This is a genomic window from Cellulosimicrobium composti, assembly GCF_010287905.1.
GTDB classification, from domain to species: Bacteria; Actinomycetota; Actinomycetes; order Actinomycetales; family Cellulomonadaceae; genus Cellulosimicrobium; species Cellulosimicrobium composti.
In genome coordinates this window covers 1-114,604 of sequence record NZ_JAAFAN010000002.1, presented here as the reverse complement: position 1 = coordinate 114,604, position 114,604 = coordinate 1, and the positions used below count along the sequence as shown (strand labels likewise).

Annotated in this window: 98 protein-coding genes, 2 tRNA genes and 1 riboswitch (1 of these 101 cut by a window edge); of the genes, 43 read left to right on the top strand and 57 right to left on the bottom strand. The window is 74.9% G+C overall.

The window, feature by feature from the left end; translation table 11 throughout:
- The 4 genes from GYH36_RS01170 to GYH36_RS01155 form a co-directional block, all read right to left on the bottom strand.
- Window positions 1-532: the beginning of a hypothetical protein gene (locus GYH36_RS01170; RefSeq protein ID WP_162288860.1), read on the bottom strand. It extends 743 nt beyond the left edge of the window; the window shows 532 of its 1,275 coding nt (coding positions 1-532); the start codon lies at window positions 530-532; the stop codon falls past the left edge of the window.
- A 61-nt stretch (window positions 533-593) separates the two neighbouring features.
- On the bottom strand, window positions 594-1,244 hold the full coding sequence (locus GYH36_RS01165; protein WP_155097842.1) for a GNAT family N-acetyltransferase: 651 nt from the start codon (window positions 1,242-1,244) through the stop codon (window positions 594-596).
- A gap of 133 nt (window positions 1,245-1,377) precedes the next feature.
- On the bottom strand, window positions 1,378-3,834 hold the full coding sequence (locus tag GYH36_RS01160) for a glycoside hydrolase family 94 protein (protein ID WP_162288859.1): 2,457 nt from the start codon (window positions 3,832-3,834) through the stop codon (window positions 1,378-1,380).
- An 82-nt stretch (window positions 3,835-3,916) separates the two neighbouring features.
- Window positions 3,917-6,160: an NTP transferase domain-containing protein gene (locus tag GYH36_RS01155; RefSeq protein ID WP_162288858.1), complete on the bottom strand. Its 2,244-nt coding sequence runs from the start codon at window positions 6,158-6,160 to the stop codon at window positions 3,917-3,919.
- A gap of 183 nt (window positions 6,161-6,343) precedes the next feature.
- Between GYH36_RS01155 and GYH36_RS01150 the strand changes: the two genes are divergently transcribed.
- Complete coding sequence (locus GYH36_RS01150) at window positions 6,344-6,976, top strand: 5-formyltetrahydrofolate cyclo-ligase (RefSeq protein ID WP_024841250.1); 633 nt, start codon at window positions 6,344-6,346, stop codon at window positions 6,974-6,976.
- 18 nt (window positions 6,977-6,994) lie between these two features.
- On the opposite strand, the gene GYH36_RS01145 is transcribed toward GYH36_RS01150, so the two are convergent.
- The gene (locus GYH36_RS01145) at window positions 6,995-7,651 is read right to left on the bottom strand and encodes a response regulator (RefSeq protein ID WP_162288857.1); all 657 of its coding nucleotides are present in this window, start codon (window positions 7,649-7,651) and stop codon (window positions 6,995-6,997) included.
- Window positions 7,648-8,787, bottom strand: coding sequence for a sensor histidine kinase (locus tag GYH36_RS01140; protein ID WP_162288856.1), 1,140 nt, complete (start codon window positions 8,785-8,787; stop codon window positions 7,648-7,650). Before GYH36_RS01140 ends, GYH36_RS01145 begins: the two co-directional genes overlap by 4 nt.
- 163 nt (window positions 8,788-8,950) lie before the next feature.
- On the opposite strand from GYH36_RS01140, the gene GYH36_RS01135 reads away from it, so the two are divergent.
- Window positions 8,951-9,436, top strand: coding sequence for a DUF6326 family protein (locus tag GYH36_RS01135; protein ID WP_155097845.1), 486 nt, complete (start codon window positions 8,951-8,953; stop codon window positions 9,434-9,436).
- 25 nt (window positions 9,437-9,461) lie between these two features.
- Here the strand turns inward: GYH36_RS01135 and GYH36_RS01130 are convergent, their stop codons facing one another.
- The gene (locus tag GYH36_RS01130) at window positions 9,462-12,008 is read right to left on the bottom strand and encodes a penicillin acylase family protein (RefSeq protein WP_162288868.1); all 2,547 of its coding nucleotides are present in this window, start codon (window positions 12,006-12,008) and stop codon (window positions 9,462-9,464) included.
- A gap of 281 nt (window positions 12,009-12,289) precedes the next feature.
- Between GYH36_RS01130 and GYH36_RS01125 the strand changes: the two genes are divergently transcribed.
- From GYH36_RS01125 to mscL, 3 genes are all read left to right on the top strand, one after another.
- A complete protein-coding gene (locus GYH36_RS01125; protein ID WP_115943142.1) occupies window positions 12,290-12,589 on the top strand; it encodes an FmdB family zinc ribbon protein in 300 nt (99 codons plus the stop codon).
- A 145-nt stretch (window positions 12,590-12,734) separates the two neighbouring features.
- A complete protein-coding gene (locus GYH36_RS01120) occupies window positions 12,735-13,451 on the top strand; it encodes an SAF domain-containing protein (protein ID WP_162288855.1) in 717 nt (238 codons plus the stop codon).
- A gap of 125 nt (window positions 13,452-13,576) precedes the next feature.
- Entirely contained in the window at window positions 13,577-14,020 is a 444-nt protein-coding gene (mscL, locus tag GYH36_RS01115; protein ID WP_162288854.1) for a large conductance mechanosensitive channel protein MscL, read from the top strand.
- 88 nt (window positions 14,021-14,108) lie between these two features.
- On the opposite strand, the gene GYH36_RS01110 is transcribed toward mscL, so the two are convergent.
- Together GYH36_RS01110 and GYH36_RS01105 are read right to left on the bottom strand one after the other, a co-directional pair.
- The gene (locus tag GYH36_RS01110) at window positions 14,109-14,345 is read right to left on the bottom strand and encodes a hypothetical protein (RefSeq protein WP_115943145.1); all 237 of its coding nucleotides are present in this window, start codon (window positions 14,343-14,345) and stop codon (window positions 14,109-14,111) included.
- Between the two features lie 52 nt (window positions 14,346-14,397).
- Window positions 14,398-18,477 (bottom strand): PDDEXK-like endonuclease domain-containing protein, encoded by a 4,080-nt coding sequence (locus tag GYH36_RS01105; RefSeq protein ID WP_312028451.1) that lies wholly within the window; start codon window positions 18,475-18,477, stop codon window positions 14,398-14,400.
- Between the two features lie 755 nt (window positions 18,478-19,232).
- On the opposite strand from GYH36_RS01105, the gene GYH36_RS01100 reads away from it, so the two are divergent.
- Both GYH36_RS01100 and GYH36_RS01095 read left to right on the top strand, forming a co-directional pair.
- Window positions 19,233-20,276 (top strand): hypothetical protein, encoded by a 1,044-nt coding sequence (locus GYH36_RS01100; protein ID WP_162288852.1) that lies wholly within the window; start codon window positions 19,233-19,235, stop codon window positions 20,274-20,276.
- A gap of 46 nt (window positions 20,277-20,322) precedes the next feature.
- Window positions 20,323-20,706: a hypothetical protein gene (locus tag GYH36_RS01095; protein ID WP_162288851.1), complete on the top strand. Its 384-nt coding sequence runs from the start codon at window positions 20,323-20,325 to the stop codon at window positions 20,704-20,706.
- A gap of 51 nt (window positions 20,707-20,757) precedes the next feature.
- On the opposite strand, the gene GYH36_RS01090 is transcribed toward GYH36_RS01095, so the two are convergent.
- Together GYH36_RS01090 and GYH36_RS01085 are read right to left on the bottom strand one after the other, a co-directional pair.
- The gene (locus tag GYH36_RS01090; RefSeq protein WP_024841262.1) at window positions 20,758-20,940 is read right to left on the bottom strand and encodes an Rv0909 family putative TA system antitoxin; all 183 of its coding nucleotides are present in this window, start codon (window positions 20,938-20,940) and stop codon (window positions 20,758-20,760) included.
- Window positions 20,941-21,037: 97 nt separating this feature from the next.
- Window positions 21,038-21,110 (bottom strand) — tRNA-Arg (locus GYH36_RS01085).
- A gap of 99 nt (window positions 21,111-21,209) precedes the next feature.
- Between GYH36_RS01085 and uriH the strand changes: the two genes are divergently transcribed.
- On the top strand, window positions 21,210-22,190 hold the full coding sequence (gene uriH, locus GYH36_RS01080) for a uridine-preferring nucleoside hydrolase UriH (RefSeq protein ID WP_162288850.1): 981 nt from the start codon (window positions 21,210-21,212) through the stop codon (window positions 22,188-22,190).
- A 48-nt stretch (window positions 22,191-22,238) separates the two neighbouring features.
- Here uriH and ehuA read toward each other — a convergent pair whose 3' ends face one another.
- The 4 genes from ehuA to GYH36_RS01060 form a co-directional block, all read right to left on the bottom strand.
- On the bottom strand, window positions 22,239-23,006 hold the full coding sequence (gene ehuA, locus GYH36_RS01075; RefSeq protein ID WP_051471782.1) for an ectoine/hydroxyectoine ABC transporter ATP-binding protein EhuA: 768 nt from the start codon (window positions 23,004-23,006) through the stop codon (window positions 22,239-22,241).
- Between the two features lie 79 nt (window positions 23,007-23,085).
- Window positions 23,086-23,727 (bottom strand): ectoine/hydroxyectoine ABC transporter permease subunit EhuD, encoded by a 642-nt coding sequence (gene ehuD, locus GYH36_RS01070; RefSeq protein WP_024841265.1) that lies wholly within the window; start codon window positions 23,725-23,727, stop codon window positions 23,086-23,088.
- Entirely contained in the window at window positions 23,724-24,452 is a 729-nt protein-coding gene (gene ehuC / locus GYH36_RS01065; protein ID WP_024841266.1) for an ectoine/hydroxyectoine ABC transporter permease subunit EhuC, read from the bottom strand. Before ehuC ends, ehuD begins: the two co-directional genes overlap by 4 nt.
- Before the next feature lie 9 nt (window positions 24,453-24,461).
- Entirely contained in the window at window positions 24,462-25,415 is a 954-nt protein-coding gene (locus tag GYH36_RS01060) for a transporter substrate-binding domain-containing protein (protein WP_024841267.1), read from the bottom strand.
- Window positions 25,416-25,654: 239 nt separating this feature from the next.
- On the opposite strand from GYH36_RS01060, the gene GYH36_RS01055 reads away from it, so the two are divergent.
- Window positions 25,655-26,419 (top strand): GntR family transcriptional regulator, encoded by a 765-nt coding sequence (locus tag GYH36_RS01055; RefSeq protein WP_024841268.1) that lies wholly within the window; start codon window positions 25,655-25,657, stop codon window positions 26,417-26,419.
- A 3-nt stretch (window positions 26,420-26,422) separates the two neighbouring features.
- Here GYH36_RS01055 and GYH36_RS01050 read toward each other — a convergent pair whose 3' ends face one another.
- The 4 genes from GYH36_RS01050 to GYH36_RS01035 all read right to left on the bottom strand — a co-directional run bounded on the left by GYH36_RS01050 (window position 26,423) and on the right by GYH36_RS01035 (window position 29,331).
- Window positions 26,423-26,962: a dihydrofolate reductase gene (locus GYH36_RS01050; RefSeq protein ID WP_162288849.1), complete on the bottom strand. Its 540-nt coding sequence runs from the start codon at window positions 26,960-26,962 to the stop codon at window positions 26,423-26,425.
- The gene (locus GYH36_RS01045) at window positions 26,962-27,801 is read right to left on the bottom strand and encodes a thymidylate synthase (RefSeq protein ID WP_162288867.1); all 840 of its coding nucleotides are present in this window, start codon (window positions 27,799-27,801) and stop codon (window positions 26,962-26,964) included. The genes GYH36_RS01050 and GYH36_RS01045 overlap by 1 nt, the downstream gene beginning before the upstream one ends.
- A gap of 79 nt (window positions 27,802-27,880) precedes the next feature.
- Window positions 27,881-28,909, bottom strand: coding sequence for an aldo/keto reductase (locus GYH36_RS01040; RefSeq protein WP_162288848.1), 1,029 nt, complete (start codon window positions 28,907-28,909; stop codon window positions 27,881-27,883).
- Window positions 28,906-29,331 carry a MerR family transcriptional regulator gene (locus tag GYH36_RS01035; RefSeq protein ID WP_051471775.1) on the bottom strand — a complete coding sequence of 142 codons (426 nt, stop codon included), beginning with the start codon at window positions 29,329-29,331 and terminating at the stop codon, window positions 28,906-28,908. The genes GYH36_RS01040 and GYH36_RS01035 overlap by 4 nt, the downstream gene beginning before the upstream one ends.
- A 145-nt stretch (window positions 29,332-29,476) precedes the next feature.
- Between GYH36_RS01035 and GYH36_RS01030 the strand changes: the two genes are divergently transcribed.
- Window positions 29,477-30,931: an NAD(P)/FAD-dependent oxidoreductase gene (locus GYH36_RS01030; RefSeq protein ID WP_162288847.1), complete on the top strand. Its 1,455-nt coding sequence runs from the start codon at window positions 29,477-29,479 to the stop codon at window positions 30,929-30,931.
- Between the two features lie 49 nt (window positions 30,932-30,980).
- On the opposite strand, the gene GYH36_RS01025 is transcribed toward GYH36_RS01030, so the two are convergent.
- Complete coding sequence (locus GYH36_RS01025; protein WP_162288846.1) at window positions 30,981-31,724, bottom strand: SDR family oxidoreductase; 744 nt, start codon at window positions 31,722-31,724, stop codon at window positions 30,981-30,983.
- A gap of 122 nt (window positions 31,725-31,846) precedes the next feature.
- Between GYH36_RS01025 and GYH36_RS01020 the strand changes: the two genes are divergently transcribed.
- From GYH36_RS01020 to GYH36_RS01010, 3 genes are read left to right on the top strand one after another with little or no spacing between them, the layout of a single operon-like run.
- Entirely contained in the window at window positions 31,847-32,341 is a 495-nt protein-coding gene (locus GYH36_RS01020; RefSeq protein WP_024841275.1) for an OsmC family protein, read from the top strand.
- Window positions 32,342-32,375: 34 nt separating this feature from the next.
- Window positions 32,376-33,308 (top strand): hypothetical protein, encoded by a 933-nt coding sequence (locus GYH36_RS01015; protein ID WP_246209091.1) that lies wholly within the window; start codon window positions 32,376-32,378, stop codon window positions 33,306-33,308.
- Window positions 33,309-33,319: 11 nt separating this feature from the next.
- Complete coding sequence (locus GYH36_RS01010) at window positions 33,320-33,796, top strand: SRPBCC family protein (RefSeq protein WP_155097855.1); 477 nt, start codon at window positions 33,320-33,322, stop codon at window positions 33,794-33,796.
- 108 nt (window positions 33,797-33,904) lie between these two features.
- Here the strand turns inward: GYH36_RS01010 and GYH36_RS01005 are convergent, their stop codons facing one another.
- Window positions 33,905-34,732: a PadR family transcriptional regulator gene (locus GYH36_RS01005; RefSeq protein WP_162288845.1), complete on the bottom strand. Its 828-nt coding sequence runs from the start codon at window positions 34,730-34,732 to the stop codon at window positions 33,905-33,907.
- A gap of 304 nt (window positions 34,733-35,036) precedes the next feature.
- Between GYH36_RS01005 and ddaH the strand changes: the two genes are divergently transcribed.
- The 5 genes from ddaH (at window position 35,037) to GYH36_RS00980 (ending at window position 40,615) form a co-directional block, all read left to right on the top strand.
- On the top strand, window positions 35,037-35,933 hold the full coding sequence (gene ddaH / locus GYH36_RS01000) for a dimethylargininase (RefSeq protein WP_162288844.1): 897 nt from the start codon (window positions 35,037-35,039) through the stop codon (window positions 35,931-35,933).
- The gene (rocD, locus tag GYH36_RS00995) at window positions 35,930-37,189 is read left to right on the top strand and encodes an ornithine--oxo-acid transaminase (protein ID WP_162288843.1); all 1,260 of its coding nucleotides are present in this window, start codon (window positions 35,930-35,932) and stop codon (window positions 37,187-37,189) included. Before ddaH ends, rocD begins: the two co-directional genes overlap by 4 nt.
- 10 nt (window positions 37,190-37,199) lie before the next feature.
- Window positions 37,200-38,483, top strand: a complete 1,284-nt coding sequence (locus GYH36_RS00990; RefSeq protein WP_162288842.1) for an aspartate aminotransferase type Ic — start codon at window positions 37,200-37,202, stop codon at window positions 38,481-38,483.
- Between the two features lie 279 nt (window positions 38,484-38,762).
- Window positions 38,763-39,764: an ATP-binding cassette domain-containing protein gene (locus GYH36_RS00985; protein WP_162288841.1), complete on the top strand. Its 1,002-nt coding sequence runs from the start codon at window positions 38,763-38,765 to the stop codon at window positions 39,762-39,764.
- Window positions 39,764-40,615, top strand: coding sequence for an ABC transporter permease (locus tag GYH36_RS00980; RefSeq protein ID WP_162288840.1), 852 nt, complete (start codon window positions 39,764-39,766; stop codon window positions 40,613-40,615). The genes GYH36_RS00985 and GYH36_RS00980 overlap by 1 nt, the downstream gene beginning before the upstream one ends.
- A 74-nt stretch (window positions 40,616-40,689) precedes the next feature.
- Here the strand turns inward: GYH36_RS00980 and GYH36_RS00975 are convergent, their stop codons facing one another.
- The 3 genes from GYH36_RS00975 to GYH36_RS00965 all read right to left on the bottom strand — a co-directional run bounded on the left by GYH36_RS00975 (window position 40,690) and on the right by GYH36_RS00965 (window position 43,671).
- Window positions 40,690-41,637 (bottom strand): universal stress protein, encoded by a 948-nt coding sequence (locus tag GYH36_RS00975; RefSeq protein ID WP_024841284.1) that lies wholly within the window; start codon window positions 41,635-41,637, stop codon window positions 40,690-40,692.
- A gap of 184 nt (window positions 41,638-41,821) precedes the next feature.
- Window positions 41,822-42,628: a C40 family peptidase gene (locus tag GYH36_RS00970; protein ID WP_024841285.1), complete on the bottom strand. Its 807-nt coding sequence runs from the start codon at window positions 42,626-42,628 to the stop codon at window positions 41,822-41,824.
- A gap of 2 nt (window positions 42,629-42,630) precedes the next feature.
- Window positions 42,631-42,792, bottom strand: a riboswitch (cyclic di-AMP (ydaO/yuaA leader).
- Between the two features lie 138 nt (window positions 42,793-42,930).
- A complete protein-coding gene (locus tag GYH36_RS00965) occupies window positions 42,931-43,671 on the bottom strand; it encodes an iron-dependent transcriptional repressor DtxR (RefSeq protein WP_024841286.1) in 741 nt (246 codons plus the stop codon).
- A gap of 192 nt (window positions 43,672-43,863) precedes the next feature.
- On the opposite strand from GYH36_RS00965, the gene serC reads away from it, so the two are divergent.
- Window positions 43,864-45,006 carry a phosphoserine transaminase gene (gene serC, locus GYH36_RS00960; RefSeq protein ID WP_312028450.1) on the top strand — a complete coding sequence of 381 codons (1,143 nt, stop codon included), beginning with the start codon at window positions 43,864-43,866 and terminating at the stop codon, window positions 45,004-45,006.
- 628 nt (window positions 45,007-45,634) lie between these two features.
- Here serC and GYH36_RS00955 read toward each other — a convergent pair.
- The 6 genes from GYH36_RS00955 to GYH36_RS00930 all read right to left on the bottom strand — a co-directional run bounded on the left by GYH36_RS00955 (window position 45,635) and on the right by GYH36_RS00930 (window position 52,729).
- Window positions 45,635-46,981: an MFS transporter gene (locus GYH36_RS00955; RefSeq protein ID WP_024841994.1), complete on the bottom strand. Its 1,347-nt coding sequence runs from the start codon at window positions 46,979-46,981 to the stop codon at window positions 45,635-45,637.
- Window positions 46,978-47,436 carry a MarR family winged helix-turn-helix transcriptional regulator gene (locus tag GYH36_RS00950; protein WP_024841993.1) on the bottom strand — a complete coding sequence of 153 codons (459 nt, stop codon included), beginning with the start codon at window positions 47,434-47,436 and terminating at the stop codon, window positions 46,978-46,980. The genes GYH36_RS00955 and GYH36_RS00950 overlap by 4 nt, the downstream gene beginning before the upstream one ends.
- A gap of 83 nt (window positions 47,437-47,519) precedes the next feature.
- Window positions 47,520-48,869: a mannose-6-phosphate isomerase, class I gene (manA, locus tag GYH36_RS00945; protein ID WP_162288839.1), complete on the bottom strand. Its 1,350-nt coding sequence runs from the start codon at window positions 48,867-48,869 to the stop codon at window positions 47,520-47,522.
- Window positions 48,870-48,878: 9 nt separating this feature from the next.
- The gene (locus GYH36_RS00940) at window positions 48,879-50,354 is read right to left on the bottom strand and encodes an NCS2 family permease (protein WP_024841991.1); all 1,476 of its coding nucleotides are present in this window, start codon (window positions 50,352-50,354) and stop codon (window positions 48,879-48,881) included.
- An 82-nt stretch (window positions 50,355-50,436) separates the two neighbouring features.
- Entirely contained in the window at window positions 50,437-51,174 is a 738-nt protein-coding gene (locus GYH36_RS00935) for a hypothetical protein (protein WP_162288838.1), read from the bottom strand.
- A 40-nt stretch (window positions 51,175-51,214) separates the two neighbouring features.
- Window positions 51,215-52,729, bottom strand: a complete 1,515-nt coding sequence (locus GYH36_RS00930; RefSeq protein ID WP_024841989.1) for a sugar transferase — start codon at window positions 52,727-52,729, stop codon at window positions 51,215-51,217.
- Between the two features lie 448 nt (window positions 52,730-53,177).
- Here GYH36_RS00930 and GYH36_RS00925 point away from each other — a divergent pair, with 448 nt between their 5' ends.
- On the top strand, window positions 53,178-53,441 hold the full coding sequence (locus tag GYH36_RS00925; protein WP_162288837.1) for a DUF2530 domain-containing protein: 264 nt from the start codon (window positions 53,178-53,180) through the stop codon (window positions 53,439-53,441).
- Here the strand turns inward: GYH36_RS00925 and GYH36_RS00920 are convergent.
- The 4 genes from GYH36_RS00920 to GYH36_RS00905 form a co-directional block, all read right to left on the bottom strand.
- A complete protein-coding gene (locus tag GYH36_RS00920) occupies window positions 53,417-56,566 on the bottom strand; it encodes a sacsin N-terminal ATP-binding-like domain-containing protein (RefSeq protein WP_203231453.1) in 3,150 nt (1,049 codons plus the stop codon). The genes GYH36_RS00925 and GYH36_RS00920 overlap by 25 nt on opposite strands.
- On the bottom strand, window positions 56,563-57,627 hold the full coding sequence (locus tag GYH36_RS00915) for a DUF3027 domain-containing protein (protein ID WP_115943162.1): 1,065 nt from the start codon (window positions 57,625-57,627) through the stop codon (window positions 56,563-56,565). Before GYH36_RS00915 ends, GYH36_RS00920 begins: the two co-directional genes overlap by 4 nt.
- 2 nt (window positions 57,628-57,629) lie before the next feature.
- Window positions 57,630-58,013 (bottom strand): cold-shock protein, encoded by a 384-nt coding sequence (locus GYH36_RS00910; protein ID WP_024841985.1) that lies wholly within the window; start codon window positions 58,011-58,013, stop codon window positions 57,630-57,632.
- 123 nt (window positions 58,014-58,136) lie between these two features.
- Complete coding sequence (locus GYH36_RS00905) at window positions 58,137-58,865, bottom strand: TetR/AcrR family transcriptional regulator (protein WP_162288836.1); 729 nt, start codon at window positions 58,863-58,865, stop codon at window positions 58,137-58,139.
- Window positions 58,866-58,985: 120 nt separating this feature from the next.
- Between GYH36_RS00905 and GYH36_RS00900 the strand changes: the two genes are divergently transcribed.
- From GYH36_RS00900 to GYH36_RS00875, 6 genes are all read left to right on the top strand, one after another.
- Window positions 58,986-59,924, top strand: a complete 939-nt coding sequence (locus tag GYH36_RS00900; protein ID WP_162288835.1) for an NAD-dependent epimerase/dehydratase family protein — start codon at window positions 58,986-58,988, stop codon at window positions 59,922-59,924.
- A 266-nt stretch (window positions 59,925-60,190) separates the two neighbouring features.
- Window positions 60,191-61,144 (top strand): hypothetical protein, encoded by a 954-nt coding sequence (locus tag GYH36_RS00895; protein ID WP_162288834.1) that lies wholly within the window; start codon window positions 60,191-60,193, stop codon window positions 61,142-61,144.
- Between the two features lie 115 nt (window positions 61,145-61,259).
- Window positions 61,260-63,740, top strand: a complete 2,481-nt coding sequence (locus tag GYH36_RS00890; protein WP_162288833.1) for a helicase-associated domain-containing protein — start codon at window positions 61,260-61,262, stop codon at window positions 63,738-63,740.
- A 59-nt stretch (window positions 63,741-63,799) separates the two neighbouring features.
- Complete coding sequence (locus tag GYH36_RS00885; protein WP_162288832.1) at window positions 63,800-65,479, top strand: DNA repair helicase XPB; 1,680 nt, start codon at window positions 63,800-63,802, stop codon at window positions 65,477-65,479.
- A gap of 166 nt (window positions 65,480-65,645) precedes the next feature.
- Window positions 65,646-67,682, top strand: coding sequence for a TPM domain-containing protein (locus GYH36_RS00880; protein WP_312028448.1), 2,037 nt, complete (start codon window positions 65,646-65,648; stop codon window positions 67,680-67,682).
- A 92-nt stretch (window positions 67,683-67,774) separates the two neighbouring features.
- Entirely contained in the window at window positions 67,775-68,578 is an 804-nt protein-coding gene (locus tag GYH36_RS00875; protein WP_162288831.1) for a PspA/IM30 family protein, read from the top strand.
- Between the two features lie 101 nt (window positions 68,579-68,679).
- Here GYH36_RS00875 and GYH36_RS00870 read toward each other — a convergent pair whose 3' ends face one another.
- Window positions 68,680-69,435 carry a type 1 glutamine amidotransferase gene (locus GYH36_RS00870; RefSeq protein WP_312028447.1) on the bottom strand — a complete coding sequence of 252 codons (756 nt, stop codon included), beginning with the start codon at window positions 69,433-69,435 and terminating at the stop codon, window positions 68,680-68,682.
- A gap of 118 nt (window positions 69,436-69,553) precedes the next feature.
- Here GYH36_RS00870 and GYH36_RS00865 point away from each other — a divergent pair, with 118 nt between their 5' ends.
- Window positions 69,554-70,153 carry an NYN domain-containing protein gene (locus GYH36_RS00865; protein ID WP_115943166.1) on the top strand — a complete coding sequence of 200 codons (600 nt, stop codon included), beginning with the start codon at window positions 69,554-69,556 and terminating at the stop codon, window positions 70,151-70,153.
- Between the two features lie 25 nt (window positions 70,154-70,178).
- Here GYH36_RS00865 and GYH36_RS00860 read toward each other — a convergent pair whose 3' ends face one another.
- On the bottom strand, window positions 70,179-71,408 hold the full coding sequence (locus GYH36_RS00860; protein ID WP_162288829.1) for a winged helix DNA-binding domain-containing protein: 1,230 nt from the start codon (window positions 71,406-71,408) through the stop codon (window positions 70,179-70,181).
- Between the two features lie 114 nt (window positions 71,409-71,522).
- Here GYH36_RS00860 and GYH36_RS00855 point away from each other — a divergent pair, with 114 nt between their 5' ends.
- The 4 genes from GYH36_RS00855 (at window position 71,523) to GYH36_RS00840 (ending at window position 75,311) form a co-directional block, all read left to right on the top strand.
- Window positions 71,523-72,260, top strand: a complete 738-nt coding sequence (locus GYH36_RS00855) for a response regulator transcription factor (RefSeq protein WP_024841976.1) — start codon at window positions 71,523-71,525, stop codon at window positions 72,258-72,260.
- Complete coding sequence (locus GYH36_RS00850; RefSeq protein WP_162288828.1) at window positions 72,257-73,921, top strand: sensor histidine kinase; 1,665 nt, start codon at window positions 72,257-72,259, stop codon at window positions 73,919-73,921. Before GYH36_RS00855 ends, GYH36_RS00850 begins: the two co-directional genes overlap by 4 nt.
- A 232-nt stretch (window positions 73,922-74,153) precedes the next feature.
- Window positions 74,154-74,885: an HD domain-containing protein gene (locus GYH36_RS00845; protein ID WP_024841974.1), complete on the top strand. Its 732-nt coding sequence runs from the start codon at window positions 74,154-74,156 to the stop codon at window positions 74,883-74,885.
- Window positions 74,886-75,017: 132 nt separating this feature from the next.
- Window positions 75,018-75,311, top strand: coding sequence for a WXG100 family type VII secretion target (locus GYH36_RS00840; protein ID WP_024841973.1), 294 nt, complete (start codon window positions 75,018-75,020; stop codon window positions 75,309-75,311).
- Between the two features lie 100 nt (window positions 75,312-75,411).
- On the opposite strand, the gene groL is transcribed toward GYH36_RS00840, so the two are convergent.
- Complete coding sequence (gene groL, locus GYH36_RS00835) at window positions 75,412-77,037, bottom strand: chaperonin GroEL (protein WP_024841972.1); 1,626 nt, start codon at window positions 77,035-77,037, stop codon at window positions 75,412-75,414.
- 288 nt (window positions 77,038-77,325) lie between these two features.
- On the opposite strand from groL, the gene GYH36_RS00830 reads away from it, so the two are divergent.
- A complete protein-coding gene (locus GYH36_RS00830) occupies window positions 77,326-78,807 on the top strand; it encodes a glycoside hydrolase family 15 protein (protein ID WP_376739797.1) in 1,482 nt (493 codons plus the stop codon).
- 9 nt (window positions 78,808-78,816) lie between these two features.
- On the opposite strand, the gene GYH36_RS00825 is transcribed toward GYH36_RS00830, so the two are convergent.
- The 4 genes from GYH36_RS00825 to GYH36_RS00810 all read right to left on the bottom strand — a co-directional run bounded on the left by GYH36_RS00825 (window position 78,817) and on the right by GYH36_RS00810 (window position 81,779).
- A complete protein-coding gene (locus GYH36_RS00825) occupies window positions 78,817-80,322 on the bottom strand; it encodes a phytoene desaturase family protein (RefSeq protein WP_162288826.1) in 1,506 nt (501 codons plus the stop codon).
- Window positions 80,323-80,341: 19 nt separating this feature from the next.
- Window positions 80,342-80,545, bottom strand: coding sequence for a cold-shock protein (locus GYH36_RS00820; protein WP_024841969.1), 204 nt, complete (start codon window positions 80,543-80,545; stop codon window positions 80,342-80,344).
- A gap of 181 nt (window positions 80,546-80,726) precedes the next feature.
- Entirely contained in the window at window positions 80,727-81,377 is a 651-nt protein-coding gene (locus tag GYH36_RS20185; protein ID WP_024841968.1) for a LytR C-terminal domain-containing protein, read from the bottom strand.
- Window positions 81,378-81,458: 81 nt separating this feature from the next.
- Window positions 81,459-81,779 carry a DUF3263 domain-containing protein gene (locus GYH36_RS00810; RefSeq protein WP_024841967.1) on the bottom strand — a complete coding sequence of 107 codons (321 nt, stop codon included), beginning with the start codon at window positions 81,777-81,779 and terminating at the stop codon, window positions 81,459-81,461.
- A gap of 233 nt (window positions 81,780-82,012) precedes the next feature.
- Here GYH36_RS00810 and GYH36_RS00805 point away from each other — a divergent pair, with 233 nt between their 5' ends.
- Both GYH36_RS00805 and GYH36_RS00800 read left to right on the top strand, forming a co-directional pair.
- Window positions 82,013-82,669 carry a uracil-DNA glycosylase gene (locus tag GYH36_RS00805; protein ID WP_162288864.1) on the top strand — a complete coding sequence of 219 codons (657 nt, stop codon included), beginning with the start codon at window positions 82,013-82,015 and terminating at the stop codon, window positions 82,667-82,669.
- 168 nt (window positions 82,670-82,837) lie between these two features.
- On the top strand, window positions 82,838-83,677 hold the full coding sequence (locus GYH36_RS00800; RefSeq protein WP_203231458.1) for an SGNH/GDSL hydrolase family protein: 840 nt from the start codon (window positions 82,838-82,840) through the stop codon (window positions 83,675-83,677).
- Between the two features lie 61 nt (window positions 83,678-83,738).
- Here the strand turns inward: GYH36_RS00800 and GYH36_RS00795 are convergent, their stop codons facing one another.
- The 5 genes from GYH36_RS00795 to GYH36_RS00775 form a co-directional block, all read right to left on the bottom strand.
- Complete coding sequence (locus GYH36_RS00795; protein WP_162288825.1) at window positions 83,739-89,936, bottom strand: GH92 family glycosyl hydrolase; 6,198 nt, start codon at window positions 89,934-89,936, stop codon at window positions 83,739-83,741.
- Between the two features lie 140 nt (window positions 89,937-90,076).
- Window positions 90,077-90,152, bottom strand: a tRNA-Thr gene (locus GYH36_RS00790).
- A gap of 91 nt (window positions 90,153-90,243) precedes the next feature.
- Window positions 90,244-91,098 (bottom strand): DsbA family protein, encoded by an 855-nt coding sequence (locus GYH36_RS00785; RefSeq protein WP_162288824.1) that lies wholly within the window; start codon window positions 91,096-91,098, stop codon window positions 90,244-90,246.
- Window positions 91,099-91,188: 90 nt separating this feature from the next.
- Window positions 91,189-91,764, bottom strand: a complete 576-nt coding sequence (locus tag GYH36_RS00780; RefSeq protein WP_162288823.1) for a hypothetical protein — start codon at window positions 91,762-91,764, stop codon at window positions 91,189-91,191.
- Between the two features lie 78 nt (window positions 91,765-91,842).
- Window positions 91,843-93,549 (bottom strand): protein kinase domain-containing protein, encoded by a 1,707-nt coding sequence (locus GYH36_RS00775; protein ID WP_024841961.1) that lies wholly within the window; start codon window positions 93,547-93,549, stop codon window positions 91,843-91,845.
- 191 nt (window positions 93,550-93,740) lie between these two features.
- Between GYH36_RS00775 and GYH36_RS19170 the strand changes: the two genes are divergently transcribed.
- From GYH36_RS19170 to GYH36_RS00755, 5 genes are all read left to right on the top strand, one after another.
- A complete protein-coding gene (locus GYH36_RS19170) occupies window positions 93,741-95,207 on the top strand; it encodes an alpha,alpha-trehalose-phosphate synthase (UDP-forming) (RefSeq protein ID WP_312028445.1) in 1,467 nt (488 codons plus the stop codon).
- Entirely contained in the window at window positions 95,204-96,055 is an 852-nt protein-coding gene (gene otsB / locus GYH36_RS19165; RefSeq protein WP_024841959.1) for a trehalose-phosphatase, read from the top strand. Before GYH36_RS19170 ends, otsB begins: the two co-directional genes overlap by 4 nt.
- 271 nt (window positions 96,056-96,326) lie before the next feature.
- A complete protein-coding gene (locus GYH36_RS00765) occupies window positions 96,327-97,451 on the top strand; it encodes an ABC transporter ATP-binding protein (protein ID WP_024841958.1) in 1,125 nt (374 codons plus the stop codon).
- A 198-nt stretch (window positions 97,452-97,649) separates the two neighbouring features.
- Window positions 97,650-99,320, top strand: a complete 1,671-nt coding sequence (locus GYH36_RS00760; RefSeq protein WP_162288822.1) for a discoidin domain-containing protein — start codon at window positions 97,650-97,652, stop codon at window positions 99,318-99,320.
- A 528-nt stretch (window positions 99,321-99,848) separates the two neighbouring features.
- Window positions 99,849-101,093: a DUF4032 domain-containing protein gene (locus GYH36_RS00755; protein WP_231492906.1), complete on the top strand. Its 1,245-nt coding sequence runs from the start codon at window positions 99,849-99,851 to the stop codon at window positions 101,091-101,093.
- 43 nt (window positions 101,094-101,136) lie between these two features.
- Here GYH36_RS00755 and GYH36_RS00750 read toward each other — a convergent pair whose 3' ends face one another.
- The 4 genes from GYH36_RS00750 to GYH36_RS00735 form a co-directional block, all read right to left on the bottom strand.
- Window positions 101,137-101,352 (bottom strand): hypothetical protein, encoded by a 216-nt coding sequence (locus tag GYH36_RS00750; RefSeq protein ID WP_024841908.1) that lies wholly within the window; start codon window positions 101,350-101,352, stop codon window positions 101,137-101,139.
- A gap of 78 nt (window positions 101,353-101,430) precedes the next feature.
- Window positions 101,431-102,441, bottom strand: a complete 1,011-nt coding sequence (gene rlmB, locus GYH36_RS00745) for a 23S rRNA (guanosine(2251)-2'-O)-methyltransferase RlmB (protein WP_162288821.1) — start codon at window positions 102,439-102,441, stop codon at window positions 101,431-101,433.
- A gap of 126 nt (window positions 102,442-102,567) precedes the next feature.
- Window positions 102,568-103,998, bottom strand: a complete 1,431-nt coding sequence (gene cysS / locus GYH36_RS00740) for a cysteine--tRNA ligase (protein WP_162288820.1) — start codon at window positions 103,996-103,998, stop codon at window positions 102,568-102,570.
- Between the two features lie 80 nt (window positions 103,999-104,078).
- Window positions 104,079-105,347 (bottom strand): alanine racemase, encoded by a 1,269-nt coding sequence (locus GYH36_RS00735; RefSeq protein WP_162288819.1) that lies wholly within the window; start codon window positions 105,345-105,347, stop codon window positions 104,079-104,081.
- Between the two features lie 44 nt (window positions 105,348-105,391).
- Here GYH36_RS00735 and GYH36_RS00730 point away from each other — a divergent pair, with 44 nt between their 5' ends.
- Window positions 105,392-106,807 carry a D-arabinono-1,4-lactone oxidase gene (locus tag GYH36_RS00730; RefSeq protein ID WP_115943182.1) on the top strand — a complete coding sequence of 472 codons (1,416 nt, stop codon included), beginning with the start codon at window positions 105,392-105,394 and terminating at the stop codon, window positions 106,805-106,807.
- A gap of 16 nt (window positions 106,808-106,823) precedes the next feature.
- Here GYH36_RS00730 and GYH36_RS19160 read toward each other — a convergent pair whose 3' ends face one another.
- Window positions 106,824-107,462 (bottom strand): TetR/AcrR family transcriptional regulator, encoded by a 639-nt coding sequence (locus GYH36_RS19160; RefSeq protein ID WP_024841913.1) that lies wholly within the window; start codon window positions 107,460-107,462, stop codon window positions 106,824-106,826.
- Window positions 107,463-107,620: 158 nt separating this feature from the next.
- On the opposite strand from GYH36_RS19160, the gene GYH36_RS00720 reads away from it, so the two are divergent.
- Window positions 107,621-108,187, top strand: coding sequence for an LpqN/LpqT family lipoprotein (locus tag GYH36_RS00720; RefSeq protein ID WP_162288818.1), 567 nt, complete (start codon window positions 107,621-107,623; stop codon window positions 108,185-108,187).
- A gap of 1 nt (window position 108,188) precedes the next feature.
- On the opposite strand, the gene ispF is transcribed toward GYH36_RS00720, so the two are convergent.
- From ispF to GYH36_RS00705, 3 genes are all read right to left on the bottom strand, one after another.
- The gene (ispF, locus tag GYH36_RS00715) at window positions 108,189-108,737 is read right to left on the bottom strand and encodes a 2-C-methyl-D-erythritol 2,4-cyclodiphosphate synthase (protein ID WP_162288817.1); all 549 of its coding nucleotides are present in this window, start codon (window positions 108,735-108,737) and stop codon (window positions 108,189-108,191) included.
- Window positions 108,734-109,486: a 2-C-methyl-D-erythritol 4-phosphate cytidylyltransferase gene (gene ispD / locus GYH36_RS00710; protein ID WP_162288816.1), complete on the bottom strand. Its 753-nt coding sequence runs from the start codon at window positions 109,484-109,486 to the stop codon at window positions 108,734-108,736. Before ispD ends, ispF begins: the two co-directional genes overlap by 4 nt.
- A 94-nt stretch (window positions 109,487-109,580) precedes the next feature.
- Entirely contained in the window at window positions 109,581-110,063 is a 483-nt protein-coding gene (locus GYH36_RS00705; protein WP_024841917.1) for a CarD family transcriptional regulator, read from the bottom strand.
- Between the two features lie 314 nt (window positions 110,064-110,377).
- On the opposite strand from GYH36_RS00705, the gene GYH36_RS00700 reads away from it, so the two are divergent.
- Both GYH36_RS00700 and GYH36_RS00695 read left to right on the top strand, forming a co-directional pair.
- Entirely contained in the window at window positions 110,378-110,884 is a 507-nt protein-coding gene (locus tag GYH36_RS00700) for a hypothetical protein (protein WP_203231452.1), read from the top strand.
- A 111-nt stretch (window positions 110,885-110,995) separates the two neighbouring features.
- Entirely contained in the window at window positions 110,996-111,523 is a 528-nt protein-coding gene (locus tag GYH36_RS00695; RefSeq protein WP_162288815.1) for a septum formation family protein, read from the top strand.
- Between the two features lie 91 nt (window positions 111,524-111,614).
- Here GYH36_RS00695 and pstB read toward each other — a convergent pair whose 3' ends face one another.
- From pstB to pstC, 3 genes are read right to left on the bottom strand one after another with little or no spacing between them, the layout of a single operon-like run.
- Window positions 111,615-112,394, bottom strand: coding sequence for a phosphate ABC transporter ATP-binding protein PstB (gene pstB / locus GYH36_RS00690; protein WP_024841920.1), 780 nt, complete (start codon window positions 112,392-112,394; stop codon window positions 111,615-111,617).
- A gap of 14 nt (window positions 112,395-112,408) precedes the next feature.
- The gene (gene pstA, locus GYH36_RS00685) at window positions 112,409-113,392 is read right to left on the bottom strand and encodes a phosphate ABC transporter permease PstA (protein ID WP_162288814.1); all 984 of its coding nucleotides are present in this window, start codon (window positions 113,390-113,392) and stop codon (window positions 112,409-112,411) included.
- Window positions 113,392-114,417, bottom strand: coding sequence for a phosphate ABC transporter permease subunit PstC (gene pstC, locus GYH36_RS00680; protein WP_024841922.1), 1,026 nt, complete (start codon window positions 114,415-114,417; stop codon window positions 113,392-113,394). The genes pstA and pstC overlap by 1 nt, the downstream gene beginning before the upstream one ends.
- Window positions 114,418-114,604: the final 187 nt, after the last annotated feature.

Sequence of the window (114,604 nt, the reverse complement as noted above, 5' to 3'; positions counted from 1 at the left end):
CCGTCGGGACGGCACCTGCCCACCACGGCACGTACCCGAGCGCGGCGACGACCCACACGGCGACGCTCGCGAGCAGGAGCACGACCGTGAGCGCGAGACGGCGGCGCGCCGCGGCGGCACGCCGCTCGAGGAGGGCGAGGCGGGACTGCTCCGGAGCCGGCTGGCGGCGCGGCGGTGCCCCGCGCGAGGGTGACGCGCTGACGGTGCTCCCCATGGCGTGCGTTCCCTCCTCGTCGTGCGCCCGGCCCGTGGGCCGGTCCTCCGTGCCCGCGCCCTCGAGCAGGGCACGACCCCCGTCGCCCGGCCCGGAGGCGATCGACGCGACGGCGGTCACCCCGTCGAGCCGCGCGTCCCACGGGTCGATCCCCCCGCCGCCCGGGCCGGCGACGGCCAGGACCCGCAGGGAGCCGGAGAAGCGGTCGTCCGTGCGCGCCTCCAGCAGCTGCTGCCGGTGACGCACCCGGTGCGGGACGTAGAAGCCGACCCACAGCAGGACCACCGCGAGCGCGACGATCCCCGAGGCCGATTCCACATCACGACCGTAGGCGAGGCGTGCGGCCGCGGTCCGCACGCTCTCCGGCGTGTCGGGCGGCTCAGATGGTCTCGCGCCGCGACGCCTGCCAGCGCGCGAGGAGCCCGTCGGGCACCTCCTCGCTCGTGATGGCGAAGGTCCGGTGGTCGCGCCAGGCGCCCTGGATGTGCAGGTACCGCTCGCGCACGCCCTCGTCGCGCAGGCCGAGCTTCTCCACGACGCGCAGGCTCGGGCCGTTCTCCGGGCGGATGTTGATCTCGATCCGGTGCAGGCCGAGGACCGCGAAGCAGTAGTCGGTCGCCATGGCGACGGCCGTCGGGATCACCCCGCGGCCCGCGACGTGCTCGCTCACCCAGTAACCGATGCTCGCGCCGCACAGCGAGCCGTAGGTGATGGACGAGACGGTGAGCTGGCCGACGAGCTCGCCGTCCAGCTCGACCGCGAACGGCAGGGACGACCCGGCGCGCGCCTGGGCGGACAGCACGCGGACGTACTCCGCGAACGTCGGCGGCCCGCCCCCGGAGCCCGGGCGGGGCGACGTCCCCTCCCAGCGCTCGAGCCACTCGGCGTTCTGCGCGCGCAGGCGCATCCACGCGGTCGCGTCCCGGCGGCGCAGCGGCCGCAGGACGACGGAGCCGCCCAGCGTGTCGTCCCGCAGCGTCACGGGCCACGGCTTGGCGACGGTCCAGCCGCGCGTGATCTTGTGCGTCATCCGGCGGTGAACCGTCCTCGGGCTGTCGGTCGGCACGGGCGGGCGCCCGTCCCTCGGTGCACAGGGTGACACCACCGGGTGCCCGCGCGCCACCGACCGGTGACGCGGGCACCCGGTGGTGCCGGCCGTGCTGTCAGCCGAGCGTGACGACGACCTTCGCCTCGGTGCCCGCGGGCAGCGCGGGGATCGGCGTCGCCGGGTCGTGCTCGACGCCGTCGACCGTCACGGACCGCACGCCCTTCGACACGTGGTCGGGGTTGCGGACCTCGATGTCGTAGACGGCGCCGCGCCACTCGCGGCGCACCTCGAACCCGTCCCAGTCCCTCGGGATGGAGGGGTCGACGACGAGGCCGTCGAGCGCGAGCCGCACACCGAGCACGTACTTGGTCACGGCCGTGTACATCCAGCCGGCCGTGCCGGTGAGCCACGGGTTCTGCGCCTTGCCGAACCACTCGTGGTCGCGGCCGTAGAGGAACTGGACGTACGCGTACGGCTCGGCGCCGCGGACCTCGATGTTGTCGTTCTGGTGGTACGGGAGGATCGCGTCGTAGAACTGGACGGCCTCGTCGCCGCGCCCGAGCAGCGCCTCGGCGATGATCGGCCACGCGTTGGGGTGGGAGAAGATCGCGGCGTTCTCCTTGATGCCCGGGTACACGCGCGTGACGAACCCGACCGTGTCGTCGACCTTCGTGAACGCCGGCCAGTTGAGGTGGTTGCCGTACTCCGAGCCGAGGAGCTCGCGGACCGCGTCCATCGACGCCTCGCCGCGCTCCTGGGTCGTGATGCCCGCGATGACCGGCCACGCCTGGTGCTCGAGGAAGATCTTGCCCTCGTCGTTCTCGGCGGAGCCGATCTTCACGCCGTCGCGCGTGTACCCGCGGATCCACCAGCGACCGTCCCAGAGCTGCGCGTCCGCGACCTTCGCGATGCGCTCGCGCTCCGCCGTGAACCGCACGACGTCCGCCTCGGCGCGCTCGTCGCCCGCCGCGGCGAGCGGCTCGGCCACCTCGAGGAAGGCGCCGATCGCCCACGCGTGGAGGAACGTCACGAGCGACGTCTCGCCGCCGCCGAGGTTGAGGCAGTCGTTCCAGTCGGCGCGCAGGCCGAGCGCGACGCCGTTCTGGCCCACCTGCTGCGCGGAGAACTCGAGCGCGCGCACGAGGTGGTCGTAGACGGTCGCGGGCGTGCCCTCGGCGAACGGGATCTCCAGGTCGAGGAACGCGCGGTCGCCCGTCTCCTTGACGTACTCCACGACGGACGGGACGAGCCACAGGTGGTCGTCGGAGCACGTGTCCTCGAGGCCGTGGATGAGGTCCTTCGGGTCGACCGTCGGGACGATCGTCGGCGACGGGACGTCGGGCAGCTTCTCCGCGTCGGGGTCGAACGCCTTGGGGTCGAACAGGTGCAGGCCGTAGCCGGCCTCCGTCTGGGCCCGCAGGAGCTCGACGATGCGCTGGCGCGTCTTCGTCGGGTTCGAGTGGATGACGCTCATGACGTCCTGCGCCGTGTCGCGGTAGCCGAGCCCCGCACGACCGCCCACCTCGACGAACGACGCGAAGCGCGACCACACGACGCACGTCTCCGCCTGGAGCAGCGTCCACGCGTTGATCATCGTGTTCATGCCCTCGTGGGGCGTGCGGATGCGCAGCTTGTCCTGCTTGGCGCGCCAGTAGTCGCGAAGGCGCGCGCGCTCGTGGTCGACGGCCGCGACGTCCGAGTACTTCGCCCGGACCGCGCGCCCGGCCGCGTCGCGCGAGCCGTAGCCGAGCATGAAGACGAGGCGCTTGGTCTCGCCCGGCGCGAGCGTCACCTTGTGCAGCAGCGCGCCGCAGTGGTTCTGCGTCGTCGCGCTCGCGTTCGACCCCTCGCCGCGCTCGATCGCGACCGGGTTGCTCTCGGTGCGGTACGGGCCGATGAAGCTGTCACGCAGCGAGTCGTACGACGACGGCGTCTCGCTCGACGCGAAGTAGTGGAACGTCCAGGGCTCGTAGTAGAAGTCGTACTCGATGATCCCGTCCTCGTACGAGGACCCGGACGCGTAGAGCGACATCTGCAGGTTCTGGTTGTCGATCGTGATCGTGTGGAACGAGAACTCCACGTACGACCCGACGGTGAGCTCGCGCACCTCGTCCGTCGTGTTCGTGACGCGCACGTCCCACAGCTCGACGTCGTCGTCGAGCGGGATGAAGACCGTCTGCTCGGCGTCGATGCCCTTGTACTCGGCGCGGAAGGTCGTGTAGCTCAGGCCGTGGCGCGTGGTCCACCGCCCCGCGCCGCCGGCCGGGTCGAGCTCCTCGTCCGGCCCGACGAACGGCTTGCCCACGGGTTGCCAGGACACCGACCAGTAGTCACCGTCCGCGTCGTCGCGCAGGTAGACGTAGTGGCCGGGGCGGTCGAGCGGCACCCCGTTCTGGCGGAAGCGCGAGATGCGCCCGTACTGCGAGCTCTTGTAGTACGAGTACCCGCCGCCGTGGTGCGACAGGACCGTGCACATGTCCCGGGTGCCGAGGTAGTTCGTCCACGAGACGGGGACGTCGGGGCGCTCGACGACGTACTCGTCGTGCGCGGTGTCGAAGTGGCCGTAGCGCATCGTTGCTCTGGTTCCTGTCCTGGGGTGGTCTGGGGGCTGGGTGCAGGAGGGTGCCGGGTGGGTGCCGGGCGGGGCGCCGGCGTCAGACGCCGGCGGTGACGAACCCCTGGAGCCACTCCAGGAGCTCGGCGGCCTTCTCGGGGGTGTCCGCCTCGACGAACATGCGCAGGACGGGCTCGGTGCCGGAGAACCGCAGGAGCGCCCAGTTGTCGTTCTCGAGGAGGATCTTGGTGCCGTCGAGGTGCGAGACGGACACGACGGGGTACGGCCCGACGTGCGTGAGCGGCTGCGCCTCGAGCCGGCGCGGCACCTCGACGCGCATCTCCGGGGTGGCCGGCACGCCCGCCTCGAGCGTGTACAGGCGGCCGGTGATCTCGTAGAGCATCGCGCGCAGCTCGGAGATCCGCTTGCCGGTGCGGGCGAGCATCTCCGCCACGAGGGCGCACGCGAAGATGCCGTCCTTGCCGAGGATCCAGCCGCGGATCGTCAGGCCGCCGGACGACTCGCCGCCGAGCACCGCCCCGATCTCCGCCATGCCCGCCGTGACGTGCTTGAACCCGACCTTGACCTCGCGCGACTCCTCGCCGAAGTGGGCCGCGAGCCGGTCGAGGAGGTGCGTCGTCGCGAGGTTGCGCACGACGCCGCCCTTCTCGCCGCGGACCTCGTGCAGGTACCAGTACAGGAGGAGGAGCAGGTCGTTCGTCGAGATGTACTCGCCCGTCTCGTCGACGATGCCGATGCGGTCGGAGTCGCCGTCGGTCGCCATGCCGAGGTCGTAGCGCCCCCCGCCCTGCCGGATCATCGTCACGAGCGTGCTCAGGCGCTGGAGGTCCGGCGCGGGCGCGACGCCGCCGAAGAGCGGGTTGTGCGTCGCGTGGATGAACTCCGACCGCACGCGCATGTCGGACAGGATCGTGCCGAGCGTGAGCTGGCTCGTGCCGTACATCGGGTCGACGACGACCTGGAGGTCCGAGCCGCGCACCGCCTCGACGTCGATGATCTCCTCGATCGCGTCGACGTACGGGTCGGTGAGGGACCGGTCCACGACCACGCCCGCGCGGCGCGCCACGTCGATGTCGAGCGTGATGACGTCGTCCACGGACAGGGCGTTGGCCTCGTCCTGGTAGCGGTCGGTCTCGTCGTCGAGCGGGAGCGAGCCGTCCTGGCGGAAGACCTTCATGCCGTTCCACTCGGGCGGGTTGTGGCTCGACGTGACGATGATCCCGTAGGCCGCGCCGAGGTAGGGGGCGGCGAACGTGACGAGCGGCGTGGGGACGTCGTCGGGTAGGAGCGTCACCGCGATGTTGTTGCCCGCGAACACCTCGGCCGCGGCCACGGCGGACTCGCGCGAGAGGAAGCGCCGGTCGCCGCCGATCACGACGCCCTTGCCGTCGAGCCCGCGGCGGATCGTCTCGTTCGCGATGGCCTGGCACAGGCGCCGCACGTTGGCGAGCGTGTAGCCCTCGCCGATGACCGCGCGCCAGCCGCCGGTGCCGAACACGATCTTCGTGTCCGTGTTCTTCTTCGGCACGAACAGGCGCTTGAGGACGATGTCCGCCGCCTGGGCGAGCTCGTCCGGGGTGTTGATACCGCGGACCTCGTCCACGTCGACGATGCGGTACGACGAGATGCGCTTGCCCGCCCCGATGACGCGGCGCGCGAGCTCGGTGAGCCGGTGCTCGCCGTCGGCCGCCATGCGCTCCAGCTCGCCGAACAGCAGGCGGGGCGCCGCGACGTACGCACCCACGTTGATCTCGGTGCGCGGCTCGGGCGCGGCGTCCGCGACCTCGGACGACTCGAGGATCGCCGTGATCTCGCCCCCGGCGCGGACCACGCGCCCGTAGCCGTCCGGGTCGTCCACGACGGCGGAGAGCAGCGACAGGTCGGCGCGCGTCAGGGTGTGGCGCGTGAGGAGCCCGAGCAGAGACTCCGCGCGCAGCAGCGGGGTGTCCGCGTAGGCGACGAGCACCGGGTCGTCGGCCCCGGGCCCGAGCACCGAGGCGATGGCCTCGCGCGCGGCGAGCACGGCGTCCCCCGTGCCGAGCGGCTCCGCCTGCTCCACGTACACGACGTCCTCGCCGAGGAGCTCGCGCACCGTCGGGTCGTCCGGCGACACGACGACGACGATCCGGCTCGCGTCGACCACGCGCCGCACGTTCGCGACGGCGAGCTCGACGACGGTCGCGTCGCCGAGGGGGCGCGTGAGGAGCTCGCGCGACGCGGCGTCGTGCCCGGCGGCCAGCACGACGGCGGCACGTCCGGTCCGGGGGCGGACGCCCCCGCGCGGGGTGGTGGCGGTGGGCTGGGCGGGCGTCGTCGCGGTCATGGCGTCCTCACTGGTCGGCACTCCGACGGCCTCGCGACGCATTTGTCAGGAGTCCGTACTACTGGCTCGCCCCCGATCATAGGCACCGCCGACCCGTCCGCGGAACCCGTCCGGCGCGCGACGGGCACAAGGTCACCCCGCGTCGCGTCCACGAGGACCGTCGCTCCGGGTGACAATAGGGACATGAGTGGCCCGGTCCAGCCGTACCCCCTGCACGGAAGCATCGAAGCCGAGGACGCGAAGGAGATCCTCCGCAAGGCCATCCGCACCAACCGCCAGTCGCGGTCCGAGCGGCTCCGCAAGGAAGCGGCCGCCGCCATCGCCGACGTCATCGAGACCATCCCCGAGGTCGCCTCCGCCTCGTGCGTCGCGACCTACGCCGCCCGGCCGACCGAGCCCGGTACGTCGGAGACGCTCGAACGCCTCGCCGCGCGCGGCGTCCGGCTCCTGCTGCCCGTGCTCGGCGCGGGCCTGCAGCGCGACTGGGCGCTCTACGACGGCCCCGCCGACCTCCAGGTCCGCGCGCCGGGCCGACCGCCCGAACCCGGGACCCCGGCGCTCGGCGCGGACGCGATCGCCGAGGCCGACGTCGTCGTCGCCCCCGCGCTCGCCGTCGACTCGCGCGGCGTCCGGCTCGGGCAGGGCGGCGGCTGGTACGACCGCGCGCTCGAGCACGTGCGTCCCGGGACCAAGGTCGTGGCCGTCGTGTTCCCCGAGGAGGTCTACGACGCGTCCGACCGCCCGCTGCCGCTCGAGCCGCACGACAAGCTCGTCGACGCCGTCGCGACCCCGCTCGGGTGGCGCTGGCTCCCGTAGCCGGCTCCGCGGTCCGCGCTAGTCGGCCCGCACGCGCCGGGTGTCGTACGCCCACAGCGCGACCTCGACGCGGTTGCGGGCACCGAGCTTGGTCATCAGCGACGCCACGTGGGACTTGACCGTGCTCAGGCCGACGAACAGCTCGGCCGCGATCTCGGCGTTCGTGCGGCCGCGTGCCACCAGCGCGAGCACCTCCTCCTCCCGCTCGGTGAGCGGGCTGACGGGCTGGACCGGGACCACCGGCGCCCGGTCGGCGAAGGTCGCGAGCAGCCGGCGCGTGACGTTCGGGGCGATCAGCGCGTCCCCGGCGGCCGCCGCGTGGACGGCCTGCACGAGGAGCTGCGGCCCGGCGTCCTTGAGCAGGAAGCCACGCGCGCCCGCGCGGAGCGCGCCGAGGACGTACTCGTCGAGGTCGAAGGTCGTGATCACGACGACCGCCGTCGTGCCCGGGGCGCCCGGCCCGGCCAGGCGCCGCGTCACCTCGATGCCGTCGAGCCCGGGCATCCGGATGTCGACGAGCAGGACGTCGGGACGCAGCCGCGTCGCCAGGTCGAGCGCGGCGAGCCCGTCCGCCGCCTCCCCCACGACCTCCACGTCCGGCTGCGCGCCGAGGATCATCACGAGGCCGGTCCGGACGAGGTCCTGGTCGTCGGCGACGACGACGCGGACGCTCACGCCGGGGCCTCCGTGGGCAGCACGGCCTCGACCACCCAGCCGCCCGCTGCGCCCGGCCCCGCGATGAACAACCCGCCGAGGAGGTGGGCGCGCTCGGCCATGCCCAGCAGGCCGAACCCCGGCTGCGGCGTCGGCCCCGGGTCGGCCCGCCCGTCGTCGCGCACCCGCAGCCGGACGGCGTCCGGCTCCCGGCGGACGTCGATCTCGACGCGGGTCACGCCCCGGGCGTGCCGCACGGCGTTGGTCAGCGACTCCTGCGCGAGCCGGTAGAGGGCGGCGTCCACCGGTCGTGCGAGCCCGGAGAACGACCCGTGGAGGGACACCGCGACGACGGGCGTCGCACCCGTGCGCGCCAGGGCGGGCAGGTCGGCGACGCCCCGCGGCGGTGCGTAGGCGACGGCGTCCTCCGCGCGCAGGACCTCCACCACGGACCTCATCTCCGCCAGGGTCCGCGACGCCTCGGTCTCGATCGCGGCCAGGACCTCCGCGGCCTTCTCGGGCTGGGCACCGGCGACCACGCCGCCCGCCTGCGCCTGCACCGCGATGGCCGAGACGTGGTGGGCCACGGTGTCGTGCAGCTCGCGCGCGAGAGCGACCCGCTCCTCGTTGCGGATCTCGCGCTGCCGGCGGTGCCAGAGGTCGGCGCGGTAGCGGAACACCGCGGCGAGGGCGACGAACAGCAGCACGAAGGCGGTCCCGCCCACGACGTCGGCCCACCCCGCGGAGGACGCGTACATGCCCAGCGCGACCACGACGGCCACGAACGCCGTCCCCAGGACCGTCTCGCGGCCCGACCCCCACCGCACCAGGGAGTAGAGCAGGATCAGGACCGCCGTCGTGGAGTAGAGGCCGAGGTCCGCGGTGTGCGCCGCGAGCTGGAGGACCGAGAGCAGCGCGACGGCGCCCCAACCGACCAGGACTGTTGGCAGGGGGTGGGCCCGCCGCCAGAGCAGCGCGGGCACGAGCACGAGGGCGAGCGCCGCGACCAGGGGCCGCCACGCGAGACCCGGCCGGGCGACCGCCTCGACGACGACGACGGCCGCGAACGCGCCGGCGAGCAGCACGTCGGGGCGACCGACGGGTGGGGCGTCGGCGGGCCGCGGCTCGTGCCAGAGGGAGCGCCGGACGGTGGTCACGGGCCCAGCCTAGGGATCGCGGCGCCCGCGCGTACCCGCCGAAAGGACGAGAGACGGACCGTGCCTTCGGCCGGGAGGCACCGGCCTCCGGGCCGATGTGCGCGGCCGTCGACCCCCGCGACCGTGGACCTGTCCGATCCGCACCCTGACGACGGAGGCCACGATGAGCACCACCCCTGCGCCCACCACCACGCTGGACGACCGACCGGTCCCGGTGCGAGCCAAGCTCGCCGCCGTGTGGACCAGCTTCATGTTCCTGTACGCCTACGTCGACATCCTCGGGTTCTACACGCCCGGCGTCGTCGCGGACATCCTGGACGGGAAGGTCTTCACGTTCGACCTCTCCCAGACCTTCTCGATCTCGGCGCTGACCCTCATGGCCGTCCCGATCCTCATGGTCACGCTGTCGCTGACGCTGCCTGCCCGCGCGAGCCGCACCGCGAACCTCGTCGTGGCCGCGCTCTACGTCCCCGTCACGGTCTTCAACGTCGCGGGCGGGTTCTACCTGTACTACTACGGCCTCGGTGTCGTGCTGGAGCTCGTCCTGCTCGCCCTCGTCGTGCGGTACGCCTGGACCTGGCCGCGCATCGCGCCGTCCGCGACGAGCCCGGACCCGCGCCGCGAGGCCGTCCCCTCGCGCCCGGCGTGACGCCGGACGCCGGACGCCGGCCCGGCTACGGGACGAGCGTGAGCTCGTCCGTGCCGGCGTCGGCGACGGCCTGGGTCGTGAACGGCCACTCGAACGTCTCGCCGCGCGCCCAGGTCTTGAGCTGGTCGGCGTAGTGCTTCGACGCCGGGTGGCCGGACGTGCCGGTCACGGTGACCCACGTGGAGCGGTCGAGGTCGCCGAGGTCGACGACCATCCGCATCGACGGTCCGGCCGTCACGTCGAACGAGCCGGACGCCGCGTCCCAGGCCGTCGCGTTGACGATCGACGAGCCTCCGGGCATGCGGACCGGGTCGGGGTTGACCCAGTTGCGGACCGGTCCGGGGATCGACTCGCCGCCGAGGATCGGGTGCTCCAGCGCGAGCACGTGGAGCGTGCCCCAGGCCCAGTCGGACGGCTGCTTGCTCTGCTCGACGGTCAGGTCGAGGCGCGCGGAGACGAGCGCCTGCGTGAGCACCTCGTCGCGCGTCTCGACGACGCTCACGGTCTGCCGGTCGTCCCAGAACGGGTTCGTCGGGTCGTCGAGGAGCCTCGTCACGACGGCGAGCCAGCGGCTCCCGCCGTTCGGCCGCGCCGACTCGGGCAGGTCGTCCCAGAAGGTGAGCTCCAGCAGGTTGCGCCAGACGGCCGCGAAGTACGCGGCGGCCGCCGAGTCCGTGTCCGTCCGGTAGTCCCAGTCGGCCAGGAGCTCCTGCCCCTCGGCGGCGAAGCCGTCCTCGATCTCCTGGTCGAGCAGCAGCGGCACGAGGACCTCGGCGTAGGGGCTGCGGTCGTCGACCTGGATCTCGTTCATCGTGTCGACGTCGACGGTCCGGCCCGCGGAGATCTCGGCTTCGAGGAGCTGACGGATGCGCTGCGAGCGGTAGCCGTAGTCCCAGTCGGTCGTGAGGAACGGCGCGACGCCGGCGGGCAGCACGGCCTGGTTCGCCGCCACGACGAAGCCCTCCGCCGGGTCGACCACGCGCGGCATCTCCTCGCTCGGCACGTAGCCCTGCCAGTCGTACCGCTCGTCGGAGCCGTCGCGCGGCCACGTGCCGTCGGACGGGACGGGGGCGTCGGGCACCGACGCGCGCACCGGGATCTTGCCCGGCGCCTGGTAGCCGATGTGACCGTCCGTCGTCGCGAAGACGATGTTCTGCGCGGGCACCTCGAAGAGGGCTGCCGCCTCCTGCATGTCGTCGGCGTCCTGCGCGAGGTTGAACGCGAAGACCGCGTCGGCGGTGCGGCCCGGCTCGAGCGCGGTCCACTGGAGGGAGACGGCGTACTCGCCCAGGCGCGTGTCGAGCGCCGGGGTGCCGACCGCGGACTCGGTCGCGGGGATCGCCTCGGACACGATCGGCCCGTGCACGGTCGAGCGGATCTCGAGCTCCACGTCGTCGCCCCCGGCGACGCGCAGCGTCTCCGTCCGGCTCTCGAGCGGCACCCACTCGTCGCCGCGGAGATACGTGTCGTCGCGCACCCGCTCGACGAAGAAGTCGGTGACGTCGGCGCCCATGTTCGTCAGGCCCCACGCGAGCTGTGCGTTGTGCCCGATGATCACGCCGGGGAACCCGGCGAACGAGAAGCCCGCGACGTCGAACGCGCAGTCGGGTCCGACCTCGTTGCAGTGCAGCCCCACCTGCGCCCAGATGCCGGGAGCCCCGAGGCTCAGGTGCGGGTCGTTCGCGAGGATCGGCATGCCGCTCGCGGTGTGCTCGCCCGAGACGACCCACGAGTTCGAGCCGGTGCCCTCGCCACGACCCACGAGCACGGGGACGGCGTCGAGCGCGCGGTCGGCGGCCTCGAGCGCGCTCTGCAGGTGGTCCGAGCCGTACGCGGCACGCGCCTCGGGGCCGAGCTCGAGCGCGACCTGCTGCGGGTTCTCGAGCTCGCCCGGGTCGAGGATCGGCGCGTTGACGTCGGACGGGTACGCCGGGAAGAGCTCGGCGACGCGCCCTGCGTCCTGGAGCGCGCCGAACGCGAGCGCGCGGTCGAGCTCGTCGTCGTAGTTGCCGCGCAGGTCCCACGCCATGGCCTTGAGCCACGCGAGCGAGTCGACGGGGTCCCACGGCTCGGGCTCGGCGACGTCGACCTGGAGCCCGAGCACGGTGTACTCGATCGCGATCTCGGAGGGACTGCGGTTCTCCAGGTAGGCGTTGACGCCCTCGGCGTACGCCTGGAGGTACGACTTCGTCTCGGACGAGACGACGTCCCACTCCTCCTCGGCCACCTGCCTCCAGCCGAAGGTGCGCGTCACCGCGTCCGCGGCGATGGCGTCCGGGTTGTCACCCACGAGCTCGGCGAGCCGGCCCGCCGTCACGTGGCGGCGGTAGTCCATCTCGAAGAACCGGTCCTGCGCCTGGACGAAGCCCTGGGCGCGGAAGAGGTCCTCCGGGGTGTCGGCGTAGATCTGCGGCACGCCCCGGGCGTCGCGCAGCACGGTGACCTGTCCCTCGAGGCCGGGGACCTCGATCTCCCCCGAGGCCTGCGGGAGCGGCCGGCGCACCGTGACGACGACGAACGCCGCGCCCGCCACGAGCGCGACGACGAGCAGCGCCGCGACGACGAGCAGCACGTTCCGCCGCGTCGACCGGCGGCGCCGGGGAGGGACCGCGGTGTCCCCGGGGGTCACGGGGTCGGCACCGGGTGCGGCGTCACCGGCGGGGGCCTCGGCGGGTTCGTGCGCAGACACGGATGCGAGACTACCCCGGCGCCGGGCGCGCGCCGGTCCGCGTATGATTAGCACTCGGAAGTTTCGAGTGCCAGACGGTGTTGACACCGACGACCCGGCCGAGACCGTCCCGATCCCGACCGCCGGCGGCCGCACCGCGGCCGTCTCGTGAACGAGGAGAACCCGTGCCCACCTACGCGTACACGTGCACCGCCTGCGGTCACGCCTTCGACATCCACCAGTCGTTCACCGACGACGCCCTCACGGTGTGCCCGGAGTGCTCCGGACGCCTGCGCAAGGTGTTCTCCTCGGTCGGCGTGACGTTCAAGGGCTCGGGCTTCTACCGCACCGACTCGCGCTCGGGCGGCTCGTCCTCCTCGGCCCCGGCCGCGAAGTCCGGCGCGTCGAGCACGTCGACCCCGGCCGCGACGAGCTCGACGTCGTCGTCGAGCGGCTCGTCCGGCAGCGCGGCCGCGTCCTCCTGACCTGACGCCGGTGGCCGGGCTCCGGCCGCCACGCTCGACCACAGGGCACGGGGCCGCACGGCCTCCTGCGCGCACCGCCCCGGTCGTCCACAGGCCGTCGGGCGTCCCCGGCCCCGGCCTGACCGCCGCGGCTACGGTCGCGCCCATGCCTCTGCGCCCCGGCTCCCGGGAGCCCGTCCCCTCGTCCGCCCGTCGCCGCGCCCTGCGCGGGCTGTGGTGGCGGGCCCGGTTCGTCGTCGCCGCCGTGTGCTGCGGCGCGGCCGCCGCGGTGCTCGTCGGCGCGCTGCGCCCGCCACCGCCGCCGACCGCGCCCGTCGTCGTGACCACGCGCGACGTCCCGGCAGGTGCGGCCCTCGCCGGTGCGGACCTCCGCGTGGACGACGTCCCGGCCGCGCTCGTGCCCGCCGGTGCCGCGGGCGCGCCGGCCGACGTCGTGGGTCGCCGCGCGACGGTCGCCCTCGCCGCGGGCACCCTCGTCCAGGACGCGCTCGTCGCGGGCGGCGAGCTCGTGGCGGCCGCACCGGCGGGCACGGTCGTCGCCCCGGTCCGCCTCGACCCGGGCGTCGCCGCGCTCCTCGGCCCGGGCGACCGCGTGGACCTGCTCGCGGCCGGGGACCTCGCCGCCGCGGCCGTACCCGTCGACGCGGCCGATCCCGACGGGACGCCCCAGGCCGGCGACCCCTACCTCGCGCGCGCGGCGGTCGTCGTGCCCACGCCCGAGCCCGACGGCGGAGGCGGCCTCCTCGGCGCCGGCGTCACGAGCAGCGACGTCGTCACGCTCGTCGCCGTCCTGCCCGCGGAGGCGGAGCGCCTGGCCGCCGTGAGCGGCCACGCCCCGGTGACCGCCGTGCTCGTGCCCTGACGCCGCGGGCGAGAAACCCGACTCTCCGGACGAGACCGTTGCCGCAGCCGACCGCCGTTGGGAGGATCCTCCTGCTCGAGTCGTGGCGCCGCAGCCACGCGGACCACACGAAAGGGACCCATTCCATGAAGGGCGTGCTCAACGGTTTCAAGGAGTTCGTGCTCCGGGGCAACGCGATCGACCTCGCGGTCGGCGTCGTCATCGGCACCGCGTTCTCGGCCATCATCACGTCGGTCGTCGACGGCCTCATCAACCCGCTGATCGCGGCGATCTTCGGCGAGCCCGACCTCACGGGGGTCGGCAACTTCACGATCAACGGGGCGCTCTTCAGCCTCGGCCTCATCCTCGACGCGGTCTTCAAGTTCCTGTGCGTCGCGATCGCGCTCTACTTCTTCATCGTCCTGCCGATGAACCACCTCGCGGCGATGCGCAAGCAGAACGTCGAGCCGGAGCCGGAGGCCCCGGCCGAGGACGTGCTCGTCCTCCAGGAGATCCGCGACCTCCTCGCGGCGCAGGCCGGCGGTCCCAGCGCGGCCCCGGGGCGCCCGACGCCGCCGCCCACCGTCTGAGCAGCACCGCCCGAGCACGCAGGTGGCCGCGGCCCGTCCCCGCGGGGAAGGGCCGCGGCCACCAGTGCGTCGTGGGGATCGTCCGCGCTCAGTGCCGCCCGTAGTGGGGCGGGACGTCGCCGAGCAGCCGGTCGTCGTTCTCCCCCGTGCCGCCGCGCTCCGGCCGGGCCGCGTCGCCCCAGCCCTCGGCGCGCTCGTCGGCGCTCGCCCCGGGCACGACGACGCTCTCGGTCCCCCGCCGCACGGCCCGGCGCGGTCGCCTGCGCCGCCCCTCCCCCTCGGGCGGGGACGGGCGCTCGGACGACGGCACGGACTCGCTGCTCACGCCCCTATCGTCCCACCGCGCCCGGACCCGGCCCCGCGGCCGCGAGGACGGGCTACAGGTCGTCGTCGCCGTGCTGCTCGTCGTCGTCGATGACCGGGACGACGACGATGCGGTCGCCGCCGCCCGTCTGCGCGACGCCGCCGGTCTCCGGGAGGCGCGCGTCGCGCACCTCCTGCACGACCCGCCGGATGCGCTCGGCCTCCTTCGCGGGGTCGAGGAACGCGGCGGCGGACCACACCTGCGCGACGGTCCAGCCGATGCGCTCGAGCCGCTCGGCGACCTGCCGGTCCCGGACGCGGACGCTGCGCTCGGCGACGTACGCGGCGTCGTCCGTGAGGACGGCGACGAGGAGCTCGCCGGGCAGGTCCGGGTGGCCGACGACGAGCGGGATGCGGTCGCCGTCGCCGATGCCGTAGTCGGTCTCGACGACGAGCCCGGCGCGCCACAGGCGCTCGGCGAGGTCGAGCACGAGCCGGTCGGGGCTGCCGCCGAGGTCGACGCCGTTGCCGAGCGTGACCTGGTCGGCGGCGCCGCTGCGCTGCTCGGCGAGGTCGAGCACCTCGGCGAGGAGCCGGGCGCCGGCGCCGCGCAGCCGCTCGGGGTCGAGGTCGCCCGCCGTGAAGCAGGACACGACGTGCAGGCGACGGCGGCTCGCGCCGACGGCGTCGAGCAGCATGGCCTCGGCACCGGGTGTGTTGAGGACGCCGAACCGGTGCAGGACGCGCCCGTGCGGCGTCCGGCCGAACCCGACGGACAGGACGAGGGTGTCGCGCACGAGGCCGGCGACGCCGGACACGTCGGCGACGACGACGGGCTCCTCGCGCGACCCGGAGAAGTACCCGGCGAGCGCGGGGTTCTGCCGGACCTCGACGAGGAGGGCGTCGCGGATGCGGTCGGCGTGCAGGGGCGTGACGGTGACGATCGCGAGGGACTCGTCGGGGCGCGTGAGCGCGTGCTCGATCGCGACCTCGACGACCCGGTCGACCTCGGCCTGCGTGCTCTCGACCGCGCCGGACGTCGGGTCCGGCATGCCCGCGCCGTCGACGACGTCGAGCTGCACGAGGACCTCGGCGCGCGGGAGCGGCGAGGGCCGCAGGACGCCGGCGTAGCCGTGCTCGGCGAGGAAGGTCGTCACGTACGGGTCGCGGCGCGAGCCGTCGGCGAGGAGCCGCACGGACGGGAGCAGCTCGGACAGCTCGCGGACGGTGTCGGTGGACGCGGCGCGCGGGTCGCCCACGGCGACGACCTGGCGGCCGCGCGCGAGCGCGGACAGCACGAGCTCGACGGGCGTGTGCTCGATCGCGTCGAGGACGACGAGGTCGACGGTGCGGGTCGCGGGGACGAGGTGCGGCACGAGCGTCGGGGTGGCGACGAGCACGGGGCGCAGGCGCCGCAGGACGGCGGGGTGCTTCTCCGTGGTCTCGCGCAGGCTCACGAGCCGCCCCTCGAGCAGCTCGGTGAAGAGGTCCTCGGCCTCGTCGCGGTGCTCGCGCATCGCCACGCCGAGGTGCTCGCGCACGGCGGCGCGCACGGGCGCGGCGAGCGACGCGACGTGCGCACGGTCGAGGTCGCGGAACCGCCGCGCGAGCGCGTCGAGCCCCGCGCCGTCCTGACCGGCGAGCGCCTGGTCCTGGGCGAGGATCTGCTCGAACACGGAGCTCCACCACGCGAGCTCGAGCTCGGGGCCGACCTGGTCGGCCTCGACGCGGCGCGCGACGAGGTCGGCGAGCAGCTCGCCGAGGCCGAGGTCGGTGAGCCGGCGCAGGATCGCGGTGCGCGGCGGCAGGGTGTCGAGCGACTCGGCGTCCTCGGCGAGCGCGTCGAGGCGGGCCGCGAGGTCGTCGAGCGGGAGGTCGAGCAGGTCGGCGCCGCCGGGCGTGCCGGCGAGCGCCGGCTGGAGCTCCTCGGTGTCGATCCGGACGGCCTCGTGCGTGTCCTCGATCGCCGACAGCCCCTCGGGGAGGACGGGCCAGCCCCCGCGCGGGCACTGCTCCTGCCAGACGGCGCGCTGCGCCTGCACCTCGACGAGCGCGGCGTGCAGGTCGGGCACGCGCACGCCGGGGCGCACCATGTCGCGGGCCTGGCGGCGCAGGCGACGGCGGGCGAACCAGCCCATGTCGACGCCGTGCTGCTCGCGCCACTGCTTGGTCGCGGTCGCCTCGACCATGTCCTGCGCGGTGCGCTCGAAGATCATGGGCCGGAAGACGTCGAGCGTCCCGCGCATGCCGCCGAGCATCGCGAGCTGGTCTCCCCACTGGCGCAGCGTCGTCGCGGGCGTGAGCCCGGTGCGCTGCGCGACCTGCTCGACCTGGGCGCGCAGCTGGGGCAGCGTGTGGGCGCGCAGGCGCTCGACGCGCACGAGGGCGTCGTGCGCCTCCTGCGGCGTGGTGAGCGCGGCGCCGTACCAGGGGGTGGACGCGGCGCGGGCGGTGAACGCGCCGAGCAGGGCCGCCTCGCGCAGCTCGGCGGCGACGCGCTCGCGCTGGGGCCCGACGCCGAGCACGACCTCGGTGGACAGGCGCACCCGGGTGTCGGGCGCGGGGCGCTCGGCGGTGAGGCGCGCGAGCGCCTGGAGCGCGTCGTAGGCGGAGACGCCCCACGGGTCGCGGACGAGGTGCAGGGCCTCGATGTACCCGGCGAGGCGCGCCCGCGCCCCGAGCAGCGCGTCGCGCGTGCGGGCGACGTCCTCGTCGTCGACCGGCTCGGGCTCGGACGCCATGGCGGACAGCAGCCGGTGCGAGGCGGTCTCGCGCCACGTCGGCTCCGGGACGACGTCCAGCGCGAGGCCGTCGAGACCGAGCTCGGCGAGCCGGGCGAGGAGCGCGTCGGCGGCGCGGCGGTGCCCGGGCACGTACAGGACGTGGCGCCCGGAGGCCGCGGCCTCGGCGACGACGGCGGCGAGGGTCCCGGCGACGTCGGACCCGGCGGGGGCGTCGACGAACAGGTGGGAGCCGCCCGCGAGGACGTCGACGACGTGGCGCTGGGAGGGGTCGAGGTCGCCGACGCCGCGCTCGTGCACCGGGTCGGCGTCGCCGACGCGCGGCGCGGGGAGCGCGACGTGCAGCCCGGCCGCGGCGCGCTCGTCCCCGGCGAGCGCCGCCACGACCTCGTGCCGCTCGAGCGCGGGCGCGATCTCGTCGAGGTCGTCGACGAGCACCTGGCCCGGGTGCACGAACGTGCCGACCAGCACCCGGTGGGTGAGCTCGAAGTCGTCGAGCACGGCCTGGCCGAGCGCGGCGATGCGGCGGGTCGCGTCGGCGGGGTCGAAGCCCGCACCGGTGAACGTCGAGCGCGCGAGCGTCACGGGGTCGAGCAGCGCGCCGTGCGCGCGCAGGGTCCGCGCGAGGAGCGGGTTGATCTCGGCCGTGGGCTCGAGCGTGAGCTCGTAGTCGGTCTCGCCGTCGCCCCGCGGGGTCACCGTGAGGGGGCGTAGGAGGACGGGGGCCCGCACGGTGCGCGACGCGGGCTCGTGCTCGGCGTCGCCCCCGCCGTCACCGGGGTCCGGGACGGCGTCGTTGCCGGTCCGCGCGGGGGCGCCCGCGTCGGCACCGGTCCCCGCGTGCGGGTCGTGCTCGCCGTCGGACGGCGCGGTATCGGACGGCGCGGTGCCGTTCGTGACCGTGACGGGCGGGCGACCCGCGACGCGGGCGAGCGCGGCGACGTCGTCCTCGGCCGCGTGGGTCGCGGCGCCCTGGGTCCAGGTCGCGACGCCGATCGCCAGGTAGGTCGGGGCGACGCCGTAGCGCTGCGCGTGCTCGGCCGCGCGCACCACGACCGCACGGGCACGGCGCCGGGCGGCGGGCAGCGAGCCGCCCTCGCGGAAGAGGTTCGACAGCCGGGTCGGGCGCCCGGCGAAGAGCTGGGCCACGCCGGAGGGGTGCGCGGCGGTGAGGTCCACGACGGCGTCGCCGAGCAGCGCGACGTCCGCGAGCGAGGAGCCGCCGGCGAGCTCGACGAGTCCGGCGCGCCAGCGCACGACGGCCTCGTCGACGAGGTCGGCCGTCGTGGGCTCGGGGACGAGCACGGGGCGCGACGGCGGCGCGTCGCCGTCGGTGGTGTCGGGGCGGTGCTGGTCGGCGGGCTGGTCGGTCCCCCCGGGAGCGGTCGCGGGCAGCCGAGCAGGATCGGCCACGCTCCGGGCGGCTGAGCTGGTGCGGGCTGCGGCATTCACGCTCCGACGCTAACCGCCCGCCTCGCGACGCCCGTCGCGGCGCGCCGGAGGGCGGCCGACCCGGTGCCGCGGGCGGCGTCGGGCGAGGGCACCGTCTCGCGGGCGGGCGCGCCGCGCGCCTGCGCAGGGAACGACGAACGGCCCCGGATCGCGTCAATCGCGTTCCGAGGCCGTCGTTCCGAGCAATTCCGGAGGTGTTCTCCGGAGAAGAATGAAACAGCGCGCACCGCGCAGGGGGCAGGCGATGCGCGCTGTCGAGGACTATCTTGCACGGCGCGATCCCAGGCGTCAACACGGGACGGAGCACCTGGACGGGTGAACCGGGCGGCGAGCCCAGCGGCGCCTGGGAATGACCTGGACGGGCGTCCACCACATGCGCGGGATTCCGCCATTCCTGGCCGGGCGGGGGCGTTGCCCCCCCCGTGGCCGGGACCACAGGTCGAACCGCCGGGCCGCGCCTGCCCGGGCGGCCGGGCACCTCCGGCAGGATACGACGCGCCGCCTCCCGCCCCGCGCCGCCGCCCGGCCCGACCGGCGGCGTCACAGGATCTTCTCCGTTCCTCTGAGGCGCGGCCACGACGCCCCTGAGCGAGGTCCACACCGGCGTCCTACGGTGGTGGGGACGCCCGTGGCCCGACGCCGGACCCGGCGCGGCCGCGACCCGGCCTGTGGCGACGGGCGGACCAGCCCACCACGCTACGGAGACCCCGCACCACGTGACGACGACCCACCACCTCCGCCCCGAGCGCGACGCGTCGGCGCGCCCGGAGCCCGGCCCCGACGCCGCGGACGACACCCGGCGCCCTGCCACCCCCGGGACGAAGCCCGAGGCCCCGGCGACGAAGAACGAGGCCCCCGCGAAGCTGTCGCTCACGCAGGTCCTCGCGAGCGCGCTCGCCGCCGTGAGCACCACGGTGCTCCTGTCGTACTTCGGGACGGCCGGGACGATCATCGGCGCCGGCATCGCGAGCGCGCTGACCGTCGTCGCGAACTACGTGTACACGCGCTCGATCCAGAAGACGCGCGAGCAGCTCGTGCCCGTCGTCGGCAGGGTCGTCCAGGTCACGACCGGGACCGGCGCCGCGCGGGACCGCACCACGACGACGACGGTCACGACCACCGTCGCGAACGTCCCCCGCGGCTCGGCCACCGTCGACGACGACGCGGACGGCGCGGAAGGCACGGGCGACGCGGACGGGACGGACGCGGACGAGGCGCAGCCCGACGCGGCCGCGACGGACACCCCGACGAACCGGTGGCTGCGCCTGGTCGACCGCTACGGCCGCGGCCCGGTGCTCACGGTCACGGCGCTCGCGCTGTTCGTCGTCGTCATGGGCGCCGTGCTCGTCGTCGAGCTGACGATCGGCAAGCCGATCGCCGACGCCGTGCGGGGCGTCGAGGGGTCGGGCACGACGATCAGCCGCGACCGCTCCGTCGGCACGGAGACGCCCGTGACCCCGGCCCCCACGGTCCCGGCCCCGGACCCGTCGGGCGTGCCGACGCAGGACCCGGTGCCCGCGCCGTCGACCACGCCCACCGAGGAGCCGACCACGGCGCCGACCGAGGAGCCCGGCGTGGAGCCGACGCCGGACCCGACCACGGACCCGACGATGCCCGAGCCCGACCCCTCGACCACGCCCGAGCCGGGCACGGGCACGGGCGAGGAGACCGGCGAAGGGGCGCCCGTCCCCGGGACCGGCCCGGGCGAGGGTGCGACGGCCGAGCAGACGCCCGCGCCCGTGCCGCCCGCGACGAGCTGAGTCCCGGTCGGTGCCGACCGGTGCGGACCGGTGGCAGGATCACGCCATGCCGCCGACGCCGCTCGCCCCCGCTCGTCGTCCGGGTCCCGTCGTGCTCGCGCTCGTCACGGCTCTGGTCTTCCTCGCGGCGTGCAGCCCGGGTGACGGCGGTCCGGCGGATGCGCAGCCGAGCGCGCCGCCCGCACGCGCCGCCGACGTCGAGGGGACCGTCGCCGGGACCGGTGACGCCGCGCGCCTCGTCGACGCCTCGGACGCCTACTACGAGGGGATGGGTCTGCTCTCCGCCGGCACCGTCGTCGTCGGGGACGACGGCACCGCGCTCACGCCCGGCGACCTGACCGACGGCGACGCCGTCGAGGTCTGGACGGACGCGTGCGCGGAGTCGTACCCCGTGCAGTGCGAGGTCGTCGCGGTCCGCGTCGCGGGCTGACTCGGCGACGCCGACCGCGCCCCCACCGGGCGGTCCGGCGGGCGTGCCGCGCTACTCGCGGCCGAGCTTCGAGTCGGCCTGCTGCGTGCCCTTGTCGATCGCGTCGTCGTGCTTGCCGCCGGTCGCCTTCGACGCCGCGTCGCCGCCCTTGTCCAGGGCCGCGTCCGACGCCTTCTCGCCCTTGTCGCTGTCCAGCGCGTCGGACGCCTTGCCCTTCAGGTCGTCGATCCCCACGGTGCACCTCCTTCGTCGGCCCGGGCGGGCCGTCACGCTCATCGTGGGCACCGGTGGAGTTCGGTCGCACCCCGGCAGGGGAGGTGGCCGTGATCGGTGCGCCTGACTGGATTCGAACCAGCGACACCCGCTTTAGGAGAGCGGTGCTCTATCCCCTGAGCTACAGGCGCGTGGCCCCGGGTCAGGGCCGGAGCACAGCCTATCCGCCGCGCGTCGTGACGCGAAGCGGCGGCGCTGCGCCGCGCGCGGTCGCGCGCGAGGATGGGGCGGTGCCCGCACCTGCCGCTCCCCCGCCCGCCGACCGTCCGCGCCGGGTCGTGCTCGACTGCGACCCCGGCCACGACGACGCGGTCGCGATGCTCCTCGCGCACGGCAGCCCGGGCGTCGAGCTGGTCGCGGTGACGACGGTCGCGGGGAACCAGACGCTCGAGAAGGTCACGCGCAACGCGCTCGCGGTCGCGGAGGTCGCGGGGATCGACGCACCGGTCGCGGCCGGGTGCGACCGGCCGCTCGTGCGGCCGCGGATCGTCGCGCCGGACATCCACGGCGAGTCCGGGATGGACGGGCCGGTCCTGCCCGCGCCGCGGCGCGCCGTCGACCGGCGTCATGCGGTGGACCTCATCGTCGAGACGGTGCTCGCGGCCGAGCCGGGCGAGATCACGCTCGTGCCGACCGGCCCGCTGACGAACGTCGCGATGGCCGCGCGCAAGGAGCCGCGGATCGTGCCGCGCGTGCGCGAGGTCGTGATGATGGGCGGCGGGTACCACGTGGGCAACCGCACGCCGGTCGCGGAGTTCAACGTGCTCGCGGACCCGGAGGCGGCGCACGTGGTGCTCACGGAGCCGTGGCCCGTGACGATGGTCGGGCTCGACCTCACGCACCAGGCCGTCGCGACGCCGGACGTGCGCGACCGGGTGGCCGCGCTCGGCACGGCGCCGGCCCGGTTCGTCGGCGACCTGCTCGACTTCTACGGCACGACGTACCGGTCCGCGCAGGGGTTCCCCCACCCGCCGGTCCACGACCCGTGCGCGGTCGCGTACGTCGTCGACCCGGAGGTCATGACGACGCGGCGCGCCCCCCTGGACGTCGAGCTGCACGGGTCGCTGACGACCGGCATGACCGTGGCCGACCTGCGCGGGGAGGAGCCCGGCCCGGACGCGTGCCGCACGCAGGTGGCGGTCACGCTCGACCACGCGCGGTTCTGGGACCTCGTCGTGGACGCGCTGGCGCGGCTGGGCGACCCCGCCTGAGGGGCGAGGTCCTGCCGGCCCGGACCGACGGTCGGCAGGACCTCGGTCTCAGTCCCCGAGGACCGCCCGCAGGAACTCCTGCGTGCGCTCGTGGGTGGGCGAGGTGAACATCGTCTCGGGGTCGGCCTCCTCGACGATGCGGCCGTGGTCGAACATGAGCACGCGGTTGGACACGTCGCGGGCGAACTGCATCTCGTGCGTGACGATGAGCATGGTGATGTCGGTGGTCTCGGCGACCTCGCGCAGCACGCCGAGTACGTCGGCGACGATCTCCGGGTCGAGCGCGGACGTCACCTCGTCGAGCAGGAGGATCTCCGGGTCCATCGCGAGGGCGCGCGCGATCGCGACGCGCTGCTGCTGGCCGCCGGAGAGCTGCGTGCACCGCGCGTCGCGCTTGTCCGCGAGCCCGACCTGGTCGAGCAGCTCCTCCGCGCGGACCGTGGCCTGCGCCCGGGTCAGCCCGAGCACGTGCATCGGCGCCTCGATGATGTTCTCCAGCACGGACATGTTGGGGAACAGGTTGAACTGCTGGAACACCATCCCCACGCGCCGTCGCACGGCGCGGCGCCGCTTCTCCGGCACCTCGACCCGCTTCCCGCCGCGGATCTCGTGGGTGTACGGGTCGCCGTCGACGAGGATGATCCCGCCGTCCGCCTCCTCGAGCGTCATGAGGAGGCGCAGGATCGTCGTCTTCCCCGACCCGGACGGGCCGATGAGGGTGACGCGGTCGCCCTTCGCGACGCTGAAGTCGAGCCCGTCGAGCACGGTGTTGTCGCCGAAGCGCTTGACGACGCCCTGGAACTCGATGGCGGGCACGGCGCCCTGGACGGTGGTGGTCGCCCGCGCGGGCGCGGGCGCGGTGCCCGACGGCGCGGCGTCGCGGGGTGCGGTGGTCTCAGGCAAGGCGGTTCTCCAATCGGCGGACGAGGAGCGACGTCGGGTAGCTCGCCAGGAGGAAGAGCAGCCCGACCATCGTCAGCGCCTCGGTGTAGACGAACGTGCGGCCCCCGAACTGCTGCGCGGCCGTGAACATCTCCACGACGCTGATCGCGAAGAGGTAGGGCGTCTCCTTGAACATGGAGATCGCGTAGTTGCCCAGGCCGGGCAGCGTCTTGCGGATCGCCTGCGGCAGGACGACCGCGCGCCACACGCGCGTGCGCGGCAGGTCGAGCGCCTTGGCGGCCTCCCACTGGCCGCGCGGGACGGCGTCGATCCCCGCCCGGTACACCTCGGACATGTACGTCGCGTAGTGCACGCCCAGCACGACGCACCCGACCACGAGGGCCGGGACGCTCGGCAGCATGAGGTAGACGAACACGAGCTGCACGAGCAGCGGCGTCGACCGGACGAACTCGACCGCGAGGCCCACGGGCGCGGTGACCCACCGGCTGCGCGAGCGCCGCACGAGCGCGACGAGCAGGCCGAGGACGGCGGCGATCGCCGTGCCGACGACCGTCGCGAGCAGGGTGATGCGGAACCCCTCGAGGATCGGGGGCAGCGCCTCGGCGGCGCGCTGCCAGCTCCAGACGTCGTTCACGCGGCGCCTCCCCTCGTCGTGGCCGGGACGGGCGCGACGCGCAGCACCTCGCGCAGCGAGGGCCCGCTGCCGAGCCGGTTCTTCGCGCGCACCTCGAGCGCGTTCATGCCGAGCGTCAGCGCGTACGCGAGCGCGAAGTACACGAGCAGGCCCACGGTGTAGGAGAAGAAGGTGTCCTGCGTGCTGCGGCGCAGCTGCTCGATGAAGTAGTTGACGTCGTGCAGCAGGATGTAGGTCGCCAGCGCGGAGCCCTTGAGGAGCTGGATGAGCAGGTTCGTGAGCATGGGGATCATGAGGGCCCACGCCTGCGGCAGGATCACGCGGCGCAGGCGGTGCACGGGGCCGAGGTCGAGCGCGGTCGCGGCCTCCCACTGGCCCTGCGGCACGGCGTTGATCGACCCGCGCACCACCTCGGCGCCGTACGCGCCGTAGTTGAGGCCGAGCGCGAGGATGCCGCACGCGAGCGACTCCATGCGGAAGCCGAAGACGGGCAGGACGTAGAAGAGCCAGAAGAGCTGGACGACGAGCGACGTCCCGCGGAAGAACTCGACGACGAACCGCGACGGTCCGCGCACCCACAGGCTCCCGGCCCGCGAGCCGAGGCCCAGGAGCAGGGCGAGGACGAGGGCGAGCGCCGCACCCCCCAGCGTGAGCTGGAGGGTGACGACGACGCCCTCGCCGAGCCGTGGCAGCGCGTCACGGAGCGTGCTGAGGTTGTCGGACACGCGGGGACCTCAGGAGTCCGAGCCGAGCTCCGGCGCGAGCTCGGTGGCGAGCGCGTCGAGGTCGCCCTCGCACAGCTTCTCCGTGGTCAGGCCCTCGACGGGGCGCTCGGCCGCGGTGAACCCGAACTCCCCGACGATGTCGAGGTAGCGGTCCTCGTCGGCGACGATCTCGGCGAGCTTCTCGTTGTACGCCTCGAGCAGGTCGGTGTCGCTCGTGCGGAAGACGGTGCCGCCCGCGCCGATCTGCGGGACGCCGTCGATCTCGGCCACGAAGGACTCCGTGACCTCGACGGGCGCGTCGGTGCTGTCGGCGAGGTGGTTGAGCGAGATGCCGGTGAGCGCGAACGCGTCGGCGCGGCCGGCGACGACGGCGTCGAGGCCGTCCTGGGGCGTGCCGACCTCGAGGTTGTCGATGCCGAGCTGGCGCGCGTAGTCGCCCTCGATCGCGCCGGTCATGGTGGCGAGCGTGATGCCCGCGTCGGCGGCGGACTGCATGTCCGTGAGCCCGTCGGGGTTGCCCTCGGGCGTCATGAACGCCGTGGTGTACATGAACTCGGGCTCGCTGAACGCGGCCTGCGCGCAGCGGTCGGGCAGGATCGACATGCCCGCGCTGACGGCGTCGAAGCGGTTGGCCGTGAGGCCGGGGATGAGCGAGCCGAACTCCGTGTTCACGCCCTCGACCGTGTCGATGCCGAGCTCGGCGAAGATCTCGCGGTGCAGGGCGACCGTCGCGCCCGTGAGCTCGCCGCCGTCCTCGTAGCTGTAGGGGGCCTCGCCGGCGAAGCCGACGGTGATGGTCCCGCGGTCCTGCAGCGTCTCGAGCGCGCTCCCGCCGGAGGTCTCGCTCGTGCTCCCGCCCCCGCCGTCGACGCTCGTGCAGGCCGCGGTCGCGGCGAGGAGGAGGACGGCGCCCGAGCCCAGGAGGGCGCGGTGCCGGGTCGCGGTGGTTCGCGTGGAAGTCATGGTTCCCTTCGTGGCCGCCGACGCCGGGGCGCGGGCGGTCATGGCTGGTTGGACGGTCGTCCACGCTAACGCGCTGTCGACCGTTCGACAATCCGATGTTCCTACTGTCAGATTGTCTACAATCGACGTCGCGGGCGTGATCCGGCCGATCGGGCGCCGGGTACGGGCCGCAGACAGGGGATGATGTGATACCGGATCGTGACCTCGATCGACCGTTCGACGACCTCGGAGGAGAGCCGATGAGCCCGGCCTCGCGCGCACCGCTCACCGCACCGTTCCTCTCGCCGGTGACCCGTCCGTCGACGGTGGACCTCATCGCCCGGGAGCTGCGCGACGCGATCTACTCCGGCGCGCTGCGCGTCGGGTCGCCGATCCGCGAGGTGGAGATCGCCGGCCAGCTCGGCGTGAGCCGCGGCCCGTTCCGCGAGGCCGCGCAGCGGCTCGTGCAGGAGGGGCTGCTCACCGCGACGCCGGGGCGCGGCCTGAGCGTCGTGACCATCGGCCGCGAGCGCATCCCCGCCCTGTACGCCGCGCGCACGAGCGTCGAGACGACCGCGGCGCGCCTCGCCGTGGCGACCGCGTCCGCCGCGGACGTCGCCGCCGTCCGCACCGCCTACCGCGCGCTCGTCGAGGCGGGCGACTCGCAGGACGCGCGCCGCATCGGGGACGCCGACCTCAACCTGCACTGGGCGCTCGTCGCCGCGAGCGGCAACCCCTGGCTCCTGCGGTGGATGACGACGCTCATCGTCGAGGTGCGCGTCGCGAGCTTCACGGTGAGCGACGAGTACGCCGTGCGCGCCGACTCGGCCGCGTCGCACGAGGAGATCGTCCTGCGGCTCGAGGAGCGCGACGCCGACGCGCTCGTCGCCGCGCTCACGACGAACCTCACGGAGGCCGTCGCGCGGCTCACCGCGCCGCAGGAGGCGGACGTCGAGACGCTCGAGGAGCCGCACCCGGTGCCGCCGCCGCGGCTCGACCCGATCGAGCCGTCGGGGCTGATCTGACGCTCAGCGTCGTGCGTCGACCACCCGGAAGCGCAGCCCGGTCGACGACGTGCACCACTCCCCCGGCTCACGGACCCAGCCGTCCCCGGGCACCGGGGCGAACGTGTCGCCCTCGACGACGGCGTCGATCTCGGTGATCACGCACCGGTCCGCGACGGCGAGCGTCGCCGCGTAGAGCTGCGCCCCGCCGATCACCCACACCTCGTCCGACCCGGCGTCTCGCGCCGCCGCGCGGGCGACCGCGAGCGCCGCGTCGACCGTCCCCGCCACGCGCACGGGGGCGCCGGCCCCGTCGGCCGCGGGACCGCCGTCGGGCGACCACGCCTCCTGACGCGTCACGACGACGTTCGTGCGCCCCGGCAGCGGCCGGAACCGGGGCGGGAGCGAGTCCCACGTGCGACGCCCCATCACCACGGGGTGCCCGGACGTGAGCCGGCGGAAGTGCGCGAGGTCCTCGGGCAGGTGCCACGGCATGGTGCCGCCCGCGCCGATGACGGGCCGTCCGGCGCCGTCGCGCGCCTGGGCCCAGACGAGTCCGAGCATCAGACGGCGATCGGGGCCTTGATCGTCGGGTGGTGCTGGTACCCGACGACCTCGATGTCCTCGTACTCGTACGCGTCGATCGAGTCGCGCGGGGCGAGGCGCAGCGTCGGGTAGGGGTACGGCTCGCGCGTGAGCTGCTCGCGCACCTGCTCGACGTGGTTGTCGTAGATGTGGACGTCCCCGCCGGTCCACACGAAGTCGCCGACCTCGAGCCCCGTCTGCGCGGCGACCATGTGCACGAGCAGCGCGTACGACGCGATGTTGAACGGCACGCCGAGGAACAGGTCGGCCGAGCGCTGGTAGAGCTGGCACGAGAGCCTGCCGTCGGCGACGTAGAACTGGAAGAGCGCGTGGCACGGCGGCAGCGCCATGTCCTCGATCTCCGCGACGTTCCACGCGGAGACGATGTGCCGCCGCGAGTCGGGGTTGGCGCGGATCTGCTCGATCACCCGGGCGACCTGGTCCACGTGGCGGCCGTCCGGTGTCGGCCACGAGCGCCACTGGACGCCGTAGACCGGTCCGAGCTCGCCGTCCGCGTCCGCCCACTCGTCCCAGATGGTCACGCCGCGCTCCTGGAGCCAGCGCACGTTCGAGTCGCCGCGCAGGAACCACAGCAGCTCGTACGCGATCGACTTGAGGTGCACGCGCTTGGTCGTGATCAGCGGGAACCCCTGCGACAGGTCGAACCGGATCTGCCGGCCGAACACGCTGCGCGTGCCCGTCCCCGTCCGGTCACCCTTGTGCGTCCCGTGCTCCAGGACGTCGCGCAGGAGGTCCTCGTACGGGGTCGGGACGACGGCCGCGGGGGTGCCCGACGGCGCGGGCTCGCCGGTGCTCAGCGGTGCGGTCGGGGCGGAGGTCGCGTCGAGTGCCACGCGCGCCAGTCTAGGCACCGCGGTCGGTCGCGGCTCGCGACGCTCAGCGGTCCTGGCCGTCGGGCGTCGGCGCGTAGTCGCGGTGGCCCGCGACCAGGGCCGGGGGCACGGCGTCGGCGAGGCGGCGCAGGTCGTCCGCGGTGAGCTCGAGGCTCGCGGCCGCGGCGTTCTCGTCGAGCCGCTCGCGACGGCGCGTCCCCGGGATGGGCACCGCGCCCTGCGCGACGACCCATGCGAGCGCGACCTGGGCCTCGGTCGCGCCCTTCTCCGCCGCGATCTCGCGCACGCGGTCCGCGAGCCGCAGGTTCGCGGCGAACGCGTCGGGCTGGAACCGCGGCAGGCCGCGGCGCGCGTCGTCGGGCGCGAGGTCGTCGAGGCTGCGCACGCTGCTCGTGAGCACGCCGCGCCCGAGCGGGGAGAACGCGACGAGGCCGATGCCGAGCTCGTCCATGACGACCTTCTCGCCGTTGCGCAGCACGTCCGGGGAGAACAGCGAGAGCTCCGACTGCACGGCCGCGAGCGGGTGGACGGCGTGCGCGCGCCGGATCGTGTCGACCGACACCTCGGAGAGGCCGAGGTGGCGCACCTTCCCGGCCGCGACGAGCTCGGCCATCGCGCCGACGGACTCCTCGATCGGCACGGCCGGGTCGGCGCGGTGGAGGTAGTAGAGGTCGATGACGTCGGTGCCGAGGTGGCGCAGCGACCGGTCGGCGGCCCGGCGGATGTACTCGGGCGTGCCGTTGCGGCCGTGGACCGTGCCGTCGTCGTCGGTCTCGGCCGACGCCTTCGTCGCGAGCACGACCTCGTCGCGACGGTCGCCGAGCGCCCGGCCGAGCAGCTTCTCGTTCTCGAACGGCCCGTACGCCTCGGCGGTGTCGACGAAGGTCACGCCCGCGTCGACGGCGTGCCGGAGCGTCGCGACGGCCTCGGCCTCGTCCGTCGGCCCGTAGAACGCGCTCATGCCCATCGCGCCGAGGCCGACCGCGGACACGCGCAGGCCGTCGCCGAGCGGGACGACCGGGGGTCGCGCGGCGGGGCGGACCCCGGCGGGTCGGGTCGTGGGGGTCGTCATCGGGGGTCCTCCTGGTCCGGTGCGGTGACCGCGCGGTAGGACGCGATCTTGGCGTCGAGCGCCGCGAGGTGGCGCCGCGTGCGCTCCAGCGCCGCGAGCACGCGCTCGCGGTGCCGCTCGAGCACGACGAGGCGCTCGGCCTCGGTGCCCGCGCGGCGGCTCAGGTCCGCCATGACGCGCACGTCGGCGATCGACATGCCCGTCTCGCGCAGCATGACGAGACCGGCGAGCCACGCCAGGTCGTGCGCGCCGTAGCGCCGCCGCCCGCCGCCGTCGCGCGGCGCGGGGTCGAGGAGGAGGCCCTCCTTCTCGTAGTAGCGCAGCGTGTCGACGCTCAGGCCGACGGCACGGGCGGCGTCCCCGATGGCGAGGCCCTCGGGTGGCACGTCGGCGGGCGGTACGGGGATCAGCGGGTCGGGCATGCCTCGAGCATCCGACCTGGAGCGCGCTCCAGGTCAAGGGCGCCCGTGCGTGACGCACCTCATGTCACGGGACGCCGGGGCGGCCGGTCGAGAGGGTGAGGCACCCGCGAGGGCGCCGAGCGGGTGCGACGCACAGGAGGCAGTGATGGAACGCATCGTCGTCGTCGGCGGGGGCTACGCCGGGTTCACGGCGGCCCGGGAGCTCGAGAAGCGCCTACGGCGCGAGCTGCGCCGCGGCGAGGTCGAGGTCGTCCTCGTGGACCCGCGCCCGTACATGACGTACCAGCCGTTCCTGCCCGAGGTCGTCGCCGGTTCCGTCGAGGCGCGGCACGCCGCCGTCGCGCACCGCAGCCACCTGCGCCGCACGCGCCTGCTCGACGGGACGGTCGAGCGCGTGGACCACGCGCGGCACGTCGTCGTCGTGCGCCCGCGCTCGGGCGAGCCGTACGACCTGACGTACGACACCGTCGTCGTCACGGCCGGCGCGGTGACGCGCGTGTTCCCCGTGCCCGGCGTCGCCGAGCACGCGATCGGCATGAAGCACGTCGAGGAGGCCGTCGCGATCCGCGACCGGCTCCTCACCTCGTTCGACCGGGCGGCGAGCCTCCCGGCCGGGCCGGAGCGCGAGCGGCTGCTCACCGTGACGTTCGTCGGCGGCGGCTTCTCCGGCGTCGAGGGGTTCGCCGAGCTGCTGTCGCTCGCGCACGACCTCACGCGCGTCTACCCCGAGATCGACCCGGCGGAGCTACGGTTCCACCTCGTCGAGCGCAACCCGCGCATCCTGCCGGAGGTCACCGAGCGGCCGGGGCGGTGGGTCGTGCGCGAGCTCGAGCGCCGCGGCGCTCACGTGCACCTGGAGGCCGGGCTGGTGTCCGCCGAGGGCGGCGTCGTCACGCTGTCGACCGGGGAGTCGTTCGCGTCCGGCCTGCTCGTCTGGACCGCGGGGAACGCCGCGAACCCCGTCGTCGCGACGCACACGGACCTGCCCGTGGACGCGCGCGGCTACCTCGTCACGCGGCCGGACCTGCGGGTCGGCACGGTGGACGACACCGTGCCCGACGCGTGGGCCGCCGGCGACGGCGCGGCCGTGCCGGACCTCGCCCTGCCGGCCCCGGGCGCGCTGACCGTCCCGAACGCGCAGCACGCCGTGCGCCAGGGACGCCGCCTCGCCAAGAACCTCGTCGCGGCGCGGCGCGGGCGCCCGACCCGGCCCTACGTGCACGGGAGCCTCGGGGTGGTGGCGACGCTCGGGCTCGGCTCGGGGGTCTTCCAGTACCACCGGGTCGTCGTGCGGGGGCGGCTCGCGTGGCTCATGCACCGCGGCTACCACGTCCTCGCGATCCCGACGTGGGAGCGCACGGTCCGCGTCCTCGCGGTCTGGTCCACCGCCGCGCTGTTCGGGCGCGACGTCGTCTCGCTCGCCGAGGTGCAGCGGCCCCGCGACGCGTTCGTCGCCGGCGCGACGGCGGCGGGTGCGACGGCGGGCGCCCGGCGCGTCACCGGGCCCTCGGGCCCGACCGACCGGTCCGCCACCGAGCCCGCGGCCGCCTCACGGCGCGCGGAGCAGCCCGCCGCGACGGACCCCGTCCGCGCGGCCTGAGACCGCCGTCCGGGCCCGCCGGCCCGCCCCGACCGGCGGGCCCGGGCGGCTACGCGTCGTGGGCGACGAACGCCGCCCACGTCGTGGGTCCGCGCAGCGCGTCCCCGCGCGGGACGAGGGAGTCCTCCACGAGGCGCGCGCCGAAGTAGCGGGCGAGCGGGTCCGTGACGACGTCGCGCGCGTCGCGCCACGAGGCGAGGACGTCGCGCAGGAACGCGTCGAGGCGCACGCGCTCCGGGCCGGCGAGGTCGACGACCTCCCGCCGCGGCTCCCCCGTCGCCGTGCCGGCCACCACCGCCGCGACGTCGGCCGCCGCGACGGGCTGGAAGGCGACCGGCGGCACCCGCACGGCGCCGTCGACCGTGAGGTGGTCCGCGATCGTGCCGACGAACTCGAAGAACTGGGTGGCCCGCACGACCGTCCACGCGACGCCCGCCGCACGGACGAGCTCCTCCTGCGCGCGCTTCGCGCGGAAGAACCCGGCGTCGGTCCGGTCCACGGCGACGATCGAGAGCACCACGTGGTGCCGGACGCCGGCGCGCGCCCCGGCGTCGAGCAGCGTGCGCGTGCCCGTGGTGAAGAAGCGCAGCACCTCCTCGTCCACGTACGTCGACGGCCGCGACACGTCCACGACGACGTCCGCACCGGCGAGCGCCGCGTCGACCCCGGCGCCCGTCCGCAGGTCCGCCCCCGTGGCCCGCGCGAGGGGCACGGCCTCGTGCCCGTCCGCGCGCAGCCCCGCGACGACCCGGCGACCGATGCGGCCCGTGCCGCCCGCGACGACGATCCTCATGCGTCCGATCCTCCCCCGGCCGCGCACCACGGGGAATCCCCGGGGCGCGGCGCGCGTTGGGGCGGACGACCGACCGGTGGGCGACGAGCGCACCGGCACCGCACGAGTGCGAGGATCGACGCATGACCACCGAGCCGACCACCACGACCCCGCTGACCGGCACCGACGAGATCGCCCCGTCGTCGCCGTCGCCCACGGACCCCCTGTGGGTCGAGCGGACGGGCGTCCGGACGTACACGGGCTACTCCGCCCGCGGCGCGCAGGTGCTCATCGGGCCCGCGAGCGAGGGGGCCGTGTTCACGCCGGGCGAGCTGCTGAAGATCGCGCTCGCCGCGTGCGCCGGCATGAGCTCGGACCGCACGTTCGCGCGCCGGCTCGGCGACGACTACGCGGTGACGATCCACGCCGAGGGCGTCAAGGACCTGCCGGAGGACCGCTACCCGGAGATCACCGAGCGGTTCGAGATCGACCTGTCCTCGCTCGACGACGAGGCGCGCGAGCGGCTGCTCACGGTCGCCGAGCGGGCGATCGAGAAGACCTGCACAGTGGGACGGACGATCAAGGCGGGCGCGACCGTGCGGACGGTGTTCCAGCAGCCGGGCGGCAGCGTCGAGTGACGACCGGGCCGCGAGGCCCGACACGGGAGGCGAGATGGCGCACGAGCAGCCGTCCGGCACGCCGGACCACGGGACGCCGGAACGGTCGCGGCCGGGCGCCGTCGAGCGGCGGGGCCGCCGCGGGCTGCGTGCACCGCAGGACGCCCCCGTCGACACGACGGACTGGACCGCCTACCGGCCCACGCCGCTCCTCGACGCGGCGCTCGACAAGGCCGTGACCATCCCGTCGCACGCGATCCGCGCCCACGTCGACTCCGTGCGTCGGCGCAACCCCGAGGCGAGCCCCGCGCAGATCGTCCGGATCCTCGAGCGCGAGTACCTGCTCGTGATCCAGACCGCGGGCGGCGCCGTGGGTGCCGCGGCCGCGATCCCGTCGGTCGGCACGGGCGTCGGAATCGCGCTGACGTCGAGCGACGTCGCGACGTTCTTCGCGTCCTCGGCGGCGTTCGCGCTCGCGGTCGCCGACGTGCACGGCATCGCCGTGGACGACGTCGCGCGGCGCCGGGCGCTGCTCCTCGCGACCGTGCTGGGCGAGAAGGGCGCGCGCGACGTCGAGCGCGCGACGCAGGGCTCGGGCCTCGCGTGGGGCAAGGTGCTGCTCACGAGCATGCCCGCCGGGACGCTCGTCAAGGTCAACAAGGCGCTCGGCAACCGGTTCCTGCGCACGCAGCTCGCGAAGCAGTCCGGCCTCGCGATCGGGCGCCTCGTGCCGTTCGGCGTGGGGGCGGTCGTCGGCGTCGCGGGGGCGCGGGCCCTCGGGCACGGCGTCATCGCGCAGTCCCGGCGCGCGTTCGGCCCGCCGCCGTCCGTGTTCGGGCGGCTGCTCGAGGTCGTGGAGGCGCCCACGCAGGACGCGCCACCGCAGCTCGTGCCCGTGACCGACGACGCGGCCCGGCCCCGCCGGCGCCGCCGCCTCCTGCCCGGGCGCGGTCGGCGGGACCACTCGCCGGCCCGCGACGCCGAGTGACGTCGCGCGGCGTGCGGCGCGTCGCCGTCGCGCGCGAGCTCGGCGTCGACGCGAGCGTCGCGTTCGCCTGGGTCGCCGACCCGCGCACGCACCCGCGCTGGATCCCGCTGACCGTCATGGCCACCCCCGCCGCCCGCGGCCCCGAGGTGGGCGACCGCTTCACCATGGTCAGCGGGCCGCGCGTCGGACGCACCGGCCGCGGGTTCCCCGACCGGATGGTGGTCGAGTCGCTCGACCGCCCGTCCGTCGCGGCGGGGCGCACCGGGAGCACGCGCGTGCGCAAGCTCGGCCCGGCGCTGCTCGGGGAGGCGGGGTTCGACGTCGTGCCGCTCGGCCGCGACCGCTGCCGCGTCGTGTGGTGGGAGGAGGCGTACCTCGCCGGGCCGCTCCCCCGCGGCGTCACCGCGCCCCTGGTGGGGCTCGCCCTGCGCGCGATGATGCACGTCTCGCTGCGCCGCCTCGGAGGGCGGCTGACGGCGCACCGCTGAGCCGTGCGCGAGGTCGGCAGGTTCGGCCGACCTCGGCACTCGCTGGCGAGATCGGCGGTCCGGAGTGCCGATCTGGCCAGGGAGTGCCGATCTCGCGGCCCGGTGGGGTCAGGTGGTCGGCTCGTCCTCGACGGGGGCGTCCGCGACGGTCGGGCCCGCCAGGATGAGGTAGAGCTCGCGGCGCGTGCGCTCCAGGAGCTCGACGGCGGCCTTCGCCTCGGCGTCGGTGCCCGTGCGGGCGACCTGGTGGACCGCCGCGGCGACCGCCTCGACGGCTGCGCGCAGCTCACGCCGCGAGCGCCCGCCGCGACCTGCCGCGTCGGCGAACGGGTCGCCGAGCTCGGCCGCGTGCTCCGCGACGTACGCGGTGCCCGCCTCGGTGAGCGTCGCGAGACGACGCCCGCCGTCGGCCGAGAGCTCGACGAGCCCCTCGTCCTGGAGCAGGTTCAGGGCCGGGTAGACCGCGCCCGGGCTCGGGCGCCACTGGCCCTCGCTGCGCTCGGCGATCTCCTGGATGACCTGGTAGCCGTGCATGGGCTGCTCGGCGAGGAGCAGCAGGACGGCGGCGCGGACGTCGCCGCGCCCGGCGCGCCCGGGGCCGCGACCGCGGCCCCCGTGACGACGACCGCCGTGACCCGGTCCGAAGCCGGGCCCGCCGGGGCCGAATCCCGGTCCGCCCGGACCGAAGCCGGGCCCGCCCGGGCCGAAGCCCCGACCGCCGTCGGCGGGACCGCCGAACCCGCGGCCTCCGCCGCGGCGTGCGCCGCCACGGCCGCGGGGGCCGTCGCCGCGGAACCAGGCCGCGTCGTCGGGCACGGGCGGGAAGCCGTCGCGACGGCGACGGCCGGGCCGCGGCCCGGGGCGCTCGCCGAACGGCTGGGACGTGTTCTGGGTGATGTCCGGGGTCCTGCCCCGGTGCTGGCGTGCGTAGCTCATGGGATGTGTCTCCTGTGGTTCGTGGGGCTCCGGGTGATCCGCGGAGCGGTGGCGGGCCGTTCCGGCCTCGCGACGGTCGCGAGCAGCTTCTCAGGCTCAGCGATACGCTAACGATATATCGATAGACTATCGCTGTCAACCCCTTGGTGGGAGCGCGTCGTCCCGAGCCGCGCGCGGGCCACGGACGTACGCTGGCATCCAGCAGCCACCCGGCAGCACCTCAGCACCACCGGACGCCACCCCCGTCCGGCCACCACCCGGGTCGCACCACCCCGGCCGGCCCGGCTCCCGCAAGGAGGCGGCGATGCGCCCAGGCCAGCCCCGGCACTACCTCATGTGCCGGCCGACGTACTTCACCGTCAGCTACGAGATCAACCCGTGGATGGACCGGCGGACCCCGGTCGACACCCCGCTCGCCGTCGCCCAGTGGGAACGGCTCCGCGACACCTACCGCGACCTCGGGCACGTCGTCGAGACGATCGAGCCCGTCGCGGGGCTGCCGGACATGGTCTACGCCGCCAACGGCGCGACCGTCGTCGACGGGCTCGTGTACTCCGCGCGCTTCACGCACCCCGAGCGCGCACCCGAGGGCCCCGCCTACCTCAAGTGGTTCGCCGACCACGGGTACGTGACCCACCTCGCCGAGCACGTCAACGAGGGCGAGGGCGACCTCCTCGTCGCCGGTGACGTCGTCCTCGCCGGCACCGGCTTCCGCACCGACCGCGCCGCGCACGCCGAGGCCGCCGCGCTGTGGGACCGCGAGGTCGTCACGCTCGAGCTCGTCGACCCGCGCTTCTACCACCTCGACACCGCGCTCACCGTGCTGCGCGGGAACGACGGCGGCGCCCCGCCCGACGGCGCGCACCCCGCCCTCGCCGGGGGCGGCGTCGACGTCGCGTACTTCCCGCCCGCGTTCTCGCCCGCCGCGCAGGAGGTCCTGCGCGAGCGCTTCCCCGACGCGCTCCTCGCGACCGAGGAGGACGCCGTCGTGCTCGGGCTCAACGCCGTGAGCGACGGCACGCACGTGGTCCACGCCCCGCGGGCCGAGCGGTTCGCCGCCGCGCTGCGCGAGCGTGGCTACGAGACCCTCGGCGTCGACACGTCCGAGCTGCTGCGCGGCGGCGGCGGGGCCAAGTGCTGCACGCTCGAGATCCGCGAGCCGGCGGGCGCGCGCGCCGCGCACCCCGGGAGCACGTCGTGACCGCGCAGGACGTCCGCCCGGTCGCCGGACCGGCGGACGGGACGCCGCGCGACGCGCTCGCGCACAACTACCACCCGCTGCCCGTGACGGTCGCGACCGCCGAGGGGTCGTGGGTCACCGACGTCGAGGGGCGGCGGTACCTCGACCTCCTCGCGGGCTACTCGGCGCTCAACTTCGGGCACCGCCACCCCGCGCTCGTCGAGGCGGCCACGCGCCAGCTCGGGCGCGTCACCCTCACGTCGCGCGCGTTCGACCACGACCTCCTGCACCCGTTCGTCCGCGCGCTCGCCGCGCTCGTCGGGCCGCTGACCACCGGCGGCGACGCCTCGCTCGTGCTGCCCATGAACACGGGTGCCGAGGCCGTCGAGACCGCGATCAAGACCGCGCGCAAGTGGGGCTACGACGTCAAGGGCGTACGACCGGGCGAGGCGACGGTCGTCGTCGGCTCCGGGAACTTCCACGGCCGCACCACGACGATCGTGTCGTTCTCCGACGACCCCGACGCGCGCCGGGGCTTCGACCCGTACACGCCGGGGTTCCGGGTCGTGCCCTACGGCGACGCCGACGCCGTGGCCGCCGCGATCGACGACACGACGGTCGCGGTGCTCCTGGAGCCCGTGCAGGGCGAGTCGGGCGTCGTCGTGCCACCGGCCGACTACTGGCCGCGCGTGCGGGAGGTCACCGCCGCGCGCGACGTGCTGCTCGTCGCCGACGAGATCCAGTCCGGCCTCGGGCGCGCCGGCACGACGCTCGCGACCGAGACGTGGGGCGTGCGGCCCGACCTCGTCACGCTCGGCAAGGCGCTCGGCGGCGGGATCGTGCCCGTCTCCGCGGTCGTCGGGCGGCGCGACGTGCTCGAGGTGCTCACGCCCGGGACGCACGGCAGCACGTTCGGCGGCAACCCGCTCGCGTGCGCGGTCGGGATCGCGGTCGTCGAGCTGCTGCGCACGGGCGAGCCGCAGCGCCGCGCGCGCGAGCTCGGCGTGCTGTTCCACACGCGTCTGCGCGGCCTCGTGGACGCCGGGCTGCTCGACGCCGTGCGCGGCCTCGGCCTGTGGGCGGGGCTCGACCTCGACCCGGTGCGGGGGACAGGACGCGACCTGTGCGAGGCGCTGCTCGCGCGCGGCGTGCTCGCCAAGGACACGCACGGGTCGACCATCCGGCTCGCTCCCCCGCTGACCGTCTCGGCCGAGGACCTCGAGACCGGCCTGTCCGCCCTGGAGAACGCCCTCACGGACCTCGCGCGGGATCGGTAGAGTCCGGAGGGTGACCACGCCCGAGCCCGCCGCACCCGGTTCCCCCTCCCTCGCGTCGTCCCTCGACGACCTGCGTCGCGCGTACGCCGACCTGCAGTCCCTGGGGCTGCGGCTCGACCTCACGCGCGGCAAGCCGTCCGCCGAGCAGCTCGACCTGTCGGAGGCGCTGCTCGCGCTGCCGGGCGAGGGCGTGCACACCGACGCCGACGGCACCGACGTGCGCAACTACGGCGGCCTCGACGGGCTCCCCCAGCTCCGCCGCATCTTCGCGGAGCTGCTGGGCGTGCCCGTCGAGCAGCTGCTCGCGGCGGGCAACGCGAGCCTCACGCTCATGTACGACACGCTCGCGTACGCGACCCTCTTCGGCGTCCCCGGGTCGGAGCGCCCGTGGGGCCGCGAGGAGACGGTCCGCTGGATCTGCCCCGTCCCCGGGTACGACCGCCACTTCTCCGTGTGCGAGGCCCTCGGCATCGAGATGGTCACCGTGCCCATGACCCCGGACGGCCCCGACGCGGACGCCGTCGCCGGGCTCGTCGCCGACGACCCCACGATCAAGGGCATGTGGGTCGTGCCGACGTACGCGAACCCCGACGGGTCGGTCGTCACCGAGGAGGTCGCGCGCGCCCTCGTCTCGGTGCCCGCCGCCGCGCCCGACTTCCGCATCCTGTGGGACAACGCGTACGCGCTGCACCACCTCACCGACGACGAGGTCACGAGCGCCGACGCGATCTCCCTCGCCGCCGAGGCCGGGCACCCCGACCGCGTGGTCCTCTACGCGTCGACGTCGAAGATCACGTTCGCCGGCGCCGGCGTCGCGTTCCTCGCGTCCTCGCCCGCGAACGTCGCCTGGTACAAGAAGCACCTGTCCGCCCAGTCCATCGGCCCGGACAAGGTCAACCAGCTCCGCCACGCGCTGTTCTTCGGCGACGCGGACGGCGTGCGCGCCCACATGCGCAAGCACCGCGAGATCATCGCGCCCAAGTTCGACGCCGTGACGAGCATCCTCGCCGAGCGCCTCGGCGGCACGGGCGTCGCGTCGTGGACGGAGCCGAAGGGCGGCTACTTCGTGAGCCTCGAGGTCGTGCCCGGCACGGCGTCGCGCGTCGTCGAGCTCGCCAAGGCGGCCGGCATCGCGCTGACGCCCGCGGGAGCGCCGTTCCCCTACGGCAAGGACCCGGAGGACAAGGTCCTGCGCCTCGCGCCGACCCTGCCCCCCATCGAGGAGGTCCGCGTCGCGATGGACGGCGTCGCGACGTGCGTGCTCCTCGCCGCCGCGGAGCACGCCGCGCGCTGACGCACGACCCTCCCGTACCGAGCAGGTGATCGTGGCGCGTCCTGGTTCCCGGACGCGCCAGGACCGCCTGCTCGGCGTGCCGGTGACGCCTGGACGTCCCGCCTCGACCGTCACGGGCAGGACCTGACGAATCGCACTGGTCCCCCGCGCCGTGCGCGGCGCAGGATGGAAGACGTGCACGACCGATGAGTTCCGGCGGTCGGCGCGGTCGGTCGGTGGGTGGCCCGGGAAGCCGGGCGGCTCGTCGGCATCGGCGAACGACCATCCCGCGGAGGGGACATGACCGACACTGCACGCGGCGACCTCGCCGTCGAGGCACGCGGCCTCGTCAAGCACTTCACGGCCGGGAAGTCCGTCACCAAGGCGGTCGACGGCATCGACCTGCTCATCCCCGAGGGCACGGTGTTCGGGGTGCTCGGGCCGAACGGCGCGGGCAAGACGACCGCGGTGCGCATGCTCGCGACGCTCCTGCGACCCGACGCCGGCACGGCGCGCGTCCTGGGCCACGACGTGGTGCACGACGCCGACAAGGTGCGCTCCGTCGTCGGGCTCACCGGGCAGTACGCGTCCGTGGACGAGGACCTCACGGGCACCGAGAACCTCGTGATGCTCGCCCGGCTCTACGGGTTCCTCGGCGGCACGGCGCGCGGGCGCTCGGCCGAGCTCCTGGAGGCGTTCGGCCTCGGCGACGCGGGCGACCGCCAGGTCAAGACGTACTCGGGCGGCATGCGCCGCCGCATCGACCTCGCGGCGAGCCTCGTCATGAGCCCGCGCGTCATCTTCCTCGACGAGCCCACGACCGGGCTCGACCCGCGCAGCCGCAACCAGGTGTGGGACATCGTGCGCGTGCTCGTCGCGGACGGCGCGACCGTGCTGCTCACGACGCAGTACCTCGAGGAGGCGGACCAGCTCGCGGACCGCATCGCCGTGATCGACCACGGCAAGGTCATCGCGGAGGGCACCGCCACCGAGCTCAAGCGCTCGGTCGGCGAGGGCGCGGTGCACGTGCGCCTCGCGGACTCGGCGGACCGGGCCCGCGCGGCCGAGGCCGTCGGGCGGCTCCTCGGGACGGAGATCACGCTCGCGAACGACCCGTACGCGTTCTCCGCCCGCGTGCCGGACGACGGCGCCGCGCACGTCGCGCGCATCCTGCCGACGCTCGGTGACGAGGGCATCGTGGTCCCCGAGTTCACGCTCGGGCAACCGAGCCTCGACGAGGTGTTCCTCGCGCTCACCGGCCAGCCCATGGAGGACGACGAGACGATCGAGGAGGTGGCCTGATGGCCGTCGACCCCACCGCCACCGCCGCGGACCTGCGCGCGCCCGGGGCGAACGCGCTGCGCGCCGCCGTCGCGCTCGAGCACCGGCCCGACCGGCCGTCGCCCGTGTCCGCGACCCTCACCTACACGTGGCGCGCGCTGCTCAAGATCAAGCACGTGCCCGAGCAGCTGTTCGACGTCACGGTGTCCCCGATCATCTTCACGCTGATGTTCACGTACCTGTTCGGCGGCGCGCTCGCCGGCAACGTGCAGGCGTACCTGCAGTTCCTGCTCCCCGGGATCCTCGTGCAGGCGGTCCTCTTCACCACCATCTACACCGGCTACACGATGAACACGGACATCAGCAAGGGCGTCTTCGACCGGTTCCGGTCGCTACCGGTGTGGCGGCCCGCGCCGATCGTCGGGGCGCTGCTGGGCGACACCGTCCGGTACACGATCGCGTCCGTCGTCACACTCGCGCTCGGCCTCGTGCTGGGCTTCCGCCCGCCGGGCGGCGTCGTCGGCGTCGTCCTCGGCATCGTGCTCCTGCTCGTCTTCGCGTTCGCGCTGAGCTGGGTGTTCACGGCCCTGGGCCTCGTCCTGCGCTCCCCGAACGCCGTCATGGGCACGTCGATGCTCGTGCTCATGCCGCTGACGTTCGCGTCGAACATCTTCGTCGACCCGTCGACCATGCCCGTGGTGCTGCAGCGCTTCGTCGACGTCAACCCCGTCACCCACCTCGTGTCCGCGGTGCGCGGGCTCATGGCGGGCGAGCCCGCCACGGACGGCATCCTGTGGGTGCTCGTCGCGTCCGTCGCGCTCACCGCGGTCCTCGCGCCGATCACGATGCGCCTCTACCGCAACCGCAGCTGAGCGCGGTCCGGCCGCGGGCCCGCACCGGGGCACCGCGGCCGGGCACGCAGCGGATGCTCCGGTGCTGGGCGAGGTCAGTCCGCCTCGGGTGACCCCTCGCCGTCGTCGCACTTCTTGGTGACGACCATGACCGGGCACGCGGAGTGGTGCAGCACCGCCTGGCTCGTGGAGCCGAGCAGGAGGCCGCGGAAGCCGCCGCGCCCGCGCGAGCCGACGACGATGAGGTCGGACGCCGTGGAGAACTCCGTGAGCAGCTCGGCCCCCGTGCCGTCGAGCACGATGCGCTTGATCGTGAGACCGGGGTGCTCGGCCTCGTGGCGGTCGATGATGACGTTCAGACCCTCGGTGATGTCCGCGAGCACCTGCTCGTGGTCGATCGACGCGGGCAGCCACGCCAGGAGGCCGGCCCCGGCCCCCACGGGGACGCCGGCGACCGCGACGAGCTCGGCGTCCCACGCCTTCGCCTGGCGGATCGCGTGACGCAGCGCGATCTCGGCGGAGGGGGAGCCGTCGACGCCGACGACGATCCGGCGCAGCGGCGTGACGGGCGGCAGCTCCTGCGGATCGCCCTCCTCCTGCTTGGCGCCCGCACGGAACGGCACGACAACGGTCGGGCAGTGGGCGTGCGCGGGCAGCGCCGAGGACACCGTGCCGAGCAGCCGCTCGGTGAACCCGCCGCGGCCACGCGTGCCGACCACGACGAGCGAGTGCTCGCGCGACATCTCGACGAGCACGCCGGCAGCGTCGCCGGTCGTCACGGTCGCCGTCGTGCGCACGCCGGCGTCCTCCGCGCGCGAGCGGGCCTCCTCGAGGACGGCCCGCGCCCCCTCCTGGATCGCCGAGTCGTCGAGGGCCGCGTAGCCGCCGTCGAGCGACGCGGCGGTGAAGGACGGGAGGGAGTAGGTACACACGACGTGCAGCGGCCACCCGACCTGCAGGGCGTAGGCGGCGGCCCAGTCCAGGGCGTGCAGGCTCGGCGCCGAGCCGTCGACGCCGACGAGGACCGATTCCGTGCGGGTCATGAGCGACTCTCCTCTCGACGGCCCGGTGCCATCGGACGACCAACCTAGCCGAGACCAGCCCGTTCGTCCGTCAGCCTGGAGTCACGAACACGTCAAGAATGCCACGAACCCCGCCCCCTCGCGACGATGCGCGAGGTGACGGGGTTCGTGGAGCCAGCGGCCGGTACGGCCCTGGGAGCGTGGATCAGGCCACGCGGATGAACGTGGGGTTCGACTGCCAGATCTGACGGAACTGGATGGTCTTCCCGGGACGCGGGGCGTCGATCATCATGTTGTCGCCCGCGTAGATGGCGACGTGGCCCGGCGTCCAGATGAGGTCGCCCGGCTGCGCCTGGTCGCGCGACACCTTGGTGCCGACCGAGCCCTGGGCGCCCGAGGTGCGCGGAAGGCTGATGCCGACCTGCGCGTAGACGTAGCTGGTGAAGCCCGAGCAGTCGAAGCCGTCGGGGGTGGTGCCGCCGTACACGTACGGGACGCCCACGTAGCGCGCGGCGATCGACACGATGGTCGAGCCGTAGGCCGAGGCCGGGACGTCGACCGACGCCTCCTGCTGGGCAGGCGCCTCGGACTGGGTGGACTGACGCTCCTGCGAGCGGCTCGTCTGCTGGGTGCGGACCGGCTCGGGGTCCGGCTCCGGCTCCGGCTCGGGAGCCGGGGTCACGGTGACGGGCGCCTGGGCCTGCTCGATGGTGAACGCGGCGTCGGCCGCGACGGTCACGGCGGGAGCGGCCTCGAGGGCCTGGCGGGCCTGCGCCGTCAGGGCGCTGAGGTCGACCGCGTTGAGCTTCCCGGACTCGTTGTCGACGGGAGCGGCGGTCGCCGGGGCGGCGGCGCCGATCATCGAGACGATGAGGCCCGACGAGGCGGCGACGACGGCGGTACGGCGACCGGCGGTCGACATCTGGGTCGACGCGGCCTGGGCGATGGAGCTGAGCGGCGTCACGGGACGCCGCGCCGCGCGGTGGCGGGCGCGAGTCGTGCTCACGGTCACTTGGTGCCTCTCCTGGACGCCTGCGAGGTCAGCTGTCGGGTTCGGGTGGAAGAGTCACCCGGCCCTCCGGACCGAGGTCCGTCGGGCTTCACCCCAAGGGCGCTGTCTCCAGCACCCAAAAATTGGGTCCCCCGTCCCTGTCATCGGGTCGTCGTTGGCCTCTCGCGGTGACAGGGTTAGGCGTTCCGCTCGAGGACTTCACCAGATGGGTCTTCGGATGAAGCAGCACCGACCGTACAGGACCGCCTGGCAAAAGTCACGTTCCCATTACGACACGGGGCGGACGATCCCGTCGTCGCAGGTCAGGGCGTCGCAGGGGCCGGGAGAGCCAGCTCGCCTCGCGCGACGAACAGGTGCCGCGCGACGTCGTCGGGCAGGTCCAGGACGACCGGCGCGCCCTCCCCCCGGACGGTCACCACGCCGTCCCCGGCGGACCGTACGACGAGCGTCCGGCGCGGCAGCACCTCGGCCTGCGCGAGGCGCCGGAGCAGGTCGACGTCGACCTGGATCGGCTCGCCGATGCGCTGCAGGACGACGCGGACCTCGCCCGCGTCGCGACCGCGCTCGACCAGGTACGACGGCAGCGCGACGACGCCGTCGAGGAAGCCGACGGCGGGCGGCTGCTCCCCCAGCTCGGGCAGGCCCGGGATCGGGTTGCCGTACGGGTCGAAGTGCGGGTGGTCGAGCAGACCGAGGAGCCGCTCCTCGACCAGCTCGCTCATGACGTGCTCCCAGCGGCACGCCTCCGTGTGGACGTGCTCCCAGTCGAGCTTGATGACGTCGGTGAGCAGGCGCTCGGCGAGGCGGTGCTTGCGCATGACGCGGGTCGCCTTGGCGTGGCCGGTGGGCGTGAGCTCGAGGTGCCGGTCGCCCGTGACGACGACGAGACCGTCGCGCTCCATGCGCGCCACCGTCTGCGACACCGTGGGACCCGAGTGACCGAGACGCTCCGCGATGCGCGCGCGCAGGGGGACGATGCCCTCCTCGACGAGCTCGTAGATCGTCTTCAGATACATCTCGGTGGTATCGATCAGATCGGTCACGTCACGCTCCCCGTTCGCTCGTCGGCTCCGCGCGCCCGGTCGTCGCTCCCCGCGGGCGCCTGCCCGCACCACGGGCCGCCGGGGACAGTCTATGGCGAACCCGTGACCGGGCCTGGGGGCCGTCCGGGCACACCCGTGGCGCACCCGCGGACACGACTGCCGGCCACGCCCCCGCGCGCGTAGGGTGACCGCGTGCCCGATCCCGCCACCACCCCGATCACCATCCCCGCCGACCTCCTGCCCGCCGACGGCCGCTTCGGCTCCGGGCCGAGCAAGGTCCGCGCGGAGCAGGTCCGCGCCCTGTCCGACGCCGGCACGTCCCTGCTCGGCACGTCGCACCGCCAGGCGCCCGTCCGGTCCGTCGTGCGGCGCGTGCGCGAGGGTCTCGCCGAGCTCTTCTCGCTCCCCGAGGGATACGAGGTCGTGCTCGGCAACGGCGGATCGACGACGTTCTGGGACGTCGCGACCGCGTGCCTCGTGCGGACCAAGGCCCAGCACGCGGCGTTCGGCGAGTTCGGGGCCAAGTTCGCGGCCGCGACGACGGCCGCGCCGTTCCTCGAGGCGTCGCAGGTGATCTCCGCCCCGCCCGGCACCGTCGCCCTCCCCGCACCCGCCGACGACGTCGACGTGCACGCGTGGCCGCACAACGAGACCTCGACCGGGGCCATGGCGCCCGTCGTGCGCGTCCCGGGGTCGCGCGAGCGCGCCGCGCTGACGCTCGTCGACGCCACGTCGGGCGCCGGCGCGCTGCCCGTGGACGTCGCGGAGACCGACGTCTACTACTTCGCCCCCCAGAAGGTCTTCGGGTCGGACGGCGGCCTGTGGCTCGCGCTGTGCTCCCCCGACGCGCTCGCGCGCGCCGAGGAGGTCGAGTCGAGCGGCACGCGCTGGGTCCCGGAGTCCCTCTCGCTGCGCGCCGCCGCGGCGAACTCGCGCCAGGACCAGACGCTCAACACGCCCGCCATCGCGACGCTCGTCATGCTCGCCGAGCAGGTCGAGTGGATCCTCGGCCACGGCGGCCTCGCGTGGGCCGCGGCCCGCTCCGCCGAGTCGGCCGCGCACCTCTACGGCTGGGCCGAGGAGCGCGAGTGGGCGACGCCGTTCGTCGCCGACCCGGCCGAGCGCTCCACCGTGGTGGGCACGATCGACCTCGACGAGACGATCGACGCGACCGCCGTCGTGTCGACGCTGCGCGCCCACGGCGTCCTCGACGTCTTCCCCTACCGCAAGCTCGGCCGCAACCAGCTCCGCGTCGCGATGTTCCCCGCGATCGACCCCGACGACGTCCGCGCCCTCACCGCCTGCGTCGACCACGTCGTGTCCCGCCTCGCCTGACGACGGCGCGGTCCGGGCCACCCCCACACGGCCGGGGCGCCCTCGCGTGCGGCGCGGTCGGGCCACCACCACGGCCAGGGCGCCCTCGCGTGCGGCGCGGTCGGGCCACCACCACGGCCGGGGCACCCTCGCGCGCGACGGCGCGGCCCGGGTCACCACCACGGCCGGGGCGCCCTCGCGTGCTCGGGCTGCCGCGCCGTCACCCCGGTCGGTCGGCCGTCGGTCACGAGCGCGGCTCTACGCCCTTCGCACCCGAGGTCGCCCCGTCCGCTCGGCTGTCGCGTCACGCTGCGTCGGCGCTCGGGACGTCACGGCTGCGTATGGGCTCGGGCAACTGCGAACCAGCGATGACCGCCGAAAGGTTGCGGACCGGCAGTCGGACGTCGATCGGCGACCGCGCTCACCAGGCGCGAGCACCGTGTCGGGCTCGCGAGGCGGCCCACCTCAGCAGGTGACGGGGCAGCGGCGGTCGGGGCGGCCGTGCCGGGTCGTGGTGGGTCTGGCGGGAGCGCCGCGAGGGACGAGCGGCGCGGATGGTAGACCCGGCACGGCCGCCCCGTCCGCCCCCCACGGCCGCCCCCGCGTGACCGCGCGGGCTGTCGCGCACCGGAGGCGAGCGCGACGCGGCTCAGGCCGCGCGGGCGATCTCCTCCGCGTCCTCGACCCCGAGCCGGCGTCGAGTCTCGGCGCGGGCGGAGCGGTGGACGGGGGTCCCGGCGTCGAGGTAGCGCACGACGAGGTGCGGGCGCTGCAGGACGCGGTAGCGGACCTCGAGGCGCCAGTTGCGGACAGCCCACGCGGCGGCGCCGACGGCGACGAGGCCGGCGGTGATGGAGCCGACGCCGATGGCCCAGCGGGGGCCCCACGCCTCGGCGATCCAGCCGACGAGCGGCGAGCCGACGGGCGTCGCGCCGAGGAACACGATCATGTAGAGCGACATGACGCGTCCGCGCATGACCGGGTCGACGGACATCTGGATCGTGGAGTTGGCGGCGGTCATCATCGTGAGCGACGCGAGGCCGACGGGGATGCACGCGAGCGCGAAGCTCGCGTAGGTGGGCATGAGGGCCATGACGCCGGTGGCGACGGCGAACCCGAAGGCGGAGCCGATGACGAGCCGGACGCGCGGCCGTTCGCGCCGCGCGGCGAGCAGGGCGCCGGTGAGGGAGCCGATGGCGAGGACGGACCCGAGGATCCCGTACTCGCCGGGGCCCATGCCGAACTCGACCTTGGCCATCATCGCGGACGTGAGCTGGAAGTTGAGGCCGAACGTGGACACGACGCCGACGACGACCATGATGACGACGATGTCGGTCCGCCGTCGCACGTACCGGATGCCCTCGCGGATCTGGCCCTTCTCGCGGGGCGCGCTGGGGAGCACGTGGAGCTCGCGCGTGCGCATGGAGGCGAGGGCGAGGATGGTCGCGCCGAAGGTCACGCCGTTGATGATGAACAGCCAGCCGGAGCCGACGGCGGCGATGAGCAGGCCGGCGACGCCGGGGCCGACGAGGCGTGCGGCGTTGAACGACGCGCTGTTGAGCCCGACGGCGTTGGACAGCTTGTCGGCGGGGACCATCTCGGCGACGAACGTCTGGCGCACGGGGTTGTCGAAGGCGGTGACGACGCCGAGCAGGCCGGCGAACACGTAGACGTGCCAGAGCTGGACGTGCCCGGAGAGCACGAGCGCGCCGAGGCCGAGCGCGAGCAGTCCCATGGCGCCCTGCGTGGCCATGAGGAGGCGGCGGCGCGGGAGGCGGTCGGCGAGCAGCCCGGCCCACGCGGACAGCGCGAGCACGGGCGCGAACTGGAGCGCGGTGACGACGCCGACGGCGATGCCGGAGCTGTCGGTGAGGTCGCTGAGGACGAGCCAGTCCTGCGCGACGCGCTGCATCCAGGTGCCGACGTTCGCGACGAGCGCGGCGCCGAACCAGATCCGGTAGTTGTGGTGCTTGAGGGAGGAGAACGTCGCGCTCATCGGGCGGCGATCCGGGTCAACAGGTCACTGGCGCGGGCCAAGGTCTCTCTTTCGTCGGGGGTGAGGGAGGACAGCTGCTGCGTGAGCCACGCGTCCCGGCGGCGGCGGGTCTCCTTGACCTCGCGCACGCCGGCGTCGGTGAGGCGGACGACGACCTGGCGGCGGTCGGTGGCGTGCTCGCCCTTCTCGACGAGGCCCATCTCGGCGAGGGCGTTGACGGCGCGGGTCATGCTCGGCGGGCGGACGCGCTCGTGCGCGGCGAGCTCGCCGGGGGACATCGCGCCGTGCTTGTGGAGCACGGTGAGGACGCCGAACTGGCCCTCGGGGAGGTCGGCCTCGCCGCGCTGGGCGCGCAGTCGGCGCGACACGCGCGTGAGGGCGACGCGGAGCTCGCCGCCGAGGGTCGCGGGCCGGCACTGGTTCCGGGTGGGCGCAGTGGGGTCCGCAGCAGGCATATACTTACCTTAACTCATTACCTTGGGTAATGAAAGAGACGCGGGTCACCCCGGGTGGCGCGGGTGGGCGGCCGCGGGCGCCGTCAGGGCACGTAGGCGACGACGACGCGGCCCTCGCCGCGCACGGCGACCGCACCCGTCGCGTGGGGCACGAACACCGACTCGCCGCGTGCCAGGACGGTCCGGACCGACGCACCGTGGTCGGCCCCGGCGAGCGACACGGAGCCGTCGAGGCACAGCACGACGCGCGGGCCGGCGTCGGGCAGGGGCACGGCCTCGTCGCCCGCCACCCGCCCCGCGCGCAGCGCGAACTCCGCGACGGGCGGGCGGTAGGTCGTGAGCCCCGTGCCGTCGTCGACGACCCGCGGGCGGGCGGCGGGCCCGGGCGTGCACGTCGCGCACTCGAGCAGCGCGTCGACGTCGACGAGCTTGCGCGTGAGCCCGGCGCGCAGCACGTTGTCCGAGCTCGCCATGATCTCGACCGCGCACCCGGACAGGTAGGCGTGCACGTGCCCCGACGGGACGAACATCGACTCGCCGGGCGCGAGGGTCACGCGGTTGAGCATGAGCGAGACGACGGCGCCCGGGTCGCCCGGGTGCTGCTCGGCGAGCGCCAGGACCGTCGTGTCCGCGCGGCGCGACGACCGTCCCCGGCCGCCGTCGTCCGGCCCGCGCTCGGCGCGCGCCCGCACGGACGCGACGGTCCGCGCGAGGTCGGCCGCGAGGTCGGGCTCGGAGCGCGCGTGCAGCGCGAGCGTGAACGCCTCGCGGACGCCCGCCTCCGTCGGGCGTGCCTCGAGCGCCGCCCGCATCCGGGCGACGAGCCCGCCGTCGAGCCCGTCGAGCAGCTCGAGGATGCGCCGGGGCCGCCGGAAGCCCGAGAGCCCCTCGAAGCGCGTCAGCGCGACGACCATCTCGGGCTTGTGCTGGTCGTCGTGGAAGCTGCGCAGCGGCGAGTCGCGCGCGACGCCCTCCCGGTTCTCGCGGTTGAACCCTGCGCGCGCGAGGTGCGGGCGCGGGTGCACCTGGAGCGAGAGCGCGCGCTCGGCGGCGAGCACCTTGAGGAGGAACGGGAGGCGCGGGCCGTACTGGTCGAGCACCCGCTGCCCCAGGACCCGCACCGGGTCCGTGCGCACGAGGTCGACGAGCGTGCCCGGACCGGCGCCGGAGGGCGCGCCCTCGCCGGGGCGCAGCGCGCCGTCGGGCACGACGCGCGACGGCGCGAGCGGGTGCGCGCCCATCCAGAGCTCGGCCGCCGGACGGCCGTCCGGTTCCACCCCCAGGAGGCCCTGGATGGCCGACGTCGAGCCCCAGTCGTACGGCTGGACGGTGTTCTCCAGCCGGTAGAACGCGGGCGGACGAGCCGCGGCGGAGACGTCGACCGACGCCGGTGCGCCGGTCGGCTCGCCACGCTCGTCCGCCTCGCTCGTCATGTGCCGAGCCTAGAGGCCCAGGACCTCCCGGATCGGGCCGAGGAGGAAGTAGACGAGGAACATCACCGACGCGACCCACATGAGCGGGTGGATCGCACGGACCTTGCCGAGCGCGAGCTTGATGACGACGAACGCGAGGAAGCCCGCGCCGATGCCGTCCGCGATGGAGTACGTGAACGGCATGACGATGATCGTGAGGAACGCCGGGATGGCGATCTCGACGTTCTTCCACGAGATGCCGGCGATCTGCGTCATCATGAGGAACCCGACGAAGACGAGCGCGGGCGCGGCCGCCTCGTAGGGCACGAGCGCGACGAGCGGCGACAGGAACGTCGCGAGGAGGAACGCGACTCCCGTGACGACGGACGCGAGACCCGTGCGCGCGCCCTCGCCCGCGCCGGTCGTGGACTCGACGAAGCTCGTGTTCGACGACACCGAGCCCGCACCTCCCGCGGCGGCGGCGATCGAGTCGACGACGAGGATGGCGCGCGAGCGCGGCGGGACGCCCTCGGCGTCGTTGAGCCGCGCCTCGGCGCCGACGGCGACCATGGTGCCCATCGTGTCGAAGAAGTCCGCGAGCAGCAGCGAGAACACCAGCAGGATCACGGTGACGGTCGCGATGTTCTGGAACGAGCCCAGGAGCGAGAACTGGCCGAGGAGGCCGAAGTCCGGGACCTGCACGACGCCGTCGAACGTCGGGGCGTTGAGGTTGAAGCCGTTCGGGTTCGAGCCGTCGGGCGCCTTGGCGCCGATGTGGAGGGTGTTCTCCAGCGCGACGGCGAGCGCGGTCGCCGTGAGGATCGCGACGAGCAGCGCGCCCTTGACCTTGCGGACCCACAGCACGATCGTCAGCACGAGGCCGACGACGAACACGAGGATCGGCCACGTGCCGAGGTTGCCGAGCGCGAGGAGCGTGCCGCTGCCCGCGGTGACGAAGCCGGCGTTGACGAGGCCGATGAGCGCGATGAAGAGGCCGATGCCCACGCTGATCGCCGTCTTGAGCTCGACGGGGACCGCGCGGAAGACCGCCTCGCGGAAGCCGGTGAGCACGAGCAGCAGGATGATGAGGCCCTCGATGACCACGAGGCCCATCGCGTCGGCCCACGTGACGCCGGGGAGCGAGGCGATCGAGTACGCGACGACCGCGTTGAGGCCGAGCCCGGCGGCCAGGCCGAGCGGGAAGTTCGCGAACACGCCCATGGCGATCGTCATGACGCCCGCGACGAGCGCGGTGGCCGCCGCGATCTTGCCGAAGTCGGGCGCGTCACCCCCGCCGAGGAACTGGCCGGTGCCGTCCTGGACGGTCCCGATGATCAGCGGGTTCAGCACGACGATGTACGCCATCGCGAAGAACGTGACGAGACCGCCACGGATCTCGGTGCCGATCGTCGAGCCGCGCTCGGTGATCTTGAAGAAGCGGTCGATCGCGCCGGTCGCAGGGGGCGGCGCCTGCTCGTCCTCGTGGACGGAGGTGGGGGTGGACATGGGGAGAATGCTGCCAGAACCGTGTCACCGCCACGTAAACGCCCGCACTCCGGCGTGCGGCGCGCGAGGGCGTCTGCCCACGTCAGGCGGCGCCGACGGCGGCGAGCGGCACCCCGGGTGTGCTCGACACCACGCCCCGCGCGTCGCCGTCGTCCGCGCCCGCGAGCACCGCGTCGCCCGGGCGCGGCGTCCCGTGGCCGTGGCCCAGGTCCTCCGCGGTCGCAAGATCGGTGACGAACCGGGGCGCACCCGTCGCGAGCTGGACGGCGTGGAGCGCGTCGAGGATCGCGCTCGCGCGCTCCCCCGCCGGGCCGTCCGGCACGCCGTGCACGAGGCGGGCCGGCCGCAGGAGGTCGACGACCGCGTGCCCCGGCCGGTGCTCGTCGGGCACCCAGGCGACGGTCGCGCGGACGCCGTCGGCGGCGAGTCCCGCCGCGAGCCGCTCGGCCGTGCCGGCGGGGACGCGCGCCCGTCCCACGACGAGCTCGCCCGGGCCGAGGTGCGGCGCGAGGTCGTCGAGCGCGTCGCGGAGCGCCGCCACGCGCGACGCGCCGTCGAGGCCCGCGCCCGCGCCGACGCACAGGAGGTGTACCCGCGCCCCGGCGACCGCCGTCCGGTCGGTCGTGGGGCGCAGGCGTCCGCTCACGAGGCCCAGCGCGAGGAGTCGGTGGAGCCGCGGCTCGGCGGTGGTCAGGCCGGTGCGGAGCGCGTCGAGCGCGCGGGCGTCCGTGTCGTGGAGGACGACCTCATGACCCGCCGCCGCGAGGCACGCGGCGTGGAGGACGCCCCGACGACCGCATCCCGAGACCGAGACCCGCACGGCGCACCTCCTCCCACCGGTTCCGCACCCTCGGCCGGCCTCAGTAGGCCCCGGATCCGCCGAACACCGCGCGCGCGGTGCGCGCGAGGATGAGGAAGTCGCCGAACATCGTCCAGTTCTCGACGTAGTAGACGTCGAGGCGGACGCTCTCCTCCCACGACAGGTCCGACCGTCCGCCGACCTGCCACAGGCCCGTGAGACCCGGCTTCACGAGGAGCCGCCGGCGGACCTTCTTCTCGTACTTCTGGACCTCGCTCGGCAGCGGCGGCCGCGGACCGACGAGGCTCATGTCGCCGCGCAGGACGTTGAAGAGCTGCGGCAGCTCGTCCAGCGAGTAGCGGCGCAGCACGCGGCCGACGGGCGTGACGCGCGGGTCGTCGCGCATCTTGAACAGCGGCCCCGCGCCCTCGTTGCGCTCGGCGAGCTGCTGGACCTCGCGGTCCGCCCCCACGCGCATCGAGCGGAACTTGTACATGGAGAACGTGCGGCCGTTGCGGCCGACGCGCTCCTGACGGAACAGGACCGGGCCGCGGCTCGTGCACCGGACCGCGAGCGCGACGATCACGAGCACCGGCAGCGCGGCGAGCGTGACGAGGAACGCGCCGGCCCAGTCGACGACCGACTTCACCGCGAACTTCGGCCCGGTGAAGCGCGGGGCGTCCACGTGCAGCAGCGAGACGCTCTCCGCCGGGGTGATGGTGATGCGCGGCCCCGCGACGTCCGCGAGCTCCGCGGTGAGCATGAGGTCGACGCCGTACGGCTCGAGCTCCCAGCCCAGGCGGCGCACGACCTCGGCCGTGATGGCGTCCGATCCGGACACCGCGACGACGTCGGCGCCGACCCGCGTCGCCACCTCGCCCGCGTGCCGCAGCTCGCCGAGGACGGGGACCCCGCGGATCTCCTCGTCGGCACCGAACCCGCCCGACGGGACGCACACGCCGACGACGCGGTAGCCCGACTCGTCGCGCCCGTTGAGGTCCCGGATGAGGCGCTCGGCCTGGTCGCGGTGCCCGATGGCGAGGACGGCCGAGCGCATGCGGCCGCGCGCACGCTGACCGTGCAGCCACTGACGCCAGGCGTACCGGCCGAGGAGGAGCCCACCCAGGCCGAGGGGGAACGCGAACGCGAGGTAGCCGCGCGCCTCCGGGAACCGGAAGAGGAAGGCGAGCACGGCGAGGATCGCGAAGAGCCGCCACGACCCGTCGAAGACGCGGTGGTACTCGGTGGGCCCGCTGCCCATGACCCGCGGGTCGCGCGACCGGCTCGCGACGAGCGACACCGACCACGCGACGCCGACGAGAAGGCTCAGCACCACGTACGGGACGCGTGCCTCGCGGACGGGCTCGTTGAGGAACTGGTCCCAGCGCAGGAAGTAGGCGACGAGCACGGCGACGACGATCACCGCGGTGTCGGTCAGGGCGAGCCGGCGACGGTACGCGACCTCCCAGCCCTGCGCGGCGAACGCGGCGCGCGCGGCCCGGACCCGGGCGGCGGGAGAGCTGGTGAGAAGGGTGCGCAGGCCACGCCTGGCGTCCTCGGTGACGCTGTGGGACATGCGTCCACCTCCGGTTGGTTCCACACCCTGCATGGCGACTCATCCTAGGGTCGAGAATCGGCGATAACGAGACCTGTTGATGGGTTTCACCCGGGTGAGACGACGCGTCGGTCCGCGCTACCCAGGATGGCCACGACCCGCGGAATCCTGCGGTTCTCGGGCCCAGGTCCGTTGCCCGGGAAAAACATTGGACGGGTGTCCAGATATCGCGTTCTCCGGACGGCGCCCGAGCACCCGCGGAAGCTCTGCGTGCGAAACGCGGCACTGCGTGGAGCGCGAGGACCTGGACAGGTGACCACGTGCGAGAGCCCGCAGCGCGGCGCATGCATCCTAGCGTGCGGTTGCGGGAGGACCCGACGTGTGCTCACACCAGGAGGAGAAGCGACGCAGGTCACAGCCGTGACAACGGGGAGCGGGTGAAAAATCCGGGCCTCGCTACGATGCCCTCGTGCCCTCGTTCGTGACGCTCCTGCTCCACCCCGACCGCCGACGCCCGGACCCCGCGCCGTGGCGCGTCGACCTGCGCGTCGTCATCCTCGTCGGCATGGGGCTCTGGGCGGCCGCGCTCGTCGTGTGCGCGGTCCTGCTCGCCACGGGCGCGCTCGGCCCGCGGGCCGTCGCCACGTGCGCCGCGGGACTCGTGCTCGGCCTCCTCGGGCTGGCGTGGGAACGCCGCAACCGGACCCGTTACCGGGCGACGTCCGACGACTGAGCGTCGTCCCAGGCGGTCCGCGCGAGCACAGCCTCCACGGCCTGAGGCGCGCGCAGGACCTCCTCGACCACGTGCCGCGCGCCGTAGCGGCCCGCCGCGACGGCGAGCCCCGCCGCGAGCCCCGCCGGGTCGGTCGCGTGCACGACCGGGGCCGCGTGCACCTCGCGCTCGACCCACCACGTGACCGCCGCCCCTCCGACGCGCAGGTCGTCGTGCCGCTCCCAGGTGCGCGGCGCGCCGCCCCCGAGGACTTCGACGACCGCGGCCGGCACCCCGACGCGCCGCCCGGGCTCGTCCGGACCGGGCGCGGCGACGGGGACCGTCGCGACGTCGAGGAGGTCGGCGACGTCCTCGACGAGCGCCGGTGACGCCGGGACGACCGGGCGCACAGGAGCCCACATCGGGTCCGGGGCGACCGCGGCGTCGTCCGCGGCCACCACCACGACCGCGCCGCCGCGGAGCGCCGGCACCCGGTCGGGCGCCGGGTCCAGGCGCTCGCCCCGCGCCGCGAGGACGCCGAGCGCGCGCCACAGCGCGACGGCCGCGCGCGCGTCGACCGCCTCCCCGACGGCGGGGAGGTCGTCGAGCACCTCGACCCACGTGTCGCCGTCGAGGTCCGCGAGGTCCCGGACCCCGCCGAGCGCGGACAGCACCTCGTCGTCGAGGCCGGTCACCTCGGGCGGTGCGGGCCGCAGGAACGGGACGGTCGGCGCGTCCTGCGCGAGCGCGAACGGCCCGCCGAGCTCCTCGCGCAGCCACCACGCCGTGTAGGAGAGCGCCGTCGCGGCCGATCCGCCCTCGGCACGGACGGGCGCGAGCAGCGCCTCGCGCGTCTCCCGGTCCGCGGCGACGCGCGCGAGCACCCCGGGCCACGCGTCGTCGGCCACGGCGTCCAGGTCCGCGACCGCGAGCACGTCGCCGACGTAGGCCTCGGGCCCGAGCACCGTCGCCAGGTACGCGAGGTAGCCCGCCCAGTCGGAGAGCCACCCCTCGGGCGCGTGCGGGTCGAGGTCGGGCTCGTCGTCCGCGGACGGCGGCGTGAGGACGTCGCGCACGCGCAGCACCGTGGGCTCGGCGGCCGCCCCCACCGCGCGCAGCACGTCCGCCCCCCAGCGGCTCGCGGCGTCGGCGTCCACCTCGTCGAGGCCGTCGAGCACGTCGCCGGCCCACGTCCCCGCAAGCACGCAGGCGCGCGCGGGCGCCCAGCCGCCGTCCGCCGTCGGGAGCGGCAGCTCGCCCCACCAGAACGGCAGGCCGCCCGGCTCCGCGCCCGTCGCGCGCGCGGACGCGGCGACGAGCGCGAGCAGGCGCTCCACCTCCGCGGCAGGGTCGTCGTCCGCGTCGACCGCGTCGGCAGCGGCGAGGACGCGCTCGCGCACCGCCGCGTCGGCGAGGACGCTGCGCAGGTCCGTCGCGCGCGCCCCGAGCCGCTCGAGCAACGGGTGGGCCGCGCGCGGGTCGACGACACGCAGGCCGAGTCCGGCCACGTCGCGGGCGTCGAGCGCGGCGTCCTGCGCCGCGACGTCGAGCAGCACGAGACCGCGCGCGCCGCGCACCACGCGCCCGTCGACGAGCGGGACGGGCAGCGCACCGAGCGCCTCGACGACCGTCCGGTCGCCCGCGTGCGGCGCGAGCGCCTCGTACAGCGAGCGCCACCGCGCCGGGTCCGCGACGAGCGGGAGCTCGTCCACGACGTCGGCGAGGTCCACGACCTGCGCGCCCAGGGACCGCGCGACGGCGCGCAGCGGCCCGGGGACGTCCACGAGGTGCGCGACGCCGAGGGCGGAGCGCACGCGCGCGTCGCCGACGTCCCCCGCGAGCACGCGCGCCTCCGCGGGCGTGACCAGGCCGTGCGCGGCGGCGCGGCCGCCCTCCCCGACCGCCTCCGGGTCGAGCGCCGCGTCGTCCGGCACCTCGGGCGCGCCGGACGGCTCGTCGGGTGGCGCGTCGAGCGGCAGGAGGGGCGTGCGGGCGAGCGCCGCCTCCGCGGCGTCCCGGACCGCGGCGTCGACCGCGCTCGCCGGGAGACCCGTCGGCACGAGCGCGAGCACGTCGACGCCGCGCGCGGGCGCGAGCGCGCCCAGGAGCTCCGCGTACGCGGCCCCGGCCGCGCGGGCGACGTGCGCCGTCACCGGCCCCGGCGGCACGTGGCGCCGCGCCGGGTCGAGCGGGAACGTCGCGAGCAGCAGCGCCGGGAACGTGAGGCGCTCGTCGGTCGGGGTCGGCGCGTGGAGGACGTCCGGGCCGGCGGGCTCGTGGGGCAGCGCCCACGTGACGGACCACCGGGTCGTCGCACGCTCCTCGACCGGGCGGTCGGCGAGCAGCGCCGGGTCCAGCGCGCCCTCGCGCCGCAGGACCGTCCACCGGTCGTCGACGTCCGCGACCCGGCGCTCGGACCCCGCGGCGTCGACCACGACGACCTCGACGAGCGCGGGCAGCGCGAGCAGCAGGGGGTCGCCCACCGCGTCGAGCTCGGCGCGGACCGCGGCAACGGCGTCCGCGTCGCGCAGCGCGACCTCGACGACCGTGTCGTACCCCTCCGGCACGTCGACGTGCGTGGGGAACGGCAGGCGCAGCACGGGGAGCCGGTCCGCGCGGCGCGCCACCTCGGCCGCGAGGTCGGGCCGGTCGGCGACGACCTCGCGCAGCGCGTCGCGCGTCCGGTCGAGCGAGAGCTCCACGGCGCGGTCGCCCGTGCCGATGCGCACGCGGTCCGCGACCGAGCGGACGGCCGCGAAGCCCACGCCGAACCGGCCGACCGTGCGCGCCGCGCCCCCGGTCCGGGCACCGCCCGTCGCCGACGCCCGCATCGCCACGAGCGACGCGACCCCCGCGGCGTCGAGGGGCTCGCCCGTGTTCGCCGCACGCAGGACCCAGGACCCCGCGTCCGGACCGGTCGTGCCCGACGGCGCGTGCAGGCTCAGGCGCAGCCGTCCGGGGACCCCGGCCCGCGCCGCCGCGTCCGCCGCGTTCTGCGCGAGCTCGACGACGACACGCCCCCGGTACGACCCGTGGGCGTGGTCCTCCTCGGTGTTGGCGTCCTCGCGCAGGCGCGTCGGCGAGGACCGCCACGCCTCCAGGACCGCACGGCGCAGCGCGGCCGTCCCGAAGATGTCGTCCGTCACTCCTGCGGCTCGTCCGGAGCGGCGTCGGCGGCCGGGTCCGCTGCCTCGGCGGAGGCGGGCTGCTCGGCGACGTCGTCCGTGGCCGTCGCCCCGTCGCCCTCGGTCCCGGCGGCGGGGTCGGTGCCGACGGTCACCTCGACCGTCGAGACGACGGACTCGGTCACCGTCACCGTCTCGGCGGCACCCGGCTCGGGCGCCGTCCCGTCCGTGGCATCGCCGGGCTCGGGCGCGGCGTCCCCGGACTCGCCGGTCCCGGCCGCCGCGGACTCGAGCAGCGAGACGATCTCGACGTGGAGCTCGTCGACGAGCGGGTCGGGATCCGGCCACTCGCTGCGCTGCGGCTCGACGTCGGTCTCCGAGTGCGCGCCGCAGCCGTGGTCGAGACTCACGACCTTGCCGTCGTCGGGCGACCACGCGTTCGCGCACACGCCGAACACCTGACCGAGGCTGCCCTGGAGCGGCACGAGGAACCCGCACGACCCGCACTCCGCGGCCGACGCCACGGCACCGCGCGCCGTCGGGCCGCGCGAGCCGCGGTACCAGCGCTCGGCGGCCTCGTCCCGGCCCTGGGGCGACAGGACGCGCGCCCGTGCGAGCGCGAGCTCCTCGATCGCGACCGCGTCCTGCTCCTCGTCGCCCGTCGGCACGTAGCCCGGCTCGAGGCGCGGGTCGTCGGCGCGGAACGGGAGCACGTCGCCGGGGCCGACGTCGCCCGGGCGCAGGCGCTCGGCCCACGGGAGCCACGGGGGCGCGAGCAGCGCGCCGTCGCCCGGCAGGAGCTCGACCTCGCACACCGTCGCGGTGCGCCCGCGCGGCACGCGGGCCAGCGTCACGGTCCAGTGCCACCCGCGGTAGCCGCGCATCGTGCACGCGAACCGGTGGGAGATGAGACGTTCCGCCTCGGCGACCGTCCCCAGGTGCTCGCCCACGTCCTGCGGGCTCTCCGCGACCTCCTCGGCCGCGGCGCGCGCGAGCTCGACCGCGCCCGTGAGCACGGCGTCCCGCGCGGCACGGGCGGAGACCCCCCGGACGCGCTCCTCGGCGGCTGCCACGGCGACCATCGTCAGGCCTCGATCTCGTCCGCGACCGCGCGCAGGACCGCGGCGACCTTGGTGGCCTTGCCCTTCTCCGGGTACCGGCCGCGGCGGAGGCCGTTGCCGATCCCGTCGAGCTCCTTGATGAGGTCCTCCACGATGACCGCCATCTCGTCCGCCGAGCGACGCTTCGCCTTGACGACCGACGGCGTCGGGTCGAGGAGCGTGACGGCGAGCGCCTGCGGGCCGCGACGCCCGTCCGCGACGCCGAAGTCGACCCGGGCGCCGGGCTTCGGCGCGGGCGCGTCCGCGGGCAGCGCGGAGGCGTGCAGGAAGACCTCGCCGCCGTCGTCGTTGGCGATGAAGCCGAACCCGCGTTCGGTGTCGAACCACTTGACCTTGCCGGTGGGCACGTGAACCTCGTTCGTGCTCGTAGGAACCAGAACCCCCAGGTTACCGGCCGGACGGCATCATGGCCGCATCCTCGGTGGCGGCGGGGGCGAGGGAGCCGCGCGGAACGCGACGGCGTCCGCCGGTCAGGGCGCCGCGGAGCGCGGCACCGCGCCGGCGTCCGCGCCGACCCGCAGGGCGACGGCGTCGAACCAGTCGTCGTAGTCCGCCACGGTGCGGTGCAGGTGGCCGAAGAGCTCGAAGGACACGGTGCCGAACAGCGTGGTCCAGGCCATGAGGGTGCGCGCGACGGCCTCGGCCGGGGCGTCGGGACCGACGAGACCTCGTGCGCTCACGAACGCGAGGGCCGGGGCGACCAGCGCGGCCGCGTCGCCGCCCGGCCCCGGCGCGAGGGCGGGGCTCCCGCCGGACTCCCACGAGTCCGCGACGATCCGGACGAGGGCCTGCACGACGCGCGTCGCGGGCTCGACCGTGTCCTGCGGCGCCGCGTACCCGGGGACGGGCGTCCCGTAGAGCAGCGCGAACTCCCCGGGACGCCGGACGCACCACGCCCGCAGCGCCCGGCACGCCGCGAGCCACCTGCCGGGCAGGTCGTCGCGCGAGACGGCGGCCTCGGCGGTCTCGACCGCGGCACCGAGCTCGTCGTAGCACTCGACGAGGAGCGCGGTGAGCAGCGCGTCGCGGCTGGGGAAGTACCGGTAGACGGCCGACGACACCATGCCGACGTCCCGGGCGACGGCCCGCAGCGAGAGCGCCGCGGGGCCGTCGGTCACCAGCCGCGCCCGGGCGGCGTCGAGGATCTCGCGCGTCAGGGTCTCGCGCGCCAGGGCGCGCGCGGTCCGGGGTGCCGTCATGCCCTCCAGGCTCGCAGAGGAGAGCGTTGACCACAAACGAGAGCAGCGCTCTTGCTCTGCGGGACGTTCCGTGCCAGGCTGCTCCCGAATCGAGAGCACTGTTCTCGGAAAGGAGTCCTCATGCCCAGCACCCCGTCCTCCACGGACCGGCACGTCGTCGTCGGCGCCGGACCCGTCGGGCGTCACGTCGCGGCCGAGCTCGCGGCCCGCGGGTCGCACGTCACCGTCGTGACCCGGTCCGGGCGCGACACCGGCGTCGACGGCGTCACGCACGTGGCCCTCGACGCCTCCGACGCCGACGCCCTGACCCGGGTCGCCGACGGCGCCGCCGTGCTCTACAACTGCGCCAACCCCGGCGACTACACCCAGTGGGAGAAGGTCTGGCCGCCGCTCGCCACGGCGCTGCTCACCACCGCGGAACGGACGGGAGCGGTCTACGCGATCACGGGCAACCTCTACCCCTACGGCCCGGTCGACGGGCCCATGACCGAGGACCTGCCGGACGCCGCGACCGACCACAAGGGAGTCCTGCGCACCCGGCTGTGGGCCGACGCCCTCGCCGCGCACCGCGCCGGCCGCGCGCGCGTCGTCGAGGTCCGCAGCTCCGACTTCGTCGGGCCCGGGGTCGGCAGCAACGGGCACGTCTCGCGCGTCGTGCCGACCGCGCTGCGCGGCCGGGCCGTGACCATGATCGGTCGGACCGACCAGCCGCACTCGTTCACCGACGTCCGCGACGCCGCGCGCACGCTCGTCGCGGCGGCCGCGGACCCTGGCGCGCTCGGTCGTACGTGGCACACCCCGAGCAACCCGCCGCGCACCCAGCGGGAGGCGCTGACCGACGTCCTCGCGAGCGTCGGGCGTCCGCCGGTCCGGGTCCGCTCGCTGCGCGGCGCCGGGCTCGCCGCCGCCGGGCTGTTCTCACCCCTGCTGCGCGAGCTGCGCGACCTCGCCTACCAGTGGGAGCGCCCCTACGTCCTCGACGACACCGCAGCGCGCGCCCGCTTCGGCATCGAGCCGACGCCCTGGGCCGAGGTCTGCCGCAGCACCGCCCGCGGCTGAGCACCCCGTCGGCGGGCCCGCCCCGCTCGACGGCCGCACGTGAGGTCGACGGTCGGGGGTGAGGTCGGCGGTCGGGGGTGAGGTCGGCAGTCGCAGGCGAGGTCGGCGGTCGGGGGTGAGGTCGTCAGTCGCAAGCGAGGTCGGCAGTCGCACGTGCCGATATCGGATGGGACTGCCGACGTCGGGCACGGCTGCCGATCTCGCGTCGTCCACAGATCCCGACACCCCGTACCGCGACGCCGCGCGGGACGGCACGATCGCTCGTCATGCCGAGACCCGAGCCCGAGCACCCCCTGCACCTCGCGCACGAGCACCTGCCGGACGTCGTCCGACGACACCTGGCCGACGGCGCGTGGGAACGGGTGCGGCGCGGTGCCTACCGGGACGCGCCACCGCCCGGCGTCCCGCCCGTCGTCGCCGCGCGGACCCTCGCGGTCGACCGGGCGCGCGCGGTCGGCCGTGGCCTGCGCTGCGACCCCGTCGTCAGCCACGCGTCCGCGGCGCTGCTGCACGGGCTGCCCCTGTGGGAGCTCCCCGCGACGACCCACGTGGTCCAGCCGTACCGCCGGTCGGGTTCCGCGGCGCGCGACGTGACGCGGCACGTCGGCGAGGTCGGCGCCGAGGACCGCGCGACCGTCCTCGGCGTCACGACGACCTCGCTCGTGCGCACCGTCGCGGACTGCCTGCGCACGATGCCTGCGCTCGACGGTCTCGTCGTCGCGGACGCGGCGCTGGCGAGAGGGGTACGACGCTCGGACGTCACGGCCGTCCTCGACCGACGGCCCGGCGGTCGGGGGTCCCGCCGCTCCCGGCACGTGCTCGCGCTCGCGGACCCGGGCGCGGAGTCGGCCCGCGAGACCTGGCTGAGATACGTCCTCCTGCGGACCGGTCTGCCACGACCGGAGACGCAGGTGCCGCTGCGCACCGAGGTCGGCCCGATGCGGGCGGACCTGGGGTGGCCGCGCTGGCGCCTGCTGCTGGAGTTCGACGGCCTCCTGAAGTACCGCACCGGGCCGGGCGGCGTCGCACCGCACGAGGATCCCGGGCGCGTGCTCGTGCGGGAGAAGCTGCGGCAGGAGGCGATCGAGCGCACGGGGCACCGTCTGCTGCGCGTCACGGCGCGCGACCGGCCGTCGGACGTCGTGGCGCGCGTGCTCCGGCACGTCCCGGTCGACGTCGTCCGCGGCCTGCGACCCGACCCTCGCCTACCCCCGGTGTGAGATCGGCACTCCGGTCCGACGTCGGCACGCGCTGCCGAGATCGGCGGTCGGCACTGCCGATCTCGCTCGCGACCACCGATCTCGTGGGACCCGGCCGACGCGTAGCATCGGACGGATGGCCTCTTCCCGGCCCGAGCGGGCTCCAACGTACAGCGAGTCGCTGCGCCAGCGCGACGACGCCGCGCTGGTCGCCCTGCTCGCACGTCGTCCGGACCTCGCGACGCCGTCGCCCTCGACGCTGCTCTCCCTCGCCGCGCGCGCGATGAACCGCACGAGCCTCGAACGGGCGCTCGCGTCGCTGGACGAGCTCGCGCTGCACGTCCTCGAGTCGGTCCTGGTGCTCGACTCGGTGGGCACCGCCGCGACCGCCGCAGCCGTGGCGCGCGCGACGGGCGTCGACAGGACGACCGTCGCGACGACGCTCGGGCAGCTCGACGAGCGGGCGCTCGTCTGGTCACCCGGTCCGCGGTCAGCCGGGTTCCGCCCGGCACCGGGGATCGCGGAGGTGCTCGGCCCGCACCCCGCCGGTCTCGGTCCGGTCGACGCACCGCCGGGCGGTGCGTCGGCACCCGGCGGCGGGGCGCCCGGCACCCGGCCTCAGGACGGCACGCGCGCGACACCGGACGGCGACCTGCCCGACGACGCGCCGCCGGGTGCGCGCGCGATCCTCGACGCCCTGGCCTGGGGCCCGCCCGTCGGCCTGGCTCCGCGCTCGGACCCGGCGGCCCGCCGCGCGACGGAATGGCTCGTGGAGCACGGGTACCTGCGCGCGACGGACGAGCGGCACGTCGTGCTCCCGCGGGAGGTCGGGCTCGCGCTGCGCGGCGGCCGCACCCACCAGGACGTGCGCACGACGCCGCCCGTCCCCGAGGTCCGCGAGCTCCCCGCGGCGACGGTGGACGCCGAGTCCGCGAGCGCCGGCATCGAGGCCGTGCGGCTCGTCGCACGCCTCGTGACCCTCTGGACCGAGCACCCGCCGGGCGTCCTGCGCGCGGGCGGGCTCGGCGTGCGCGACCTGCGCCGCGCGGCCGTCGCGCTCGAGGTCGACGACCCGACGGCGGCCGCGGTGGTCGAGCTGGCCGCCGCGGCGGGCCTCGTCGCGGACGACGGCGACGACCCGCCGACGTTCGCCCCGACGCTCGCGGCGGAGGACTGGCTCGACGACGACCTGGGTGACCGGTGGGCGACGCTCGCGCGCGGCTGGTGGCGCTCGCGCCGCACGCCGTGGCTCGTGGGGAGCCGCGACGAGAAGGGGGCGCTGCGCGCCGCGCTGGACCCGGAGCTGTGGCGCCCGTGGGTGCCGCGGCTGCGCCGCTCGGTGCTGGACGTGCTCGCGCTCGCGCCGGGGCGCCCGCTCGCGGCCGCGGACGTGGTGGCGGTCCTGCGGTGGCGCACGCCGCGCGCCGTGCCGCCCGAGCAGGCGGTCGCGGGCCTGCTGCGCGAGGCGGCGCTGCTCGGGGTGACGGGCGCGGGTGTGCTCGCTCCCCCGGGCCGCGCGCTCGTCGCCGGCGACGACCCGGCGTCGTCGGAGCCCGCGGTCCTGGGCGCGGCGTTCGAGGCCGTGCTGCCGCCCGAGGTCGACGACCTCCTGCTCCAGGGCGACCTCACCGGCATCGTCCCCGGCCGCCCGTCCCGGGCGCTGGAACGGCTCGTGGAGGTCGCGGCCGACGTCGAGTCGCGCGGCGCCGCGACGACCGTGCGGTTCACCGCCGAGTCCGTGCTGCGCGCGCTCGACCGCGGCGCGACGGCCGACGAGCTGCTCGCCGACCTCGCCTCGCACTCGCGCACGCCGGTCCCCCAGCCGCTCGAGTACCTGGTGCGGGACACGGCGCGGCGGCACGGGCGCGTGCGCGTGGGGACGGCGTCGTCGTACGTGCGTGCGGAGGACCCGGTGCTGCTCGCCGGGATCGCGGAGGACCCGGCGCTGCGCGGGCTGGGGCTCGTCCTCCTCGCGCCGACCGTCCTCGTGTCGTCCGCCCCGGCGGGCGAGCTCCAGGAGGTGCTGCGCGCACGGGGCGTGCCGTCCGTCGTCGAGGGTCCGGACGGCCGCGTGCTGGTCGCGGAACGGGCGGGGCGCCGCGACGCGGCCGACGGCGCGGGGTCGGCCCGGCGGGGCCGGGTCGGTCGGCGCACGGCGGGGCGTTCGCGGACGGGCGTCGTCCCGGGGTCGGGCGCGCGTGCGGAGGAGCCGGCGGGCACCGGCGAGCAGCGGTTCGCCGACCTCGTCGCGCGGCTGCGCGCCGCCGACGCGCGGGGGGCCGAACAGGCCGGTCCGGGCCGCGCGGGCGAGGCCGGGAACGGTGCCGCCCGGTCGCGCGGGCTCGCGGCGGGCGGCGGCGGCCGTACCGCGGACCCGGGCCCCGAGGGAACAAGCGACCCGGTCGCGGCGTTGGGGCTGCTGCGCGAGGCGATCGCGGACGGGGCGATGGTCTGGCTCGAGGTGGTCGGGCCGACGGGCTCGCCGGACCGGCGCCGCGTGCGACCCCTGACCCTCGACGCGGGGCGCCTGCGCGCGCAAGACCCGGCGCGCGACGCCGAGCTCACGGTCGCCGTGCACCGCATCGCGTCCGTCACGCCCGACGCCCCGCCGCGCTAGCGACCCCACCGACGACCGCCCCTCCCGGGCACCACGGCTCGACCTCGGCAAGGAGACACATGACCGACGGACCCCTCATCGTCCAGAGCGACAAGTCGCTCCTGCTCGAGGTGGACCACCCGCGCGCCGACGACGCGCGCCGGGCGATCGCGCCGTTCGCCGAGCTCGAGCGCGCCCCGGAGCACGTCCACACGTACCGGCTCACGCCGCTGGGTCTGTGGAACGCGCGGGCCGCCGGGCACGACGCCGAGCAGGTCGTCAACACGCTCATCGAGTACTCGCGCTACCCGGTGCCGCACGCGCTGCTCATCGACGTCGCGGAGACGATGTCCCGCTACGGGCGGCTCACTCTCGCGCAGCATCCGACGCACGGGCTCGTGCTCGAGGCGACGGACCGCGCCGTCCTCGCCGAGGTGCTCAAGTCCAAGCGCACCGCGGGCCTCGTGGGCGACCGGATCGACGACACGACCGTCGTCGTGCACCCGTCCGAGCGCGGCCACCTCAAGCAGGTCCTCGTGAAGCTCGGCTGGCCCGCCGAGGACCTCGCGGGGTACGTCGACGGCGAGAAGCACCCCATCGCCCTCAGCCCGACGACGCCGCCGCGCGCCGAGGGCGAGGAGCCGAAGCCCTGGGAGATGCGGCCGTACCAGGCGCAGGCGGTGGACGGGTTCTGGCACGGCGGGAGCGGCGTCGTCGTGCTCCCGTGCGGTGCGGGCAAGACGATCGTCGGCGCGGGCGCGATGGCGAAGTCCGGGACGACGACCCTCATCCTCGTGACGAACACCGTGAGCGCGCGCCAGTGGCGCGACGAGCTCGTGCGGCGCACGACCCTCACCGAGGACGAGATCGGCGAGTACTCCGGCGCGCGCAAGGAGATCAAGCCCGTCACGATCGCGACCTACCAGGTGCTCACGACCAAGCGGAAGGGCGTGTACACGCACCTCGAGCTGCTCGACGCCCGCGACTGGGGCCTCGTCGTCTACGACGAGGTGCACCTGCTGCCCGCGCCGATCTTCCGCATGACCGCGGACCTCCAGGCGCGCCGCCGCCTCGGGCTCACCGCGACGCTCGTGCGCGAGGACGGCCGGGAGGACGAGGTGTTCTCGCTCATCGGGCCCAAGCGGTACGACGCGCCGTGGAAGGACATCGAGGCGCAGGGGTACATCGCGCCCGCCGACTGCGTCGAGGTGCGCCTCACCCTGCCGGAGTCCGACCGCATGACGTACGCCGTCGCCGAGCCGGAGGACAAGTACCGCCTCGCCGCCACGGCCGCGGGCAAGAACCGGGTCGTCGAGCAGATCGTCGCGCAGCACCCGGACGACCAGGTGCTCGTCATCGGGCAGTACCTCGACCAGCTCGAGGAGCTGTCGAACCACCTCGACGCGCCGCTCATCACGGGCGCGACGACCGTCCGCGAGCGCCAGCGCCTGTTCGACGCGTTCCGCTCGGGCGAGATCTCGCGGCTCGTCGTGTCGAAGGTCGCGAACTTCTCCATCGACCTGCCGGAGGCGTCCGTCGCGATCCAGGTCTCCGGGTCGTTCGGGTCGCGCCAGGAGGAGGCCCAGCGTCTCGGCCGCGTCATGCGGCCCAAGTCCGACGGCCGGACGGCGCACTTCTACGCCGTCGTCGCGCGCGACACCGTGGACCAGGACTTCGCGGCCCACCGCCAGCGGTTCCTGGCGGAGCAGGGGTACGCCTACCGCATCGTCGACGCCGAGGACCTGGGCGTCGTGCAGTAGAGGGTGGGGGCCACAGCGGAGCAAGGCACCCGCCCGGCACGGAACGACGCCCGGTCCGACCACGAGCCCGAACCGCTGAGCACTGACGGCCCGCCCCCTCTCCGGGGCGGGCCGCGGCGCGTCCGCAGCGATTGCGGGACCTGGGAGCGTGGGAAAGGATCGGGCCGTGAGCACGGCCGAACGTCCCTCGCGCCCCCGCACGGCCGCGGATCGAGGCGCCCCCGCGGCCCTGGTGCTGCTCGTGGCGCTGCTGGCTCTCCTCGCGCTCGTGGTCCCGGCGGGCTCGGCCCGCGCCGTGCCACCGATGGACGTGGCGGGTGAGATCACGGACCCGGACGGCGTGCTCGGTGACCGCACGGACGCCGTGCAGGGCGCGCTCGACCGTCTCGCCGAGGACACCGACCTGCAGCTCTTCGTGGTGTACGTCCCGAGCTTCGACGGCATGGACGGCGTCGACTGGGCGAACGCGACGGCCAACGCGTCGGGGCTCGGGGTGGACGACCTCCTTCTCGCCGTCGCGACCGAGGAGCGGCGCTACGGGCTGTCGTTCGACAACAACGTGTCGCTGTCGGACGCGGAGCTCGACCGGATGGTGTCCGCCGTCGAGGACGAGCTGCGCGACGACGACTGGGCGGGTGCCGCGATCGCCGCGGCGGAGGTCGCGCGCGGCGCGGGCCAGGGTTCCGGCGTCTCCTGGTTCTGGGTGCTCCTGGGCCTCGGCGCCGTCGTGCTGGTCGTGGTGCTCGTCGTGCGGGCGGTCGCGAAGCGGCGCCGCACCGGGCCCGCGGCGGCTCCGGACGGCGACGAGCTGGCGGCCCTGCCCACCGACGAGCTCAACCGCCGGGCGAGCGCGGCGCTCGTCGCGATCGACGACGCCGTGAAGACCTCCGAGCAGGAGCTGGGGTTCGCGCAGGCGCAGTTCGGCCTGGAGGCGACGCGGCAGTTCTCCGCGGTGCTCGCCGAGGGCAAGCAGAAGGTCTCCGAGGCGTTCGCGCTGCGCCAGCAGCTCGACGACGACCAGCCGGAGACGGAGCCGCAGGCCCGGCAGATGATGGCGCGCATCGTCGCGCTGTGCGACGAGGTCGCGGACGCGCTCGACGCCGAGTCCCGGACGTTCGACGAGCTGCGCGACCTGCAGGCCCGCGCGCCAGAGGTGCTGGAGGAGACCGACCAGCGCGCGGCCGAGGTGCTCGCGCGCGTCGAGCCTGCGCGCGCGACGCTCGAGGGTCTCGCTCGCACGTACCCGCCGGCGTCGCTCGCGTCCGTCGCGCAGAACCCGGAGCAGGCGCAGGCGCTCGTCGCGGGGGCGCGCGAGTCCGTCGCCCGCGGCCGCGAGGCGCTCGCCGGCAAGGACCGCGCGACGGCGGTCGCGCTCGCGCGGGCCGCGCAGAACGCCGTCGGCCAGGCGGTGACGCTGCTCGACGCCGTGGACCGCGCGGGCTCCGACCTCGCCGAGTCGGGCCCTCGCCTCGACCGGGGGCTCGCGTCCATCACGTCGGACATCGCGGACGCCGGCCGGCTCGCGCCCGGCGACCCCGGGGTCGCGCCCTCGCTCGCCGAGGCGCAGGACGCCGTCGCGGAGGCGCGCGCCGCGCGCGAGGGCGGTGACCCGCTCGCGGCGTTGCGCCGCCTCACGGAGGCCGAGGCGGCGCTCGACGCGGCGCTCGCCCCGTTCCGTGAGCGCGCGGAGCAGGCCGCGCGCGCGAACGCGCTCCTGCGCGACACCCTCGCGCGCGTCGACTCGCAGGTCCGCGCGACGAACGACTTCATCGAGACACGGCGCGGCGCTGTCGGGCCGGAGGCGCGGACGCGCCTGTCCGAGGCGATCCGGCTGCTGGGCGAGGCCCGGGCGCTCCAGCCCACCGACCCGGTCGTCGCGCTGGAGCGCGCGCAGCAGGCCGACGCCCAGGCGCAGTCCGCGGCGCAGCGCGCCCAGCAGGACGCGTCGAGCTGGCAGTCGTCCCAGGGTGGCAGCGGCATGTTCGGCGGGGGCGGCGGGAGCAATGTCGGCGGCATGGTGCTCGGCGGGATCCTGCTCGACTCGATCCTGCGGGGCGGCGGGGGCGGTGGCCGCTCCGGCGGGTTCGGCGGCGGCAGCTTCGGCGGCGGCTACGGCGGCGGCGGGTTCGGCGGCGGACGGTCGGGCGGACGCTCCGGCGGCCGGTCGTCGGGCGGGCGCTCGGGCCGTGGCGGTCGCTTCTGACACCACGACGCACGGACCGGACCACGACCTACCGACGGACGGCACCACACAGCACCGACCAGCACGAGACGGTTCACCAGAGAGGGACGACCATGGCGGAGAAGCAGAGCATCTTCGGACGGATCGCGCAGCTCGCGCGCGCGAACATCAACGCGCTCCTCGACAGCGCGGAGGACCCGCAGAAGATGCTGGACCAGCTCGTGCGGGACTACACGAACAACATCGCCGACGCGGAGCAGGCGGTGGCGCAGACCATCGGCAACCTGCGCCTCGCGGAGCAGGACTACAACGAGGACGTCGCCGCCGTCCAGGAGTGGGGCCAGAAGGCGGCCGCCGCGTCCGCGCAGGCGGACCGCTACCGCCAGCAGGGCGACGCGGCGAACGCGGACAAGTTCGACAACCTCGCCAAGGTCGCGCTCGGCAAGCAGATCGCCGCCGAGGCCGAGGTGCGCCAGGCCGAGCCGCTCATCGCCTCGCAGCGCGAGTCGGTGGAGAAGCTCAAGTCGGGCCTCGCGATGATGAAGGACAAGCTCGGTGAGCTGAAGTCGAAGCGCGACTCGCTCGTCGCGCGGCAGAAGAGCGCCCAGGCCCAGCAGACCGTGCAGGGTGCGATCAGCTCGATCAACGTGCTCGACCCGACGAGCGAGATCTCGCGCTACGAGGAGATCGTGCGCCGCGAGGAGGCGCAGGCGATCGGTCAGGCCGAGGTCGCGGCGTCGAGCATCGACGCGCAGTTCGCCGAGCTCGAGACGTCCGGCGAGGCCGTCGAGATCGAGGCCCGTCTCGCGGCCCTCAAGCAGGGTTCGTCGCCCGCGCCGCAGGTGTCCCCCACCCAGGTCACGCCTGCGGTCGAGTCGGGCACGAGTGCGCAGGACGCCCCGACCAGCGACTGGTGACCACCGACACCGCACCACCCTCGCGCCGAGCATGCGGTTCTCGCCCGTCCTGACCGCAGGACGGGCGAGAACCGCATGCTCGGCCGTGTGGTGAGGGGGCGTCAGACGAGGATGCGGTCCTCGGCCCGGGCGCGGACCTCCGCCACGAACGCCTCGGCGAGCCGACGCCCGCCGTCGAGGAGGTCGTCCGCGTGCTCGTCGAACGCGGCGAGCGTCGCCGCGGTGTCCACGTCGTCGTCCGCGTCACACCACGCCGCGAGGCTCGCGCGCGTCGTCTCGGGGTGGAACTGCACGCCGAGCGCCGAGCCGAGGCGGAACGCCTGGTAGGGGTACACGTTCGAGGACCCGAGCCAGACGGCGCCCGGCGGCAGCTCGACGACCGCGTCCGCGTGCCTGCTCGTCACGTGGCGTGCCGGGTCCTCGCCCGCCGCGAGGGCCGCGAGCACGGGGTCGGTCCCGGCCTCGGCGCGCCAGAAGACGCGCGTCACGCCGACCTCGCGCCCGGGCGGCGCCGCGACCGCGACCTGCCCCCCGCCCGCCACGGCGAGGAGCTGTGCGCCGAGGCCGATGCCGAGGGTCGGGACGCCGGCCGTCGCGGCGGCGAGCAGCGTCTCGCGCAACGCGGGCAGCCAGGGCGCACGCTCGTCGTCGTGGGCGGACACGTGCCCGCCGAGGACGACGAGGCCGTCGCCGAGCGCGTCGATGCCCGGGACGGCGTCGCCGTCGTGCGCGCGCACGACGTCCAGGTCGGCGGCGAGGTGGCCCGCGAAGGCGTCGAGCGTGACGTCCGGGGAGTTCTGGACGACCGTGATCCGGACGGTTCCGGTCGCGGCCGTGGCGTCGGTGTGGTAGGTCACGAGGTCCGACCGTACCCACTCTGGGGCGCGGTCACGCAACCCCTCACCTCGTGGACGCTCCGGCGCGGGCCCCGCCGCCCGAGCGACGCGCCCCCGCCCCACGGATAGGCTGACCGGCATGTCCGACCTCCAGACCCCCGACGGCCGCTCGCTGACGACGCCGCGCCGCACCTACCTCGTCGTCGACGGCGAGAACATCGACGCGACGCTCGGCATGAACGTCCTCGGGCACCGCCCCGCGCCGGACGAGCGACCGCGGTGGGACCGCATCGTCGAGTTCGCGCGCCAGGCCTGGGGGCAGGACGTCACGCCGCTGTTCTTCCTCAACGCGTCGTCGGGCCAGATGCCGATGTCGTTCGTGCAGGCGCTGCTCGCGATGGGCTACCGCCCGATCCCGCTGGCCGGGTCGGGCAACGAGAAGGTCGTGGACATCGGTATCCAGCGCATGCTGGAGGCGATCGCGGGCCAGCCGGGCGACGTGCTCCTCGCGAGCCACGACGGCGACTTCCTGCCGCAGGTCGAGACGCTGCTCGACGACCCGGACCGGCGCGTGGGCGTGCTCGCGTTCCGCGAGTTCGTCAACGTGCGGCTCGGCGAGCTCACCGGCCGGGGACTCCAGGTGTTCGACCTCGAGGACCACGCGGGCGCGTTCACGACCGTCCTGCCCCGCGTGCGGATCATCCCGCTCGAGGAGTTCGACCCGATGCGCTACCTCTGACGCGCCGGCCGCGGGCTGCGCGTTCTCAGGCGTGCAGCTCGCGGTACAGGGGCGTGGGGAACGACGCCGTCACGCCGTCGCCGCCGAGGAGGCCCGCGATCCGCTCGGCCTCCGCGGCGACGGCGCGCTCGGCGTCGGCGCCCACGTCCTGCAGGAGGCGGAACGCGGGTTCGCCGCCCGGCCGCACGGCCCACGCCCCGACGATCCGGCCCTCCCACCAGACGGTCGCGCCCGCGTTGCCGATGGTGTCGAAGATCGCCGCCTTGTGCGGGCCGAGGTACCAGCCGCGCTCGGCCCAGCCCATCGTCGTCGGGTCGAGCGACGGCAGCAGCGCGACGCTCCCCTCGAGCGGCGACTCCGCGGCGCCCGGCAGGTCCGTCCCGACGAGCATGACGCCGGGCTGCGGGGCCGGGTCGTCCGGCGCGCCCGTCTCGACCTCCACGTCGACGACGTCGAGCTCCGCGAGCGCCGCCCGCGTGTCTCGCTGGTTCCAGCCCGTCCACCACGCGAGGTCCTTGACCGTCGCCGGGCCGAACACCTCGAGCCAGGACCGGGCGAGCTCGGTGCGCGCGGCCGCCTCGTCCATCGCGGGGATCCCGCCTGGGAACCAGTCCTCGACCGGGGACCAGACGTGCCGGTTGGACGACCACGACCCGCGCGGCTCGCCCCGCACGACCGCGCCCTCGGCGGAGAGGAGCGCCGTGAGCGGGGACGTCAGGGTGCGGCGCACGTCCCAGGTCTTGGCGGTGGTGGGCAGGAACGCCGTCCGCAGCAGCGGCGCGGCCCGCGACAGGCTCGCGCCGTCGAGCGGTCCCTGCGATGCGAGCGCGTCGTGCACCTGCGCCTCGACCGCGGCGAGGAACGCCTCCGCGTCGTCGACGGGAGGGTCCGTGGGCAGCGTCGCGAGCTCCTTGAGCAGCCGGGTGCGCAGGCGGCGCGCGACGGCGAGCGCCGCCGCGGCGTGCACGACCGGCACCGTCTCGCGGCGCACGACGAACATCGTGCGCCGCATGGCGAGCACCTTGACGAGCGTGCGCCGCCCGAACAGGGCGTCGCGGACGTCGTCGAGCACGAGGCCGGGCACGCGCGCGAGCACCGAGAGGTAGACGCTCGGGGCGTCCGTCGCGTGCAGCGCGAGGAGCCGGTCGACGACGTCCTCCGGGCTCCGTGCCGCGGGTCGCCCGGGCAGGTCCGCGGCGAGCGCGAGCTGCTGGGCGACCAGGCGGCGCCGTCTCTGGTCCACCGTGATCCGCACTCCGTCATCCTGCCGCGGGCCACCCACGGCGGGCCGCGGGGCGCGCCGCGCCGGCCGGGGACGGTCGAGCCCCCTCCCAGGCGCCTCCCAGACCGGGGGAGGACACTGGGACCCATGAGCACCACCCCCGAGGCACGCCTCGTCGTCGTCGACGACGAGCCGAACATCCGCGAGCTGCTGGCGACGTCCCTGCGCTTCGCCGGGTTCGAGGTGCACGCCGCCGCGGACGGGCAGAGCGCCCTGCGGCTCGTGCGCGACGTCGAGCCCGACCTCGTCGTGCTCGACGTCATGCTGCCCGACATGGACGGGTTCACCGTCACGCGCCGCCTGCGCGAGAAGGGGCAGCACACGCCCGTCGTCTTCCTCACCGCCAAGGACGACACCCGCGACAAGGTCACCGGCCTCACCGTCGGCGGCGACGACTACGTGACGAAGCCGTTCAGCCTGGAGGAGGTCGTCGCGCGCATCCGCGCGGTGCTGCGCCGCACGCACGCCGAGCCCGTCGACGACGCCGTGCTGCGCTTCGCCGACCTCGAGCTCGACGAGGACTCGCACGAGGTCCGGCGCGCGGGCGTCGACGTCGACCTGTCCCCCACGGAGTTCAAGCTCCTGCGGTACCTCATGCTCAACGCGGGGCGCGTGCTGTCCAAGGCGCAGATCCTCGACCACGTGTGGCAGTACGACTGGGGCGGCGACGCGAACATCGTCGAGTCGTACATCTCCTACCTGCGCCGCAAGATCGACAACCTCACCGTGCCCGGCCCCGACGGCGAGCCCGTCGCCCTGCCGCCCCTGATCCACACCAAGCGCGGCGTCGGCTACCTCCTGCGCCAGCCGCCGACGGCGACATGACGACCGGTCCCGACCGCACGACGACGGGCTCCCGCCCGGTCCCGCCGCCCCCTCCCCCGCCGCCAGGGTCGCGCGCGGGCGACCCCGCGCCGTCGGGCACGGGCGGCACCGCCCCCGCGGCGGCGACGCCGGCAGGACCGGGCGACGGCGGGCCGACGGCGGAACGCCCCTTCGGACGCCCCGTCCCCACCGAGGGGTGGGGCTGGTTCGCGCGCGTCCCGCTGCGCGCCCGGCTCGTCGCCATCACCGTGCTGCTGCTCGCCGCGGGCCTCGGGCTCGCGTCGGCGGTGACGACGACCGTCGTGTCGAGCTACCTCGTCGGGCAGGTCGACTCGCAGCTGCGCACGTCGGCGGGCGGCATCGGGGCGTCGCTGCTCAACAGCCCGTCCGCGGCGAGCCAGCTCCCGAGCGACTACTTCGTGCTGTTCCGCGACCCGTCCGGCACCGAGCAGGGGCTGAGCTGGAAGGCCACGATCTCCCGCTTCGGCGAGCCCACGATCCCCGCGCTCTCCGACCAGGAGGTCGAGCTCCTGGCCGGCGAGCCGTTCACTGTGCGCTCGACCGGGGGCACGGACCCCGCGGAGTGGCGCGTCGTCGCGCAGCCGTTCTCGGTCGGCAGCCAGAACGTGGGCACCGTCTTCGTCGCGCTGCCGCTCACCGGCATCCACGAGACCGTCAAGGTGCTCGGCCGGGCGCTCGCGCTCTCGGCGCTCGGGATCGCGCTCGTGGGCGGCGCCGTCGCGTACCTCGCGGTGCACCGCGCGCTGCGGCCGCTGCGCGAGATCGAGGAGACCGCGGCGGACATCGCCGCGGGCGACCTGTCGCGTCGCGTGCGACCCGCTCCGCCGACCACGGAGGTCGGGTCGCTCGCGCTGTCCCTCAACGCGATGCTCACCCAGATCGAGGAGGCGTTCGCCGTCCAGGAGGCGTCCGAGGAGCGGATGCGGCGCTTCGTGTCGGACGCGAGCCACGAGCTGCGCACACCGCTCGCGACGATCCGTGGCTACGGCGAGCTCTACCGGATGGGCGCGCTCGACACGCCCGCGAAGGTCGACGACACGATGGGTCGCATCGAGGACTCGGCCACGCGCATGGGCACGCTCGTCAACGACCTGCTCGCGCTCGCGCGCCTCGACGAGGGCCGCCCCCTGCGGCACGAGCCGGTCGACCTCGTCTCGCTCGCGCGCGACTCCGCGCAGGACCTGCACGCGCTCGACCCGACGCGCGAGGTCGGCCTCGTGGGACTCGCCCCCGGCGCGTCCGCGCCGGCGACGCTTCGCGCCGTCGGCGACGAGGACCGGCTGCGGCAGGTGCTCGCGAACCTCGTGGGCAACGTCGCGCGGCACACGCCCGCCGGGACACCCGTGGAGATCGCGCTGGGCGTCGCCCCGGGCGGCACGTCCCGGGAGGGTCCCACGGCCGCCGAGCGCGCCGTCCTCGAGGTCCGCGACCACGGCCCGGGCGTCCCCGCCGAGCAGCGCGGCCGAGTGTTCGAGCGGTTCTACCGCGCGGACTCCTCGCGCAACCGCGCGTCCGGCGGCTCGGGGCTCGGCCTGGCGATCGTCGCCGCGATCGTCGGCGCGCACCAGGGGCACGTGGCGGTGCGCGAGACCGCGGGGGGCGGGCTCACCGTCCGGGTCGAGCTGCCGCTCGCCTCCTGAGCCGGCGGCGTCCCGCGCCGGCCCGCTGTGGCCACGAGCGCGGAGCGCCCTGCCGAGACGCGGGGCTCGTCGGCCGTGCTGTCCTGCGCGGGCGTCGACTGCGGCTACGATGGCGGGTCGTCCCGCGAGACCTAGGCTGGTGCCGAGGCCGCGCGACGGCGCCGGGCCTCCGCCGGACCCCTCGCCCGGCGACCGACCTCCCGCTCCCGTCCGTCGAAGAAGGCTGAAGTTCATGGGCGTCACCAGCGCCGACGCACCGCAGTGGTTCCTCTCGTCGTTCGTCCGCAGCGCGCGCGGCGCCGGGGCGACCGCCTCCGACGACGAGATCCGCGCCGCCGGGCAGGACCTGCTGGACCGCTGGGACCAGCCCGGCCGCCACTTCCACAACCTGCGCCACCTGGCGGACGTCCTGGGGCGCGTGGACGAGCTCTCCCAGGAGACGCACGACCCGGACCTCGTGCGCCTCGCGGCCTGGTACCACGGCGCGATCTTCGACGCGAAGGGCCGTGCGACGTACGCCAACAAGGGCGGCGAGGACGAGTCGGCGAGCGCTGCGCTCGCCCACGCGGAGCTCACGCGCCTCGGCGTGCCGGAGGAGGCCGCGCGGCGCGTCGCGCACCTCGTGAACGCGCTCGTGCGCCACGCCCCGGACGCGTCCGACTTCGACTGCGCCGTGCTGTGCGACGCGGACCTCGCGATGCTCGCGGCCGAGCCGCAGCGCTACAAGGAGTACCTCAAGGACGTGCGCGACGAGTACGCGCACATTCCGAAGCCCGACTACGTGCGGGCCCGCATCGCGATCCTCACCAAGCTCCTCGACCGTCCGTCGCTCTTCTCGAGCCCGCTCGGTGCGGCGTGGGAGGAGGCGGCGCGGCAGAACCTCGACGCCGAGCTCCAGCGCCTGCGCAAGGAGCAGCGCCAGCTCGCCGAGGCTGCGGCGCCGTCCACAGGCACCGGCGCCTGACCCGTCCTCCCCAGGGCCCGTCGCCGGTCGCCCACCAATCCGCGCCCGCTCCTACCGTCGGTGAGCACGACGCCGGCGACGCCCGGCGCGGTGGCCGCCGGCCGCCGAGGACGTGAGACGACGGAGGGCTCCATGAGCAGGTACGAGGTCGACAGCGCGCGCGTCGCGCAGGCGAGCGCAGCGGTCAACGGGTCGGTCACCGCGATCCGCGCGGAGGTGGGCGCCATGATGCGCCACCTCGCGGACCTGCAGGCGTCGTGGCGGGGCTCCGCCGCGTCGTCCTTCACGGGCGTGATGACGCAGTGGCAGACCACGCAGAACCAGGTCGAGCTCGCGCTCGACGACATCACCGCGGCGCTCGGCGCCGCCGCCCAGACGTACGCCGACGCGGAGTCCCAGGCCGCGCGGCTGTTCACGGCGCGGTAGCCCGGGCACGACGAAGGCCGCCGACCGGGCGAAACCCGGCCGGCGGCCTTCGTGCGTTCCCGCGACCTCCCGGACGAGCCGGGAGAGGGTCAGGCGTGGATCAGAAGTCCATGCCGCCCATGCCGCCGTCGGCGCCCGGAGCGGCCGGAGCCTTCTCCGGCTTGTCCGCGACGACGGCCTCGGTCGTGAGGAAGAGCGCCGCGATCGAGGCGGCGTTCTGCAGCGCGGAGCGCGTGACCTTGACCGGGTCGTTCACGCCGGCGGCGAGGAGGTCCTCGTACTCACCGGTCGCGGCGTTGAGGCCCTGGCCGGACGGGAGGTTGCGCACCTTCTCCGCCACGACGCCGCCCTCGAGGCCGGCGTTGATCGCGATCTGCTTGAGCGGGGCGTCGATCGCGGCGCGCACGATCTGCGCACCGGTCGCCTCGTCGCCGTCGAGCTCGAGCTTCTCGAACGCCACGGCACCGGCCTGGATGAGCGCGACGCCACCACCGGCGACGATGCCCTCCTCGACGGCCGCCTTCGCGTTGCGCACGGCGTCCTCGATGCGGTGCTTGCGCTCCTTGAGCTCGACCTCCGTCGCAGCACCCGCCTTGATGACGGCCACGCCGCCGGCGAGCTTCGCGAGGCGCTCCTGGAGCTTCTCGCGGTCGTAGTCGGAGTCCGACTTCTCGATCTCGCCACGGATCTGGTTCACGCGACCAGCGATGAGGTCGGCGTCGCCCGCACCCTCGACGATCGTGGTCTCGTCCTTGGTGACGACGACCTTGCGCGCCTGGCCGAGCAGGTCCAGCGTCGCGTTCTCGAGCTTGAGGCCCACCGTCTCGGTGATGACCTGGCCGCCGGTGAGGATCGCGATGTCCTGGAGCATGGCCTTGCGGCGGTCGCCGAAGCCCGGGGCCTTGACGGCGACGGACTTGAACGTGCCACGGATCTTGTTGAGCACCAGGGTCGCGAGCGCCTCGCCCTCGACGTCCTCGGCGATGATGAGGAGCGAGCGGCCGGCCTTCATGACCTGGTCGAGGACCGGGAGCAGGTCCTTCACGTTCGAGATCTTGGACTCGACGATGAGGACGTACGGGTCCTCGAGCACGGCCTCCTGGCGCTCGGGGTCCGTCTCGAAGTAGCGCGCGAGGAAGCCCTTGTCGAAGCGCATGCCCTCGGTGAGCTCGAGCTCGAGGCCGAACGTGTTCGACTCCTCGACCGTGATGACGCCCTCCTTGCCCACCTTGTCGAGAGCCTCGGCGATGAGCTCGCCGATCGCGGGGTCGCCGGCCGAGATGGCGGCCGTGGCGGCGATCTCGTCCTTGGTCTCGATCTCCTTGGCGGCGTTGAGCAGCTGCTCGGTCACCGCGTCGACGGCCTTCTCGATGCCGCGCTTGACGGCGATCGGGTTGGCGCCGGCCGCGACGACGCGCAGGCCCTCGCGCACGAGCGCCTGGGCGAGGACGGTCGCGGTGGTGGTGCCGTCACCCGCGACGTCGTCCGTCTTCTTGGCGACCTCCTTGACGAGCTCCGCACCGATCTTCTCGTACGGGTCCTCGAGCTCGATCTCCTTGGCGATGGAGACGCCGTCGTTCGTGATGGTCGGCGCGCCCCACTTCTTGTCGAGCACGACGTTGCGGCCCTTGGGGCCGAGGGTGACCTTGACGGTGTCGGCGAGCGTGTTGAGCCCGCGCTCCATGCTCCGACGAGCCTCCTCGTCGAAGGCGATGATCTTGGCCATGGGGAATGATCCTCCGCTGGTGGCGTATGGCGGTCGGCCGGCGCCCGCGACGGACGGCCCGCGACGGGCGGCGTTCATGTCACGCCGCCGGGCGGGCCTCACCTGTCGACCTGGTGGTCTGCGCCGCACCCGCGGAACGGGTGCCTGCGCTGGTCACTTCTGTCACTCTCATGACGCGAGTGCTAACGCCATTATTGGCACTCGCAGGGTGCGAGTGCAAGACAGCGCGTGACGCGCGTCCCCGGTATCGCGACGGGCGAAACCCAGGCGGTGCGGCGTCCTCGTAGGATGCGCGGTGTGATCCGCGCAACACCGACGTGGCGCCTCGCAGCAGCCCGTGCCGGCTTCCTGCTGGTCCCTGCCCTCGGCCTGACCGCGGCGACCGCCGTCGCCGCGCCGACGGGCGAGCACATCGACCTCTACCAGGACGGCGTCGCCGTCACGACCGCCCCCGACGGCGGGACGGCGCTCCTGCGCCTCGCGCCCGGCGTCGGCGCGACGTACCTCGACGGCAGCCGCGTGCTCGACCCGGCCGCGCTCGACCCGGCCGCTCTCGCCGAGGGCGTCGACCCCGCGGACGGCGAGGCCGACCGCCTCGCCCAGGTCGCGGGCGAGCCGATCGCGGCGGCCGGCCTCCTCGACCCCGACCGCGCGCACGACGCCGCCGCCGCGTCCCGCGCCTGGCTCGCGTCCGGCGTCGTCCCCGGTGCCGACGGGCCGTTCGCCGCGCTCGGCGAGGCCGCGCTGCTCGACCTGCGCGCGCTGACCCTCGACGACGGCGCAGCGCTCGCCGCCCCCTCCCCCAGGTGGCGGTACGTGTGGCCGCGCGACGCGTCGTTCACCGCGGCGGCGTTCGCACGCACGGGCCACGTCGCGGACGCGCGCGACGTCCTCGGCTTCCTCGCGCGCGTCCAGGAGGACGACGGCTCCTTCCACGCGCGCTACCTCCCCGACGGCTCCGGCGTGCCCGACGACCGCGGCCTCCAGTCCGACGGCGTCGGCTGGGTCCTGTGGGCCGCGGACGTCGTCCTGGAGGAGACGCCCGCCACCGACCGACCCGAGGTCGCCGCCGAGCTGCGGCCGCTCGTCGACGCCGCGACCGACCACGCGCTGTCGCTCGTCGACGGCGAGGACCCCCTGCCGCCCGCGTCGAGCGACTACTGGGAGGTCGAGCCCACGTCCCTCACGCTCGGGACCGCTGGCCCGCTGCTCGCCGGGCTCGAGGCCGCGGCCGACGTCTACGCCGTCGCGGGCGAGACGGACCGGGCCACCGAGGCGACGCTCGCGGCCGCGCGGCTGCGCATGGCCGTCGAGCGCTCGTTCGGCTCGCAGGGCTACCCGCGGCACGTGACGGGCGGCGCGCGCGACGCGTCGACGGCGTTCGTGCTGCCGCCCTTCCAGCCCGAGCCGCTCGCGGGCGCGGACGCCGCCTGGCGCGAGTCGGTCACCGAGATGCTGCGCCCCGCGGGCGGTCTCGCGCCCGGCGCGGGCTGGCGCGACGACGGGATCTCGTGGACCCCGCAGACGACGCTCTACGCGCTCGCGGCGTCGTCGTCGTCGGACCCCGACGACCGAGCCGACGCGCGCGAGTGGCTGCGCTGGGTCGACGACCACCGCACGGCGTCCGGGGCGATCCCCGAGAAGGTCCTCGCCGACGGCTCCCCCGCGGCGGTCGCGCCGCTCTCCTGGAGCTCTGCCCTCGTGGTGCTCGCGCTCGTCGAGCTCGACGGCGCCGACGCTCCGGACGGGGCCCCCGTCGCCGCGGGGTAGCGCGGCGGGCTACCGCGCGGCCGCGTCCGCCGACGGCTCGGGCGCGAGCGACGGGTCCGCGCGCACGTCGAACTCGCGGCGCAGCACGCGGCGCGCGGCGTACCAGCCGCCGAGGCCGTGCACGCCGGGCCCCGGCGGGGTCGACGCCGAGCACAGGTACACGCCCTCGAGGCCGACGGCGTAGGGGTCGAGGCGGGGCGTCGGGCGCGCGACCATCTGCCACATGCTCACGGCGCCGCCCGCGATGTCGCCGCCGACGTAGCTCTCGTCGTGGGCCGCCATGTCCGCCGCGGGCACGCAGCGCGACGCGACGACGAGGTCTCGGACCCCCGGGGCGAAGCGCTCGAGCTGCGCGAGGACGTCCTGCGTGACGTCGCGCGTCGAGCCCGCGGGCACGTGCGCGTACGTCCACAGCGGGCGCAGCCCGTTGACCTCGCGCGCCGGGTCGACGACGGTCGGGTCGCTGACGAGCACGACCGGCCGCTCCGCGTGACGGCCCGCCGCGACGTCGGCCTCGGCGCGCGCCATCTCGGCGCGCGTGCCCCCCACGTGCACCGTGCCGGCGCGCCCCACCTCCGGGTCCGCCCACGGGACGGGCCCGGAGAGCACGAGGTCCACCTTGGCCGCCGCGTCCCCGTGGCGGAAGCGGCGCAGCGCCGTCTCGGCGCGCGGGGCGAGACGGTCGGCGAACACGTCCGCGACGACGCGCGGCGCCGTGTCGAACACGTAGGCGCGGGCGCGCGGCAGGTCGGCGAGCGAGCCGACGCGGTGCCCGGTGACGACCTCCCCGCCGTGCTCGCGCAGGTCGTCCACGAGCGCCGCCGTGATCGCGCCGGACCCGCCGCGCGGCAGCGGCCAGCCGCCCGGCGCGTGCCCGAGCGACGCGAGGAGCAGGGCGGTCCCGGCCGCAGCCAAGGACGGGAGCCGCGAGATGGCGTGGGCGGCGACGCCCGTGAGCAGGGCCCCGGCCTCCTCCGTCCGGAACCGCCGCCCCCAGGCCGCGCTCCCCTGCTCCAGGACGGCAGCCCCGAAGCGGGCGGCGACCGCCGCCCCGCCGGGCGTGAGCGCGCGCCCGGGGATCGAGCGCTTGTCGCCGAGCGCGACCGCGACGACGTCGCGCCAGCCGTGCGCGAGAGGACCGAGGAGGCCGCGCCAGGCGTCGCCGTCGACGCCCAGACGCTCCACCGTGCGGTCGAGGTCGTGGTACGCGATGCCCGCCCGCCCGCCGTCGAGCGGCTGGGCGAACGACACCTCCGGCACGCGGAGCTCGACGCCGCGCGCGCCCAGGTCGAAGGCCTCGAAGAACGGCGACGCCCAGGCCATCGGGTGCACGGCCGAGCAGACGTCGTGCACGAGCCCGTCGGCCAGGCCGAGGTCCAGCGTGCGGGCACCGCCGCCCCACGTGGGCTGCCCCTCGAGGACGCGCACCGAGAGGCCCGCGCGCGCGAGGGTCACGGCGGCGGCCAGGCCGTTGGGACCCGAGCCGACGACGACTGCGTCGAGGTTCTCCGTCACGCGACCCTCGGGGGCCGCGTCAGAGCGGCCGCACCTGCTCGGCCTGCGGGCCCTTCGTGCCCTGACCGAGCTCGAACTCGACCTCCTGGCCTTCCTCCAGCGTGCGGTAGCCGTCCGTCTGGATCGCGCTGAAGTGCACGAAGAGGTCCTGACCGCCGGAGGCGGGGGTGATGAACCCGTAGCCCTTCTCGGCGTTGAACCACTTCACGGTCCCCTGAGCCATGTACGTCTCCTGGTGCGTCGTCGCCCCCGAGGCGACCTCCGCCCCGTGGTAGCCCGAGCCTAGCCCTCGCACGGCGGTCGCGGAAGGTCGGGCGCGCGCGGGTCCGGTCGAGGCCGCAAGGGCGAACGACCAGGTCAGCGCGCGGGTGGAGCCGACGCGCACGCCGCCGGGTCGCGGAGCGTCAGCCGACGGGCGAGAGCTCGGACTTGACGATGACCACGACGTCGCCGGAGCGGAGCGGCTGCTGGCTCACCTGCTCGGCGGGGATCCCGAGGATCGCCGCCACCGCGGCGGCGCTGTCGCTGCGGTCCTCGGCGTACCAGACGGTCGTCGCGGAGACGTCGTCGGGGCTGCCCTCGTAGTCAGCCGCCTCGACGTTGGTGAACCCCTGGCCCGACAGGGCGTCGCGGCCCTTGCCGGCCTCGCCGCCGATGCCGCTCGCGTTGAGCACGCGCACGTACGCGCTCGGGTCGGCCGCGGCCATGAGCGACGCGAGGTCGGGGGTCTCCGGCGTCTCGTCGGCCGGGGGCTCCTCCTCCTGCGCCGGGGGCTCGTCCGCGGGAGGCTCCTCCGTCTCCTCGGCGGGAGGCGTCTCGCTCTCCTCGGGCGCCGGGTCGGTCGACTGCGCCTGCGGCGGGTTGTCGGTCGCGCCGTTGTCCGACAGCAGCGCGACGCCCCCGTACGCGAGGCCGGCGAAGACGACGGCGACCAGGAGGAACGGCCACGTCTTGCTCCACCCGCTGCGCGGCGTGCGGTGCACCCCCACGGGCGCACCCTGCGGCGCGGGCGCGTCGAACTCGTCGGGCGCGTAGGGGTAGCGGCTCTTCGTCACGGCTGACAGGGTAGCCCGGCCGGGGCCGTTGACTAAACGCCCAGTTCGCCCGGACTTCACGGGCGACGGGACCCGGTGCGGTCAGAGACCTTCGAGCCGGCGGGCCGTGCGGGCGCGCTGGCGGGTGGAGCGCATCCGGCGCAGCCGCTTGACCAGCATCGGGTCGTGCGCGAGCGCGGCCGGGGAGTCGATGAGCGCGTTGAGCACCTGGTAGTAGCGCGTCGCGGACATGTCGAACAGCTCGCGCACCGCCTGCTCCTTGGCGCCCGAGTACTTCCACCACTGCCGCTCGAACGCCAGGATCTCGCGGTCCCGCTCGCTCAGGCCCGACGCCGGGTCCTCCTGAGCGGTCCGGTCGCCGACCGCGTCGGGTCCGTCGAGCACGTACGCCGCCTCGCTCATCGTTCCCCTCCTGCACTCTCTCGTCACGGGACCTGCGCACGACGGTGCGCGGGACCGCCTCACAGCGTACGCACGAACCACACCGGTGTCATTCGTCCGCGCCGCGCGGCGCGGGGCCTGCGAGTGCGGCCGTTAGGCTCGGGACCGTGGAGAGCGCACCCGCCCAGCCCGTCGCCGTCGACCCGGCCACGCCCGCCCCGGCGGCGAGCGCACGTCCCCCGCTCGCGAGCATCATGGCGCCCGACTGGGCGCAGGCCCTCGCGCCCGTGGAGCCGCAGCTCCACGCCCTCGGGGACTTCCTGCGCGCCGAGGTGGCGGCGGGCCGCGCGTACCTGCCCGCGCCGTCGGCCATCCTCAACGCGTTCTCGCGGCCGCTCGCGGACGTGCGCGTCCTCGTCGTCGGGCAGGACCCGTACCCGACGCCCGGGCATCCCATGGGCCTGTCGTTCTCGGTGCAGCCCCACGTGCGCCCGGTGCCCCGCTCGCTGCAGAACATCTTCGCCGAGCTCAGGGACGACGTCGGCGCGCCGACGCCCGCGCACGGCGACCTGTCCGCGTGGGCCGACCAGGGCGTCATGCTGCTCAACAGGGTGCTCACCGTGCGGCCCGGCGAGCCCGGCTCGCACCGCGGCCAGGGCTGGGAGGCCGTGACGGAGGCCGCGATCCGGGCGCTCGTCGCGCGCGACGCCCCGCTCGTCGCGATCCTCTGGGGGCGCGACGCCGCGACCCTGCGCCCGATGCTCGGTGACACGCCCGTCGTCGCGAGCGCCCACCCGAGCCCGCTCTCGGCGCGGCGCGGGTTCTTCGGCTCGCGCCCGTTCTCGCGCGTCAACGAGCTCCTCGTGGCCCAGGGCGCGGATCCGGTCGACTGGACGCTCCCGACCGCGTGACGCTCGCCGTCCGGCGCCCCGCGCCGAGCATGTGCTTCTGGCCCGTCCGCGCCGCCTGACGCGCCCGGACCGCATGCTCGACCAGTCGTGGGCGACCGGTCGGCGGTGCACGGTTCCGGCAGGAGCACAATAGGGCGGGTGACGACGCAGAACCCGACGACCACTCCCCTGGCCGGAGACACCGCCGACGCACGCCGACCCGACGACGACCCGCCCCGCTGGACGAGCTACGTCGCGATCGGCGACTCGTTCACCGAGGGCCTGTGGGACCCGTACCCCGGCGAGCCGGACCACCAGCGCGGCTGGGCCGACCTGCTCGCCCAGCACCTCGCGGCGCGCCGCGTCGAGGCCGGCGAGGAGCCGTTGCGCTACGCCAACCTCGCGATCCGCGGCCGCAAGCTGCGCTCGATCCTCACCGAGCAGGTGCCGGCCGCGCTCGCGCTGCAGCCGGACCTCGTGAGCCTCGTCGGCGGCGGCAACGACATCCTGCGGCCCAACGCCGACGTCGACCGGCTCGCGCGCAACCTCGAGCACGCCGTCGTCCGCCTGCGCGCGTCGGGGGCGGACGTCCTCCTGGCGACGGGGTTCGACGCCTCGCAGTCGCCCCTCGTGAGCCTCACGCGCCCGCGCGTCGGGGTGTACAACGCGCACATCTGGGCGATCGCGCGCCGGCACGGCGCGTACGTGCTCGACCTGTGGGGCATGCGCGCGCTGCAGGACTGGCGCGTGTGGTCCGACGACCGCATCCACCTCACGCCCGAGGGCCACCGCCGCGTCGCCCAGGGTGCCCTCGTCGGGCTCGGTCAGGAGCCCGACGACGCGGCGTGGGACGACCCGCTGGCACCCCTGCCGCCGACCCCGGCCATCGACCGGGCGCGACAGAACGCGCAGTGGGTGCGCACGCACGTCGTGCCGTGGGCCCAGCGGCGGCTGCGGGGGACGTCGTCGGGCGACGGCCGCCTGCCGAAGGCCCCGGAGCTCCTGCCGGTCCCGCTCGCGCAGGACTGACGCGGGCCGGGCCGGCGACCACGTCGCCGGCCCGGCCCCGTCACGCGGACGTCACCCGGGATCAGCAGGTCCGCGCCGGGTAGGCCACCTCCTGCGTCGCCCGCGGTCCGCCGCCGGACGGCACCGCGGTGACCGTGACGGTCCCCGCCTCGACGCCGCCGGACCGCGACGAGAACGACTGGTAGCCGTTCGCGCCGCCGGCGACGCCCGCGAAGGTCTTCTCGCCGAACGGCGTCGTGACCGTCACGTCGAGCGGGCCGTCACCGAGGTTGTGCGCGCGGACCGCGACGTACGCGGTGCCGGCGAGGCAGCGGACCTGGACCTCCGCCCGCACCTGCGGCGCCTGCGGCGTCGCCGCGAGCAGGGCGCCGAGCGCGCTCGCCTGCGTCCTCCAGTCGAACACGTTGGGGTGCTCCGCGGTCCCGCCGCCGGCCCACCGCACGCCGAGCCGGTCGCCGTCCGCGCGGTCCTGCGCCCAGATCGTCGCGGCCTGGCGGTCGACGACCTCCTGGTACCGCGCCTCCCCCGTCGTGTCGACGAGGTCCATGAGGTACCGCATGAAGATGCCCTTGAACTGCTTGCCGTTGTCGTCGCACGTGCGGTCGAGCGCGTCGCAGGCCTCGGTGAGGACCCCGTCCACGACGAGCGCGTCGGACGCCAGCGCGGCGTCCGCGAGGCGCACGGCCGTCTCCAGCGGGGCGGCGTCCCCCGTGGCCCGGTGGAGCTCGAGGCCCGCACCGATCGCGAGGCCCTGGTTGTAGCTCCACACGGTGCCGCCGTTGTTGCGGCAGTTGCCGGTGAGCCCGTCGTTGACGAGGCCGTCCTCGTTCACCATGCCGCTCGCCCGGAGCCAGTCCCAGCCGGTCTGCGCGCGCTCGAGCCACACGGTGTCACCGTCGATCCGGTTGTGGAGCTCGGCCGCGAGCCGGACGTAGAGGCCGTTGGTCACGGCGTTCTTGTACGTCCTCTCGGCGTCCCACCACACGCCGCCGCCGCACGTGCCCGGGTCCCAGTACCCGTGCACGTACTCGGCGATCGTGACCGACATGTCGAGGTACTTCTGGTCCCCCGTGAGGTCGTAGGCCGAAGCCCACGTGAGGCCCCACCACGCGGCGTCGTCGATCGCGCGGCTCGTGAAGTTGCCGAGGATCTCGTCGCTCGACATCTCGCCCGCGGGGAACGGCGCCTTGTTGCGCTCGAACGTGCGGTCGACCTGGGCCAGGTAGCTCCGGTCGCCCGTGCGCTCCATGTAGTCGATCACGGTGTTCGTCGCGACGGCGGAGTTCCACCAGCTCGACGGCCACCAGGCCTTCTCGGGGTCGTAGTCCGCCATGAGCGTCCGGACCGCGCTCGCCGCCCGCTGGGTCGCGGGCGGGTTCTCGATGAGCGCGTCGACCAGCGGCACGAGCACCGTGCGGGCGTGCTCGCTCACCGCGTCCGCGGACGCGTCCGCGATCGCGGCGCGCAGCGCGGTCAGCGCCTGCGCGACGCCGGCCGCGTGGGCCCCGTCGAGCTGCTCCGCCGCGTCGTCGACGTGCGCGACGAGGGCCTGCGCCGTCCCGGCGTCGACGTCCCCGCTCCGCTGGAGCGCACCGATCTGGGCGCGGATCTCGTCGAGGCCGGTGCTCGCCGTGAGCCACTGCGAGACGAGCAGCGTGAGCTCGGCGCGCGTGCGGTCGTCGAGCAGAGCGGTCGGCGTCGTGTCGACCGCGGCGCGCAGCAGGCGCAGCTGTGCGCGCACGGCGTCGGCGTCGTGCGCGTCCTCGGCCTCCTGCGCCGCGGCCACGAGGCCGCCGAGCCGCTCGGCCGTCTCGGTGGGGATGCGCCCGGCGTCGACCGCCGCGGTGATCGCGTCGTCGAGCTCGCTCACGCGCGGGGCGTGGGCGAGGAGCTCCACCTCCGCGAGCGCCGTCGTCGCGCCCGTCGACGCCGTGACGCGCAGGCGGTACTGCCGGTGCACGCCCGGCTCGGCGATCGAGAACGCCCGCGTCTCGAGGCGCGACGCGAACGACTCGCCCGAGCGCTCGTCGAGCGTCGTCCACGTCTCGCCGTCGGTCGAGCCCTCGAGCGTCCAGGCGCTCGGGTCCGTCCCGTCGCCCGCGGCGGACGTGAGGGTGTACATCGCCGCGCGCGCCGTCGTGCCGGTCGCCTCGAACGTGACGCCCGGCGTCGCGGTCGTGAACGCGACCTCGGCCGCGGCGGTGTCGTCGGTGAGCGCGGCGACGTCCGTGCCCTCGTCGTCCGTCGTGACCTCCCAGGTGCTCGTGACGTCGGCGAGCGGGTCGGGCAGGTCGTCGCCCTCGGTGATCGACGGCGGCGCGTCGTCCGCCCCGGTGCCCCACGCCGACGGCGTCGGGCCCATGTCGAACACGATCGTGCCGCCGTCGGCGAGCTGGTCGTGCGTGAGGTACGTCGCCGACTGCGGCACCCCGTCGACCGTCACGCCCTGCACGTAGACGTTCTCCGCGCTGTTGTCCGGCGCCTCGATCACGAGGTCCTCGCCGTTCTCGAGGTGGATGGTCGCGCGCGTGAAGAGGGGCGAGCCGATCACGTACGTCGGGCTGCCCACCTGCAGCGGGTAGAACCCGAGCGCGCTGAACAGCCACCAGGCCGACATCTCGCCGTTGTCCTCGTCGCCCGGGTAGCCCTGGCCCATGTCGTTGCCCGTGAACGACCGGGCCAGCGCGGTCCGGACGATCTCCGCCGTCCTCGACGGCTCGCCCGCGAACGCGTACATGTACGGGATGTGGTGGGAGACCTGGTTGCTCAGGCCCCACTGCCCCTGCCGCACGGCCTTGGCCTCGCGCATCTCGTGGATGACGCCGCCGTACGAGCCGGGCTTGGCCGCCGTCTCGGGGGTCGCGAAGAACGCGTCGAGCTTCGCGCCGAGCGCGTCCGGGCCGCCGAGGAGGTTGGCGAGGCCGCGGCCGTCCTGCACGGCGTGGAACGCGAAGTTCCAGCCGTCGGTCTCGGTGAACTCGTTGCCCCAGACCTCGGGGTCGAAGTCGGCTGCGGACTGCGCCCACGAGCCGTCCTCGCTCCGCCCGCGCAGGAAGCCGGTGGCAGGGTCGAACAGCGTCGCGTAGTTGAGTGCGCGGTTCAGGTAGTACTCGTGGTTGTCCGCGTACTCCTGGCGGCGCGGGTCGTCCTCGCCGCTCGCGTCGAGCAGCTTCTTCGACATCGTCGCGATGCCGTAGTCGTTGAGATAGTCCTCGAGCGACCACGACGCGCTCTCGTGCGTCGACGTCGGCGTGTAGCCGAGGAACGTCGCCGGGTCGAGGCCCTTGCGTCCCACGCTCGCGTCCGGTGGCACGGTCGACGCGTTCTTCAGGGCGGCGTCGTACGCGGCCTCGACGTCGATGCCGGGCACGTCCTTGAGGTAGGCGTCGGCGAACGCGACGTCCGAGCTCGTGCCCGTCATGCTGTCGGCGTACCCGGGCGCGGACCAGCGCGAGACCCAGCCCCCGTCGCGGTACTGCTGGACGAAGCCGTTCACCATCTCCCCGGCCTCGGTCGGGTACAGCAGCGAGTACGCGGGCCACGCCGTGCGGTAGGTGTCCCAGAACCCGTTGTTGACGTAGACCTTCCCGTCCTCGACGCGCGCACCGGTCTCGGTCGCCGTCGTGCCCTCGGGCGCGGGGTCCGACGACGCCGACGACTGCACGACGTGCCGGTAGACGGGCTCCTCGGCCGTCCCGACGTTCTCGTGGCCCGAGTTCGGGTAGAGGCTGAGCCGGTAGAGGTTCGAGTAGAGCGAGACGAGGTCGTCGTGGCTCGCGCCCTCGACCTCGACGACGCCGAGCGTGTCGTCCCAGAGCTGCTGCGCGCGGTCCGTGACCGTCTCGAACGTGTCGTCCGCGGAGATCTCGAGCTCGAGGTTGTGCCGCGCCTGGTCGACGCTCATGAGGGACGTCGCGAGCCGGAGGTGGACGACCTTCTCGTCGGACGTGTCGAACGACAGGTAGCCCGTGACGTCGCCGCCCCCGCCGCCCGTGAGGCGGCCGCTGCCGGTCACCGGGCGGTCGACCGTCCCGTACACGAACATGCGCGTCATGCCCGCGGAGCTGCCCGGCGTGCTCACGTCGGTGTAGCCGGTGACGACGCCGGCGTCCGCGTCGAGCGTGAGACCGCCCGCGCTCGTGACGTTGTCGAAGATCAGGTGCGACTCGTCGCCCGTGAACGTGAACCGGAAGATCGCCGCGTGGTCGGTCGGCGCGATCTCGGTGCGCAGGCCGTCGTCGAACGTCACGCCGTAGTAGTGCGCCCGCGCCTCCTCGGCGTCGTGGCTGAACGTCAGGGCGCGCGCCGCGCGGTTCGCGTCGGGCGTCCCGGGCGCCTCGGAGGGCATGACCTGGAACGTCTGGCGGTCGCCCATCCACGGGCTCGGCTCGTGGCTGAGCGAGAACGCCTCGATCGCGGTCCGGTTCTGGTCGTCGTTGCGGTTCTGGTACTCGTAGACCCAGCGGTTCGACCCCGCGTCCGTCACCGGGGTCCAGAAGTTGAACCCGTGCGGCACGGCCGTCGCGGGGATCGTGTTGCCGCGGGAGAAGTCGCCGTTGGCGTTCGTGCCGCGGGTGGTGACCACGTAGTCCGAGGGGCGCTCGGCGCTCGGCTGCTCGGGCTCGGCCGTCACGGCGACGTCGTCGATCCAGCCGCTGAAGTCCGCCGGGCCGTCCGGGTTGTCGTAGCCGACGAGCACGCGGTCGATCGTGCGGCCCGCCGCGACGTCGCCGATCCTGGACACGACCTTGTTCCACTGGTTGACGTAGAGGGTCTTCGCCTCGCCCTGGCCCTGCGGGCTCATCCCCGCCCCGTGCCGGTCGACTGCGCCCAGCTCGCTGAGGTAGGTGCCGTCGGTGAACGCGAGGTCGACCGCGGCGTACGTGCTCGCGTAGCCCAGGTCGTTCTCGGCGGCCTCGGGGAAGATCACGTACGACAGCTCGGTCTCCTCGCCGACGGGCACGTCGACGTCGAGCACCTTCGCGTACGCGTACCCGCGCCCGTCCGTCGTATGGCTGCCGCCGTAGTGCAGGGCGCCCAGGCCGGTCCACCCGACCTCCGACGGCGCGGTGTACGCGCTGCTCGGCCCGGAGCCGACCTCGGCCGTCATGTCGGTCGCGGCGAGCGGCTCCGTCGCGAGCTGCAGCTCGGCGAGCTGCGTGCCGTCGCTCCCGCTGTTGGACGTGATGTCGAGCCGGTAGTACCGGTACTCGCCCGGCGACGCGACCGTGTACGCGCGCGTCTGGAACCGCTCGGAGAACGTCTGGTTCGTCCGCTCGTCGAGCGTCGTCCACGCGGACCCGTCCTGCGAGCCCTCGAGCGTCCACGCGCGCGGGTCGCGGCCCGGCGCGTCGTTCGCGGACGACAGCGCGTACGCGCGCACCGTCGTCGCCGCGTCGAGCTCGTAGGTGACCTGCGCGGTGCGCGCACCGGCCAGCCACTTCGTGGCGACGTCGCCGTCCGCGAGCTTGTCCGCGGTCTCGTCCGGCGGGTTCTCGCGCGTCGCGGTGACGCCCGCGACGCGGTCCGTCACGTCGCCCGGGAAGTCGACCGTGCCGGGCACGAGGCGCCGGACCGACGTCCCGGAGATCACGACGTCGACGGCCGCGGCGTCGTGCGTGCGGATCTGGAACTGGGGCGTGCCGCCGCCCGACGCGGGCCGCACGACGTCCACGGTGACGGTCCGTGGCTCGTCGGAGAGCGTGAGGTACGTGCCGCCGACGTCGGAGCTCCCGCTGTAGACGTTGAGGAACGCGCGGCCGGACCCGGACAGGGTCGCCTCGGCACGCATCGTCACGCCGCGCTCGAGGTCGGGCATCGGCACCTGCACCCACGTCTCGCCCTGCGCGTCCATCGCCCAGCGCTGCGCCGGGTCGCCGTCGGCCGTGGTCGTCGCCTCGAGCGTGCCGGGCACCGAGCCGACGCCGTTCTGGAACGGCCCCTCCCACGCGAGCTCGTCCGTCGCTCCGCCGAGGACGTCGTCCCCGCTGGGCGTGCTCGGGCTGCGCTCGAGGACCGACGTCCCGACGACTCCCTCGACGCGGGGGCCGTCGGCCGTCTCCTCCGGGGTGCTGGTCCAGTCGAGCGGTGGGTCGTCCTCCTCGAACGACGTCGACAGGTCGCCCGGTGCCGCGTGGGCCGCGACCGAGCCGGTCACGAGGGTCGTGCCGCTGAGCAGGAGGCTCAGCGCGACGGCCGCGGCGACGCCCGGCCTGGTCGGGCCCCGGAGCAGGGACGGGTGCGTGCGGTGAAGTGACATCGATGTCCTTCGGGGAGAGGGCGAGCGACGATGCTCGCGCAGGCATGACAGCGCTGGCAGGCTCGACGCTGCCAGATGACGGGGGCAACGGTCAACCCTGCGGGGGGATCGCCCGGGAAGCCGGGCGGTGCGGTCGTGCGTGGAGCCGCCTGTCGGGTTCGAACCGACGACCTTTCGCTTACAAGGCGAGTGCTCTACCAGCTGAGCTAAGGCGGCGTGCCCGGGCGGCCGGGCGAGCGAACAGACTACCTGCTCGCCCGACGGCCTGGGACGACGGGCCGCGCCGGTCCCGGCGCGGCCCGGTGGGTCAGCCCTGCGCGTCCGCGACGGCCTGGGGCAGCGCGTTCGGGTCGCCCCAGTTGCCGTCCCAGCGCACGCCGTCGATCGTGATCGTCGGCGTGCCGAAGCCGCCGGACTGCGGGTTCGCGAGCGCCTCGTCCTGCGTCACGAGGCTCGTCGCCGTCGCGACCCAGTCGCCGTACGTCTCGACGGCCGTGCCGTCCTCGATCCCGGCGGCCACGTCGGCGGGCACACCCGCCTGCTCGGCGATGTCGGCGATCTGGGCGTCGGTCAGCGTGCCGCTGCCCTCGGCCGGCTGGTTGTCGAACATGGCGGTGTTGAACGCGTTGAGCGACTCGGGCGCCTGGTCCGCGACCCACGCCGCGGCCGAGGCCGCACGGGTCGAGAACTGCTGGGACTGCGCGACGCGGTCGAGGATCGAGACCGGGTGCAGGACGACCGTGACGTCGCCCGACTCGCGGAGCTGGTCGAGCGTCTCGCCGTTCGTCTCCTCGAACTGACCGCAGATGGGGCACATGTAGTCGAGGTAGACGCCCACCTCGACGGCGCCCTCGCTCTCGGTGCCCGCGGCGCCGTCGGCACCCATGGGGATGCCGCCGTCCTCGCGCGCGGTGGACGGGTTCGCCACCTCCGACAGGTTGCCCGCCGCGACGGCGTCGATGGTCTTGTTGCGGTCGTTCATCGCCGGGATCCACACGGCGAGGAAGACGCCGACGAGGACGACGACGCCCGCGACGAGCGCTCCGATCGTGATGAGGCGGTTGCGCTTGTCGCGCTTGGCCTGGGCCTCGCGCAGCGCGAGGGCCTCGGCGCGCGCGGCCTCGCGGCGCTGGGCCTTGGTCTGGGGTTCGTTGGTGGGCATGGTGCGTCCTCCGCGGGAGTGTGCGAGAGCTGGGGGTGGGTCGGGTGCGCGCCGTCGAGGGTCGCGCGGGCCGTACGTCCGACGGCGCCGTCAGACGAGGGCGAGCCGCGGGGGTCCGCGCCGCGTGCGCACCACCGCGTCGGCGAGATGGTGCAGGGCGGCGGGGACGGCGTCGGGCACCGGCCGCGCAACCGTGCGGGTGCCCGCGACGAGCGCGCCCACCGGCCGGAGCACGCCCCGCACGACCGTGCGCAGCGCACGCGCCGCCCCGGCGACGACGGCGCGCGAGCGCTCGTGCGCGCGCCGCGCCCAGGCCGAGACGCCCCACGCGACGCCGGCGGCGACGGCGTGCGCGACGACCACCGGGAGGGCGAGCGCGCCGACGACCGTGACCATCGCGGCGGGGTCTGCCCCGAGCGCCGTGCCGGACGGGCAGGCGGGCGTGGAGCGGACGAGCGCGAGGTGGATCCCCGCGACGCCCCACGCGCCGGGCACCGTCACGCACTGGTGCACGACGGCGTACCCGCGGTCGGCGAGGTGCGTCACCACGGCGGCGACGAGCGTGAGGAGCAGGAGGGCGGGCCCGAGGAGCCGGCCGGCGCCGGGCACGACGGACGTGCGCGTCACGCCGCGCGACCACGCGCGCGGCACCGTCGTCCGGAGCACGGCGCCCATCCTACGCACGACCTCTGGGTGGGCGCTGGGAGCGTCGTGCACGCCCCGCAGCGTTCGGTCGGCGGGCCGTCAGCGCAGCGACGGCGGCCCGGGGAACGGCCACCACGCGACCTCGGGACCGCCCGCGAGGAGCACGACGCACACGACCGTGAGCACGAGCCCGACGCCCGCGAGCACGAGCGTCCCGGTGCGGCCCGGCGCGAGCCGCGCGAGCGCGGTGCGCGTGCCGTACCGCGTGAGGTACGTCAGCGGCCCGGCCCACGCGAGCACGACGGCCGCGAGCGCCGCCACGCACAGGACGACGGTCGTGACCACGGGCGAGTTCCCGCCGTCGGCACCCGCGGCGACGACCCAGCGGTCGGACTCCAGCAACCACCAGCCCGCCACGACGACGAGGACGCCCGCGCACGCCGCGACGAGGAGCGACGGCAGGGCGCCGACGAGCGCGCGCACGACGTACCAGGGCGACGCCGCGACGGCGCGCGCCGTGTCGCGCGGCGACACCCCGCGCCGCTCACGGCGAGCGTGCAGGGACTCGGTGGTGACGCCGACGACGCGCGCGAGCACGACGAGGACGGACAGCACGACGAACGCGACGCCCGGGTACATCGCCCCGAGCAGCACGAGGGGCGCGGCGAGCAGGAGCAGCGCGGTCCGGCGCGCGGGCGGCACGGGCCGCACGTAGAGGGGCTCGCCGTCGTCGCCCAGGGGCGGGGCGCCGAGCTCGTCCATGAGGTCCGGGTCGACCGGGACGGCGGTCGTGCGGCCGTCGTTGACCTGGGACTGCGACGTGGGCAGGGGCGGCGGCACGACGGCGGCCTGGCCCGTCCACCCGGCGGGCACGACGGCGGCGGGCGGCACGACCTGCGTCGGGCCCGTGGGCGGCGACACGAGCTGGGTGGGGGGCGCGGCGTCGCCCGAGTCCGCGGCGTGCCGCAGGGCGGCGACGACCTCGGTGGGGCCGAGGCGCCGCGCGGGGTCGGCGTGCAGGGCGCCGGCGAGCGCGCCGGCCGTGACCGGCCCGAGCCCCGCGAGGTCGGGCCGCCCGCTGCGCGCGCGGGCGAGCACGACGTCGGTCGGGCGGACGCCGAACGGGGCGCGCCCCGTCGCGGCGTACGCGAGGAGGGCCGCCCACCCCCACCAGTCGGTGTCGACGCTCGGCGCCGCGCCCTCGAGCAGCTCGGGCGCGAGGTAGCCGGGCGTCCCCATGACGAGGCCGGTCGACGTGACCCGGGCGTCCTCGAGACCCTGCGCGATGCCGAAGTCGATGAGCACGGGGCCGCGCGAGGAGACCATGACGTTGCTGGGCTTGAGGTCGCGGTGCACGACGCCCGCGGCGTGCACGGCCTCGAGCGCGGCGGCGAGCTGGTCGGCGAGCTCGTAGAGGTCCCACGGGTCGAGCGGCCCGCCCTCGGCGATCTCGTCCTCGAGCGTCGGGCCGTCGACGAGCTCGGTGACGATGAACGCGTCGGGTCCGTCGAGCTCGACGTCGAGGATCTGGGCCACGGCGGGGTGCCGCAGGCGCTGGAGCGCGAGGGCCTCGCGGCGCAGGCGCTCGCGCCCCTGGGCGGCCGTGTCGAGGTCGAGGTGCGCGTGGAGCAGCTTGATCGCGACGAGGTTCCCGCCGCCGTCGTGCGCGCTGTGGACGGTCCCCATGGCCCCCGAGCCGAGCCGCGCGCCGATGAGGTAGCCCCCGACCTCGCTGCCGGGAGCGGGTCCGCGCGACGTCCCGCCGGGGACGGTCCGCGCGTCGACGCGCTGCGTGGGCTCCTCCATGGTGACAAGGTAGCGGCAGCGGGCCGGGTCGGCGGCCCGACAGGGCCCGTCGGGCCCGGCGGGGCGCGGCGGCTCGGGGTGGTCGGACCGTCCGCGCGACGGCGGGGCCGACTACCCTGGGTCGCCCAGACGCGATCCATCGAAGCTCAAGGAGAAGTCCATTGGCAGGCAAAGAGGGATTCGATCTCGTCGTGGTGGCCAACCGGTTGCCCGTCGACTTCACGGTCGGTCCGGGCGGCGACGTCGAGTGGAACCGCTCGCCCGGCGGGCTGGTCACGGCCCTCGAGCCCGTCATGCAGGCGTCCGACGGCGCGTGGGTCGGCTGGTCCGGCGCGCCCGACCTCGCGAGCGAGCCGTTCGACGCGGACGACATGCGGCTCGTGCCCGTCACCCTCTCGGCCGACGAGATCGAGCGCTACTACGAGGGCTTCTCCAACGACACGCTGTGGCCGCTCTACCACGACGTCATCTCGCCGCCCACCTACCACCGCACGTGGTGGGAGGCGTACCGCCGGGTCAACCAGCGGTTCGCCGACGCCGCCGTCGCGCAGGTCGCGCAGGGCGGCGTCGTGTGGGTGCACGACTACCAGCTCCAGCTCGTGCCGCAGATGATCCGGGCGCAGCGGCCCGACGTCCGCATCGGCTTCTTCAACCACATCCCGTTCCCCCCGCTCGAGCTGTTCCAGCAGCTCCCGTGGCGCCGCCAGGTGCTCGACGGCCTCCTGGGCGCGGACCTCGTGGGCTTCCAGCGCGCGGGCGACGCCGCGAACTTCATCCGCGCCGTGCGGCGCCTGCGCGCGCACACGACGCGCGGGCCGATGATCACGGTCCCCGGCGAGGACGGGCGCGACCGCCACGTGCGCGCCGCCGCGTTCCCCATCTCGATCGACTCGCGCCGGTTCGACGAGCTCGCGCGCACGCCCGAGGTGCAGCAGCGCTCGCGCGAGATCCGCGCGGACCTGGGCGACCCGGACATCATGATGCTCGGCGTCGACCGCCTCGACTACACCAAGGGCATCCGCCACCGCATCAAGGCGTACGGCGAGCTCCTGCAGGACGGCCGCCTCGACGTCGAGCACGCGACGCTCGTGCAGGTCGCGAGCCCGAGCCGCGAGAACGTCGACGCGTACCAGGAGCTACGCGAGCACGTCGAGGGCGCCGTGGGCCGCATCAACGGCGAGTACGCGGAGATCGGGCACGCGGCCATCCACTACCTGCACCACTCCTACCCGCCCGAGGAGATGGCGGCCCTCTACCTCGCGGCGGACGTCATGCTCGTCACCGCGCTGCGCGACGGCATGAACCTCGTGGCCAAGGAGTACGTCGCCGCGCGCTCGGACGACCGCGGCGTGCTCGTGCTGTCGGAGTTCACGGGGGCCGCGGACGAGCTCTCGTCGGGCGCGCTCCTGGTGAACCCGCACGACATCGACGGGATGAAGGACATCATCGCGGCCGCCGCGCACATGGACCACCGCGAGCAGCGCAAGCGCATGCGCCGCCTGCGCCGCAAGGTCCTCAACGACGACGTCGCGAAGTGGTCGGAGTCGTTCCTCGGCGTCCTCACCGCGATGCCGTCGCGCGTGCCGCACGGCCGCGCGGACCAGGGCGCGCAGGACGCCGCGGACCGGGTGGGGGCCACCGCGGAGAGCCGCGCGTGACGCGGCCGGACGACGCGGCCGCGCTGCCCGGCGCGGTCGCCGACGCGGTGCGCGCCTTCGCGGCGCACGGGGCGGACGACCCCGACGCGCGCCTCGTCGCGCTCGACTTCGACGGCACGCTCGCCCCGCTCGTGGACGACCCGCTCGCGGCGTGCATGGCGCCCGCGGCGCGGGCGGCGGTCGACCGGCTCGCCGCGGCGCTCGCCGGGACGACGACGCGCCTCGCCCTCGTCTCGGGCCGCAACCTCGCGGACCTCGCCGAGCGCAGCGAGCCGCCCGTGGGCACGTACCTCGTGGGCAGCCACGGCGCCGAGACGGGCCACGTGACGGCCGACGGGCTCGACGCGGTCCCGCTCGAGCTCGACGCCGAGCAGGCCGACCGGCTCGCGTCGCTGCGCGCGGGCATGGCGGACGCGGTCGCGGGCCGGGAGGGGGCGTGGGTGCAGGACAAGCCGAGCGCCGCCGTCCTGCACACGCGCCTCGCGTCCGCGGCGGACACGCTCGCGGCGGTCGCGGACACCGACGCGGTGGCCGGGCGGCTCGGGCTGCACGCCATGCACGGCAAGGACGTGGTCGAGGTCGCGGTCGTCGAGACGTCGAAGGGCGAGGCGGTCGACCGGCTCCGGGACGTCGTCGGGCAGGACTGCGGGCTCCCCGACGGGCGCACGCGCGTGCTCTACGCGGGCGACGACACGACCGACGAGACGGCGTTCGCCGTGCTGGGCGCGGGCGACCTCGGGATCAAGGTCGGCGACGGCGACACGCTCGCCGCGCAGCGCGTGGCCGACGCCGACGCCCTCGCCGCCGTGCTCGACCTCCTCGCCGGCCTGATCGAGCAGCGGCGCTGACGCGACGCCCGTCCCGGCCTCCGCGGGCCGGGACGGGCGTCGCAGAACCGCTACCGGATCGTGACCCGCGCTGTGACGAAGCACTCAGGACCCGGAGTAGGATCAGGTCCACGATGACGTCGGGTCCTCCGCTCGTACCAGGGGGGTCCCGACTTCTTCTGTGTCGTCGAAGACACGCTCGTCCGCCATCGCGAACAGCTACGTCGACGTGGCACGTCACTGCACAACGGATCGTCCGGCACGTACCTGCCGGTGGAGGGATGTACCAGTCATGGCTACGGTCACCTACGACCACGCAACCCGGCTCTACCCCGGGACCGAGCGCCCCGCCGTGGACCAGCTCAACCTGCACATCGAGGACGGCGAGTTCCTCGTCCTCGTCGGCCCCTCGGGCTGTGGCAAGTCGACGTCGCTCCGCATGCTCGCGGGCCTGGAGGACGTCAACGGCGGTCACATCTACATCGGCGACCGCGACGTCACGGACGTCCAGCCGAAGGACCGCGACATCGCGATGGTGTTCCAGAACTACGCGCTCTACCCGCACATGTCCGTCGCGGACAACATGGGCTTCGCGCTGAAGATCGCCGGCACGCCGAAGGCGGAGATCCGCCAGCGCGTCGAGGAGGCCGCGAAGATCCTCGACCTCACCGAGTACCTCGACCGCAAGCCGAAGGCGCTCTCCGGTGGTCAGCGTCAGCGTGTGGCCATGGGCCGCGCGATCGTGCGCCAGCCGCAGGTGTTCCTCATGGACGAGCCGCTGTCGAACCTCGACGCCAAGCTCCGCGTCCAGACGCGCACGCAGATCGCGTCGCTCCAGCGCCGCCTCGGCGTCACCACGGTCTACGTCACGCACGACCAGACCGAGGCCCTCACCATGGGCGACCGCATCGCGGTCCTCAAGGACGGCCTGCTCCAGCAGGTCGGCACGCCGCGCGAGATGTACGACACCCCGGCCAACGTGTTCGTCGCCGGCTTCATCGGCTCGCCGGCCATGAACATCGGCACGTTCGCCGTGAACGACGGCGTCGCCGAGGTCGGCCCGGCCCGCATCGCGCTCGAGCGCGACACGGTCGCGAAGATCACCGAGGCCGACAACGGCAAGGTCACGATCGGCTTCCGCCCCGAGGCCCTCGACGTCGTGTCGCAGGCCAACGAGGCCGCGTTCCCGGTCGAGGTCAACATCGTGGAGGAGCTCGGCTCCGACGCGTTCGTCTACGGCACGCTCAAGGGTGACCTGGCCTCGCAGGCCGACGTCCACTCGGGCGCCGGCGACAACCAGGTCATCGTCCGCGTCGACCCGCGCAACGTCCCGGCCAAGGGCGAGCGCATCTACGTGACGATCCGCCCGGGTCACTCGCACGTGTTCGGCGCGGCCTCGGGCCAGCGCATCAGCTGACCCCGCTCAGCTCCGCCGCAGGGCGGGTCCTCCTCCGGGAGGGCCCGCCCTTCGTCGTTCCCGGGCTCGACCTGTCCCGCGGGCACCGGACCCTGTCCTTGACAGGGGCAACAGTGGACATCAGACTGCTTTTGCACACGAATCATCAGAAGTCGCATGCTCGTCAACCAAATCGACAACGCTGTCAATGGGAGCCTCATGCACATCACCACACCTTCGTCGCGCGCCCGGAGCCTCGGCGCGGCACTGACGGGCGGAGCGCTCGTCGCCGGCACCCTCGTCGCGGCCCCGGCCTCGGCGACGAGCCCGGCCGTCGTGACCAGCCCCTCGCCCGTCACCACCGCCGAGACGTGCGGCGCGGACGACGGGCTCCCCGACTCGCGGATCTCCATCCAGCTCTACACGCACGTCGGCGAGCTCGGCGGCTCGGGGACGCCCTCCGCGGAGACGCTCGACCGCGTGCTCGGCGAGGTCGCGAACGCCGGGTTCAGGAACGTCGAGCCGTACAACCAGCCCTACTCGATGCCCGTCGAGGAGTACCAGGCGATCCTCGACCGGTACGGCCTGGAGGTGTCGTCGAGCCACGGCAGCACCGACCGGGCGACGTGGCCCGAGACGGTCGCGTACGCCGTCGCGCTGGGTCAGGACTACGTCGGCTCCGGCGGCATGGCGGGCGGCTACGGCACGTACGAGGAGGCCGTCGCGACGGCCGCGTACGTGAACGAGCTCGGGCAGTACGCGCACGAGAACGGCGCGAACAAGATCGTGCTGCACAACCACCAGGGCGAGTTCACCACGCGGTACGTCCACCCCGAGACCGGCGAGACCGTCAGCGCCTGGGAGGTCATCGAGGAGAACACCGACCCGCGCTACGTCACGTTCGAGCTCGACGTCGGCTGGGCGGCGGACGCCGGCCTCGACGTCCCGGCCTGGATCGAGGAGCACGGCGACCGCATCGAGCTCCTCCACATCAAGGACGCGGTGAACGTCGACGCTCCCGGTGACATGCGGCAGGTCGCGCTGGGCCGGGGCGAGCTCGACCTCCCGGCGATCATCGCGGCGGCCGAGCCGTACGTGCAGTACTTCACCTACGAGTGGGACTGGGCGCCGTCGTTCGAGACGTCCGCGGAGTCCTACCGGTACCTGCGCTGCTTCAAGACCGAGGACGGCGGCGGCGACGACGGCGACGACTCGCTGGCCCTGGGCCGACCCGTCACGGCGTCGAGCGTCGACGAGCCCGGTCACGAGCCCGAGCTCGCCGTGGACGGCAACGCCGGCACGCGGTGGAGCAGCGCGTGGAGCGACCCGGAGTGGATCGCGGTGGACCTCGGCGCGAGCTACGACCTGAGCCGGGTCGTCATCGACTGGGAGACGGCGTACGGGTCCGGGTACGAGGTCCAGACCTCGCCCGACGGCGACACGTGGACCACGGTCCGCACCGTCACCGACGGCGACGGCGGCTTCGACGACCTGGAAGTCTCCGGCACCGCTCGGCACGTGCGGCTCCTGCTCACGGAGCGCGCGACGCAGTGGGGCTTCTCCCTCTACGAGCTCGAGGTCTACGGCACGCCCACGGGCGGGCTCGACCTCGACGTCCAGGCGCAGGCGCGCTGCCTGGCCGGGCAGGCGTACGTCGCGGTCCGCGCCACGAACGGCGAGGACACGCCCGTCGACGTGACCCTCACGACGCCGTACGGCACCCACGCCGTCGCGGACGTCGCCCCGGGCGCGAACGCCTACCAGTCGTTCGCCGTCCGCTCGACCACGGTCGAGAGCGGCACGGTGACCGTCACGGGCACCGCGACGGTCGACGGCGAGGACGTCACCGCGACCTTCGACGTCGACCACGACGCCCTCACCTGCGCCTGACACGACCTGACTGACGAGCCCATCCACGCGCGGGGCGGGTCCGACCCGAGGCCGGACCCGCCCCGCCGCGCGTCCGCCCGCCCCGACAGGAGACGCGAGCCGCCCCGGGAGCCGACGCCGGAGCGAGGAACGAAGCGACTCGGCCGCAGAACCGCCCGCCCCCACCAGCGCTCTGCCTGACCCCAGGTCGAGGCGCGCCGACCACGGAGCGGACGCCGGAGCGAGGAACGAGGCGACTCGGCCGCAGAACCGCCCGCCCTACCAGCGCTCTACCTGACCCCAGGTCGAGCCGCGCCGACCACGGAGCGGACGCCGGAGCGAGGGGCGGGGCGGGTCGTGGCGGGTCTGGCGGGAGCCGCGAGGGACGAGCGGCGGATGGTAGACCCGCCCCGCCCCTCGCGCAGGCGTCCGCGACCGGAAGCCCCGCCCCTCGCGCAGGCGTCCGCGACCGGAAGCCCCGCCCCTCGCGCAGGCGTCCGCGACCGCCGACGCCGACGCCGACGACCATGGACAATGGGTCCCGTGACGGTGCACAACCTGCAGATCACCGCGTCGGCCCCCGACCCGGCTCTCCTCGACCTGCCCTGGGACATCCCGCTCGAGGAGTGGCCGGCCGAGACGCTCGCCGCTCTCCCCCGCGGTATCTCCCGGCACATCGTGCGGTTCGTCCGGCTCTCCGGGCGTGTCATCGCGATCAAGGAGATCGGCGAGACGGTCGCGTACCGGGAGTACGAGCTGCTGCGGCAGCTGCGCCGGCTGGAGGTGCCGAGCGTCGTGCCGGTGGGCGTGATCACGGGTCGTCAGGACGCGAACGGGGAGCGGCTGGAGGCGGTGCTCATCACGGAGCACCTGCAGTTCTCGCTCCCGTACCGCGCGCTGTTCAGCCAGTCGCTGCGCCCGGACACGGCGACGCGCCTCATCGACGCGCTCGCGGTGCTCCTGGTGCGTCTGCACCTCGTGGGGTTCTACTGGGGCGACGTGTCGCTGTCGAACACGCTGTTCCGTCGTGACGCGGAGACGTTCGCGGCGTACCTCGTGGACGCCGAGACGGGCGACCTGCACCGCGAGCTCTCCCCGGGTCAGCGGTCGTACGACGTGGACCTGGCGCGGACGAACATCATCGGCGAACTCATGGACCTGGCGGCGGGCGAGCTGCTCGACGAGGACGTGGACGAGATGGCGATCGGTGATGCTCTCGTCGCGCGGTACGAGGAGCTGTGGGAGGCGCTGACGACGTCGGAGTCGTTCGACGCGAACGAGCGGTGGCGTGTCGCGGCGCGCATCGAGCACCTGAACAACCTCGGCTTCGACGTGGACGAGCTGGCGATCACGACGGACATCGACGGCACGACGGTGCAGATCCAGCCGAAGGTCGTGGACGCGGGGCATCACTCGCGGCGCCTGCTGCGCCTGACGGGCCTGGACGTGCAGGAGAACCAGGCGCGTCGACTGCTCAACGACCTGGACTCGTTCCGTGCGGCGGCGGAGCGGCAGAACGACGACGAGGAGTTCGTGGCGCACGACTGGTTGAGCGGCGTGTTCGAGCCGACGATCCAGGCGGTGCCGCGCGACCTGCGTCGCAAGCTCGAGCCGGCGCAGCTGTTCCACGAGATCCTGGACCACCGCTGGTTCATCTCGGAGCGTGCGGGCCGCGACGTCCCGATGCCGGAGGCGACGCAGTCGTACGTGGAGAACGTCCTGCGGCACCGCCCGGACGAGAAGGCGATCCTGGGTCTCGCGCCGGGCGAGAAGGACCCGGAGTACTACGGCTGAGGCGCGTCGCGCGGGTGCGTCGACGAGCGCGTGGGGCCGCGGTTCAGGCGACGCGTCCGTTGCACTCCGGGCACTCGTGCACGGCCGTGACGGCGTCGTCGCGGGAGACCGCGCAGCGGTGCTCGCACAGGACGCTGACGCGGTGCGGGACGGGGGTGCCGGGGATCGACCCCCAGGCGATGATGTGCTGGACCCGGGCGCGGGCGGGCGCGCCGCAGCCGGGGCAGACGACGGGGACCCACTTCTCGATGACGCTCATGCCCGGACCATGCCCTGACCCTACGCCACGGCTCGGGGCGTCACGACCGAGCCGGACCCGTCGGGGTGGCCGGCGGGGTCAGGCCTCGCGGCGCAGGCGCGCGACCTCGTAGAGCGAGATGCCGGTCGCGACGGCGGCGTTGAGGGACTCGGTGTCCGAGCCGATGGGGATGGAGGCGACGACGTCGCACGCCTCGCGCACGAGGCGGGACAGGCCCTTGCCCTCGGACCCGGCGACGACGACGAGCGGTTCGGTCGCGAGCTGGAGGTCGCCGATCGCGGTGTCGCCGCCGGCGTCGAGCCCGACGACGAAGCAGCCGGCCTTCTTCAGCTCGCCGAGCGCGCGCACGAGGTTGGTGGCCCGCGCGACGGGCACGCGCGCGGCCGCTCCGGCGGAGACCTTCCACGCGGACGCGGTGACGCCCGCGGCGCGGCGCTCGGGGACGAGCACGCCGTGCGCGCCGAACGCCCCGGCGGAGCGCAGGACGGCGCCGAGGTTGCGGGGGTCGGTCACGCCGTCGAGCGCGACGACGAGCGGGGGCCGCCCGGAGGCCTCGGCGGCGTCGAGCAGGTCGTCGACGTCGGCGTACTGGTACGGCGGCACCTTGATCGCGACGCCCTGGTGCACGGCGCCGTCGGTGAGGCGGTCGAGCTCGGGCTTGCCGACCTCGAGCAGGTCGTAGCCGCGGCCGGCGACGATGTCGACGATCTCGCGCGTGCGGTCGTCGGCCTCGAGCCGGGAGGCGAGGTAGACGACCTCGACGGGGATGCGTGCGCGCAGCGCCTCGAGCACGGAGTTGCGGCCCGCGACGACCTCCTGCGCGGCCCCGCGGCCCTTGGGTCCGCCGCCGCGCGTCGTGCTGCCGCCCCGGGTCGTGCCGGGGCGCGCGGTGCCGGGTCGCGCGGTGGCCGCGCGCTTCTCCTCGGCGACCTTGCGCTTGTGCGCGGCGTGGTAGACGCGGTCCTCGGCCTTCGGGGTCGGCCCGCGGCCCTCGAGGCCCTTGCGTCGCTGACCGCCGGAGCCGACGGTCGCGCCCTTCTTGCTGCCGGGCTTGCGGGTCGCGCCGCGTCGTCGTGAGTTGCCAGCCATGGGTGTACCCGTCGTGTCGTGGTGGTGGATCGAGTGGTTCAGGGGTGCGGCGCCCGCGCGTCGCAGGGTCCAGTGTCCCTCAGACTGCGGCCCGGGGCCGAACGTGCCTGGTGGGCACGGGGTGGGTCAGGCGAGCGTCCAGCGCGCGCCGTCGGCGGAGTCCTCGACCGCGACGCCCGCCGCGGCGAGCCGGTCCCGGATGGCGTCGGCGGTCGCGAAGTCGCGCGCGGCGCGCGCCTCGGCCCGGGCCGCGAGCTCCGCGCCGACGACGGCGTCGAGCACCGTCGCGTACCGCGAGTCGCCGCGGTCGGCCCACTGCGGGTCGCCCGGGTCGAGGCCGAGCACGTCGAGCATCGCGCGCACGGCCACGAGGTGGTGGCGCGCCACGGCGTCGGCGGCCGACGTCCGGTCGGCGAGCGCGGCGTTGCCGGCGCGCAGGTGCTCGTGCACGACGGCGAGCGCGGCCGGGACGTTGAGGTCGTCGTCCATAGCGGCGGTGAACGCCGTGGGCAGCTCGGCCTCGGCGACGTCACCCACGTCGCCCACGCGCTCGGTCGCGCGCTGGACGAACCCGGAGAGCCGCTCCCACGTGGCCTCGGCCTCGGTGACGGTCGCGGGCGTCCACTCGAGCATCGAGCGGTACTGCACGGACGCGAGCGCGTAGCGCAGCACGGCAGGGCTCGTGGTGGCGAGGACCTCGCGCACGAGGAGGCCGTTGCCGAGCGACTTGCTCATCTTGGCGCCGCCCTGCGTGACCCAGGCGCTGTGCAGCCAGTGCCGCGCGAACCCGTAGCCCGCGGCGCGCGACTGGGCCTGCTCGTTCTCGTGGTGCGGGAACCGCAGGTCGAGGCCGCCGCCGTGGATGTCGAACGTGTCGCCGAGGTAGCGCCGCGCCATGGCGGAGCACTCGAGGTGCCAGCCCGGGCGGCCGCGCCCGAACGGCGTCTCCCACGACGCGGTCTCGGGCTCGCCCGGCTTCGGGGCCTTCCACAGCGCGAAGTCACGCGGGTCGCGCTTGGCCGCGGCCTCCTCCGCGTCGGCGGGGACGTCGTCCGGCACGGGGTTGAGGTCCTCGAGCCGCTGGTTGGTGAGCGAGCCGTAGTCGGACCACGACCGCACGTCGAACCACACGTCGCCGGGGCCCGTCGTGTAGGCGTGCCCGCGCTCGACGAGCCGCTGCATGAGCTCGACCATGTCCGGCACGTGCCCGGTCGCGCGCGGCTCGTACGTGGGCGGCAGGACGCCGAGCGCGTCGTACGCGGCCGTGAAGGCGCGCTCGTACGTCGCGGCCCAGGCCCACCAGGGCTCGCCCGCGTCGGCGGACTTGGCGAGGATCTTGTCGTCGATGTCGGTGACGTTGCGGATGAGCGTCACGCGGGACCCGCCGCGGCGCAGCCAGCGCACGAGCACGTCGAACGCGACGGCGGAGCGCATGTGCCCGATGTGGGGCGCCGCCTGGACGGTCGCGCCGCACAGGTAGATGCCGACCTCGCCCGGGGTCAGGGGGACGAAGTCGCGCACGTCCCGTGTCGCGGTGTCGAACAGGCGAAGGCTCACGTCCGCAAGGGTACCGGGGACCTCCCTCCGGGGCCGAAGCGGCGCCCGTCGGGCCGCGCGCCGGGCGGCCGCGCGCCCCGTCAGCCGAAGCTCCGGCCCTCCCCGCGGTACGTCGGCACCACGTCGACGACCTCGTCGCCGCGCACGAGGTGCACGCGGTCGAACCGCTCCATGGCCTCGCCGGCCTTGCCGTGCCGGAACCAGACGCGGTCGCCCACCGCGAGGTCGGGCGCCCCCGCGGCACCGCGCGACCGGCGCAGCGGGGTCTGGACCTCCCCAGCGCCCTCGCGGCCGGTGAGCGACCACCCGGCCGTCGCGACGCGCGGCAGCCGGGTGCGCGACGCCGGGCCGGACGCGACGTACCCGCCGCCGAACGCCGTCGCCCACCCGGGGGCGGGCACGCGCACGACGTCGAGGCCGAAGAACGCGGCGGGCCGCGGGCGGAACGCGCGGTACTCGTCGAACAGCCCGGGGACGTAGAGCCCCGAGCCCGCGGTGACCTCCGTGACGACGTCGTCCGCGGACGACGTCTCGAGCGAGCCCGTGCCGCCGGAGTTGACGAGCTCCACGTCGTGCCCGACGACGTCCCGCACCGCCGCGACGACCTCGCCCCGGCGCTCGCCCAGCTCGCGCACCGACAGGCGCTTGACCGCGCGCACGGCGACGCTCGAGTCGGGCATGCCCGCGACCTGCGCCTCGTAGAACATCAGGCCGCGCAGCGCGAGCCCCGGCGTCGAGGCGACGCGCGCGGCGAGGGACGCGACGTCGCGCGCGTCGTGCAGCGGCGACCGCCGCGTGCCCAGGTGGACGGTGACGAGGCCGAGCCCGACGCGCAGCGACGCGTCCACGTCGAGGCACACGCGCACGGGCGGGGCGTCGCCCGCGCCGGCCTCCGCGAGCGCCTGGCGCACGAGCTCGAGGTGGGCGGCGTCGTCGACCATGAGGGTGACCTCGCGCCGGCCGGTCTCGTGGCGGGCGAGCGCCGCGAGGGCGCCGTGGTCGACGGACGGATAGCCCACGAGGACGTCGCGGAACCCCTCGTCGACGAGCCACAGGGCCTCGCGCACCGAGTAGGCCATGACCCCCTGGAAGCCGCGCTCGACCGCGCGCGCGACGAGCGGGCGCACGCGCACCGACTTCGACGCGACGCGCACGGGCACTCCCCCGGCGCGGGCGAGCAGCTCGTCCGCGTTGGCGTCGAACCGGTCGAGGTCGACGACCGCGAGCGGCCCGTCGAGGGCAGCCGTCGCGCGGGTCAGACGGGCGAGCAGGGACGGGGTCGTGCCCCGCTCCTGGGCCGCTCGGGCGGCCTCGTCCACGTTCGTCCCCGCTCCCGCGTCGGTCGTCATGGGGAGAACGTACGCCACGCGCGGAGCGTGAGACAGTACGACCTGTGAGCAGCGACGACGCCCTCTCCTGGACCAACTGGGCCCGCACCGCGACCGCGAACCCGCAGCGCCGCGAGTCCCCGCGCGACGAGGCGGAGCTGAGCAGCCTGGTCGCCCGCGCGGCGGCCGACGGCCTGTCCGTGCGCGCGGTCGGCGCGGGCCACTCCTTCACCGCCGCGGCCGTCACGGACGGGCTCCTGCTCGACCTGGACCGCATCGGCCTCGTCGAGCGGATCACGCGCGGCACGGGCGCGCCCGGCGGCGCCGACGCGGACGCGATCCTCGTGACGGTCGGCGCGGGCATCCGCCTGCACCGGCTCAACGCGGCGCTGGCCGCGGCGGGCCTCGCGATGCGCAACCTCGGGGACATCGACCGCCAGTCGGTCGCGGGCGCGATCTCGACCGGGACGCACGGCACGGGGGCGCGCCTCGGCGGTCTCGCCACGCAGGTGCGCGGCGTCCGCGTCGTCGGGGCGGACGGCGAGGTCCGCGAGGCGTCGGCGACGCAGGACCGCGACCTGTTCGAGGTGAGCCGCCTCGGCCTGGGCGTCACGGGGGTGCTGTCCGCGGTGACGCTCGAGGTCGTGCCCGCGTTCCTCCTGCGCGCGCAGGAGGAGCCGTGGCCGCTCGACCGCGTCCTGGAGGACCTGGGCGCGCCCGACGACCCGGACGGCCTCGTCGGCGGCAACGACCACTTCGAGTTCTACTGGTTCCCGCACACGCGCCGGGCCCTGACCAAGCGCAACAACCGGCTCGCGCCCGACGAGGAGGCCGCCGAGCTCGACCGGCTGCGGGCCACGGGTCCGAGCCCCGTCGCCCGGGCGCGCACGTGGCTCGACGAGGAGCTGCTGTCGAACGGCGCGTTCGAGCTCGTCAACCGGCTCGCGACCGCCGTCCCGCGCGTCACCCCGCGGCTCAACGCGGTCTCGGCCCGGGCGCTCGCGCCGCGCACCTACGTGGCGCCGTCGTACCAGGTGTTCGTCACGTCGCGCCGCGTGCGGTTCCGCGAGATGGAGTACGCGGTGCCGCGCGAGCGGCTCGTGGACGTCCTCGCGAGCATCGACGCGTGGCTCGGCCGCTCGGGCGAGCACGTGCCGTTCCCCGTCGAGGTGCGCTTCGCTGCGCCGGACGACGTGTGGCTGTCCACCGCGCACGGGCGCGAGACGGCGTACGTGGCGGTGCACCAGTACGCGCGACTGCCGCATGAGCGCTACTTCGACGCGGTCGAGCGGATCGTGGCGGAGGTCGGCGGGCGGCCCCACTGGGGCAAGCTCCACGGCCTCGACGCCGACCGCCTGCGCGCGCTGTACCCGCGCTTCGACGACGCCGTGGCCGTGCGCGACGCGGCCGACCCCGGGGGCGTCTTCGCCAACCCGTACACGGACCGCGTGCTCGGCCGCGCGCCGGGCGCGCGAGCCTGAGGGGCGCGGGCGCGCGTCAGTCGACCGGCTCGGGGCCGTGCTCGCGCACGGGCGACCCGTCCGGCCGGACCATGACCGACAGCACGTACTCGGCGAGCGCGTGGAAGCTGCGGATCGCCGTCTCGTCGTCCTGCTCGACGAGCCAGGCGATCTCGATGCCGTCGATGTACCCGGCGACGATGCGCGAGAGGAACCCGAGGTCCATCGAGTACGTGACGTTGCCGCGGTCCGCGACGTTCTCGAGGAAGCCGCGCGTCATCGCCCAGGTCTGCTCGAGGTGCGTGTGCGCGACCGAGCGCAGCGCCCGGCTGCGCACGCCCGCGGTCGCGAACTCGAAGGTGAGGAGCCGCATGTGGCGGCGCGGTGTGAGACCGCTCCACAGCCCGTCGGCCGCCGCGTGGGCGAGCTCGACGACGTCGCCGTCGACGTCGAGGGCCGCGCGGACGGGCTCGGACGCGACGAGCGCGAGGCTGTTGCCCATCGCCTGGAGGAGCTCGTCCTTGTCCTCGAAGCAGTAGTGCACCACGCCGAGCGAGACGCCGGCCTCCGCGGCGACGCCGCGGATCGTGACCGCCTCGACGCCCTCACGGACGGCGATGGTCATCGCGGCGTCGACGAGCTGCGCGCGGCGCTCCTCCACGGACATTCGGTTCATGTGCGATTCATCCCATGTGTCGATCTCGGGAAAGTCAAACACATCGATGCGCTCCCAGCGATCGTAGTGTCTGTGGCTAGCCCTGGCACGCGGGACGCGCGCCGACGAGAATGGCCAGCCGAGCCCCGCTCGCTCCCCTCTGCCGACGAAGGACGACCGTGCCCCGACCCCGCCCCGCTCGCATCTTCTGGACCCCCGCTCTCCTCGCGGCGACGGCCGCGCTCGCCCTCGGCGGCTGCTCGGGCGCGGACGCCGACGGCGGCGACGGCGGGCCGACCGCCTACGACGTCCCCGACGTCCCGGTCCGGCTCACGGCGCCCGCGGGCTGGGAGCGCGTGACCCGCGACGGGGCCTTCGTGCTGCGCGCGCCGGGCGGGTCGCAGGAGTTCCGGGCGAACGTCGTCGTGACGGGCGAGAAGTCCGCGCAGACGCTCGAGCGGGCGGGCGCGGAGACGACGGTGGCCGTCGGGGCGATCCCGGGCTGGATCCCCGACGTGGACGGCCAGGGCGCGACGACCCTCGGCGACCTGCCCGCGTTCCGCGTCGCGGGCACCTACGACGCGTCGGGGACGGTCGTCGCGCAGGAGATCGTCGCGGTGCGCACCGGCGACGGCGCCGACGCGTGGGTCGTGGACCTCACGGCCTCGTACGCCGTCGACGACGCCGAGGGCGCGGCCCAGGCGCGCGAGATCCTCCAGAGCGTCGAGCTCGCCCCGGCGGGCTGAGTCAGCCGGCCGGCCGCACGGCGACGACGAGCGCCGTCGCGACCGCCGCGACGCCCTCCCCGCGGCCCGTGAGGCCGAGCCCGTCCGTCGTGGTGGCCGTGACCGTCACCGGGGCCTCCGCGGCCTGCGAGAGGGCCTCCTCGGCCTCGGCGCGACGCGGCCCGAGGCGCGGGCGGTTCCCGATGACCTGGACCGCGACGTTCCCGATCTCGAACCCCGCGGCGCGCACGCGGCGCGCCGCCTCCGCGAGCAGGCTCGACCCGCTCGCGCCGGCCCACTCGGGCGCGCTCGTGCCGAAGTTCGAGCCGAGGTCGCCGAGCCCCGTCGCCGAGAAGAGCGCGTCGGCCGCGGCGTGCGCGGCGACGTCGGCGTCGGAGTGCCCCGCGAGGCCGCGCTCCCCCGGCCAGCGCAGCCCCCCGAGCCACAGCTCGCGGTCCTCGCCCTCGGGCGCGAACGCGTGCACGTCGACGCCGACGCCGGTGCGCGGCAGGGCGGGCGGGGCGCCTGCGGCCGGTCGCGGGTCGGCGGCGTCGTGGTCCGGGCTCGTCATCGTTCCTCCCCGAGGGTCAGCGCGGCGACCCGCAGGTCGTGCGCCGTCGTGATCTTCGCGGCCGCGGCGTCGCCGGGCACGACGTGGACGGGCAGGCCCAGCGCCTCGACGAGGCCGGCGTCGTCCGTCGCGGCGAGGGCCTCGTCGCCGGCCCGGTGCGCGGCCGCCTCGTGCGCCCGCTCGAGCGTCGCGCGGTCGAACCCCTGCGGCGTCTGGACGGCCCGGAGCGCCGCGCGGTCGACGGTCTCGGCGACGGGCTCCGCCCGGGTCGGGTCGTCGGGACGCGCAGCCGTCACGCGCTTCACCGTGTCGGCCACCGGGAGGCCCGGCACGACAGCGCCGTGCCCCGACCGCACCGCGTCGACCACGCGCCGGACGAGGCGTGGGGGCGCGAGCGGGCGCGCCGCGTCGTGGACGAGCACGACGTCGACCGGCCCGTCCGCGTCGGACGTGCTCGCGTCGAGGCCCGCGCGCAGTCCGGCGGCGACGGACGCCTGGCGCGTCCCCGCGCCCGCCACCACGCGGACGGGACGGTCGACGGCCGGGTCGTCGCCCAGGAGCGACGCGACGTGGTCCTCGAGCCCCGCCGGGGCCGTGACGACGAGCGCGTCGACCGCGCCGGACGCGCACAGGCGCCGGGCGGCGTGCACGACGAGCGGCAGGCCGTCGAGCTCGACGAGGGCCTTGGGCAGATCCATCCCGAGGCGGGTCCCGGAGCCGGCGGCGGTGAGGACGGCGAGAGTCGGCACGGGCACACGCTACCGGGCACGACGACGGGGAGGGCGCCGTCCGTGCGGACGGCGCCCTCCCCGGTGTCCGTGTCGCGGGCCGGAGCCCGGGACGTCAGGAGGCCAGCACCTCGTCGAGGATCGCCTCGGCCTTCTCCTCCTCGGTGTGCTCCGCCAGCGCGAGCTCCGAGACGAGGATCTGGCGGGCCTTCGAGAGCATGCGCTTCTCGCCGGCCGACAGCCCGCGGTCCGCGTCGCGGCGGGAGAGGTCGCGCACGACCTCCGCCACCTTGATCACGTCGCCCGACGCGAGCTTCTCGAGGTTCGCCTTGTACCGGCGCGACCAGTTGGTCGGCTCCTCGGTGTAGGGTGCACGCAGCACCTCGAACACGCGGTCGAGGCCCTCCTGGCCGACGACGTCACGCACGCCGACGAGGTCGACGTTCTCGGCTGGGACTTCGATGGTCAGGTCGCCCTGCGCGACCTTGAGCTTGAGGTAGATCTTGTCCTCTCCGCGGATGGTGCGCGTCTTGATCTCCTCGATCAGTGCGGCTCCGTGGTGCGGGTAGACAACGGTCTCGCCTACTGTGAACGTCATCTGCAGATGTCCCCTTTCGCGGTGGTCCACCTTACCACGTGGAAGGGCGGAATTCCGAGCCCCTGAGCCCCTTGACAAGCCGTGCTACGACGCGTCGTCGCAGGTCAGAGCGCTGGCAGCGGGGCTCACGAACCTCGCCGGAGGGGCCCGAGGGCCCGGGCGCGGACCCGGTCGCGGCGCGGCCGGCCCGTTCCTCGCGCGTGACGCGCCTCACGCGACCGCCCCGGGGAGCGGGTTCCGGCCGCCCGACCTCGCGCGACGCACTAGGCTGGGCGCGGAAACCGAGTCCCCCCTTCGCAGCCCAGGAGTGCCCCGTGACCCGCATCCCGACCCCTCGAGCAGCGACCCGCGCCGCGTCCCGAGCGACCGGCCGCGCGCGCTACTGGGCCGTCCCCCTCGTGGTCGCGAGCGTGGCCGTCGCCTCCGCGTGCTCCCCGATCGAGACGACGCGCCCCTACTCGCCGTCGGACGGCGTGCGCGTCGACCTCACGGACGACCTGCGGGGGCTCAACCTCCTCGTCGTGAGCGCCGCCGAGGGCGACGCGGGCGCGCTGATCGGGGCGTTCGCCAACGACTCGACCGAGGACGTCGAGTTCGACGTCCTCCCGGAGGGCGGCGCGGCCGTGACGATCCCGGTCGCCGCCGGCGAGACCGTCTACCTCGGCGCCGAGGACGGGTTCGACGCGCAGATCGGCCGCGTGGACGCGGCTCCGGGGGCCACGCTCCCCGTCACCGTGAGCGTCACGTCGGGCGAGGAGCAGGACCTCTCCCTGCCCGTCCTCGACGGCACCCTCGAGGAGTACGCGCACCTGCTGCCGTGAGCCGCGCGGACCGGGGCGGAATGAGGTTCCGCCCTGTCACCGGGCGGCGCTAGCCTTCGCGAGCCCGTCCCCGCCATCCCGGCGAGGACCACGTTCCCGAAGGACACCCAGGTGACACCCACCCGTTCCACCCGCCGGCCGCTCGTCCTCGTCGTGAGCGCCGTCGCCCTCGCCCTCACCACGTCGGGCTGCGGCGCCGTCCTCGACGAGATCAGCGGTCCTGCCGAGGCCCAGCGCGACGAGCCCGGCGGCGAGGTCACGGCGGCGTCCGACGCCGACGTCTTCTCGATCCAGGTCGGCGACTGCATCGTCACCGCGAAGCTCACCGACGGGGAGAACGTCGAGTCCGTGCCCGTCGTCCCGTGCTCCGAGCCCCACGACGCCGAGGTCTACGCGGAGACCGAGCTCCCCGAGGGCGACTTCCCCGGTGACGAGGCCCTCGCGGCGAGCGCCGACGAGTTCTGCCTCGGGGAGTTCGAGTCGTTCGTCGGCGTCTCCTACGACGAGTCGGCCTACTACTACTGGCCCTTCACGCCGCTCGAGAAGGGCTGGAACACGATGGACGACCGCGTGATCCAGTGCGTCATCGACACCGACGGCACCGACGTCACGGGCACCCTCGAAGGTTCCGCGTCCTGACGCGTCGCCTCCGCGCACGACGGCGCCCCTCCCGCCCGGGAGGGGCGCCGTCGTCGTCTCGTCCTGACGTGCCTGCGGCGCAGGCGCGCACTCAGCCGAAGCGCCCCGAGATGTAGTCCTCGGTGGCCTGCTGCGACGGCGAGGAGAACATCGTCGCGGTGTCGTCCATCTCGATCAGGCGCCCCGGCCTGCCGGTGCCCGCGATGTTGAAGAACGCGGTCCGGTCGCTCACGCGCGCGGCCTGCTGCATGTTGTGCGTGACGATGACGATCGTGTACTCGTCCTTGAGCTCGGCGACGAGGTCCTCGATCGCGAGGGTCGAGATCGGGTCGAGCGCCGAGCACGGCTCGTCCATGAGGAGCACCTGCGGCTTGACCGCGATGGCGCGCGCGATGCACAGGCGCTGCTGCTGCCCGCCGGAGAGGCCCGAGCCCGGGCGGTCGAGGCGGTCCTTTACCTCGTTCCACAGGTTCGCGCCGCGCAGCGACGACTCGACGAGGTCCTCGGCGTCGGACCTCGAGATGCGCTTGTTGTTGAGCCGGACCCCCGCAAGCACGTTCTCCCGGATGGACATCGTGGGGAACGGGTTCGGCCGCTGGAACACCATGCCGACCTGGCGGCGGACGGCGACCGGGTCGACGTCGTCGCCGTAGAGGTCGACGCCCTCCATCTCGACGGTCCCCTCGACCCGCGCGCCGGGGATGACCTCGTGCATGCGGTTGAGCGTCCGCAGGAACGTCGACTTGCCGCAGCCGGACGGGCCGATGAAGGCCGTCACGGACCGCGGTTCGATCGTCATGCCGACGTCCTGCACCGCGAGGAAGTCGCCGTAGTAGATGTTGAGGTCCTTGACGTCGATGCGCTGTGCCATCGGGCTGTCCTTCTCTAGCGGAGGGTCTTGGGGGCGAACCAGCGGGTGACGAGCCGCCCGACGAGGTTGAGCAGCATGACGAGGAGGATCAGCGTCAGCGCGGCCGCCCAGGCCCGGTCGTAGTTGATGTCGGGGAGGCACACGGCGTCCGTGACGCTGCTGCAGGGGACGAGGCCCTGGCTGTACTGCCGGTACACGTACACCGGGAGCGTCATCATGCGGCCCTCGAAGAGGTTCCCGTTGATCGAGTCGACGACGCCGACCGTGATGAGCAGCGGCGCCGTCTCGCCGATGACGCGCGCGACGGCGAGCATGACGCCCGTCATGATGCCGGCGACCGACGTGCGCAGCACGACGCGCACGACCGTGAGCCACTTCGGGACGCCGAGCGCGTACGCGGCCTCGCGCAGCTCGTTGGGCACGAGCCGGAGCATCTCCTCGCACGAGCGCACGACGACCGGGATCATGAGCACGGACAGCGCGACGGAGCCGACGACGCCCATGCGCACCCCCGGGCCGAGGATCACGGCGAAGAGCGCGTACGCGAAGAGGCCCGCGACGATCGACGGGATGCCGGTCATGACGTCGACGAAGAACGTCACCGCGCGCGCCAGCGGCCCGCGCCCGTACTCGACGAGGTAGATCGCGGCGAGGAGGCCGATCGGCACGGAGATGACCGCGGCGCCCAGCGTGATGAGGAGCGTGCCGAGGATCGCGTGGTAGATGCCGCCCGCGTCCATGCCGCCGAACACGCCGCGCATGGAGTGCGTGAGGAAGTACAGGTCGAACCGCTCCGCGCCGTGCACGACGACGGTCCACGCGACGGACGCGAGCGGCACCATCGCGAGGGTGAACGCGCCCCACATGAGGACCGTCATCGCGCGGTCGGTGCGGCGTCGGCGCCCGTCCGCGCCGCGCAGGAGCGCGCGCACGGCCGTGGTGCGCGCGGGGTCCTGCGCCGCGTCGCCGCGTGCGGGGCTGGTGCTGAGGGCGCTCATCAGTTGGCTCCCGAGAAGTCCTTGCGCCGCGCGACGATCGCGCGGGCGCCCATGTTGACGAGCAGGGTGATGAGGAACAGCGCGAGGCCCGTCGCGATGAGCGCGCTCACCCCGAGCGGGTTGGCCTCGGGGAAGTCGGCCGCGATGTTCGCGGCGATCGTCTGCTGCTGCCCCGCCTGGAGGATCGCGAACGAGTAGAGGAGCCCGGGCGAGAGGATCATGAGCACGGCCATCGTCTCGCCGAGCGCGCGCCCGAGGCCGAGCATCGCGGCCGAGACGACGCCCGAGCGCCCGAACGGGAGGACCGCGGTGCGGATCATCTCCCAGCGCGTCGCGCCGAGGGCGAGCGCCGCCTCCTCGTGGAGCTTCGGCGTCTGGAGGAACACCTCGCGGCTCACGGCCGTGATGATCGGCAGGATCATCACGGCGAGCACGAGCGCGACGGTGAGCAGGACGCGACCGGTCGGCGACGCCGGACCGGCGAACAGCGGGAACCACCCGAGGGTGTCGGCGAGCCAGGACCACACCGGCACGACGACCGGCGGGAGGACGAGCGAGCCCCACAGGCCGTACACGACGCTGGGGATCGCCGCGAGCAGGTCGACGACGTACCCGAGGGTCGACGCGAGCCGGCGGGGCGCGTAGTGGGAGATGAACAGCGCGATGCCCATCGCGACCGGCGTCGCCAGGACGAGCGAGAGGGCCGCGGCGAGCAGCGTGCCGAAGACGAGCGGGCCGACGAAGGACACGAGCGACGCGCCCTCGGGGAACCACGCGACCTCCTCGCCCAGCACGTCCCCGCCCGCGGTGAGCGCGGGCCACGCGCGCAGGACGAGGAAGATCGCGACCGCGGCGAGCACGCCGAGGATGAGGCCCCCGGCACCGGTCGCCGTCCAGCGGAACACGCGGTTGAGGCCGCGGTCGGTCGTCCGTGCCCGACGGCGCGGCGCGGCCGCGCGGGGCGCGTCGCCGCGCTCCCGGCCCGGGGCCGGGCCCGGCGTGGTCGGTGAGTCTGTCGTGGTCACTCGTGCTCCTGGTGGCGGTGCTGCGGTCCGACGGCGTGCCTCGCGGGTCGGGGGGGGGGGGGGCCCGCCGCCCCCCCCCCCCCCCCGGGGGGGGGGGGGGGGGGCCCCGGGGGGGCCGGGGGGGGGGGGGGGGGGGGGGGGCGGGGGGGGGGGGGCCCCCGCCCGGGCCGGGGGGCGGGCCCCGGGG

Coding starts and splice junctions, on each gene's coding strand:
- GYH36_RS01165 (WP_155097842.1), bottom strand. CDS start 1,244: ATGACGCACAAGATCACGCGCGGCTGGACCGTCGCCAAGCCGTGGCCC.
- GYH36_RS01160 (WP_162288859.1), bottom strand. CDS start 3,834: ATGCGCTACGGCCACTTCGACACCGCGCACGACGAGTACGTCGTCGAG.
- GYH36_RS01155 (WP_162288858.1), bottom strand. CDS start 6,160: ATGACCGCGACGACGCCCGCCCAGCCCACCGCCACCACCCCGCGCGGG.
- GYH36_RS01150 (WP_024841250.1), top strand. CDS start 6,344: ATGAGTGGCCCGGTCCAGCCGTACCCCCTGCACGGAAGCATCGAAGCC.
- GYH36_RS01135 (WP_155097845.1), top strand. CDS start 8,951: ATGAGCACCACCCCTGCGCCCACCACCACGCTGGACGACCGACCGGTC.
- GYH36_RS01120 (WP_162288855.1), top strand. CDS start 12,735: ATGCCTCTGCGCCCCGGCTCCCGGGAGCCCGTCCCCTCGTCCGCCCGT.
- mscL (WP_162288854.1), top strand. CDS start 13,577: ATGAAGGGCGTGCTCAACGGTTTCAAGGAGTTCGTGCTCCGGGGCAAC.
- GYH36_RS01095 (WP_162288851.1), top strand. CDS start 20,323: ATGCCGCCGACGCCGCTCGCCCCCGCTCGTCGTCCGGGTCCCGTCGTG.
- GYH36_RS01060 (WP_024841267.1), bottom strand. CDS start 25,415: ATGACTTCCACGCGAACCACCGCGACCCGGCACCGCGCCCTCCTGGGC.
- GYH36_RS01055 (WP_024841268.1), top strand. CDS start 25,655: ATGAGCCCGGCCTCGCGCGCACCGCTCACCGCACCGTTCCTCTCGCCG.
- GYH36_RS01050 (WP_162288849.1), bottom strand. CDS start 26,962: ATGCTCGGACTCGTCTGGGCCCAGGCGCGCGACGGCGCCGGACGGCCC.
- GYH36_RS01040 (WP_162288848.1), bottom strand. CDS start 28,909: ATGACGACCCCCACGACCCGACCCGCCGGGGTCCGCCCCGCCGCGCGA.
- GYH36_RS01035 (WP_051471775.1), bottom strand. CDS start 29,331: ATGCCCGACCCGCTGATCCCCGTACCGCCCGCCGACGTGCCACCCGAG.
- GYH36_RS01030 (WP_162288847.1), top strand. CDS start 29,477: ATGGAACGCATCGTCGTCGTCGGCGGGGGCTACGCCGGGTTCACGGCG.
- GYH36_RS01025 (WP_162288846.1), bottom strand. CDS start 31,724: ATGAGGATCGTCGTCGCGGGCGGCACGGGCCGCATCGGTCGCCGGGTC.
- GYH36_RS01020 (WP_024841275.1), top strand. CDS start 31,847: ATGACCACCGAGCCGACCACCACGACCCCGCTGACCGGCACCGACGAG.
- GYH36_RS01015 (WP_246209091.1), top strand. CDS start 32,376: ATGGCGCACGAGCAGCCGTCCGGCACGCCGGACCACGGGACGCCGGAA.
- GYH36_RS01005 (WP_162288845.1), bottom strand. CDS start 34,732: ATGAGCTACGCACGCCAGCACCGGGGCAGGACCCCGGACATCACCCAG.
- ddaH (WP_162288844.1), top strand. CDS start 35,037: ATGCGCCCAGGCCAGCCCCGGCACTACCTCATGTGCCGGCCGACGTAC.
- GYH36_RS00985 (WP_162288841.1), top strand. CDS start 38,763: ATGACCGACACTGCACGCGGCGACCTCGCCGTCGAGGCACGCGGCCTC.
- GYH36_RS00980 (WP_162288840.1), top strand. CDS start 39,764: ATGGCCGTCGACCCCACCGCCACCGCCGCGGACCTGCGCGCGCCCGGG.
- GYH36_RS00975 (WP_024841284.1), bottom strand. CDS start 41,637: ATGACCCGCACGGAATCGGTCCTCGTCGGCGTCGACGGCTCGGCGCCG.
- GYH36_RS00955 (WP_024841994.1), bottom strand. CDS start 46,981: ATGAGCGCGACGTTCTCCTCCCTCAAGCACCACAACTACCGGATCTGG.
- GYH36_RS00950 (WP_024841993.1), bottom strand. CDS start 47,436: ATGCCTGCTGCGGACCCCACTGCGCCCACCCGGAACCAGTGCCGGCCC.
- manA (WP_162288839.1), bottom strand. CDS start 48,869: ATGACGAGCGAGGCGGACGAGCGTGGCGAGCCGACCGGCGCACCGGCG.
- GYH36_RS00940 (WP_024841991.1), bottom strand. CDS start 50,354: ATGTCCACCCCCACCTCCGTCCACGAGGACGAGCAGGCGCCGCCCCCT.
- GYH36_RS00930 (WP_024841989.1), bottom strand. CDS start 52,729: ATGTCCCACAGCGTCACCGAGGACGCCAGGCGTGGCCTGCGCACCCTT.
- GYH36_RS00915 (WP_115943162.1), bottom strand. CDS start 57,627: ATGGTCGCCGTGGCAGCCGCCGAGGAGCGCGTCCGGGGGGTCTCCGCC.
- GYH36_RS00905 (WP_162288836.1), bottom strand. CDS start 58,865: ATGACGGCACCCCGGACCGCGCGCGCCCTGGCGCGCGAGACCCTGACG.
- GYH36_RS00900 (WP_162288835.1), top strand. CDS start 58,986: ATGCCCAGCACCCCGTCCTCCACGGACCGGCACGTCGTCGTCGGCGCC.
- GYH36_RS00895 (WP_162288834.1), top strand. CDS start 60,191: ATGCCGAGACCCGAGCCCGAGCACCCCCTGCACCTCGCGCACGAGCAC.
- GYH36_RS00890 (WP_162288833.1), top strand. CDS start 61,260: ATGGCCTCTTCCCGGCCCGAGCGGGCTCCAACGTACAGCGAGTCGCTG.
- GYH36_RS00885 (WP_162288832.1), top strand. CDS start 63,800: ATGACCGACGGACCCCTCATCGTCCAGAGCGACAAGTCGCTCCTGCTC.
- GYH36_RS00875 (WP_162288831.1), top strand. CDS start 67,775: ATGGCGGAGAAGCAGAGCATCTTCGGACGGATCGCGCAGCTCGCGCGC.
- GYH36_RS00865 (WP_115943166.1), top strand. CDS start 69,554: ATGTCCGACCTCCAGACCCCCGACGGCCGCTCGCTGACGACGCCGCGC.
- GYH36_RS00855 (WP_024841976.1), top strand. CDS start 71,523: ATGAGCACCACCCCCGAGGCACGCCTCGTCGTCGTCGACGACGAGCCG.
- GYH36_RS00850 (WP_162288828.1), top strand. CDS start 72,257: ATGACGACCGGTCCCGACCGCACGACGACGGGCTCCCGCCCGGTCCCG.
- GYH36_RS00845 (WP_024841974.1), top strand. CDS start 74,154: ATGGGCGTCACCAGCGCCGACGCACCGCAGTGGTTCCTCTCGTCGTTC.
- GYH36_RS00840 (WP_024841973.1), top strand. CDS start 75,018: ATGAGCAGGTACGAGGTCGACAGCGCGCGCGTCGCGCAGGCGAGCGCA.
- groL (WP_024841972.1), bottom strand. CDS start 77,037: ATGGCCAAGATCATCGCCTTCGACGAGGAGGCTCGTCGGAGCATGGAG.
- GYH36_RS00830 (WP_376739797.1), top strand. CDS start 77,326: ATGCGCGGTGTGATCCGCGCAACACCGACGTGGCGCCTCGCAGCAGCC.
- GYH36_RS00820 (WP_024841969.1), bottom strand. CDS start 80,545: ATGGCTCAGGGGACCGTGAAGTGGTTCAACGCCGAGAAGGGCTACGGG.
- GYH36_RS00810 (WP_024841967.1), bottom strand. CDS start 81,779: ATGAGCGAGGCGGCGTACGTGCTCGACGGACCCGACGCGGTCGGCGAC.
- GYH36_RS00805 (WP_162288864.1), top strand. CDS start 82,013: ATGGCGCCCGACTGGGCGCAGGCCCTCGCGCCCGTGGAGCCGCAGCTC.
- GYH36_RS00795 (WP_162288825.1), bottom strand. CDS start 89,936: ATGTCACTTCACCGCACGCACCCGTCCCTGCTCCGGGGCCCGACCAGG.
- GYH36_RS00785 (WP_162288824.1), bottom strand. CDS start 91,098: ATGCCCACCAACGAACCCCAGACCAAGGCCCAGCGCCGCGAGGCCGCG.
- GYH36_RS00775 (WP_024841961.1), bottom strand. CDS start 93,549: ATGGAGGAGCCCACGCAGCGCGTCGACGCGCGGACCGTCCCCGGCGGG.
- GYH36_RS00765 (WP_024841958.1), top strand. CDS start 96,327: ATGGCTACGGTCACCTACGACCACGCAACCCGGCTCTACCCCGGGACC.
- GYH36_RS00760 (WP_162288822.1), top strand. CDS start 97,650: ATGCACATCACCACACCTTCGTCGCGCGCCCGGAGCCTCGGCGCGGCA.
- GYH36_RS00750 (WP_024841908.1), bottom strand. CDS start 101,352: ATGAGCGTCATCGAGAAGTGGGTCCCCGTCGTCTGCCCCGGCTGCGGC.
- rlmB (WP_162288821.1), bottom strand. CDS start 102,441: ATGGCTGGCAACTCACGACGACGCGGCGCGACCCGCAAGCCCGGCAGC.
- GYH36_RS00735 (WP_162288819.1), bottom strand. CDS start 105,347: ATGACGACCGACGCGGGAGCGGGGACGAACGTGGACGAGGCCGCCCGA.
- GYH36_RS19160 (WP_024841913.1), bottom strand. CDS start 107,462: ATGAACCGAATGTCCGTGGAGGAGCGCCGCGCGCAGCTCGTCGACGCC.
- ispF (WP_162288817.1), bottom strand. CDS start 108,737: ATGACGAGCCCGGACCACGACGCCGCCGACCCGCGACCGGCCGCAGGC.
- GYH36_RS00705 (WP_024841917.1), bottom strand. CDS start 110,063: ATGACGTTCACAGTAGGCGAGACCGTTGTCTACCCGCACCACGGAGCC.
- pstB (WP_024841920.1), bottom strand. CDS start 112,394: ATGGCACAGCGCATCGACGTCAAGGACCTCAACATCTACTACGGCGAC.
- pstA (WP_162288814.1), bottom strand. CDS start 113,392: ATGAGCGCCCTCAGCACCAGCCCCGCACGCGGCGACGCGGCGCAGGAC.